This window comes from Dyella lipolytica, from assembly GCF_030160075.1.
Classification (GTDB): Bacteria; Pseudomonadota; Gammaproteobacteria; order Xanthomonadales; family Rhodanobacteraceae; genus Dyella_B; species Dyella_B lipolytica.
Map to the genome: position 1 here is coordinate 112,848 of NZ_BSNQ01000009.1, position 113,971 is coordinate 226,818.

At 61.2% G+C, this 113,971-nt stretch carries 111 protein-coding genes, 1 tRNA gene and 1 riboswitch (2 of these 113 only partly in view); of the genes, 43 read left to right on the forward strand and 69 right to left on the reverse strand.

The window, feature by feature from the left end:
• Positions 1–592, reverse strand: partial view of an RNA methyltransferase gene (locus tag QQL64_RS13595; RefSeq protein WP_284400651.1) — the 5' portion only. Its footprint begins 170 nt before the window's first position; the window shows 592 of its 762 coding nt (coding positions 1–592); its start codon is at positions 590–592; its stop codon lies beyond the left edge, outside the window.
• A gap of 133 nt (positions 593–725) precedes the next feature.
• Between QQL64_RS13595 and QQL64_RS13600 the strand changes: the two genes are divergently transcribed.
• A complete protein-coding gene (locus QQL64_RS13600) occupies positions 726–1,529 on the forward strand; it encodes an inositol monophosphatase family protein (protein ID WP_284400653.1) in 804 nt (267 codons plus the stop codon).
• A 68-nt stretch (positions 1,530–1,597) separates the two neighbouring features.
• On the opposite strand, the gene QQL64_RS13605 is transcribed toward QQL64_RS13600, so the two are convergent.
• From QQL64_RS13605 to QQL64_RS13635, 7 genes are all read right to left on the reverse strand, one after another.
• A complete protein-coding gene (locus QQL64_RS13605) occupies positions 1,598–1,933 on the reverse strand; it encodes a VOC family protein (protein WP_284400655.1) in 336 nt (111 codons plus the stop codon).
• Positions 1,934–1,959: 26 nt separating this feature from the next.
• On the reverse strand, positions 1,960–2,280 hold the full coding sequence (locus QQL64_RS13610; RefSeq protein ID WP_284400657.1) for an antibiotic biosynthesis monooxygenase family protein: 321 nt from the start codon (positions 2,278–2,280) through the stop codon (positions 1,960–1,962).
• Between the two features lie 5 nt (positions 2,281–2,285).
• Positions 2,286–2,546, reverse strand: coding sequence for a DUF2164 domain-containing protein (locus QQL64_RS13615; protein ID WP_284400659.1), 261 nt, complete (start codon positions 2,544–2,546; stop codon positions 2,286–2,288).
• Between the two features lie 55 nt (positions 2,547–2,601).
• A complete protein-coding gene (gene hda, locus QQL64_RS13620) occupies positions 2,602–3,297 on the reverse strand; it encodes a DnaA regulatory inactivator Hda (RefSeq protein ID WP_284400660.1) in 696 nt (231 codons plus the stop codon).
• Positions 3,294–4,460, reverse strand: a complete 1,167-nt coding sequence (locus QQL64_RS13625; protein WP_284400662.1) for an AI-2E family transporter — start codon at positions 4,458–4,460, stop codon at positions 3,294–3,296. The genes hda and QQL64_RS13625 overlap by 4 nt, the downstream gene beginning before the upstream one ends.
• A gap of 75 nt (positions 4,461–4,535) precedes the next feature.
• Entirely contained in the window at positions 4,536–5,129 is a 594-nt protein-coding gene (locus tag QQL64_RS13630; RefSeq protein ID WP_284400664.1) for a CDP-alcohol phosphatidyltransferase family protein, read from the reverse strand.
• 6 nt (positions 5,130–5,135) lie between these two features.
• Positions 5,136–6,125 (reverse strand): DUF2066 domain-containing protein, encoded by a 990-nt coding sequence (locus tag QQL64_RS13635; protein ID WP_284400665.1) that lies wholly within the window; start codon positions 6,123–6,125, stop codon positions 5,136–5,138.
• Positions 6,126–6,221: 96 nt separating this feature from the next.
• Here QQL64_RS13635 and purM point away from each other — a divergent pair, with 96 nt between their 5' ends.
• From purM to QQL64_RS13650, 3 genes are all read left to right on the forward strand, one after another.
• A complete protein-coding gene (gene purM / locus QQL64_RS13640; protein ID WP_284400667.1) occupies positions 6,222–7,250 on the forward strand; it encodes a phosphoribosylformylglycinamidine cyclo-ligase in 1,029 nt (342 codons plus the stop codon).
• A 62-nt stretch (positions 7,251–7,312) separates the two neighbouring features.
• Positions 7,313–7,975, forward strand: a complete 663-nt coding sequence (purN, locus tag QQL64_RS13645) for a phosphoribosylglycinamide formyltransferase (protein WP_284400669.1) — start codon at positions 7,313–7,315, stop codon at positions 7,973–7,975.
• Positions 7,976–8,019: 44 nt separating this feature from the next.
• Positions 8,020–8,727: a DUF3108 domain-containing protein gene (locus QQL64_RS13650; RefSeq protein ID WP_284400671.1), complete on the forward strand. Its 708-nt coding sequence runs from the start codon at positions 8,020–8,022 to the stop codon at positions 8,725–8,727.
• A gap of 61 nt (positions 8,728–8,788) precedes the next feature.
• Here the strand turns inward: QQL64_RS13650 and murA are convergent, their stop codons facing one another.
• Together murA and QQL64_RS13660 are read right to left on the reverse strand one after the other, a co-directional pair.
• Positions 8,789–10,048, reverse strand: coding sequence for a UDP-N-acetylglucosamine 1-carboxyvinyltransferase (murA, locus tag QQL64_RS13655; RefSeq protein WP_284400672.1), 1,260 nt, complete (start codon positions 10,046–10,048; stop codon positions 8,789–8,791).
• A 47-nt stretch (positions 10,049–10,095) separates the two neighbouring features.
• Positions 10,096–10,335, reverse strand: coding sequence for a BolA family protein (locus tag QQL64_RS13660; protein ID WP_284400674.1), 240 nt, complete (start codon positions 10,333–10,335; stop codon positions 10,096–10,098).
• Between the two features lie 167 nt (positions 10,336–10,502).
• Between QQL64_RS13660 and QQL64_RS13665 the strand changes: the two genes are divergently transcribed.
• The 12 genes from QQL64_RS13665 (at position 10,503) to ptsP (ending at position 20,649) form a co-directional block, all read left to right on the forward strand.
• Positions 10,503–11,513 carry a KpsF/GutQ family sugar-phosphate isomerase gene (locus QQL64_RS13665; RefSeq protein ID WP_284400676.1) on the forward strand — a complete coding sequence of 337 codons (1,011 nt, stop codon included), beginning with the start codon at positions 10,503–10,505 and terminating at the stop codon, positions 11,511–11,513.
• A gap of 10 nt (positions 11,514–11,523) precedes the next feature.
• Positions 11,524–12,066, forward strand: coding sequence for a KdsC family phosphatase (locus QQL64_RS13670; RefSeq protein WP_284400678.1), 543 nt, complete (start codon positions 11,524–11,526; stop codon positions 12,064–12,066).
• A complete protein-coding gene (gene lptC / locus QQL64_RS13675; protein WP_284400679.1) occupies positions 12,063–12,725 on the forward strand; it encodes an LPS export ABC transporter periplasmic protein LptC in 663 nt (220 codons plus the stop codon). The genes QQL64_RS13670 and lptC overlap by 4 nt, the downstream gene beginning before the upstream one ends.
• Positions 12,688–13,275 (forward strand): lipopolysaccharide transport periplasmic protein LptA, encoded by a 588-nt coding sequence (gene lptA, locus QQL64_RS13680; protein WP_284400680.1) that lies wholly within the window; start codon positions 12,688–12,690, stop codon positions 13,273–13,275. Before lptC ends, lptA begins: the two co-directional genes overlap by 38 nt.
• Before the next feature lie 9 nt (positions 13,276–13,284).
• Entirely contained in the window at positions 13,285–14,004 is a 720-nt protein-coding gene (lptB, locus tag QQL64_RS13685) for an LPS export ABC transporter ATP-binding protein (protein WP_284400682.1), read from the forward strand.
• 142 nt (positions 14,005–14,146) lie between these two features.
• Positions 14,147–15,628, forward strand: coding sequence for an RNA polymerase factor sigma-54 (locus QQL64_RS13690; protein ID WP_284400684.1), 1,482 nt, complete (start codon positions 14,147–14,149; stop codon positions 15,626–15,628).
• 156 nt (positions 15,629–15,784) lie between these two features.
• Positions 15,785–16,108, forward strand: a complete 324-nt coding sequence (gene hpf, locus QQL64_RS13695) for a ribosome hibernation-promoting factor, HPF/YfiA family (protein ID WP_284400686.1) — start codon at positions 15,785–15,787, stop codon at positions 16,106–16,108.
• A 139-nt stretch (positions 16,109–16,247) separates the two neighbouring features.
• Positions 16,248–17,198, forward strand: coding sequence for an HPr(Ser) kinase/phosphatase (gene hprK, locus QQL64_RS13700; protein ID WP_284400687.1), 951 nt, complete (start codon positions 16,248–16,250; stop codon positions 17,196–17,198).
• 4 nt (positions 17,199–17,202) lie between these two features.
• A complete protein-coding gene (rapZ, locus tag QQL64_RS13705; RefSeq protein WP_284400689.1) occupies positions 17,203–18,096 on the forward strand; it encodes an RNase adapter RapZ in 894 nt (297 codons plus the stop codon).
• A gap of 43 nt (positions 18,097–18,139) precedes the next feature.
• On the forward strand, positions 18,140–18,532 hold the full coding sequence (locus tag QQL64_RS13710) for a PTS sugar transporter subunit IIA (RefSeq protein WP_126673254.1): 393 nt from the start codon (positions 18,140–18,142) through the stop codon (positions 18,530–18,532).
• The gene (locus QQL64_RS13715) at positions 18,525–18,794 is read left to right on the forward strand and encodes an HPr family phosphocarrier protein (protein ID WP_284400694.1); all 270 of its coding nucleotides are present in this window, start codon (positions 18,525–18,527) and stop codon (positions 18,792–18,794) included. Before QQL64_RS13710 ends, QQL64_RS13715 begins: the two co-directional genes overlap by 8 nt.
• Positions 18,795–18,912: 118 nt before the next feature.
• On the forward strand, positions 18,913–20,649 hold the full coding sequence (gene ptsP, locus QQL64_RS13720; RefSeq protein WP_284400697.1) for a phosphoenolpyruvate--protein phosphotransferase: 1,737 nt from the start codon (positions 18,913–18,915) through the stop codon (positions 20,647–20,649).
• A gap of 11 nt (positions 20,650–20,660) precedes the next feature.
• Here ptsP and QQL64_RS13725 read toward each other — a convergent pair whose 3' ends face one another.
• The gene (locus tag QQL64_RS13725; RefSeq protein WP_284400699.1) at positions 20,661–21,539 is read right to left on the reverse strand and encodes a LysR family transcriptional regulator; all 879 of its coding nucleotides are present in this window, start codon (positions 21,537–21,539) and stop codon (positions 20,661–20,663) included.
• Between the two features lie 198 nt (positions 21,540–21,737).
• On the opposite strand from QQL64_RS13725, the gene QQL64_RS13730 reads away from it, so the two are divergent.
• Complete coding sequence (locus QQL64_RS13730) at positions 21,738–22,667, forward strand: YeiH family protein (RefSeq protein WP_404601066.1); 930 nt, start codon at positions 21,738–21,740, stop codon at positions 22,665–22,667.
• Between the two features lie 15 nt (positions 22,668–22,682).
• Here QQL64_RS13730 and tsaB read toward each other — a convergent pair whose 3' ends face one another.
• Together tsaB and QQL64_RS13740 are read right to left on the reverse strand one after the other, a co-directional pair.
• Entirely contained in the window at positions 22,683–23,369 is a 687-nt protein-coding gene (tsaB, locus tag QQL64_RS13735; RefSeq protein ID WP_284400702.1) for a tRNA (adenosine(37)-N6)-threonylcarbamoyltransferase complex dimerization subunit type 1 TsaB, read from the reverse strand.
• Between the two features lie 26 nt (positions 23,370–23,395).
• Positions 23,396–24,349 (reverse strand): hypothetical protein, encoded by a 954-nt coding sequence (locus tag QQL64_RS13740; protein ID WP_284400704.1) that lies wholly within the window; start codon positions 24,347–24,349, stop codon positions 23,396–23,398.
• A 436-nt stretch (positions 24,350–24,785) separates the two neighbouring features.
• Between QQL64_RS13740 and QQL64_RS13745 the strand changes: the two genes are divergently transcribed.
• A complete protein-coding gene (locus QQL64_RS13745) occupies positions 24,786–27,614 on the forward strand; it encodes a valine--tRNA ligase (protein WP_284400705.1) in 2,829 nt (942 codons plus the stop codon).
• A 217-nt stretch (positions 27,615–27,831) separates the two neighbouring features.
• Here the strand turns inward: QQL64_RS13745 and rimI are convergent, their stop codons facing one another.
• The 3 genes from rimI to pssA are packed head-to-tail and all read right to left on the reverse strand — an operon-like array spanning position 27,832 to position 29,557.
• Complete coding sequence (rimI, locus tag QQL64_RS13750) at positions 27,832–28,302, reverse strand: ribosomal protein S18-alanine N-acetyltransferase (RefSeq protein WP_284400707.1); 471 nt, start codon at positions 28,300–28,302, stop codon at positions 27,832–27,834.
• Positions 28,302–28,784: a hypothetical protein gene (locus QQL64_RS13755; protein WP_284400709.1), complete on the reverse strand. Its 483-nt coding sequence runs from the start codon at positions 28,782–28,784 to the stop codon at positions 28,302–28,304. Before QQL64_RS13755 ends, rimI begins: the two co-directional genes overlap by 1 nt.
• Positions 28,781–29,557: a CDP-diacylglycerol--serine O-phosphatidyltransferase gene (pssA, locus tag QQL64_RS13760; protein ID WP_284400711.1), complete on the reverse strand. Its 777-nt coding sequence runs from the start codon at positions 29,555–29,557 to the stop codon at positions 28,781–28,783. Before pssA ends, QQL64_RS13755 begins: the two co-directional genes overlap by 4 nt.
• 110 nt (positions 29,558–29,667) lie before the next feature.
• Here pssA and QQL64_RS13765 point away from each other — a divergent pair, with 110 nt between their 5' ends.
• The 3 genes from QQL64_RS13765 to QQL64_RS13775 all read left to right on the forward strand — a co-directional run bounded on the left by QQL64_RS13765 (position 29,668) and on the right by QQL64_RS13775 (position 32,676).
• Positions 29,668–30,105, forward strand: a complete 438-nt coding sequence (locus QQL64_RS13765; RefSeq protein WP_284400713.1) for a DUF4124 domain-containing protein — start codon at positions 29,668–29,670, stop codon at positions 30,103–30,105.
• 291 nt (positions 30,106–30,396) lie between these two features.
• Positions 30,397–32,094 carry a proline--tRNA ligase gene (locus QQL64_RS13770; protein WP_284400715.1) on the forward strand — a complete coding sequence of 566 codons (1,698 nt, stop codon included), beginning with the start codon at positions 30,397–30,399 and terminating at the stop codon, positions 32,092–32,094.
• A gap of 261 nt (positions 32,095–32,355) precedes the next feature.
• Positions 32,356–32,676 (forward strand): H-NS histone family protein, encoded by a 321-nt coding sequence (locus tag QQL64_RS13775; protein ID WP_284400717.1) that lies wholly within the window; start codon positions 32,356–32,358, stop codon positions 32,674–32,676.
• A gap of 72 nt (positions 32,677–32,748) precedes the next feature.
• On the opposite strand, the gene QQL64_RS13780 is transcribed toward QQL64_RS13775, so the two are convergent.
• The 28 genes from QQL64_RS13780 to ribD all read right to left on the reverse strand — a co-directional run bounded on the left by QQL64_RS13780 (position 32,749) and on the right by ribD (position 64,177).
• Positions 32,749–34,011 (reverse strand): threonine/serine exporter family protein, encoded by a 1,263-nt coding sequence (locus QQL64_RS13780; protein WP_284400719.1) that lies wholly within the window; start codon positions 34,009–34,011, stop codon positions 32,749–32,751.
• 157 nt (positions 34,012–34,168) lie between these two features.
• A complete protein-coding gene (locus QQL64_RS13785) occupies positions 34,169–34,615 on the reverse strand; it encodes an NfeD family protein (protein WP_284400721.1) in 447 nt (148 codons plus the stop codon).
• An 84-nt stretch (positions 34,616–34,699) separates the two neighbouring features.
• On the reverse strand, positions 34,700–35,641 hold the full coding sequence (locus QQL64_RS13790) for an SPFH domain-containing protein (RefSeq protein ID WP_284400723.1): 942 nt from the start codon (positions 35,639–35,641) through the stop codon (positions 34,700–34,702).
• A 55-nt stretch (positions 35,642–35,696) separates the two neighbouring features.
• Positions 35,697–37,073, reverse strand: coding sequence for a sensor histidine kinase (locus QQL64_RS13795; protein WP_284402188.1), 1,377 nt, complete (start codon positions 37,071–37,073; stop codon positions 35,697–35,699).
• Between the two features lie 145 nt (positions 37,074–37,218).
• Positions 37,219–38,562 (reverse strand): sigma-54-dependent transcriptional regulator, encoded by a 1,344-nt coding sequence (locus tag QQL64_RS13800; protein WP_284400726.1) that lies wholly within the window; start codon positions 38,560–38,562, stop codon positions 37,219–37,221.
• 229 nt (positions 38,563–38,791) lie between these two features.
• A complete protein-coding gene (locus QQL64_RS13805; protein WP_284400728.1) occupies positions 38,792–39,964 on the reverse strand; it encodes an alpha/beta fold hydrolase in 1,173 nt (390 codons plus the stop codon).
• A gap of 36 nt (positions 39,965–40,000) precedes the next feature.
• Entirely contained in the window at positions 40,001–41,230 is a 1,230-nt protein-coding gene (locus tag QQL64_RS13810) for an ABC transporter permease (protein ID WP_284400729.1), read from the reverse strand.
• 1 nt (position 41,231) lies between these two features.
• Positions 41,232–42,536 carry an ABC transporter permease gene (locus QQL64_RS13815; protein WP_284400731.1) on the reverse strand — a complete coding sequence of 435 codons (1,305 nt, stop codon included), beginning with the start codon at positions 42,534–42,536 and terminating at the stop codon, positions 41,232–41,234.
• 26 nt (positions 42,537–42,562) lie between these two features.
• A complete protein-coding gene (locus QQL64_RS13820; RefSeq protein WP_284400733.1) occupies positions 42,563–43,783 on the reverse strand; it encodes an ABC transporter permease in 1,221 nt (406 codons plus the stop codon).
• A gap of 7 nt (positions 43,784–43,790) precedes the next feature.
• Positions 43,791–45,095, reverse strand: coding sequence for an ABC transporter permease (locus QQL64_RS13825; protein WP_284400735.1), 1,305 nt, complete (start codon positions 45,093–45,095; stop codon positions 43,791–43,793).
• Positions 45,096–45,143: 48 nt separating this feature from the next.
• Positions 45,144–46,397 (reverse strand): ABC transporter permease, encoded by a 1,254-nt coding sequence (locus QQL64_RS13830; protein ID WP_284400736.1) that lies wholly within the window; start codon positions 46,395–46,397, stop codon positions 45,144–45,146.
• A gap of 11 nt (positions 46,398–46,408) precedes the next feature.
• Entirely contained in the window at positions 46,409–47,731 is a 1,323-nt protein-coding gene (locus QQL64_RS13835; RefSeq protein ID WP_284400738.1) for an ABC transporter permease, read from the reverse strand.
• A 60-nt stretch (positions 47,732–47,791) separates the two neighbouring features.
• A complete protein-coding gene (locus QQL64_RS13840) occupies positions 47,792–49,024 on the reverse strand; it encodes an ABC transporter permease (protein ID WP_284400741.1) in 1,233 nt (410 codons plus the stop codon).
• A gap of 16 nt (positions 49,025–49,040) precedes the next feature.
• Positions 49,041–50,351, reverse strand: coding sequence for an ABC transporter permease (locus QQL64_RS13845; protein ID WP_284400743.1), 1,311 nt, complete (start codon positions 50,349–50,351; stop codon positions 49,041–49,043).
• An 87-nt stretch (positions 50,352–50,438) separates the two neighbouring features.
• On the reverse strand, positions 50,439–51,161 hold the full coding sequence (locus tag QQL64_RS13850; protein ID WP_284400745.1) for an ABC transporter ATP-binding protein: 723 nt from the start codon (positions 51,159–51,161) through the stop codon (positions 50,439–50,441).
• A gap of 133 nt (positions 51,162–51,294) precedes the next feature.
• Complete coding sequence (locus tag QQL64_RS13855) at positions 51,295–52,566, reverse strand: efflux RND transporter periplasmic adaptor subunit (RefSeq protein WP_284400747.1); 1,272 nt, start codon at positions 52,564–52,566, stop codon at positions 51,295–51,297.
• A gap of 241 nt (positions 52,567–52,807) precedes the next feature.
• Complete coding sequence (gene hemP / locus QQL64_RS13860) at positions 52,808–52,966, reverse strand: hemin uptake protein HemP (RefSeq protein WP_284402190.1); 159 nt, start codon at positions 52,964–52,966, stop codon at positions 52,808–52,810.
• Between the two features lie 123 nt (positions 52,967–53,089).
• Complete coding sequence (locus QQL64_RS13865) at positions 53,090–54,058, reverse strand: potassium channel beta subunit family protein (protein WP_284400749.1); 969 nt, start codon at positions 54,056–54,058, stop codon at positions 53,090–53,092.
• A 74-nt stretch (positions 54,059–54,132) separates the two neighbouring features.
• Positions 54,133–54,897 carry a hypothetical protein gene (locus QQL64_RS13870; RefSeq protein ID WP_284400751.1) on the reverse strand — a complete coding sequence of 255 codons (765 nt, stop codon included), beginning with the start codon at positions 54,895–54,897 and terminating at the stop codon, positions 54,133–54,135.
• 112 nt (positions 54,898–55,009) lie between these two features.
• Positions 55,010–55,513 (reverse strand): phosphatidylglycerophosphatase A family protein, encoded by a 504-nt coding sequence (locus QQL64_RS13875; RefSeq protein WP_284400753.1) that lies wholly within the window; start codon positions 55,511–55,513, stop codon positions 55,010–55,012.
• Positions 55,510–56,472 carry a thiamine-phosphate kinase gene (gene thiL / locus QQL64_RS13880; RefSeq protein ID WP_284400755.1) on the reverse strand — a complete coding sequence of 321 codons (963 nt, stop codon included), beginning with the start codon at positions 56,470–56,472 and terminating at the stop codon, positions 55,510–55,512. Before thiL ends, QQL64_RS13875 begins: the two co-directional genes overlap by 4 nt.
• 80 nt (positions 56,473–56,552) lie before the next feature.
• Positions 56,553–57,011, reverse strand: a complete 459-nt coding sequence (nusB, locus tag QQL64_RS13885) for a transcription antitermination factor NusB (RefSeq protein ID WP_284400757.1) — start codon at positions 57,009–57,011, stop codon at positions 56,553–56,555.
• The gene (gene ribH, locus QQL64_RS13890) at positions 57,011–57,472 is read right to left on the reverse strand and encodes a 6,7-dimethyl-8-ribityllumazine synthase (protein ID WP_284400759.1); all 462 of its coding nucleotides are present in this window, start codon (positions 57,470–57,472) and stop codon (positions 57,011–57,013) included. The genes nusB and ribH overlap by 1 nt, the downstream gene beginning before the upstream one ends.
• A 77-nt stretch (positions 57,473–57,549) precedes the next feature.
• On the reverse strand, positions 57,550–58,503 hold the full coding sequence (ldcA, locus tag QQL64_RS13895; RefSeq protein WP_284400761.1) for a muramoyltetrapeptide carboxypeptidase: 954 nt from the start codon (positions 58,501–58,503) through the stop codon (positions 57,550–57,552).
• Positions 58,504–58,532: 29 nt separating this feature from the next.
• Positions 58,533–60,767 (reverse strand): beta-glucosidase family protein, encoded by a 2,235-nt coding sequence (locus QQL64_RS13900; protein WP_284400763.1) that lies wholly within the window; start codon positions 60,765–60,767, stop codon positions 58,533–58,535.
• Positions 60,768–60,884: 117 nt separating this feature from the next.
• The gene (gene ribBA, locus QQL64_RS13905; protein WP_284400765.1) at positions 60,885–61,979 is read right to left on the reverse strand and encodes a bifunctional 3,4-dihydroxy-2-butanone-4-phosphate synthase/GTP cyclohydrolase II; all 1,095 of its coding nucleotides are present in this window, start codon (positions 61,977–61,979) and stop codon (positions 60,885–60,887) included.
• A gap of 50 nt (positions 61,980–62,029) precedes the next feature.
• Positions 62,030–62,671: a riboflavin synthase gene (locus tag QQL64_RS13910; protein ID WP_284400767.1), complete on the reverse strand. Its 642-nt coding sequence runs from the start codon at positions 62,669–62,671 to the stop codon at positions 62,030–62,032.
• Positions 62,672–62,801: 130 nt separating this feature from the next.
• A riboswitch (FMN riboswitch) is annotated at positions 62,802–62,972 on the reverse strand.
• A gap of 83 nt (positions 62,973–63,055) precedes the next feature.
• The gene (ribD, locus tag QQL64_RS13915) at positions 63,056–64,177 is read right to left on the reverse strand and encodes a bifunctional diaminohydroxyphosphoribosylaminopyrimidine deaminase/5-amino-6-(5-phosphoribosylamino)uracil reductase RibD (RefSeq protein ID WP_404601036.1); all 1,122 of its coding nucleotides are present in this window, start codon (positions 64,175–64,177) and stop codon (positions 63,056–63,058) included.
• Between the two features lie 93 nt (positions 64,178–64,270).
• Between ribD and cysK the strand changes: the two genes are divergently transcribed.
• Positions 64,271–65,227: a cysteine synthase A gene (gene cysK / locus QQL64_RS13920; protein WP_284400768.1), complete on the forward strand. Its 957-nt coding sequence runs from the start codon at positions 64,271–64,273 to the stop codon at positions 65,225–65,227.
• 26 nt (positions 65,228–65,253) lie between these two features.
• On the opposite strand, the gene nrdR is transcribed toward cysK, so the two are convergent.
• The 3 genes from nrdR to glyA are packed head-to-tail and all read right to left on the reverse strand — an operon-like array spanning position 65,254 to position 67,762.
• Positions 65,254–65,781 (reverse strand): transcriptional regulator NrdR, encoded by a 528-nt coding sequence (gene nrdR / locus QQL64_RS13925; RefSeq protein ID WP_284400770.1) that lies wholly within the window; start codon positions 65,779–65,781, stop codon positions 65,254–65,256.
• A gap of 3 nt (positions 65,782–65,784) precedes the next feature.
• Positions 65,785–66,504: a CTP synthase C-terminal region-related (seleno)protein gene (locus QQL64_RS13930; RefSeq protein ID WP_284400772.1), complete on the reverse strand. Its 720-nt coding sequence runs from the start codon at positions 66,502–66,504 to the stop codon at positions 65,785–65,787.
• Between the two features lie 4 nt (positions 66,505–66,508).
• Positions 66,509–67,762, reverse strand: coding sequence for a serine hydroxymethyltransferase (glyA, locus tag QQL64_RS13935; protein ID WP_284400773.1), 1,254 nt, complete (start codon positions 67,760–67,762; stop codon positions 66,509–66,511).
• A gap of 159 nt (positions 67,763–67,921) precedes the next feature.
• Here glyA and QQL64_RS13940 point away from each other — a divergent pair, with 159 nt between their 5' ends.
• Together QQL64_RS13940 and QQL64_RS13945 are read left to right on the forward strand one after the other, a co-directional pair.
• A complete protein-coding gene (locus QQL64_RS13940) occupies positions 67,922–69,001 on the forward strand; it encodes an alpha/beta hydrolase family protein (protein WP_284400774.1) in 1,080 nt (359 codons plus the stop codon).
• 8 nt (positions 69,002–69,009) lie between these two features.
• Positions 69,010–69,630, forward strand: coding sequence for a TetR/AcrR family transcriptional regulator (locus QQL64_RS13945; protein WP_284400776.1), 621 nt, complete (start codon positions 69,010–69,012; stop codon positions 69,628–69,630).
• Between the two features lie 51 nt (positions 69,631–69,681).
• On the opposite strand, the gene QQL64_RS13950 is transcribed toward QQL64_RS13945, so the two are convergent.
• Positions 69,682–70,581 carry a DUF817 domain-containing protein gene (locus QQL64_RS13950; protein ID WP_284400778.1) on the reverse strand — a complete coding sequence of 300 codons (900 nt, stop codon included), beginning with the start codon at positions 70,579–70,581 and terminating at the stop codon, positions 69,682–69,684.
• Between the two features lie 235 nt (positions 70,582–70,816).
• Here QQL64_RS13950 and ettA point away from each other — a divergent pair, with 235 nt between their 5' ends.
• From ettA to QQL64_RS13965, 3 genes are all read left to right on the forward strand, one after another.
• Positions 70,817–72,484: an energy-dependent translational throttle protein EttA gene (gene ettA, locus QQL64_RS13955; protein ID WP_284400780.1), complete on the forward strand. Its 1,668-nt coding sequence runs from the start codon at positions 70,817–70,819 to the stop codon at positions 72,482–72,484.
• 183 nt (positions 72,485–72,667) lie between these two features.
• Entirely contained in the window at positions 72,668–73,480 is an 813-nt protein-coding gene (pyrF, locus tag QQL64_RS13960) for an orotidine-5'-phosphate decarboxylase (RefSeq protein WP_284400782.1), read from the forward strand.
• A gap of 144 nt (positions 73,481–73,624) precedes the next feature.
• Positions 73,625–75,607, forward strand: a complete 1,983-nt coding sequence (locus QQL64_RS13965) for a S1 family peptidase (RefSeq protein ID WP_284400784.1) — start codon at positions 73,625–73,627, stop codon at positions 75,605–75,607.
• A gap of 42 nt (positions 75,608–75,649) precedes the next feature.
• Here the strand turns inward: QQL64_RS13965 and QQL64_RS13970 are convergent, their stop codons facing one another.
• Entirely contained in the window at positions 75,650–76,861 is a 1,212-nt protein-coding gene (locus QQL64_RS13970; protein ID WP_284400786.1) for an acyltransferase family protein, read from the reverse strand.
• 103 nt (positions 76,862–76,964) lie between these two features.
• Between QQL64_RS13970 and QQL64_RS13975 the strand changes: the two genes are divergently transcribed.
• Positions 76,965–77,795 (forward strand): undecaprenyl-diphosphate phosphatase, encoded by an 831-nt coding sequence (locus QQL64_RS13975; protein WP_284400788.1) that lies wholly within the window; start codon positions 76,965–76,967, stop codon positions 77,793–77,795.
• Positions 77,796–77,798: 3 nt separating this feature from the next.
• Here QQL64_RS13975 and def read toward each other — a convergent pair whose 3' ends face one another.
• Entirely contained in the window at positions 77,799–78,335 is a 537-nt protein-coding gene (gene def / locus QQL64_RS13980) for a peptide deformylase (protein WP_284400790.1), read from the reverse strand.
• A gap of 275 nt (positions 78,336–78,610) precedes the next feature.
• Between def and QQL64_RS13985 the strand changes: the two genes are divergently transcribed.
• The 3 genes from QQL64_RS13985 (at position 78,611) to QQL64_RS13995 (ending at position 81,559) form a co-directional block, all read left to right on the forward strand.
• Positions 78,611–80,695 carry a carbon starvation CstA family protein gene (locus tag QQL64_RS13985; protein ID WP_284400792.1) on the forward strand — a complete coding sequence of 695 codons (2,085 nt, stop codon included), beginning with the start codon at positions 78,611–78,613 and terminating at the stop codon, positions 80,693–80,695.
• The gene (locus QQL64_RS13990) at positions 80,692–80,901 is read left to right on the forward strand and encodes a YbdD/YjiX family protein (protein WP_284400794.1); all 210 of its coding nucleotides are present in this window, start codon (positions 80,692–80,694) and stop codon (positions 80,899–80,901) included. Before QQL64_RS13985 ends, QQL64_RS13990 begins: the two co-directional genes overlap by 4 nt.
• 115 nt (positions 80,902–81,016) lie before the next feature.
• Positions 81,017–81,559 carry a DUF2127 domain-containing protein gene (locus QQL64_RS13995; protein ID WP_284400795.1) on the forward strand — a complete coding sequence of 181 codons (543 nt, stop codon included), beginning with the start codon at positions 81,017–81,019 and terminating at the stop codon, positions 81,557–81,559.
• A 6-nt stretch (positions 81,560–81,565) separates the two neighbouring features.
• On the opposite strand, the gene QQL64_RS14000 is transcribed toward QQL64_RS13995, so the two are convergent.
• From QQL64_RS14000 to xerD, 7 genes are all read right to left on the reverse strand, one after another.
• Entirely contained in the window at positions 81,566–82,474 is a 909-nt protein-coding gene (locus QQL64_RS14000) for a DMT family transporter (RefSeq protein WP_284400796.1), read from the reverse strand.
• A complete protein-coding gene (locus QQL64_RS14005) occupies positions 82,471–83,343 on the reverse strand; it encodes a glycosyltransferase family 2 protein (protein ID WP_284400797.1) in 873 nt (290 codons plus the stop codon). Before QQL64_RS14005 ends, QQL64_RS14000 begins: the two co-directional genes overlap by 4 nt.
• A 49-nt stretch (positions 83,344–83,392) precedes the next feature.
• Positions 83,393–84,178: a hypothetical protein gene (locus QQL64_RS14010; protein WP_284400798.1), complete on the reverse strand. Its 786-nt coding sequence runs from the start codon at positions 84,176–84,178 to the stop codon at positions 83,393–83,395.
• Complete coding sequence (gene purL, locus QQL64_RS14015) at positions 84,136–87,996, reverse strand: phosphoribosylformylglycinamidine synthase (RefSeq protein WP_284400799.1); 3,861 nt, start codon at positions 87,994–87,996, stop codon at positions 84,136–84,138. Before purL ends, QQL64_RS14010 begins: the two co-directional genes overlap by 43 nt.
• 163 nt (positions 87,997–88,159) lie before the next feature.
• Positions 88,160–89,023, reverse strand: coding sequence for a DNA ligase (locus tag QQL64_RS14020; protein ID WP_284400801.1), 864 nt, complete (start codon positions 89,021–89,023; stop codon positions 88,160–88,162).
• Between the two features lie 75 nt (positions 89,024–89,098).
• Positions 89,099–89,884: a thioredoxin fold domain-containing protein gene (locus QQL64_RS14025; RefSeq protein WP_284400803.1), complete on the reverse strand. Its 786-nt coding sequence runs from the start codon at positions 89,882–89,884 to the stop codon at positions 89,099–89,101.
• An 89-nt stretch (positions 89,885–89,973) separates the two neighbouring features.
• On the reverse strand, positions 89,974–90,897 hold the full coding sequence (gene xerD, locus QQL64_RS14030) for a site-specific tyrosine recombinase XerD (RefSeq protein ID WP_284400804.1): 924 nt from the start codon (positions 90,895–90,897) through the stop codon (positions 89,974–89,976).
• Positions 90,898–90,941: 44 nt separating this feature from the next.
• Here xerD and QQL64_RS14035 point away from each other — a divergent pair, with 44 nt between their 5' ends.
• Together QQL64_RS14035 and QQL64_RS14040 are read left to right on the forward strand one after the other, a co-directional pair.
• Positions 90,942–91,442 (forward strand): RDD family protein, encoded by a 501-nt coding sequence (locus tag QQL64_RS14035; RefSeq protein ID WP_284400807.1) that lies wholly within the window; start codon positions 90,942–90,944, stop codon positions 91,440–91,442.
• 148 nt (positions 91,443–91,590) lie between these two features.
• On the forward strand, positions 91,591–92,856 hold the full coding sequence (locus QQL64_RS14040) for a polyhydroxyalkanoate depolymerase (RefSeq protein WP_284400809.1): 1,266 nt from the start codon (positions 91,591–91,593) through the stop codon (positions 92,854–92,856).
• A 49-nt stretch (positions 92,857–92,905) separates the two neighbouring features.
• Here QQL64_RS14040 and ltaE read toward each other — a convergent pair whose 3' ends face one another.
• The 4 genes from ltaE to lptF form a co-directional block, all read right to left on the reverse strand.
• On the reverse strand, positions 92,906–93,922 hold the full coding sequence (ltaE, locus tag QQL64_RS14045) for a low-specificity L-threonine aldolase (protein ID WP_284400810.1): 1,017 nt from the start codon (positions 93,920–93,922) through the stop codon (positions 92,906–92,908).
• Positions 93,923–93,985: 63 nt separating this feature from the next.
• Positions 93,986–94,441, reverse strand: coding sequence for a putative toxin-antitoxin system toxin component, PIN family (locus QQL64_RS14050; protein WP_284400811.1), 456 nt, complete (start codon positions 94,439–94,441; stop codon positions 93,986–93,988).
• A gap of 13 nt (positions 94,442–94,454) precedes the next feature.
• Positions 94,455–95,555: an LPS export ABC transporter permease LptG gene (lptG, locus tag QQL64_RS14055; RefSeq protein ID WP_284400813.1), complete on the reverse strand. Its 1,101-nt coding sequence runs from the start codon at positions 95,553–95,555 to the stop codon at positions 94,455–94,457.
• Positions 95,555–96,658 (reverse strand): LPS export ABC transporter permease LptF, encoded by a 1,104-nt coding sequence (gene lptF / locus QQL64_RS14060; RefSeq protein ID WP_284400815.1) that lies wholly within the window; start codon positions 96,656–96,658, stop codon positions 95,555–95,557. Before lptF ends, lptG begins: the two co-directional genes overlap by 1 nt.
• A 98-nt stretch (positions 96,659–96,756) precedes the next feature.
• Here lptF and QQL64_RS14065 point away from each other — a divergent pair, with 98 nt between their 5' ends.
• On the forward strand, positions 96,757–98,244 hold the full coding sequence (locus QQL64_RS14065; RefSeq protein WP_284402193.1) for a leucyl aminopeptidase: 1,488 nt from the start codon (positions 96,757–96,759) through the stop codon (positions 98,242–98,244).
• 61 nt (positions 98,245–98,305) lie between these two features.
• Entirely contained in the window at positions 98,306–98,728 is a 423-nt protein-coding gene (locus QQL64_RS14070) for a DNA polymerase III subunit chi (RefSeq protein ID WP_284400817.1), read from the forward strand.
• 42 nt (positions 98,729–98,770) lie between these two features.
• Here the strand turns inward: QQL64_RS14070 and QQL64_RS14075 are convergent, their stop codons facing one another.
• Positions 98,771–102,373 (reverse strand): hybrid sensor histidine kinase/response regulator, encoded by a 3,603-nt coding sequence (locus QQL64_RS14075; protein WP_284400819.1) that lies wholly within the window; start codon positions 102,371–102,373, stop codon positions 98,771–98,773.
• A 193-nt stretch (positions 102,374–102,566) separates the two neighbouring features.
• Here QQL64_RS14075 and QQL64_RS14080 point away from each other — a divergent pair, with 193 nt between their 5' ends.
• The 3 genes from QQL64_RS14080 to QQL64_RS14090 are packed head-to-tail and all read left to right on the forward strand — an operon-like array spanning position 102,567 to position 104,358.
• Entirely contained in the window at positions 102,567–103,220 is a 654-nt protein-coding gene (locus QQL64_RS14080; RefSeq protein WP_345782656.1) for a YceI family protein, read from the forward strand.
• Positions 103,217–103,798, forward strand: a complete 582-nt coding sequence (locus QQL64_RS14085; RefSeq protein WP_284400821.1) for a cytochrome b — start codon at positions 103,217–103,219, stop codon at positions 103,796–103,798. Before QQL64_RS14080 ends, QQL64_RS14085 begins: the two co-directional genes overlap by 4 nt.
• Positions 103,795–104,358 carry a YceI family protein gene (locus tag QQL64_RS14090; RefSeq protein WP_284400823.1) on the forward strand — a complete coding sequence of 188 codons (564 nt, stop codon included), beginning with the start codon at positions 103,795–103,797 and terminating at the stop codon, positions 104,356–104,358. Before QQL64_RS14085 ends, QQL64_RS14090 begins: the two co-directional genes overlap by 4 nt.
• Positions 104,359–104,396: 38 nt before the next feature.
• Here the strand turns inward: QQL64_RS14090 and QQL64_RS14095 are convergent, their stop codons facing one another.
• Positions 104,397–104,630, reverse strand: a complete 234-nt coding sequence (locus QQL64_RS14095) for a glutaredoxin family protein (RefSeq protein WP_284400825.1) — start codon at positions 104,628–104,630, stop codon at positions 104,397–104,399.
• A 76-nt stretch (positions 104,631–104,706) separates the two neighbouring features.
• Between QQL64_RS14095 and QQL64_RS14100 the strand changes: the two genes are divergently transcribed.
• Positions 104,707–106,089 carry an L-serine ammonia-lyase gene (locus tag QQL64_RS14100; protein ID WP_284400826.1) on the forward strand — a complete coding sequence of 461 codons (1,383 nt, stop codon included), beginning with the start codon at positions 104,707–104,709 and terminating at the stop codon, positions 106,087–106,089.
• 55 nt (positions 106,090–106,144) lie between these two features.
• Here the strand turns inward: QQL64_RS14100 and QQL64_RS14105 are convergent, their stop codons facing one another.
• The 6 genes from QQL64_RS14105 to QQL64_RS14130 form a co-directional block, all read right to left on the reverse strand.
• On the reverse strand, positions 106,145–106,486 hold the full coding sequence (locus tag QQL64_RS14105) for an endonuclease domain-containing protein (protein WP_284400828.1): 342 nt from the start codon (positions 106,484–106,486) through the stop codon (positions 106,145–106,147).
• Between the two features lie 83 nt (positions 106,487–106,569).
• The gene (locus QQL64_RS14110; protein ID WP_284400830.1) at positions 106,570–107,865 is read right to left on the reverse strand and encodes a sensor histidine kinase; all 1,296 of its coding nucleotides are present in this window, start codon (positions 107,863–107,865) and stop codon (positions 106,570–106,572) included.
• Positions 107,849–108,535: a response regulator transcription factor gene (locus QQL64_RS14115; protein ID WP_284400832.1), complete on the reverse strand. Its 687-nt coding sequence runs from the start codon at positions 108,533–108,535 to the stop codon at positions 107,849–107,851. The genes QQL64_RS14110 and QQL64_RS14115 overlap by 17 nt, the downstream gene beginning before the upstream one ends.
• A gap of 339 nt (positions 108,536–108,874) precedes the next feature.
• Positions 108,875–109,768, reverse strand: coding sequence for a 30S ribosomal protein S6--L-glutamate ligase (gene rimK / locus QQL64_RS14120; RefSeq protein ID WP_284400834.1), 894 nt, complete (start codon positions 109,766–109,768; stop codon positions 108,875–108,877).
• Positions 109,765–110,217, reverse strand: a complete 453-nt coding sequence (locus QQL64_RS14125) for an ATP-dependent zinc protease family protein (protein WP_284400836.1) — start codon at positions 110,215–110,217, stop codon at positions 109,765–109,767. The genes rimK and QQL64_RS14125 overlap by 4 nt, the downstream gene beginning before the upstream one ends.
• Before the next feature lie 55 nt (positions 110,218–110,272).
• Positions 110,273–110,346, reverse strand: a tRNA-Gly gene (locus QQL64_RS14130).
• A gap of 244 nt (positions 110,347–110,590) precedes the next feature.
• Here QQL64_RS14130 and QQL64_RS14135 point away from each other — a divergent pair.
• The 4 genes from QQL64_RS14135 to trmB form a co-directional block, all read left to right on the forward strand.
• The gene (locus QQL64_RS14135) at positions 110,591–112,573 is read left to right on the forward strand and encodes a DUF6600 domain-containing protein (RefSeq protein WP_284400837.1); all 1,983 of its coding nucleotides are present in this window, start codon (positions 110,591–110,593) and stop codon (positions 112,571–112,573) included.
• 56 nt (positions 112,574–112,629) lie between these two features.
• Positions 112,630–112,830, forward strand: a complete 201-nt coding sequence (thiS, locus tag QQL64_RS14140; protein WP_284400839.1) for a sulfur carrier protein ThiS — start codon at positions 112,630–112,632, stop codon at positions 112,828–112,830.
• A gap of 69 nt (positions 112,831–112,899) precedes the next feature.
• Positions 112,900–113,700 carry a thiazole synthase gene (locus tag QQL64_RS14145; RefSeq protein ID WP_284400840.1) on the forward strand — a complete coding sequence of 267 codons (801 nt, stop codon included), beginning with the start codon at positions 112,900–112,902 and terminating at the stop codon, positions 113,698–113,700.
• Positions 113,700–113,971 carry the beginning of a tRNA (guanosine(46)-N7)-methyltransferase TrmB gene (gene trmB, locus QQL64_RS14150; protein ID WP_284400842.1) on the forward strand. 433 nt of this gene lie beyond the right edge of the window, so 272 of the gene's 705 nt are visible here — the first part of the coding sequence; the start codon lies at positions 113,700–113,702; its stop codon lies beyond the right edge, outside the window. Before QQL64_RS14145 ends, trmB begins: the two co-directional genes overlap by 1 nt.

Sequence of the window (113,971 nt, forward strand, 5' to 3'; positions counted from 1 at the left end):
TCGCCAGGTGCTCGTAGAAGCGTTCCATCTGCGCGGCGTCGGCCGGCGGTTCGTCATGCACCGGCGGCGATGCCGGCACGTCCTCGCCCAATAACGCGACGCGCAGCTCGTACGCCATCACTTGCACGGCCTGGGACAAATTGAGAGAGCTGAAATCGTCCACGCTGGGAATGCGCACCATCGCGTGGCAGCGCGCCAGCTCATCGTTCTCCAGCCCAGTGCGCTCATTGCCGAATACCAGCGCGACCTGCTCGCCGCGCTGCGCTGCCGCGATGGCCTGCATGGCGGCCTCGCGCGGCGAAAGCTCCGGCAGGGTTACGCCGCGTCGGCGCGCAGAGAGACCAAAGGCAAGACTGGAGCCCGCCAGGCTATCCACCAGCCCCGGATGAACCCCGGCCCCTTCCAGCACATCGTCCGCACCGGCCGCCAGGGCAGATGCCTCACGGTCCGGAAAGCGATGCGGCGCGACCAGCTCCATACGGGCAAACCCCATCGTCCGCATGGCGCGCGCCGCACTGCCGATATTGCCCGGGTGCGAGGTGCGTACGAGGACGAAGCGGAAGCGGTTCGGCAGGTCGTCAATAACAGTCATGTAGCGGGATCAATGGGGAAACCAGCGGAAAAGGATAGTGGACATAACCATGCCCCGGGGCGCCGAACCCCGCCCCAGCACTACTCTGCTAGAATCCCCGGCCGCTAACCCGTTCTTTTGCCAAGCCAAACCCATGACCAGACCCGCCGTCAACGTCGCGGTACGCGCCGCGCGCTCCGCTGGAAACGTGATCCTGCGTTACATGAATCGCATCGACGGCCTCAATGTCGTTGAAAAGCAACGCATGGACTTCGCCTCCGAAGTCGACAAGATGGCCGAGGCCGAGATCGTCAAGGAACTGCGTCGCGCCTACCCCACCCACGCCATCCTCGCCGAGGAAGGCGGTGCCATCGGCAAAGGCCCGCTGGTCTGGGTGATCGATCCACTGGATGGCACGCACAACTACCTGCGCGGCATTCCGCATTTTTGCGTTTCCATCGCCTTGCTCGACAAGGGCGAGCCGGTGTACGCCGTGGTGTTCGACCCTCTCCGCGACGAGCTGTTCACTGCCAGCAAGGGCGACGGCGCTTACCTCAATGACCGTCGCATGCGTGTCAGCAAGCGCGAAAATCTTACCGGCGCTATGATCGCCACCGGTTTCCCTTATCGCCAGCGCGCGCATTTGGATTCGCAGCTGGCCATGACGCGCGCGCTGCTGACCCAGGCGGAGGACATTCGCCGTTCCGGCTCCGCTGCGCTGGACCTGGCTTACACCGCCGCCGGTCGTTATGACGGCTTCTTCGAGATCGGCCTCAAACCGTGGGACATGGCGGCCGGTGTATTGCTGGTGCGCGAAGCCGGCGGTCAGTACGGCGATTTCGCCGGCCGTGACGGCATCCCCGAAAGCGGCAACCTCGTCGCCGGCAATTTGCACGTGGTGAAGGCGATGGTGGAAGCGATCAGCGCACAAGCCACGCCTGCATTGCTAAAGGCTTAACCGCTAAAAACGATCGATATAAAGGCGCCTGATGGCGCCTTTGTTCATTCCGCGAGTGGATAAGCAGATCAGCCACTATCGGTCAAACCGATATTGAACGTGATGCCATAGGGATCTCGCATATAGCAACGCGGTACGGATGCATCTTCTTCCACAACAGCGCAGCCAGCGGCAACTAGCCGCTCCTTGGCTGCCTGGACATCCGGCACCAGACATTCGAAAACAGGCGCGTGGCCCTCACCTTTTTCGACATAAAGACGAAACGCACCCGTTTCGAAACCGACCATTTTCTCGCTGCGATGTACCACGGCGAAGCCCATCGTCGATGCATAAAACTGGGTGGCCCCGGCCCAGTCATTGGTGCGGATGATGACGTCACGCGAGGAACGGAATGCAGCTGCCATGGTAGTCACCTGATGGATGGATTACGTCAAACCGATCGTGCGGACACCTGCTTAAGCACGTCGAAATGCTGTACCTCGGGCTCGAACTCCAGGAGAAAACCTTCATCCTCGGGGTAATACTTTGCTTTCAAAACATCGTCACCGGCAAAAGCGCGAATGACCTCTTCGGAAACCCAATGCGTCACCGTCAGGAAATGGGTGACGTCCCCTTCGTCTCGACGCAACACCGCCACATCGATATTGCCGGGCACTGAGCGGTAATCGGGAATAGCGCTCTGTTCGAGGAAGGTCGCGTACTCATCAGCCCGTTCGCGGGATGTGCGGCCATGCCATATGCGACAGATCATGGGCTTTACCTCTGGAACTCCGTGGGACGCTCTAGTTGATAGATCGCATCCTGGATGTCGTCCAATTTGCCGGACAGCACGGCTTGAGCGTCGTACAAGCCGCGGTTGTAGAAGTATGCGCCGATCTCCCTGGCAAAAAAGTCCAGCAGGAACTCGGCATCGAAACTTCCAATTTGCTGATGCAGTTCTTCGGAAAAGTAGAGCTTGATCTTCCGGACGATGACGTCCTTCTCGGTAGGAGAGAATTTGATGTCAGTGCCATCCATAAATATGCGCTCACTATTGTTCGGCCGCTGAAGAAAGCCCTTCCCGAAGACCCGTCTAACCCGCCTCGCGCAAAAACGTGCGCAAGAATGGCACCGTGATGCGTCGCTGCGCAGCCAAGGAAGCTTGATCCAATCGATCGAGCAGATCGAGCAATGCGCCGGTATCGCGCGCGTAGCGGGCGAACAACCAATCGAGAACGGTGTCGTCCAGCTCGATGCCGCGCAAAGCGGCTTGATGTTTCAGTACTTCGCGGCGCTCGGCGTCATCCAATGACTTAAGCGCGAACTGGGTACATGCACCAAGGCGCGAACGCAGATCGGGCAACACGATCGACAACTGTGCCGGAACCACCTGAGCCGCAAAGATGATGGCGGCACCTTCGGCGCGCGCGCGGTTGTAGAGATCGAACAACGCGTGCTCGGCATCGCGGTTGCCCGCAAGCGCATCGAGATCGTCGAGTGCGAGGAACGCGCTGCCGGCTACGCCGCGAATGACCGTCGCGTGATCGCGCAGTGCTTTCAGCGGCAGGTATTGGACGGTGCGACCGGCTTCATTGGCCGCCTGACATGCAGCAAGCAGTAGGTGGCTCTTACCGCTGCCTGCTGTACCACTCAGATACAACCAAGGCGCGCCTTGCTGCGTAGCCAACGCCTGCACTGCCGCCACCGCCGCCGCATTGGCGCCGGCGTGGAAATGTTCGAAGCGCTGGCGGCGCGGCCAACGCAAGCTCAACGGTAACTGCGCAGTCATGGCTCAGTGGATTCGTGACCTTCGGCAACACGCGTTTCGGTTTGCACACGGCCGCCGGCATCCTGGCTGACGGTGACGTCAACCTCCGCAATCACGGTATCGGGCGAACCTTCTTCGGTATAGAGATCGCTTAGTTTGTAACGTTGCGCCAGGTAGCGCAGCAGTACCAGGATCACCGAAGCCGCCGGCAACGCCAGCAGCACGCCGAGGAAACCGAACAAATAACCGCCGGCCAACACCGCGAAGATCACCGCAACAGGATGCAACCCGATTTTTTCGCCTACCAACCGCGGCACCAGCACATAGCCTTCCAGCAACTGCCCTACGACGAATACACCGATCACCATCAACAGATGCGGCCAGTCGCCGTGCTGTACCAGCGAGGCGATGATCGCCGCGGCAAAGCCGGTGATAAAACCAAGATAGGGCACAAAACTGAGCAGGCCGGCCACCATACCGATCAGCGGACCCACCGAGATACCTATCAACGTGAGTGCCACGCCGTAGTAAATGGCGAGCGCCAGCATCACCAGCAATTGCCCGCGCACGAAGGCGCCGAGTACCGCGTCCGACTCGCGTGCGAGGTGCGCGATGGTCGGCTCGATCGAGCGTGGCAGCATGCGATCGATCCAGGCCACCAGCCGATCCCAATCGCGCAGCAGGTAAAACCAGACCACCGGAATCAGTACCAGATTGGTGAGCCACATCACCACGCCGAAACCGGAGCGCGATAGCTTGCCGATCACGCTACCGATCGAGCCGATGTGATCCTTGATCTCGGCAACCAGACGGTCGGTGTCGAAAGCGTTCGGATCGAGATGCAGTTTTGCCTGCAACCAGGGCAGCGCTGCGTCCCGGCCCCATTCCACGTAGCGCGGAAAGTTCTGCACAAGATTTTCGATCTGGCGCGCGATCAGCGGCACCAGCAGTACCAAGGTGGCCACGATGACAAGCATCAACACGACGAAAACGATGCTGACGGCAAGCGTGCGCCCGATGCCGAGCCGCTCCAGCCGATTGGCTAAGGGATCGCCCAGATAAGCCAGCATGGCCGCGACCGCGAAGGGCATCAGCACTGGCGCCAGCAACCACACCAACAGCGCGATGGCCACGGTGATCGCCAGCATCTGCCAGCGGCGGGATGTCTCTTGGCTTATGGACACGAATGACTCATCAGTGGCGGGCGTGAGGTGAAGTTTGGCCTATGTGAGGGGTTGTTCAAAGTCTTGCTACAGACTCTAGTGCGCTCGACGGATACGCCAGGCGCGATACGACCAGCGCAAGGCGTAGTCCAACCCGCTGCCTATGCACAACGCGGCAACCAGCCAAACGAATAGCGCAGGCCTCGGTGCGGGCCAGCCGGCCAGCGCGAGCAACACCGCAAGCAGATAGACGATTTGCATCAACGTGCAGGCTTTCGACAACAAACTGGGTTGCGGGTCGATGCGGCCGATCAGCAAGCGCCAGAACAAGGCGCCGGAGGCAATCACCAAGTCACGCCCGCAGACGATCAGCGTCAGCCAAAGCGGGACTTCGCCGAGCCAAGCCAATATGACGAAACAGCTGATCAACAACAGCTTGTCCGCGATCGCATCGAGCATACCGCCGAGCCGGCTTTGCCAGCCGTAATGGCGGGCAAGAAAACCATCCAGCCCATCCGAAACGCCGGCCACCGCTACCAGTGCCAAGGCATATGACCAATGTCGATGCAGCAGCTCCCAACAGATCGGGGCTACCAGCAGTACCCGCAGCATCGAAATGGCGTTGGGCAAATGCCGCCAGGGGGAAACCGGCGTGGGCGGGTGCGACGCAGCGGGCATCGCAGTGACCATACCGACTCAGTGAAGCCAGCGCAGGCTGACGTCGGCGCCGTCGCGCGCACCGTCTTGCATCAGACGTCCGCCGGCGGCGAGGTCGGTCGCCAGATCGCCGAGCGGCTTGGACGCCTTCACGATCAGCAGCAGACCATCGTCCTGCGCACCTAGCGAGCTGACTTTCTCCACGGAAGGATCGGCCCGCAACGTTGCCAGCAAGTTGGCGTAATCCAGCGCCGAATGCAGGCCGGATATCCACAGCTTGCCGTTGACCTCGGTCGCTCCAATGACATTCAGCGTCTTGTCCAAACGATCGGCCGCGCTCTTGCCGGCATCGGCGAACAAGCCGTCGTCGCTGCCTTGGGTGCTCCAGTGCTGCGCCTGGCCGCCGCTGATCAGTGTCCAATCGGCGCTGCCGGCGTGCATGTCACCGACCAGCACGAGGCCGGTGTGGTACAGCCGCGTAATCGCCGACAGGGCCGCCGGGTCCGCCGCCGTTAGCTTGCCCAGGTCGGGCAGCTGCGCGGGATCGGCATAACTCACTTTGTAGCCGTGCTTGTTTACGGCGTCGCTCAATGTGCCCAGATCGTCTTTGCCGAGTACCTTGCCGTCGCTACCTTGCACGACCAGCAACAGCGGCGGTTTGATCCCCGCCGTGCTCGCTCCCATCTGGGTAACCAGGCGTTGCACCGCACCCTGGTCGAAGGTGATCGACAAGGTCAGGCTCGGCGGATTACCGGCGCCGCGCTGGTATTGGAACTGTTGGACGATGCCCCCTGCGTTCTGCATGGCATCGTCGTACCCGCTCTTGCCGCGCAGGTCCTGGCCGCCGGAAACACGTGTCAGCACTTGCCCCAAGGCGGTCGAGAAAGCCTGGCTGCGCTGGGTGCCGCTGGTATCGGAGACCGGCACGACCACGTTGTAGGGCGAGGCCGTCTGGCCAAGGACGATCTGTGGCAAGCCCGTGACCAGGCCGAGCAACAAAGTAGCGATCAGCAAGCGTGACAGACGCATGGGCAAGGCCGGGCTCGGGGTGGGATTCAAACGAAAGTCTGCCCAATCCGACCCCCAACGTCTATCATTGTATGTTTTCCAAGGCCGGGTTCCCTCATGTCCGACGCCCTCACCTACCGCGCCGCCGGCGTGGATATCGATGCCGGCAATGCCGTCGTCGAACGCATCAAGCCGCTGGTCAAGCGCACCTTCCGCCCCGAAGTGATGGGCGGCCTAGGCGGCTTTGGCGGCTTGTTCAATCTCGGCACCCGCTACAAGGAGCCGGTGCTGGTCTCGGGCACGGACGGCGTAGGCACGAAGCTCAAGCTCGCCCAGCAACTGGGCCGGCACGACACCATCGGCATCGACCTGGTCGGCATGTGCGTGAACGATGTGCTGGTGCAGGGCGCCGAGCCGTTGTTCTTCCTCGATTACTTCGCCACCGGCAAGCTGGACGTGGACACCACCGTGGCTGTGGTCGGCGGCATCGCCAAGGGTTGCGAACTGGCCGGTTGCGCGCTGATCGGCGGCGAGACGGCCGAGATGCCCGATATGTACCCGCCCGGTGAATACGATCTGGCCGGCTTCACCGTGGGCGCCGTGGAAAAGGATGCGCTGCTGAGCGGCGAAAGCATCGTTGCCGGCGATGTAGTTCTCGGCGTGGCCTCTTCCGGCCCGCACTCCAACGGCTATTCGCTCATCCGCAAGATCGTCGAACGCGCCGGCAGTCCGTTCGATCTGGACGTCGGCGGCGTGAAACTGGCGGATGCGCTGATGGCACCGACCACGATCTACGTGAAACCGATGCTGGAGCTTTTGAAATCCGTACCCCTGCACGGTATGGCGCACATCACTGGTGGTGGCTTGAAGGAAAACATCATCCGCGTGGTACCGGACGGGCTTGGCCTGAAACTCGACGCCTCCGCGATCGTGCTGCCTCCGGTGTTCGACTGGCTGATGCGCGAAGGCAACGTGGCGCGTGAGGAAATGTGGCGCACGTTCAACTGCGGCGTGGGCTTTACCGTGCTGCTGCCGCGCGATGCCGTGGCTGCCGCGTCGGCATTGCTGGCAAAGCACGGATTGGCGAGTTCGGTCATCGGCGAAGTCGTCACGTCGCAGGGTGATGAGCGCGTACACATCGGCTGACGACACGCCGTCGTCCCTCACAGGACGGAACGACGCGCTGAACTCGATACGTACCCACACGCATGCCTTCCCCTCTTCGCATCGCAGTACTCGCCTCCGGGCGCGGCAGCAATTTCGCCGCGCTGCTGGCAGCTCGCGACCGTGGCGAGTTGATAGCGGATTTCGTATTGGTCGCCAGCGACAAGCCCCATGCGGGCGCACTGCAACTCGCGCAAACGGCCGGCATCCCGACGTTGGTGCTTGATCCGCACGATTACGCCGAACGTCGCGATTACGACTTCGCCCTGTTCGACCGCATCGCGGCAAGCAAACCAGATGTGTTGGTGCTGGCGGGTTTCATGCGCATCATCGACGGCGATGCGTTGAAACCCTGGGTAGGCCGGATGATCAACATCCACCCCTCGCTGCTTCCCAAATACCGCGGCCTGCATACGCACCGTCGCGCGCTGAAGGCAGGCGATAGCGAGCACGGCGCCAGCGTGCATTACGTGACAGCCGAGCTCGACGGCGGCCCGGTGATTGCCCAGACGCTGCTGCCGGTCGAAGCCGGCGACGACGAAAACACGCTCGCCGCCAGGCTGCTACCGCTGGAACATCAGTTGCTATCCGCCGTAGTCGCCTTGATCGCTGCCGGTCGTCTTTCGCTGGGTGCGGACGGTATCGTCTTCGACGGCCAACCGCTTCGCAAACCCTTGCGATGGCGTGACAGAAAATTGCTGCGCTGACGCTGCAACGAAGCGTTCAGGATGGATGGATACACTGCCGATCCATGCGCACACTCAAACTCCCCAGTATCCTTCTCGCCGGCCTCGCGCTGGTCACCTTCACTACGGCCGCGTTTGCCGCGGCACCGACGCCGTTCACTGCGACGTATCAAGTGTCGCGCGATGGCGAGGCGATGGGTCAGGCAACGATCACGTTGAAAGCCCTCGGCAACGGCGAATACGAATACAGCAACCAGATTCGCGGCACCTCCGGTCTTGCGGCCATGCTTGGTGCAAACTCCAGCGACATCACGCGCTTCCGTTGGAACAATAACGCGCCCGAAACGGAAAGCTACAACTCCAAAGTGAGTGCGCTAAAGACCAAGCAGCGCCAGATGCTGGTGAACTGGAATACCAAACAGGTCAGCGTGGACGAAGGCAAAGGTGCAACCAACTATGCTGCGGAGCCGGGCATGGTGGATCGCAACACCATGTCGCTTGCGCTGGGCCTGGCATTGCGTAACGGCAGCCAGAACGTAACGCTGCCCGTCGGCGTGAAGCAGCGCGTGGAGCAACAGCAGTTCAAAGTACAAGGCACCGAAGCAGTCAAAGTGCCGGCGGGCAGCTTCCAGGCCCAACGCGTTACACGCACGGATTCGGACAAACACTTCGATGCGTGGTACGTACCGAAGCAATTCTCGCTGCCAGTGAAAATGGCGCAGAGCGACGGCGGCGATTTGACCTTGGAGCTGGTTCGCTACAGCAGCCCCTAAACGAAGCACTCCTCCACAAGAGAAAAGGGCTGCTTGCGCGGCCCTTTTCTTAGCGGAAGCATCAGGTCGGCATGCGCCGAATCTTCGCGCCCAGACCACCGAGCTTTTCCTCGATGTTCTCGTAGCCGCGATCGATGTGATACACGCGATCGACCGTGGTATCGCCTTCGGCAACCAGTCCCGCCAACACCAGGCAGGCCGACGCGCGCAGATCGGTCGCCATGATCGGCGCTCCGCTCATCTTGTTCACGCCCTGGATGATCGCCGTATTACCTTCCAGGCGAATGTCCGCACCCAACCGCTGCAGCTCGTGCGCATGCATGAAGCGGTTCTCGAACACCGTCTCGGTGATGATGCCTACGCCTTCGGCGACGCAGTTGAGCGCGGTAAATTGCGCCTGCATATCGGTCGGGAACGCAGGATACGGCGCCGTGGTGATGTTCACGGCTTTAGGACGGCGGCCTTGCATGTCCAACTCGATCCAATCCGGGCCGGTGGAGATGTGCGCGCCGGATTCTTCCAGTTTGGCCAGCACGGCATCGAGTGTATTGGCGCGCGCGTTGCGCGCACGTACCTTGCCGCCGGTCATTGCCGCACCGACCAGGAAGGTGCCGGTTTCGATGCGATCGGGAAGAACTTCGTACGACGCGCCATGCAGGCGTTCAACACCATGGATCACCATCGTCGACGTGCCGGCGCCTTCGATCTGCGCACCCATCGCGTTGAGGCAATTGGCCAGGTCGACCACTTCGGGTTCCTGCGCGGCGTTGTCGATGATGCTGGTGCCGGAGGCGAGCACCGCGGCCATCATCACGTTCTCGGTACCGGTAACGGTCACCATGTCCATGACGATGCGCGCGCCTTTCAAGCGCTTGGCGCGGGCTCGGATGTAGCCGTTCTCGACCTCGATTTCCGCGCCGAGCGCCTGCAAGCCACGGATGTGCTGATCGACCGGACGCGAACCGATCTGGCAGCCTCCGGGCAGCGACACTTCCGCCTGACCGAAACGCGCCACCAGCGGCCCGAGCACCAGGATCGACGCGCGCATGGTCTTCACCAGCTCGTACGGCGCGAAATAGCGATCGGCCGAGCGCGGATCGACCTGGATCTTCATGCGATCGTCCAGGATGAGCTGCACGCCCATCTGGCCCAGCAGTTCCATGGTGGTGGTGACGTCGTGCAGGTGTGGCACGTTGCTGATCGTCACCGGCTCGTCGGCCAGCAGACAGGACGCGAGGATCGGCAGCACGGCGTTCTTGGCGCCGGAAATACCTACTTCACCACGTAGCGGCTCGCCGCCGCTGATCAGAATTTTGGCCATCAGGAACCCTTAAGTAAACGAAATCGGGAGAGCGGCTGCCGCGACCGTCAACGGCGCGCAGCGGCTTCTTCCGGTGTGAGAGTCTTGAGCGCGAGCGCATGGATAGCGCCCCCCATCAGGTCCCCGAGTGTGGCGTAGACCAGCCGGTGCCGCGCCAGGGGCAACTTGCCCGCGAACTGCGCAGCCACCACTTCTGCCTCGAAGTGCACGCCATCGTCCCCTTGCACGTTCACCTGTGCTCCGGGCAGGCCCGTTTCAATCATTGCCTGGATGCTGGCTGCGTCCATTGGTTTTCCACTGCGGAGATCCTGAACGCCGGCCGCTCGATGTTAAGGGGCGAGCCATTGGCGTCAGGCATCAAGATAGAATGCGAATGTGCCATGTTAATGGAAATCTGCTGTCGCAGAAACGACACAGGCGACCCCCGTCAGCCGCCAGCCGTCATCGAGGACGCATGAACGCACCCATCGTCAAAGCCAAGTCCACCCGGGTGGATGCTGCCGCCATCGTGCGCAGCGCACGCACGGTCATCGCCACCGAGGCAGCCGCCATTCGCGCGCTGGAGCCGCGGATCGACGAGACTTTTGTCGACGCCTGCCGGCTGATCCTGGGCTGCAAAGGGCGCGTGGTGGTCACCGGAATGGGCAAGTCCGGCCATGTGGGGCGCAAGATTGCCGCCACCCTGGCCTCCACCGGCACGCCTGCTTTCTTCGTCCATCCGGGCGAGGCCAGCCATGGCGACCTGGGCATGATTCTGCCGCAGGACGTGGTGCTGGCCTTGTCCAACTCCGGCGAGACGGATGAGATTCTCTTCATCCTGCCCGTGATCAAGCGCCAAGGCATCCCGCTGGTCGCCATTACCGGCAACCCGGACTCCTCCCTCGCCGGCCAGGCCGACGTGCATCTGGATGCTGGTATTTCCGCCGAGGCCTGCCCGCTGGGCCTGGCACCTACGGCCAGCACGACGGCCGCGCTGGTGATGGGCGATGCCCTGGCGATAGCCCTGCTGGAGGCACGCGGGTTTACCTCTGAGGACTTCGCGCGTTCTCATCCCGCCGGGAGCCTGGGCCGTCGTCTGCTGTTGCACATCAGCGACGTGATGCACACAGGTACCGGCATACCGACGATCTCCCCTGACGCGAGCCTTACCGAAGCCTTGATGGAAATGACCCGCAAACATCTGGGCATGACCGCCGTCGTCGATCACGAACAGCACCTGCTGGGCGTGTTCACTGACGGCGACTTGCGCCGTGCCCTGGACGACGACGGTGTCGACCTGCGCAACGCCAAGGTCAGCGACTTGATGACGCGCGGCCCCAAGGTGATCGGCGCGGACAAACTGGCTATCGAAGCGGCGCAATTGATGGAGAAATACCAGATTCACGCCTTGCTGGTGGTCGACGACGCGCAGCGTGTGGTCGGTGCACTGAACATCCACGACCTGCTGCGCGCACGCGTCGTTTGACGGAAGCCTCATGGATTACCTCGCCAATCTGCCCGCCGAGCTGCTCGCCCGCGCCGCCAAGATCCGTCTGGCGGCGTTCGATGTGGATGGCACGCTCACCGATGGCCGCCTCTGGTACAGCGAGAGCGGCCATGAAACCAAAGTGTTCCACGTACATGACGGCCTGGGTCTGAAGCTGCTGCAGACGCATGGCGTGCAAGTGGCCATCATCAGCGCGCGCATCAGTCATCCCGTGGCGCTGCGTGCGGAAGAACTGGATATCGCCCATGTCTACCAGGGCCAGGGCGACAAGCGCGAATGCCTGCTGCAGATCCTGGAAGCCCTGAATCTGCAGCCCGAACAGGCGGCCTTCGTGGGCGACGATCTGCAGGACATTCCAGCCATGCGCCTCGCCGGTCTCGCGGTTGCGGTCGCCAACGCCCATCCCTGGGTGGTTGCGCAGGCTCAGTGGCAAACCCACCTTGGCGGCGGCATGGGTGCGGTGCGCGAAGTTTGCGACCTGATCCTTCACGCACAGGGCAAAACGGCGGCGGAACAGGAGCACTGGCGGTGAATCTGCGCCAATACCTGCGCGATAACCGCATCACCGTGGTCATCGCCGTGCTCGCCATTGCCGCACCCGCAAGCTGGATGCTGCAGCGCTGGGTGGCGGGGGCCCCTCCCACCAACGATTTTATCGGGCCGCCCGTATCGGATTACGTGCTCTACACCTCCAAGGTGTGGAGTTACGACGTCGACGGACTGCTCAACTTCACCATGACCGCGCCACGCATGGATCGCCGCGCGGGCGATGAATCGCTATATATCAATGCGCCGATTTTCGACATCAAAGCCAAGAAACCCGGCGTGCCGGACTGGCAGGGCAATGCACCCTTCGGCTGGGTCAACAAGACGGGCACCCTGATGCGGCTGGACGGCGATGTCTACATGTATCGCCCTGCCTATGCCGGGGGTCCCATGGCAACATTGCATACCTCCGATGTCACCGGCTGGCCGAAAGAGAACCGCATGGAAACGACGGCGCCCGCAGTGATGACGCAGGGTCAAAGCGTAATGAACGGCGTCGGCATGCGTGCCAACTTAGACGATAACCATTTGGAGTTGCTCCATGACGTGCACGGCATCCTCTATCCGCGCCAGAAAAATGCTACGACTCAGCCTGTTGGCCACGGGGTTGCTGCTCCTGCAGCCGGCGCTGGCAAAGCAGGATGACCGCAACCAGCCGATCCATGTCGTACACGCCGACAGCATGGACGGTTACAACGAACCCAATTCCGTCAGCACCTTCACGGGCAGCGTCCTGATCACTCAGGGCACCATGAAGCTGACCGGTCAGGTCGCCAAGATCTTCACGGCTAAGGAAGACACCTCGGTCGATCACATCATCGTGACCGGCACAGCCCAGAAGCGGCCGCACATCGAACAGATCGACGACAACGGCAACCTGATGACCGGCGACGCCGATCAGCTGTACTACGACAACGTCAACAGCATCGCAATCCTTACCGGCCATGCCGTGGTCCATCAGCAGAACAAGGGCGACTCCAGCGGCGCCAAGCTCACCTACAACACCAACACCGGTTACATGGCCGGCGAGAGCGGTAACGAAGGCCCGGTGTCGATGACGTTCTTGCCGAAGCAGAAGCCCATTACGCCGAAGAATGGCGCTCCGGCCCCCGCGCCAGTCAAACCCGCGACTAAACCGGCTCCCCATTCACCCACCACGCCGGCGCCCGCCAGCAGCGCGCCGACCAAGGGATAATCGCTACTCATGCTTTCCGCAGAAGGGCTGCAAAAAAGTTTCCGCGCGCGCCAGGTCGTGCGTGATTTCGCGTTCTCGATCCGCCAGGGCGAAGTGGTCGGCCTGCTCGGCCCCAATGGCGCAGGCAAGACCACCTGTTTCTACATGATCGTGGGCTTGATCGAAGCCGACGGTGGCGCTATCAAGCTCGATAAGCAGGACATCACCGGGCTGCCCATGCACGCGCGCGCCAAGCTCGGCATTGGCTATCTGCCACAGGAAGCATCGGTGTTTCGCCGCCTCAGCGTGGCGGACAACATCATGGCGGTGCTGGAACTGCGCGAAGGCCTCGATCAGCGCAAACGCGACGCCGAACTGGAAAGTCTGCTTGACGAATTGAAGATTGCCCACATCGCCGGCCAGAAGGGCATCAGCCTCTCCGGCGGTGAACGTCGCCGCGTAGAAATCGCCCGCGCCCTTGCCGCACAACCGCGTTACATGTTGCTCGACGAACCGTTCGCCGGCGTGGACCCGATCTCGGTCGGTGAAATCCAGCGCATCGTGCGACACCTGAAGGAACGCGGCATCGGCGTGCTGATCACCGATCACAACGTCCGCGAGACACTGGGCATCTGCGACCGCGCCTACATCATGAACGAAGGCGAGGTGCTCTCGCGCGGCACGCCCGCGCACATCCTCGCCGACGAAAAAGTGCGCGAGGTTTATCTGGGGCGTGAATTCCGCTTGTAATACTCCATTCAAACCGCCCGCACAAGTTGCAATTTGCGTCGTTTCACATCCGCATACACGACCGGTCATTTCGGTCGTAGAGGCTATGGCCGACGCTCCGGCGAAGGGTTAGGATGATGCCAAGTTCACCCTCTTGGCAGGCATGAAACCGGGACTTCAGTTTCGTCTTAATCAACAGCTGGCTCTCACGCCGCAACTGCAACAAGCCATTCGCCTGTTGCAATTGTCGCAACTGGAGTTGGCCGCCGAACTGCGCCAGCTTGCCGAGAGCAATCCACTGCTCGAGTTCGCCGAGGACGCCGATCCGGAACAAGACGAAAACGAAGGCGACAGCGAATTCGAGAACGAATTCGATGCTCCGCTCTCGGCCAAGAGCGATACGTCCGCGAGCAGTGATAACGATGAGGCACCGGAGTGGACCGAGGCCGATATCACCGCCGACCAACCGATTGATTTCTCGTCCAGCAACGGCAGCGGCAACGGTAGTAGCAGCCAAAGCAACCGCGACGATGAAGGGATGGAGCCGCAGAACGCCGCGCCCGAATCCCTGCAGGAACACCTGCTATGGCAGCTCAACCTGACACCGATGGAACCGCGCGCCAAGGCCATCGCCACGGTGCTGATCGACGCATTGAACACAGACGGCTATCTGGGGGAAGGCCTAGATGCTGTCCTTGCGGCGTTGCCGCCTCATTTGAAGGCGACGCTCGAAGAAGTGGAAGGTGTTCGCCGGCAACTGCAACAGTTCGATCCCGCCGGCGTCGCCAGTATCGACTTGCAAGACTGCCTGCGCGCGCAGCTCGAACAGTTCGACCCTAGCACGCCGCAACGCGATCTGGCGTTACGCATCGTCGAACATGAACTGGAGCTTCTGGCGCGCAACGATATGGTCAAGCTTGCGCGCCGCATGCATGCCAGCGAAGAGGAAACCACGGCCGCAGCACTCCTGATCCGCAGCCTCGACCCGCGTCCCGGTGCCGCGCTGGATATCACGCCGGTGGAATATGTCGCGCCCGACGTCTATGCGCGCAAGGATGGCACCCGTTGGCGTGTGGTCCTGAACCCGGACAGCCAACCGAAGCTCAGCCTGAACCAGCACTACTGCGGCCTTATTGCGCGAGCGCGCAGTGACGACGCAAGCTGGATGCGCGGTCAATTGCAGGAAGCGCGGTGGCTCATCAAGAGCCTGGAATCTCGCGCCGAAACACTGCTGAAGGTGGCCGAAGCCATCGTACGTCGGCAAAGCGCCTTCCTTGACTACGGTCCGGAAGCCATGCAACCGCTGGTGCTGCGCGAAGTGGCCGAGGAAGTGGGTATGCATGAATCAACGATTTCACGTGTAACTACCCGCAAGTACATCCACACGCCGCGCGGCACCTACGAGCTGAAGTATTTCTTCTCCAGCGGCGTGTCCACGGAAGACGGCGGCAGCGCGTCGGCCACCGCCATTCAGGCGATGCTGCGCAAACTGGTCGATGGCGAAGATCCGCGCAAACCGTTGTCGGATCAGGCGCTCGCCGAAGAATTGCACGGTAAAGGCATTCAGGTGGCGCGCCGCACCGTCGCCAAGTACAGGGAAATCCTACGTATTCCCAGCTCCAGCGAACGACAGCGCAACAGCTGAATGTTGGCGCCGTCATAACGCTCGGGAACTTGCTACTAAACGGAACGTTCCTATATTCAAGAGTAAGGTTTTGCTTCACGGTGCAACGATCGTTTCACGGCGATTCGCGCATCGATCCACGCCGCCGCTGGCGGCAGCTCTAGAAGGAGGCGCACCATGCAATTTCAACTCAGTGGTCAACAGATCGATGTCACCGCGGCCCTGCGCGACCATGTCACGGCCAAGCTCGATCGATTGACCCGCCTCGACGACCGCATCGTCAGCTTGAACGTCGTGCTCTCGGTCAACAAACTCCAGCAGCGCGCCGAGGCCACCATGAACGTCACAGGCAATTCGCTGCACGCCGAAGCCACCGGTACTGACATGTACGCCTCCATCGACATCATGTTCGACAAGCTCGTCAATCAGTTGCGCCGATACCGTGAAAAGCTGTGCGACAAGCACCAGCGCGAAGTACGCGAGGTTCGCCAATACGGCTGAATTCTCCCCCGCCCGCCCCCATATGGGGCGGGCGCCCTCCCCCTCCCGGGCCTCATAACGACCCGCCTCCGAGCCCAAGCTGGCACAATAGTTCCTGCCGCCGCCCCCGATCAGGCCTCTGCGGCGCAAAGGAACGCCCTTGGACCGCCTCACCGCACGACAACTCTTCGACGATATCCACGAGCGCATGGCGCTGCGCTGGATCGCGGGCATGCGTGGCGAAACACGCACGCTGGAGTACGGCTCCACGCCCGCGCGCCGCCCTTCGCTGGTGGGCTATCTCAACGTCATCTATCCGAACAAGATTCAGATCGTCGGCACCGAAGAGCTGAGCTATCTCGACGGCCTGGATTCGCGACAGCGCTGGGAAGTGATTCACAAAGCGGCCGCGACGCAGCCAGTGGCCTTCATCGTCACCAAGGACCAGACGATACCCGCCGACCTGCGCGAAGTGGCGGAAGAAACCAACACGCCTCTGTGGATCAGCGCCAAACGCGGCCACGAATTGTTGACCTGGATGCAATATCACTTGGCGCGCACCATGGCGCCGCGTCTCACCTTGCACGGTGTATTGCTGGAAGTGTTCTCGATTGGCGTGCTGATTACCGGCGAGGCCGGTTCCGGCAAAAGCGAGCTGGCGCTGGAACTGATCAGCCGCGGCCATCGGCTGGTCGCCGACGACGCGCCCGAATTCACCCTGATCGCGCCGGACGTGATCGACGGCGCCTGCCCCGAGCTGCTGCAAGATCTGTTGGAAGTGCGCGGCCTGGGCATACTCAACGTGCGCGAAATGTTTGGTCACACGTCCGTAAAGACGTCCAAATACCTGCGCCTGGTGGTGCACCTCAAGCCACTGCGCGAGGCCGAATACTCCGATGGCATGACGCGCCTGACCGGAGACGTCGGGCACCGCGAAATTTTCGACGTGCAGGTGCCGATGATCACCCTGCCCGTCGCGCCCGGCCGCAACCTTGCCGTACTGGTGGAGGCAGCCGTGCGCAGCCACATGCTCAAGAGCAAAGGCATCGATCCAGCCATGAGCTTTATGGATCGCCAGGCCCACCAGATGCGCCGGCTTCCTCCGTGGTGACCTCATGAGCGAAAACATCAGCCTGCTGTTTGCCGACGATCCGAACGCCATCCATCTGGTGGTGCTGACCGGCATGTCGGGTGGCGGCAAAACGGTGGCCTTGCGCGCACTGGAAGACCTGGAGTTCTACTGCGTCGACAACCTGCCCAGCGCACTGCTGCCGCAATTGGTCGACGCGGCGACGCGCGGCGATAGCCATCGCCGACGCATCGCCGTCGGCGTGGACGTGCGCAACCGTGACGAAGATTTTCAACACATGCCCAAAGTGCTCTCGTCCCTGGCGGCGAGCGTGCATGTGCATCTGATCTTCATCGACTGTAGCGATGCGGTGCTGACGAAGCGCTTCTCGGAAACACGACGTCGACATCCATTAGCTTCACGAGGCATGTCGCTAGCCGATGCAATCGCCGAGGAACGTCGGTTGTTGCGTCCATTGATGGCGATCGCCGAACGCGTGATCGACTCCAGCGATTTGAACGTACACCAGCTGCGCCGCTTGATCGCCACCGGTTACGCGCAAACCACCGCCGGTCTCACGCTGATGTTCCAATCGTTCGCCTTCCGACGCGGACTGCCCCTGGATTCCGATTTCGTGTTCGACGCGCGCTGCCTGCCCAATCCGCATTGGGAGCCGACATTGCGCCCGCTTTCGGGCAAGGACGGTCCAGTGCGCGAATTCCTCGAACAGCAGCCTGTGGTCGGCGAATACTTTGCCGATACGGCGCGCTGGCTCGACGCGTGGCTGCCCCGCTTCGAAGCGGATGACCGTAGCTACGTCACCATCTCCATTGGCTGTACCGGCGGTCGTCACCGTTCGGTCTACCTGGTCGAAAAACTCGCCGCGCACTACCGCACCAGCCGCGAAGGCGTTCTCACTTTCCATCGTGAACTCGAGTGATAGCCATGTTGTCTCAAACCAAACTCACCAAAGCCGCCGTGTCATGACCGTCGGCGTGTTATTGATGACCCACGAGTCGGTCGGCCAGGCGCTGGTAAAAGCGGCACGTCACGTGCTGCCGAAACTGCCGCTGCGGGTCGCCACCGTGGAAGTACCGGCGCGAGCCGATCCGGATGTGATGCGCACGCTGACCGCCAAGCATGCGCGTGAACTGGATCACGGCGATGGCGTGCTGGTGTTGGCGGATCTCTACGGCGCTACACCCTGCAACATCGGGCTGTCGTTGAGTACCGTCGGTGTAAGGCTACGCTGCGTATCGGGATTGAATCTGCCCATGCTGCTGCGCGTGCTCAACTACGCCGATAAGCCGTTGGACGAACTTGCGGAAATCGCGGCCAGCGGCGGTCGCGGAGGAATCTTCATCGATCATGCTTGAAAAAGATATTGTCGTCTCCAACAAACTGGGCTTGCATGCCCGCGCATCGGCCAAACTGGTGCAGCTCGTGCAAGGTTTCAAATCCACCGTCTGGTTGATCAGCAAAGGTCGCGAAGTGAATGCTCAAAGCATCATGGGCGTGATGATGTTGGCCGCAGGCATCGGCACGCCGTTGACGATACGCGCCGACGGACCGGACGAATCGACCGCGCTCAACGCAGTGGCGGATCTGTTCGAGCGAAAATTCGACGAAGGGGCGTAAGGATGAAGCAAGGAACAGGGAACGGGAAACGGAGCACGGAGGTCGTCTCGACATCCGGGCTGCGTCAACCTGCGCCGGTTCACCGCTTCACGCTCCTTGCATTGCCGGGGACCTGCCTATGAGGCAAATCCTCGCCGGCACGATGGCAGCACGCGGCATGACCCTGGGTCGCGCGAGACTAGTGCAACCCAGCCGCTACCACGTCGATACGCGTCCGCTCACCGAAGAAGAAATTCCTTCCGAGCTTGAGCACCTCCACAAAGCGCTGGACACGGCACGCCACGAACTGCGCGAACTGCGCGGCAAACTGCATGGCGCGCTGGCGCGCGAAGTCAACGAGTTCATCGACGCGCACACCCTGCTGCTCGACGACGCGGAACTGCTGCGCGGGCTGGATGAAATGATCAGCATCGGCCGCTATCGCGCCGGCGCCGCGCTGAAAAAGCAGCGCGATCGTCTCGCCGGTGTATTCGGCGCCATGGACGATCCTTATCTGCGCAGCCGCATGGAAGATGTCGACCAGGTGATCGGCCGTGTGATCTCTGCCTTGCAGCGCCAGACCAGCGTGGAAGAACGCAAACTGGCCGCACGCGTCGGCGAAATCCTCGTGGCCGATACGATCGCGCCCGCCGACATGGCGCACCTTGCCGGCCACGGATTGCTCGGCGTGATCACCAGCTCCGGCAGTCCGTATTCGCACAGCGCGATTCTTGCGCGCAGCCTCAGCCTGCCGATGCTGGTAGGTACGCGCGATGCGCTGTCGACCATTCACGACGACGACCTGATCCTGCTCGATACCGAGCACGGCGAAGCGGTGGTGCATCCCACGGCACAGGATCTCGCCCGCTATCGCGCCTGGCAGCGTGAAGCCGCACTGGAAGGGCGCCGGCTGGCCAGCCTGGCGAATGCACCCACGCGGACGCGCGACGGTATCGATGTGCGGCTGCTGGCGAATGCCGAATCCGTTACCGATGTCGCTTTGGCGCGCACGCGCGGCGCCGACGGCATCGGTCTGTATCGCACCGAATTCCTGTTCCTGCGCCACAAGGGCCTGCCGTCGGAAGACGAACAGTTCATCGCCTATCGCGATGTGGTACTCGGCATGGGCGGCGCACCCGTCACCATTCGCACCCTCGACCTTGGCGCAGATAAGGCAGATGCCGCCGGCCTGGTCATTCGTGGCGAGGAGAATCCAGCGCTAGGCGTGCGCGGCGTACGGCTCTCCTTGCGTCACCCGGCGGTATTCACCACGCAGATCCGCGCCATCCTGCGCGCCGCCTGCTACGGCCCGATGCGCGTGCTGGTACCGATGGTCACCCAGCCGGACGAACTGATCGCCGTGCGCACGCTGTTCAAACTGGCGCGACAGGACCTCAAGCGCGAGAACGTCGACCTGCCGGAAAAGCTGCCGCTGGGCGCAATGATCGAAGTGCCTGCAGCAGCGATCAACGTGCGCGCGCTGCTTGAACACGCCGACTTCCTCGCCATCGGCACCAACGACCTCGCGCAATACGTGCTCGCCGCAGATCGCGGCAACGACGCGCTGGAAAACATCTACAACCCGCTGCAACCTGCACTGCTGCGTTTGCTGTCGCACGTGATTTCCGCGGGCCGGCGCGCGGGCAAGCCCGTAAGCTTGTGCGGCGAAATCGGTGGCGACGTCAATTTCACCGCATTGCTGCTTGCGCTGGGTCTGGGCGAATTCAGCATGCATCCCAGCCAGATCCTGCATGTGCGCGATCGTCTCGCCACACTCGATCACGCCGTACTGCGACGTCATGCGCCCCGACTCGTTCGGGCACGCACGCATGAAGAAGCGGAAGCCATTCTCGCGGCTATTGTCGAAACTGCGTAGGTTTGAGTTCGTCAGGCCAGCGAATGCAGGAACGCTTCCAGCGCCGCGCCGCGGTATTTCTCTCGGTGCAACAAGATCGACAACTTACGACGCAGATCCAGGAACGGTGTTTTCAACGCCACCAGCCGGCCAGCCGCGAGCGCATCGGTCACCGCGACTTCCGGCAGACAAGCAATACCAAGTCCCGCGCTCACCGCCTGCTTGATCGCCTCGATCTGATCGAGCTCGATCACCGTCTCGCCGGGCGGTAACTGCGCGAGCGCACGCTCGCTGGTGGTACGCGTCGCGGAGCCGGGCTCGCGCAATACCCAGCGCGCCCCCGCGAAGTGTTCGGGTTTGAGAACACGTTTTTTTGCCAGCGGATGATCCAACGGTGCACAGACCACCAGCGCATCGTCACGCCATGGGTGTGCTTCGAGCAGCGGATGGGTGACCGGACCTTCGACGCAGCCGACATCCAGGCTGTGATCGAGCACGCCCGCGGCAATATCTTCAGTGTTGGCCACGCGCAGGCGGATAGCTACCTGCGGGTGAGTGCGCACGAAGTCCCCGAGCAACTCCCCCACGCGGTAATTGCCGACCGTATTGCTCGCGCCGATCCGCAGCTCGCCCGCCAGCGACGCGGTTTTGCCGGTAGCGCGCCGCCCGAATTCGGCGTGGCGTTCGAGCAGCTCCTGCGCCAACGGCAATAACTCGCGCCCGCGTGCGTTGAGCCGCAGCCGCCCCCGCTCGCGGTCGAATACCGGCGCATCCAGCTGCCGCTCCATTTCGGCCAGCGCCATGCTGGCGGCGGGCTGGGTGAGGTGCAGCCGATCGGCGGCAGCGCGCACGCTGCCGTGCAAGGCGATCTGCACGAAAACATCGAGCTGGCGCAGGCTGACGTTAACCATCAGTCTATTTTATGGCATGGATTAGATATTTCAAATTTTCCTAATCGATACCGGCGAGGAGAATGCACCCGACCCCCAGGACTCTCTGCCATGAATGCCACCTCGATCCCCATGACCTCGCCAAGCCCGATCAGTCGCGCATCAGGTTTATTGCTTGCCATCGGCATTGCGCTGCTGGCCTGGTGGCTAGGGCACCGCATGCCGCTGATCGGCGGTCCGGTGTTCGGCATCGTGCTCGGCATCCTCGTACGCAACCTGCTAGCGCCGCCGGACAGCTTCAATCCGGGTATTCAGTTCGCCAGCAAGCAGATCCTGCAATGGTCGATCATCGCGCTCGGCTTCGGCCTGAGCCTGACCCAGGTGGCGAAAACCGGGCTGGAGTCGCTCTCCGTGACGATGGTGACGATGACCACGGCGTTCGTCACCGCGCTGGTGCTCGGCCGCTTGATGAAAGTGCACAACAAGCTGCAGGTGCTGATCGGCGTGGGCACCGCGATCTGCGGCGGCTCGGCGATCGCGGCGGTGACGCCGATCATCAAGCCGGACGATCACGACACCGCGTTCGCGATCTCGACGATCTTTTTGTTCAATCTCGTTGCGGTGCTGCTGTTCCCGCTGTTGGGGCACATGCTGCACCTGTCCGACCTCGGTTTCGGGCTTTGGGCTGGCACGGCCATCAACGACACGTCTTCGGTGGTCGCGGCCGGCTACAGCTACAGCAACGCGGCCGGCGACTACGCCACCATCGTGAAGCTGACGCGCGCCACGCTGATCATTCCGATCTGCCTGATCCTCGCCATTGCCGTGGCCGTGCGCGAAAAGCGCGCGGCGAAGCACTCGGGCAACGTCAGCGACTTCAGTCTGTGGCGCATCTTTCCGTGGTTCATCCTGTGGTTTCTGGTGGCTTCGGCGGTGCGCACGGCGGGTTACGTACCCGTGGTCATACAGCCGGCGATTCACCTGGCGGCGGAGTTCATGATCATCGTCGCGCTCACCGCGATCGGCTTGTCGGCCAACTTGCGCAAGATGGCGGCGACCGGCGCTCGGCCGATTCTGCTGGGCCTGGGTGTGTGGGCTGCGGTGTCGATCAGCAGCTTGCTAGTGCAACTCGTGATTGGGCGGCTTTAATCGCCCGCTGACGCCTCAGCGCCCCTGTTCTGCCAGGGTCAACGCCACCTTGTCGCGCAAATACACCGGCAAAGCGAGTTCCGGTGCATGCGCGCGACCGGCCTTGAATTCGCTCACCGCCAAGGTGGCCACGTGACGTGCCTGCGGATAGCAGGCGCCATCGGCCGAACGGGGTACCACGCCCAGCCGGTCACGCAAAGCGTCCGCATACGTTGCCCAGCCCGTGCCGACGACCTGCCAGGCGCTCGCCTGCGGCAACACCAGTGACTCCGCCGTGGTGACGCGTTCTTCGTCCAGCGCGATCAGACCGCCGCCTGCGTCGCGCCGGTAGCTGGCTGCATAGATCTCGCCCATGCGAGCGTCGATCACCGCGAGAATGGCAGCATCGTCTTCCGGCGCCTCGAGCGCGAGCGCAGCGAGCGAGGAGATCGTCACCACAGGCAAACCCAACGCCATCGCCATGCCCTGTGCCAACGACACGGCCAGGCGCACACCGGTAAACGCGCCAGGGCCGCGGCCCACCGCAATCGCATCCAGCGCATGTTTGCCGATACCGGCTTCGGCTAATAGCTCATCGGCCATCGGCAACACGCGTTCGGCCTGGCGGCGTGGCGCCAGCTCGGTGCGCGCGATGACGGTTTCACCGTGGACCAGGGCGACGGAGCAGGCTTCGGTGGCGGTTTCGATGGCTAGCAGGTTCATCGGGCCATTCTCGCACCGCCAAGCTTTTAATACCGCTTGGCTTTGGGGTTGTAGTAGCTCGTATCGGTCGATTCGAGCAATTTGCGCATCGCCGGGCCGATGTGCTGAAAGCCGTGCGCGGCCAGCACTTCTTTCTTGCCCGGAATATCGTATTGACCTGTCACGCCCGGTCGCGGCGTGCCATCGGCCGGAATATCCGCTGGCCGCGGCAACTGTTCCGGCCAATGCTGGGCGTGCAGTGTCAGCTTGGGGCACCAATGACGATTGTCCGGATGCACCGGCTCGCGCTCGGTGATGCCGAGAACCGCTTTTTTGCCGAACTCTTTCACGAACGCCTGATAAAAATCGTATTCCAGCGTGTTCTCGATCGTCGGCTGGATCGCATCGAGCATCTTGAAGAAGCGCGGATCGTTGCGCGCAATGAAGAATTGCGTCGACAGTGTCTGCTTGCGTTTAATGCCGAAGTCGTTGCCGAAGGCGTTAAGCACTTTGGCGACACCCAGTTTCACTTTCGCGAACGGATGGCGTAGGCGACGCCACTGCGGACGCTGGTCGGTGCTCCAGGTCGACGCGGCCAGATAAGCCTCCGGATGACGATCGAGCAGATCGATGTAGCGCTTGATGATGCCTTGATCGAAAACCCAGGTATCGGCTTCCACGTGAATCAGATACTGCGGGTTGTAAACCTCCACTGCCGCACGGCAAGACTGCTGCAGCAGATTCAAGGCGCCGTAGATGATGGTGCGAGGTTGGCAACGAACCAGCACGTCTTCCATGTGCGGCTCGTAGGTCACATCTGAGCAGGAATGAACGATCGGCCACGGCTCCGGATAGTTGAGCCTCACGATCTCCATATTGATGCGCGCGCAATCCGGACGCTCGTGATTGGTCATGCACACGACCGCCTTGGGCCGGGGAACCGTCGCTGCAGGATGCGGCAGACCGGCTGTCGCGATATCGACCTCGTTCCTCGTTTCCATTCCCTACCCGCCGCCCCGTTTGATAGCGCCCAAGCCAACGAGGAAATATAGCCGAATTGCCCCTTAGAGCCAGTCCTCATAGTCCACGTGGCCCGCGCCGGGATCTGTTTGCGCGCAAGACCAGGAAGAACGAGGGCGTGTATGTCGATACACAACCGAGTGATGACGCAGGATTGCGGGCAAACAGACCCGGCCCTTCGGGTTGTCGCTGAGTGGCCGCCATGCGGCAGCGCGCGGCTTGGCCTGACAGCCAGTCAGGCGCTGCGCCACGCACTACCACCTGACGGCCACTCAGCGGCAACGCGGGCCACGTGGACTATGAGGACTGGCTCTTACAGACCCTCTACGCTTTGGCAGCCCAGCCGCTGACCTTTACAATGCGTGTTTCACGCCTACCCACGCGCCCCGGCAACCGGGGCGCAAACGCGAGTCCCCGATGGAAAAGAGTTTCGAGCCCCGCCCGATCGAGTCGAAGTGGTATGCCCGCTGGGAAGCCAGCGACGTATTCCGCCCGTCGGGGCATGGCGAGCCGTACTGCATCCAGCTGCCGCCGCCGAACGTCACCGGCACCCTGCACATGGGCCACGCGTTCCAGCAGACGGTGATGGACATGCTGATCCGCTACCAGCGCATGCGCGGCATGAACACGCTGTGGCAGGTAGGAACGGATCACGCCGGCATCGCTACGCAGAAGATCGTCGAGAACCAGCTCGCCGTCGAGAACAAGAGCCGCCACGATCTGGGCCGCGAACCGTTCGTCGAGCGCGTGTGGCAGTGGAAGGACGAATCCGGTTCCACCATCACTAACCAGATGCGCCGCCTCGGTGTCGCCGCCGATTGGTCGCGCGAGCGCTTCACGATGGACGAAGGTCTGTCGGCCGCCGTGCGCAAGGTGTTCGTGGAGTGGTACCGCGCCGGGCTGATCTATCGCGGCAATCGTCTAGTGAACTGGGATCCGGTGCTGGGCACGGCGGTGTCCGATCTCGAAGTGAACAGCGTCGAGCGCGACGGGCATATGTGGTCGATCCGCTATCCCGTCACCGATAGCGACGAGAGCATCGTCGTTGCAACCACGCGCCCGGAAACCATGCTGGGCGACGTTGCCGTGGCTGTACATCCGGAAGACGAGCGCTACCAACACTTGATCGGCAAGACGCTAACGCTGCCGCTGAGCGGTCGCCAGATTCCGGTCATCGCCGACGACTATGTCGATCGCGAATTCGGCACCGGTTGCGTGAAGATCACGCCTGCGCACGATTTCAACGACTACGCCATCGGCCAGCGCCACAAGCTGGCGCCGATCGAGATCTTCACGCTCGACGCGAAGGTCAACGGCAATGCACCGGCGAAATACCAGGGCATGGATCGCTACGACGCACGCAAAGCCGTGCTCGCCGATCTGGAAGCGGCTGGCCTGTTGGTCGAAACCAAACCGCACAAATTGCAAGTTCCGGTGAGTCAGCGCTCGGACGCGGTGATCGAACCGATGCTTACCGATCAATGGTTCGTCGATCTCACCAGCGACGCGCAGAAAGATGGACGTCCGGGCGGACGCAAGGCCATCACTGAACCTGCGCTCGATGCCGTTCGTTCGGGCGAGATCAAGTTCGTGCCGGAAAACTGGACCAGCACGTACACGCAATGGCTGGAGAACATCCAGGACTGGTGCATCAGCCGCCAGCTGTGGTGGGGACATCGCATTCCGGCGTGGTACGACGAAGCCGGCAACATCTTCGTCGGCGAGAATGAAGCCGACGCGCGCGCGCATGCCACTATCGCACCGGTCGGTGCTTTGAAGCAGGACGAAGACGTGCTGGACACATGGTTCAGCTCGGCATTGTGGCCGTTCTCCACGCTCGGCTGGCCCGCCAACGGTCCGGTGAAAAACGAGCGCGGCGATATCGTCGCCCACTGGGAAACCGACAAGATTTTCCTGCCTAGCGCGGTGTTGGTCACCGGCTTCGACATCATTTTCTTCTGGGTCGCACGCATGGTGATGGCGACCAAGTACTTCACCGGGAAGGTGCCGTTCCGCGAGGTGTACATCAACGCCATCGTGCGCGATGCGGAAGGCCAGAAGATGTCCAAATCGAAGGGCAACACCCTCGATCCGTTGGACCTGATCGACGGCATCGAACTGGAACCGTTGGTGGAGAAGTCCACCAAGTCGCTGCTGATTCCGCAGGTGCGCGAGAAGGTCGAGAAGCGTATCCGCAAGGATTATCCGAGCGGCATTCCAGCCATCGGTACGGATGCGCTGCGCTTCACCTTCGCCGCGCTGGCCAGCTACAGCCGCACCATCAACTTCGATATCAAGCGCGCCGAAGGCTACAAAGCGTTCTGCAACAAGCTGTGGAATGCAGCGCGCTTCGTGCTGATGAACCTTCCGGAAGGCAAACTGCCTGCCCCGTCGGGCGCACCGGCCACCGAAGCCGAACGCTGGATTCTCACCCGTCTCAAGCAAACGCTGGTCGACGTGGAGCAACACTTCACCAGCTACCGCTTCGACCTGCTTGCGCAGGCGTTGTACGAATTCACCTGGAACGAGTTCTGCGACTGGTTCCTCGAACTGTCCAAGCCGGCGTTGAACGGCGATGATGCGATAGCAGCCGCTTCAACGCGTCACACCCTGGTGGTTGTTCTGGAAACGGTGTTGCGCGCACTGCATCCGATCGTGCCGTTCATCACGGAGGAAATCTGGCAGTCGGTGGCGCCGAAGCTTGGCATCGACGCCGAAGGCATTTTGCACCGTTCGTGGCCGAAGGCTGGCGAGATTCCTGCCGACGAAGCGGCCACGGCCGAGATCGAATGGTTCAAGAACGTGCTTAGTGGCATCCGCCGCATTCGCGCGGAAATGAACATCGCGCCAGGCAAGACCATCCCGCTGCTCCTCGCCGACGGCGATGCCAGCGATCGCGCACGTGCAGCCAAGTTCGCCGCGCAGATCAGCTTTCTCGCCCGCGTGGAAGCACCGCAATGGATCGAATCCGGCGCCCATGAACCGGCGGCAGCCGCGGCCGTCGTCGGCTCGCTGCGTGTGCTGATTCCGCTCGCCGGGCTGATCGACCTCGGCGCCGAGAAAACACGTCTCGCCAAGGAAATCGCGCGCATCGAAAGCGAGATCAAGAAGTGCGAAGGCAAGCTTAGCAACGCCAACTTCGTGGCTAATGCACCGGCCGAGGTTGTGGCACAGGAACGCCAGCGTATTGCCGATTGGGGTACGCAGCTCACGGCGCTGCGCGAACAGATGCAGAAGTTGGGATGACGTTTTAGCCCCTCTCCCTTCGGGAGAGGGGTTGGGGTGAGGGTGCGATCAGCGCGCGTTATTGAAAGCTTGCGCAAGTCTTGAATATCACGCTCCGCCCGTACCCTCACCCGCCTCTCGGCACCCTCTCCTCGCTCCTCAAAACCGAGCACATCCGTGTGCTCTCCCCGCGTGCCCACAGGGAGAGGGATTCCCCATGTGTAGATCGCGTGGCGCGCTACGACAGCGGAAACTCCAACGCCATCACAATCGCATCCTCGCGCCCACCGTGCGCGGGGTAATAACGCGGACGACGCCCGATTTCACGAAAGCCCATCGACGCGTACAGCTGCTGCGCGTTCGGATTGGACGGCCGCACTTCCAGAAACACCCGCTCCGCACCGTTCCAGCGCGCGATATCCAGCAGTCGCCGCATAAGATGGCGCCCGAAACCCTGTCCGCGCTGTTCCGGATCGATGCAGACATTCAGCACGTGCGCCTCCCCGGCGCCCACCGAAAGAATGCCGTAGCCGATCACCTGCCCTTCCATGCACAAGACCCAGGAAGGATGCCCGGCCTTGAGGCAATCGCCGAAGATGCCCAGCGTCCAAGGAAAATCGTAGGAGGCGTTTTCCATCGCGCTGACCAGAGGCAGATCTTCGCGACGCATCGCGCGCATCTCGAGCGAGGGGCGCGCTACCGCAACCATTACGACTGCCTGCTGGCCGCCAATGCGCGGCGCATCGTGCGCAAGGCGTGCCAGAGTCGTCGCTTGGCTGGCGCCTGCCCAAGTACCTCCGCCGGCGCATCGACCAGCACGATATGCGCATCGCGCATGACGTCGGCTGGCAAGGCGCGCCCAAGGGCGTGCGCCTGCGCCTGACCAAAAACAAGATAAGCCTGTGCGTGCGGCACCTGCATCGTTTCGCTGTCGGTCGCCTCGATGCGAGCTGCGCGCGCGAGATGCGGCCCGAACGCACATAGCGCGCGCCCGAGCAGATCAAGCTCGCGCACCGCACAACCCGGTGGCAACACCACCACAACGTTGGCGCTGGAAGGCAATGCCGCCGGTACCGATGCCGCTGCTTGCTCTGCCGGCATCGCAGCAACGCTGCGCCGACGCCAAGGCACCAAGCCCAATGCGCGCAGCACGCGGGTGCGATGCGCAGGGCTGGCGATCAACGCATTCATGCAGAGCCACGCCGCGGGCGTTTGCGACGCGTGGCCAAGCCCCACAGCGTGACCACCGGCCCGGACAGGAGATAAAGCGAGAACACCACCAGCAGCACGGGCGGTGGATCGACGAAAAACGGTATCAGGATCAACACGCCGATAATGATCCACAAGAACGGCACCCGCTCTCCCATCGGCAGCGACTTGAAGCTGTAGTAGCGAAAGCGGCTCACCATCAGTAAGCCGACAACCACCGCCAAGAAAGGCGTAAACATGTCGAGCTCCGGACCGGAGAAGCCAAAGTTTTCCATGCTCCACACGAACGACATGCACACCGCGGCAGCCGCCGGGCTGGCCAGCCCCTGAAAGTAGCGTTTGTCGATCACACCCACCTGGGTATTGAAGCGGGCCAATCGCAGCGCGGCGCACACCGCATAGATGAAAGCCGCCGCCCAGCCGACCTTGCCCCATAGCGGCCCATACTCGCGCAAGCTCGACAGCGACCAGTTGTACATGACCAGCGAAGGCGCCAGCCCAAAGCTCACCAGATCGGACAGCGAGTCATACTGCACGCCGAACTCGCTCTGTGTATGGGTCAGGCGCGCCACCCGGCCGTCCATGCCATCCAGCAGGGCCGCCACGAACACCGCGATGGCGGCGTCCGTGAACCGGCCGCCGATGCTGACCACGATGGCGTAGAAACCGGCAAACATGGCGCCGGTCGTGAACAGGTTCGGCAGCAGGTAAATACCGGGGTGCCGCGGCGCCCGGACTGGCGTAGTGTCGCTCATGAATCAATCCGTGACGGGATGCGCGCAGTGTAAACCATCCATCGCTTGAGTCCGGAGCGCGCCGGTTGTTAACTAGTGCACCGCCCTTATCCGCCCTTTGGAGCAAACCCATGCGTCGCCTACCCATCGCCCTCGTGCTGCTGCTGGTCGCGCCGCTGGTTTCGGCCCAGGTCTACAAGTGGACCGACGCCAAGGGCACCACCCATTATTCCGAATCACCGCCGCCGGCGGGCACCAAATACAGTCAGGTCACCGTAAGCGGTGGCGAACAGCCGGTCACGCCTGCATCGGACAGCTCGACCTCGACCTCCTCCTCCACATCGACGTCCACACAAAGCAGCGCAGGCGCAGCACCGACGGCCGATACACCGGAAAACAGGGCCAAGCTCTGCGCTTCGCTAAAAGCGAACCTCGGTACCTTGCAGGGCACCGGTCCGGTCGTCATGCAGGGAGCGAACGGCCAACAGCTGCTCAATGCCGACCAGCGCAAACAGCAGTTGGACGCCACCCAGTCCGAGTACCAGGACTATTGCGCGGATACCCAATAAGGCTTGCTCGCTCCCTCTCCCCAGCGGGGTACGCGGGGAGAGCACATGGATGTCCTCGGCTTTGAGGAGCGAGGAGAGGGCTGGGGTGAGGGGGACAATCTTGCGAGTTTGGTGATTCGAAGCGTGCTTCGATGAAAGGTGATCGCAAGCGCAGCCCCTCACCTCAATCCTCTCCCCATCGGGGAGAGGAGGCGAACGCGAGAAGCACATATTTAAATCTCTTGCTGCTCCCCGAAGGGGAGCAGCAAGAGGCCGGCTATAATCGCGGTTTTAACGCCGGATTCGCCGCACATGCGCCTTAGCCAATTCCACCTGGCCACCGTCAAGGAAGTCCCCGCCGATGCCGAAATCGCCAGCCATCGGCTGATGCTTCGCGCCGGTATGATCCGCAAGCTCGCCGCCGGCCTCTATACCTGGTCGCCGCTGGGCCTGCGCGTGCTACGCAAGGTGGAGCACGTCGTGCGCGAGGAAATGAATCGCGCCGGCGCCATCGAAATGCTGATGCCGTCTGTGCAACCCCGCGAGCTGTGGGAAGAAACGGGCCGCTGGGAAAAATTCGGCGGCCAGCTGCTGAAGATCAAAGACCGCAAGGAGCAGGAGTTCTGCTACGGCCCCACGCACGAGGAAGTGATCACCGACTTCGCGCGCAACGAGCTGAAGAGCTACAAGCAGCTGCCGGTCAACTTCTATCAGATCCAGACCAAGTTCCGCGACGAGATCCGTCCGCGTTTCGGAGTGATGCGCGCGCGCGAGTTCCTGATGAAGGACGCCTACTCCTTCCACCTCAGCCAGGCATCGCTGGCCGAAACCTATGAGGCGATGTATCAGGCGTATTCGCGCATCTTCACGCGCCTTGGCCTGAAGTTCCGTGCAGTGCAGGCCGATACTGGCGCGATCGGCGGCAACGCCAGCCACGAGTTCCAGGTGCTTGCCGATTCGGGCGAAGACGCCATCGCGTTCTCCGACGGTTCCGATTACGCCGCAAACATCGAAAAAGCCGAAGCGCTGGCCCCGGCCATCAGCCGCCCTGCCCCGACTGCCACGCTGCAACGCGTGGATACACCGCGCGTGCGCACGGTCGAAGATGTCACGGCGCACTTCGGCGTCACCGCCGACCGCGTGCTCAAGACGGTGCTTGTACGCGGCAAAGACGGCCTGGTCGCCCTGTGCCTGCGCGGCGACCACGAAATCAACGAGGTGAAGGCGTCCAAGCTCGCCGAATTGCCCGACGAGTCGGTACTGGCCAGCGAGGAAGAAATTCTCGCCGCCACCGGCACGCGCCCCGGTTTTATCGGCCCGGTCGGATTGCCTGCGTCTATTCCGATCATCGTCGATCGCAGCGCCGCGGTGCTCGCCGACTTCGTCTGCGGCGGCAACGCCAACGACACCCATTACACCGGCGCCAACTGGGAGCGCGACGCGCATATCACCCGCGTTGAAGACATTCGCCAGGTCGTCGCTGGCGATCCCTCGCCCGACGGCCACGGCACGCTGCATATCGCGCGCGGTATCGAAGTCGGCCATGTGTTCCAGCTCGGCAGCAAATACGCCGAAGCACTCGACGCCACGGTGCTAGACGACCAGGGCAAGAAGCAGGTGATGCTGATGGGTTGCTACGGCATCGGCGTCAGCCGCATCGTCGCCGCTGCCATCGAGCAGCGCCACGACGAAGCCGGGATCATCTGGCCCGAAGCCATGGCACCCTGGCGCGTAGCGGTGTGCGTGATCAATCCCAAGAACGCGCCGGAAGTGACCGCCGCTGCCGAATCGCTCTACAACGAACTCGTGGCGCGTGGCATAGAAACCCTATGGGACGACCGTGGCCTACGCCCCGGTGCGATGTTTGCCGACATGGAATTGATCGGTATTCCGCACCGCGTCGTCGTCAGCGAACGCGGACTGGCCGCCGGCACTCTGGAATATCGCGCCCGCGATGCCGCTGAAAGCAGCGCCATTACACGCGACGGATTGTTTGAGCTGCTCGGCTGAAACTCGCCTCAATGAAACAAAAAAGGCCGCTTTATGCGGCCTTTTTTATGCATAGCAACATACTGCTCGATTAGTGATCGGCATTAACCAAGTTGTAATATGTGCAGATGATGATTTATATAACGAAACCGATTATCTCGCCTATATAACTTTGCAATTTCACCATATCTGCGGGAGAATCGAAAACGTTTCCGAGCATTTATCTCATAATCAACTCTCTCGGAATGTCTCACCCCATTCCCCTTTACCGGAGTCACTCCTATGGCCATTGATATCAAGAATCTCAACCACACTCAGCTCAATGACCTGATCACCAAAGCGCAATCCCGCCAGCATGAATTGAAGAAGGAAAAAGTCGGCAAACTGCGCGAAAAAGTGCATGCCTTGCTGAAGGCCGAGGGCTACACCTTCGAGGATGTCTTCGGCGGCGTGCGCGGCAAGCGCCGCAGCACCGGCTCCGTCGCTCCGAAATACCGTAATCCCGCCGACCCGGAACAGACATGGTCCGGCCGCGGCAAGCGCCCGCGCTGGTTCAATGACGCACTCAAGGCCGGCAAGAAAGAAAAAGACCTGGCCATCTGATACCAGACGTCAATGCGCGCTTACGAAAAGACGCCGGCTATGCCGGCGTTTTTCATTAGCAAAGTTATAAACCTATAGCGAACGCCGCGGTGCAACCAGCAACTCGCCAAACATCAGTCCCGCCACCAGCGAGATAAGCAAAGTCACCAACAGCATCCCGGTATCGAAACCCAATGATGTGTTGCGTTCGAGCAGATAAGAGACGCTGCGAAAACCGACACTACCTGGCACCAGTAACAAAATTCCCGGCTCGCGAACCACGGCGCCCGGCCGCCCGGCATAACGGGCATACAGATTCGCCAGCGCACTCAGCAACAATCCACCCAGGAACACCCCGAACGGCGCCCCCGGCAAATTGACGGAAATCTCGCCGCCCAGACGTGTCGCGAGATAACCCACGATCACCGCCACGATCACTGCCGGCCAATCCCTTCTGGCCGCTCGGAACAATATGGCGAAGGCAATTGCCGCCACCAATAGCGCGGGATAATCGACCCACCCCGGCAACGCCGGCAATTCAAAATCGCGTGGCTCGATACCCAGCACGGCGCAGACCTGCGTCGCCGCCGCAACGCCAAAGGTGAGTTTGAGCAAGGTCGACATCGCGCCGCCCATACGCGCCATGCCGGACACTAGATGCTGGCTGGAGATCTCGCGCACCGCCGTGGTCAGCGACATGCCCGGTACCAGCACGATCAACCCGGCAAGCACCACCGACTTGATCGCCAGCGGCACCACGAAAGCACTGAATACGATCGCGACCAAGGTGGCGACCATGGCGCAAATAGCGTCGCTAGCCACCGCCAGACGCGGCCGCGTTGCCGACAGGATGGTGATGCCGCCGATGATCAGCCCGACCGCGCCAGCCACCAGCAGATCCACCCAGGAGCTGTGCAAAAACAAAGCGTCGATGGCCCCCGCTGAGAGTCCATAGCTGATGACGACCCCCGCTTTCTGTCGGCGTGTATCCGGCAATTCCAGCGCACGCAACAGACGGAAGCCCTCGCGCAGATCCAAGTCGCCAGCAATGACGCGATCGGCGATGTCATCGGCGCGGCATAGCTTGTCGAGATTCACGTCGCCCGGCAGCAGCCGCACTACCTGAGTGGCCTGCGCCAGACGGCCCTCCTCGCCCTGCGCGAGATCGGCAAAGGAAATAATGATGGCAGTCGGACTCGACCACACATCCGCACTCAGGCCAATACGCTGCGCTGCTCCGGAAATCGCTGCTTCAAGGCGCGGCGACGAAGCGCCGTACTTGTGCAGGCGGGTCGCGAGTTCCACCAAGAAGGCGATGCGGGTATTGAGCGCCGTGGTAGCGAACTGGACGCTCATGCCCAGACCACCGCGATGGCAGCAAGGGGTGGCGACAACATGGGAGGAGTGAATGCAGGCATGACGCCATTCTTACCGGAAGCGCGTTGCTTGGGTATGCAGAGGGTCACGTCGGTTGGCGTAAGCACAGCGAACCCCAGCCTGCGATGGATGCGCTTTACGCTGACCGCACCGTTAGCGTGGTGCCTTCCACGGCCACCACTTCCACCGTGCTTCCCACCGGCAAATCCGGTCCGCTCACTAGCCACTGCCCATCGCCTACCTGCGCCTTGCCGCGACCGTTAACGATCGCCTCGATCAGCACATAACGCTTGCCGATAAGCTGCTCGCCACGTCGATTCAGTCGATCATCGCCCGGTTCGTCGCGCTGCAGTTTCGGGCGTACGCCGTACCAATAAACGGCGCACGAGGCGAATGCCAGCACTCCAAAAGCAATCGCTTGGGTGAGCAAGGACAAACCCGGTATCAGTAGCACCAGCAAGCCTGTCGCGGCGGCGCCAATGCCGATCCACAACATGAAAAAGCCGGGCATGAGCACCTCGATGGCGATCAGCACCAGCGCAACGATCCACCACAAATAATGCGCAGTAACGCTTGCGAACATGGTTGGCTCCGTAAAAGCTGCAGAGACACGTGTCGCGCGGCAAGTGGATGATCCACTCACCGCGCCGATTCATTCGCGTTTAGCTTATCGCGGGCGGGACGCGGCAAGTTTATCCTGCTGCTGCACCAGCGATTCCTTCGCCAGTTCGGCAATGCCCGCCAGCGAGCCGAGAATGCCGGTGGCCTCCATCGGCAGCATCAGCATCTTCTGATTCGGCGAGTTGGCCATTTCCTTCAACGCCTCGACGTACTTGTTCGCAACGAAGTAGTTGAGCGCGTTGACGTTGCCGTTGGCAATCGCCTCGGACACCATCGACGTTGCCTTGGCTTCGGCTTCGGCGGAGCGCTCGCGCGCCTCGGCAGCGCGGAATGCCGCCTCCTTCTCGCCCTCGGCCGCCAGGATGACCGACTGTTTCTCGCCTTCGGCCTTGAGGATCGCGGCCTGACGAAAACCTTCGGCTTCGAGAATATTCGCTCGCTTCTCGCGCTCGGCCTTCATCTGCCGCGCCATCGAATCGATCAGGTCGCGGGGCGGCGCAATGTCCTTGATCTCGATGCGGTTGACCTTCACTCCCCACGGATGAGTGGCTTCGTCGACCACCTTCAGCAGCTTGGCGTTGATCGCATCGCGCTGGCTCAGCGATTCGTCCAGATCCATCGAACCGAGCACGGTACGGATATTGGTCATCACCAAGGCAAGCGCGGCCTGCTCCAGATTGGCGACTTCATACGCGGCTTTGGCAGCGTCGAGCACCTGATAGAACACGACGCCGTCGACACGCACCACGGCGTTGTCCTTGGTGATCACGTCCTGGCTTGGCACGTCCAATACCTGCTCCATCATGTTCATCTTGCGGCCGATGCCGTACATGACGGGAATGAGAAAGGCCAGACCTGGCGACAGCGTGCGGGTGTATTTGCCGAAACGTTCAACGGTCCATTCGTAACCCTGCGGAACAATGCGGACCAGCTTGGACAGCACCACTACCACGACTGCGATAAGGACCAACGCGAAAATGGGACCCATGGCAACTCCTCCTTGTAGACCGGAGGAGTATAGGGCAGTCGCGAAGTCGGACCCGTTACGTAGCGGCAGTCTGCGGAAGGATCAGAGTGACTCGCAGGCCACCGTCTTCGCGGTTGGCGAGCGCGATGCGGCCGCCGTGCGCCTCACTGATCTCGCGCGCCAGCGCCAGACCCAGGCCGGTGCCGGAGCGCTTGGTGGAATAGAACGGCAGCAGCGCCTGTGCCAACACGGCTTCGCTCATGCCTGGACCACGATCACCGACTTCGATGCGCAGCTCGTGCCCGATCAGAGTCAACGACAAGGTCACGCCCTCGGGCGCGCTGCCCGATTCGTGCGCGTTCTTGACGAGATTGATCAGCACCTGTTCGATCTGCACCGGATCGAACCAACCCGGCTGTGTCGGCACATTGCCCTGCAATTGAAAACGGCAATGCAGCGCCAATGCATCCAGGAAGGGCTTCCATTCCACCGCTGCCAGACGGGGCGCGGGCAATTTGGCAAAACGTGCATAGCCGTCGATAAAGCCATGCAAATGACGAGCACGTTCGCCGATGGTGGCGAACACGCTGGGCAAGCGCTGCACATCGCCACGCCGCGCCAGTTCGGCACCGGAGTGCGCGAGCGAAGAAATCGGCGCCAGCGAATTGTTCAATTCGTGACTGACTACGCGGATCACGCGCTTCCAGGCGGCCACTTCCTGCCGCGACAGTTCACGTGTCATGCGTCGAAACAGCTGCAAACGGTGCGGCCGTCCTTGCAGGCGGAACGCACGCTGCGAGAGATGGAAAGTTTCCTCGCTACCGTCCATCTCCACGCTGAAAAGGGCGTCTTCGGTAGCCTCGGTCGCCTTGCGCAGCGCTTCGGGTGCGTCCTCAATCAAGGTGCCGAAATGCAGGCCGTTGAGGCTGCGGCCTTCATTGAATAAATGCCTGGCCGCGATATTCGCATAGGCCACGCGACCACCGGAGTCGGTCAGCACCAGTGCTACCGGCGTATTTTGCACGACGGTATCGAGCAGCAGTTCGCGTTGCGCAAGATTCTGTCGCTGTTCGCGCAGCGTCTGGCCCAGTTCGTTATGCACGCGGATCAGATCGCCCAGCTCGTCACGACGATCGAGCGCGATGGAAATGCTGAAATCGCCATCGCGGTAACTGGCCACTGCACCTTCCAGCGCGCGCAGCAGGCGCTTGACCGGCTCCATCACCATATGGCCGAGCCACCATGACAAAGGCGCCAACACGATCGCGCAGATCACTATCGCTTCGGCACGGTCAGGAGTGGAGATCTTCAGGCCCAGGCTCTCGTGCATCCACTTCAGGATCTGCGGCAACGGCCAGCCGGTAACGCCGGCATATACCAACGCGCCGATCAGCGCCGCCAGGGCAAGCAAGATGGTCAGGCGCCCCTCCAGCGACCTCAACCGCATAGCCAGGCCTTGATCAGATACATGCGGTGCGACATCGACGATCTCCCCGAGGAATGTGTCCGTTCTACAACGCCGATGCCTGGGTGCACCACTGCCGAAAGATCAGTTCAAAAGAGCACCACGCGAGTCGCGAGGGTGCCTTCGGCAACTATCAGGTCTGCGAGATCAGCCCGTACCGCTCCATACGCCGATACAGCGCCTGGCGCGACAAGCCTAGTGATTGCGCAGCGCGACTCACCACCCCCTCGGCCTTGTGCAACGCCGACTCCACCAGTTCGCGACTCGGCTCGTCGAGGTTTCGCACCGCTGCCGCTCCCGCCTGTTGCGGAAGGTTGAGCTGCTCGGGCGTGATCGGACCTGCGCCGGCCAGCAGCGCGGCGCGCTCGATCGCGTTCTTCAACTCGCGCACATTGCCCGGCCATGAGTACGTCAGCAGGGCTTCGCGCGCAGCGTCGTTGAGTTGCGCGCGCCCGGCCAGAAAATGCTCGGCCAAGGGAAGAATGTCATCGATGCGCTCGGACAACGGTGGCAGATTGACGTCGATCACGTTGAGGCGATAGTACAGATCTTCGCGGAACGTACCCGCGCGTATCATCGCCTTGAGGTCGGCATTGGTCGCACTGAGCACACGCACCTTCACCTTACGTGTACGACCGGAGCCCAGTCGTTCGAATTGGCCGGTTTCCAGCACGCGCAGCAGCTTCATCTGACCGGGCAACGGCAGGTTGCCGATCTCGTCCAGAAACAGCGTGCCGCCATCGGCCAGTTCGAAGCGCCCTTCGCGGGCCTTGTTGGCGCCCGTGTAGGCACCCGCTTCCGCGCCGAACAACTCCGCCTCGATCAGCTCACCCGGCAACGCGCCGCAGTTGACCGCGATAAACGCCCCGCCGCGCACCGCCGAGTTGGCATGCACGATCGCCGCAATGCGTTCCTTACCGGCACCGTTGGGGCCGGTGATCAGCACCGGCACGTCCGAGCGGGCGACCTGACAGGCCAGGTCCAGCGTGCGCGCCATCGCCTCGGAGGCGAACACCAGCCCGTCCAGATCGTATTTGCGCTGCAGCGCTTCCCGGCGCTTGCGACGCTCCTGCCGGTTGCGGTTCACCTCGCGGGTGGACTCGGACAGCTCCAGCAGATTCTCGACCGTCGCCAATAACTTGGAGTCGTCCCAGGGCTTGGCCAGATAGTCGGCCGCGCCGGCCTTCACCAGTTCCACCGCGGTCTCCAGATGTGTCCAGGCCGTGAGAAGAATCACCGGCAGGTCCGCATGACGCTGGCGAATGGCACGGAATAGTTCGACCCCCTCCTCGCCCGAGGTGGTGTCGGCCGTGAAGTTCATATCCTGAATAACCACATCCACGGCCTGGCGCTCCAGCATCGCCAGGCCCTCATCGGGCGTCAGCGCTGACAGAGGCTTCACATCGTGCAGCGAAAGCAACAGGGACAGCGCCTCGCCCACGGCCGGGTTATCGTCAATGATCAGTACAGTGCGCATTCGTTTTCTACACATGCAGACATGGATGCTGCTCCCACCCAAAAGGTTGCCATGACCGCCGGGCTACGTATATGAAAATCGATCACACCGAGCGCATTGCACCCTCTCGAGCGTACGGCCTAGGCGTTTGAAGCATGTCCTGTTAACGCTATCTCGCCTCCATTGGCTTCTCCCGCCCCCGCATCCCGAAGTCGATATAACAAGCGCTCCGGCCTTGTTGCCACCTATCTCATCGATCGCGCGCGATCTCGGCCGGAGCGGTGTCGCCCGCCTTCTGCGCCAGTGGCAACGCGTCCGTCACCAGATGCATCAGGAATCGTCCCGGCTGTTCCTCCATCACCATATGCGCGGAGTCGGCAAAGACCACCAGATGCTTCGACGGTGCCTGGATCTTGTCGAACCACTGTTCGGCGAGCTCGTGCGACGTGGTCTCGTCGTGCTTGCCGACGAACAGAATCACCGGGCAATCGAAACGCGTAACGTTGTCAAAGTCGACTGCGAGCAATGGCTGCATGAGATGCTGGATCGTAAACATGCTGCCCTTGTCGATCGCGTCGAGATCTTTTTCGCTGTAATCGGGCGAAATTTGTTCGGCCTCCGAGACGTAATGGTAATTCTCGCGCCCATAGGTCAATCCACCGAACTTCATCTCCCATTTGCTGCGCACGCCGAGGCGCTGCAGGGTCAACGCCTTGGTACCCGGATAGGGCCCGATGGCCTGCAGCTCACGAATGGCCTCGGTGTCTCCACTTGCCTTGGCACTGCGCAGGGCAAAGTCGTACCCCATCTCCTCGTTGCGACGCACATTCACCACCTGCCCCACACCGATATACGCATAGAACCAATCAGGGTGCTGCTGCGTAAGGCGCGTACCCAACACCGTGCCCCAGGAATGACCCAGCACGAAGATTTTCTGTTTGCCGTAGTGCTGACGCAGGTACTGCACTACCTGCGCGGCATCGTCCGTCATCCCCTCGATGGTCATGCCCTGCGCCATCTGCGCCTCGGTATTGGCGGCGTAGGTTTTGCCGGCCCCGCGCTGGTCCCACTGCACCACCGTGAAATAGTCTTCCCACGGCGATTGATAGGTGTAATCCGACGGCATACTCGGCGATGCCGGGCCGCCATGCAGCACCAGCAGGATGGGATTGCGACGATCCTTGCCCCGAATCGAAAGCCATTGATCGATGCCGCCGATCGGCACTTTTATCAATTCCTCCACACCGTTGGGCGAGACGATGTGGCGACTGTCGGCGATGGTTCGGGTTACGTCAGCACGAGACAGGGTCGACGACTTGTCTGGCGCCGCAGCATCAGGCTTCGCTGCGTCGCTGGCTGAAGCAACAAGGTTTACCGACAACACCAGTAGGCTTCCCATCGCCATAGTGCGTAATGCCTTCATAAGTTTCTCCTGATAGATGTAGCGGATTGGCGGAATTCACACAGACCTTGTTGCCACAACAGGCGGTACCGCTGCGGCACGAAGTGCAGGTCCAAGCACCGCCGCCTGACCAATCAGCCATAGCAATCCAGCGCCCACTGGAAAATAAAACGCCGGCATGCGCGGAAGTTCGTAATGCACGATCAGAAATAGATTGATGCCGTAGGCCATGACCATACCCAGCGCGATGCCGATGGTGGTCAGCAGAAAGTTCTCGGTCTGGAAGTAATGCAGGATGTTGTTGCGTGTGGCACCCAGCGCGCGGCGCACACCGATGCTGCGATTGCGCTGCGCCACCCAGAAGCTGGCAAGACCCACGATGCCCAATGCAGTAACGATCAGCAAAGCAAGGCAAACACCCACCAGGATGCCGGCCATCGCGCGATCGTCCTGGAAATAATCCCGGCGCAGATGGTCCACCGTGCCTTTATCCAGCACCAGGCGGTTGGGATCGAGCCCTTTCAACTTTGCCAACGCCGTCTTCAAGACCTGCTCGCGATCTTGCGGTGCGCAGCGAATCACATAAACCGCACCTTGCGTAATGCTCACGCGAATCGGATTGATGACACTGTATTGCGCGCCTTCTCCAAACTGATTGGGCCGCACCAGTTGCGCCGTCACGCCGATCACGGTCAAGGGAATACCCTGGCCTACGTAAATCTGCTTGCCCAATGGATTTTGTCCAGGCCAAAGCCGCTCGGCAACGGCGCGGGTAACCAGAGCCTGTTTGGGCACCGCATTGAGGTCGCCTTTGCCCAAGGCTGCAAAGACATCGGTGATATCGCGATATTCTTCGGGGCGGAAATCGCGTCCAGCAACAAGCTGGACGCCAAGCGTGGACAACAAGTCTTCGCCCAAATACTGCGCGGCGTTGATCGTATCCTTTTGCGGCATCAGATCGGCCCTGATACCCATGTTCGACGATGATCCGCCGAAGGGAATCTGGTTGGTCAGCGTGACGGACTTGACCCCGGCAATCTCTTTCAACGCCGCGATATCGGCCGCGGCGCGGGCCATGGCATCCGGGCGGCTGCCAATATAGGCCAGATTGACATACACCAACTCATGCTCGGCAATGCCTGAGGCGATGTCCATGCGCTCAATACGCTGACCGATCAGGAAGATCGCATTGCAGATGATCGCGCAGGTCAACGCGATTTGCATGATCAACAGGCTCGCCGTGAACTTGTGCCGACGCAGCGTGGAAAGAATGGGTCGTATGTCCATGTCAGTTCCCCTTCAACTGCAAGGCCGGCGTGATTCGACAGGCCCGCCAGGCCGGCAACAATCCCGCTAGCAAACTTGCGCTTACGGCAAGCGCAAACGTCATCAACAGCATGGTGACATCCATATGCGCCAACTTGGCGTAATTGGCGGGCTGCTGACGCACCAGCCACAAGCCGAGCAATGCAAGCATCCAGCCGCTCAAACCGCCAGCGATACCAATCACGCCCGACTCCATCAGCAACTGCCCGAACACTGCTCGCTGCGATGCGCCAAGCGCACGTCGCACGCTAAGCTCGCCGGAGCGACGCATGAATTTGGCCAGCATCAAACCCACCGTATTGATCAGGCAGACGGCGAGGAAGCCCAGTGCAAGCCAGGTCTGAAGAACAGTATCGCTGGGCACTACTTTGATGTAATCGAGCCACTGCATCATGGTACGCAGACGGATATTCGGCGGTCGCATGAATCGCCCCGCCGTGCGCTGATCTTGCGAGTAATGCATGAGAAAATCCCTGTACGCGGCCGCGCTGGCTGGACTATCGAGCTGCACCCAGAACTGCAGCCAAGTGCAATTATTCGTCTCAAGATGATCAGGGTCACCGCCACCATTGCCCCAGCAATCCGTGGAACCGTCATGCTCCATCAGCAGGTCCCGCGATGTCGTCAAGGGAAGGTAGACATCTTCGTCGCTCGCATAGCGTCCCATGTACCACTCGTAGAAGTGCGGATTGGGATGCCAGTCGCCCAACACGCCGACGATGCGGAACGCGGATTCCTGCAAGCGCAGGATCTGCCCCACGCTGTTCTTGCCGCCGAACAGTTTGTCGTTCAGCGCCGACGTGATCACGACCACGCGGGCCTTGCCATTGTCCTCAGCCTCGCTCCAGCCAGTACCGTATTGGAATGGCACGCCGAACATCGGAAAAAAGTCGGTGCTGGTGTATAGCGCAACAGCCTGAAAGGGATCGATGCTCGATTGCGTTGGCTGCAAAGGAACCATGCCGCCGGTCATCAGTGCCTGCCGCGTCGCTCGTTTCGAGTGCAGCAGATACATGCCATCCGTCCATGTCAGCTGCTCGGGCGGTTCGATTCCCGGCGTATAGTCTTTCATGTCCAGGGGATCGAGTTGCGGGTAATAGATCGATCCACTGCGGCCCGGCAGCGGATCGCCCGACAGCACGTGCAGCACAGTCAGCGTGGTCATGCTAGCGCCGATACCCAGCGCGATCGCCAACACCATTAGTGCAGTAAGTGCCCGATTGCGCTTGAGGCTTCGCAACGCGAGATCAAAGTAATAAGTAAGCATGGCGATCCTTCGGATTCTCTCTTCGCTTATGCCGCTTGCGTGGCGACCACCGGTGGTACGGCGGCGGCACGCATGGCGGGGCCCAGCACGGCAAGCTGACCAAGTAACCACAGTGCAGCAGCACCCCCGGGCAGGTAATACCAAGGCATGCGGCTTATTTCGTAGTGCTGCATCAGATACAGATTGATCGCAAAGGCCAGCCCCATGCCGATAATCACGCCCACGGTGCTAAGCAGGAAATTTTCGGTACGGAAGTAACGCAGGATGTCACCGCGCGTCGCCCCCACTGCGCGACGGATGCCGATCTGCCGCCGACGCTGGCCGACCCAGAAACTAGTCAGACCGACAATGCCAAACGCGGTTACCGCCAGCATCACCAAACAGACAAGTACCAACGTCCACACCATGCTGTTGGTGTTGGCGAAGTATTTGCGGCGCGTGCTGTCGTAGGTAGCGCCAGTTACCACTGCTGCAGGATTGAGCTCCTGCAGTTTCTGCACGGCTTCCTTGAGGATACGGTCGCGGTCCGCTGGCGCGCTGCGCAGAATGTAGTTGCGGAGCGCTGGATCGGGTGCGACCGGATAGTAGGTGCTGTAGTAGGACTTTTCCTCGTTCTCTGTGGCCACAAACGGTCGCAGCACATCCGCAACGACACCGATCACGGTGAAATAATCGGGTTTGGAGTAAAACGTCTTGCCCAAGGCCGACTGCCCAGGCCAAAACTGCTTTGCCACCGTTTCGGTAACGATCACCACATGGGTCGACGGCAATGCCGCAGTTCCGATGGTGCTGTCTGCATATTCCGCCGCATTGAAGAAGCGACCCTCACGCAACTGCAAACCCAGCGCTTTCTCGGCACCCTCGCCCAGGAAATACAACGTGACGTTGGTTCTGTGTTGATCGCTAAGGGATGTATCTGGTGTCAGCCCGAAGCTCCAGCCCCAGTTGTTATGGCTCAGCGGCACAGAGCTGGTGACGGCAGCCTCCTGCACGCCGGCGATGGTGCGCAGCGCCGCGATGTTGCGGGGAATATCGCTAGCCGCGAGCTTGGGATCCGTACCTTGAAGCTTAATCGTAGTGATGCCTTGTTCGTCGATCGCATTCGGCAGGTAGATGTCTCCCACCCTCCGACTGATCATGAACACGGCATTGCAGAGCACGGCGCAGGCCAGTGCGATCTCCAGCACGATCAGCAGTGTCGGAATGCGATGCTTGCGCAAGCTAGCGACGATCGGCAGAACGTCCATGATCACCTCAGGCGGCCTTAAGTTGAGGAGCGGGTGCCATCACGCAGGCGCGCCAGGCAGGCAACAGGCCCGCGATGAGGCTGGCAACGAGCGCCACGACAAAAGTGAACAGAAACATCTGGATGTCCAAATGAGCGAGGCTGGCGTAGTCGGCAGGTTGATGACGAACGCCCAATAGCCCTAGTTCGGCAAGCAGCAAGCCAATTAAGCCACCGGCCAACCCGACAATCCCCGCCTCCACCATGAACTGCGCGAAAATCGCCCTTCGTGTGGCGCCCAGTGCGCGGCGCACGCCGATTTCGCGTGAACGACGCAAACATTTCGCGAGCAGCAATCCCACGGTGTTGACAACGCAGATCAGCAAGAAACCGAAAGCAAGATAAACCTGCAACCGCGCATCGTTGGGAACGACTTGTTGATCGCTTAGCCAGCCCATCAGGCCGAGCAGCGCCGTGTCGGAACGCTTGAAGCGCCCCAATGCAATCTGTTGCTTCACGTAGCCGTCGAGGAACGACTTGTAGTCGGTGACGGCGGCACTGTCGCCCAACTCCACCCACATGCCTAACCATTCACAGGGCGCGAGCTCCAGATGCTCTACATCGGTGACCGAGGCATAGCACTCGGTGTCCTCCGGACCCATGTCCATCGAACGTGCCGTCTGCAGCGGCATAAACACCCCATCGCCATCGCCGTAGTCGCGACTGCCGAGATCCTGTGTGTAGAAGCGGGGCTGCGGTGCCCAATGCTTCAATACGCCAACGATTCTGAAATCGTGATCGTTGATGCGTATGACCTTGCCTACGCTGTTGGCGCCGCCGAATAGCTTGTCGTTGAGAAAATCCGCTATCACTACCAATGCCGCGCGGTTCTCGTCGTCATCGGCGGTCCAGCCACCGCCATATTGGAACGGCGCGTCGAACATGCCGAAGAAATCCGCCGTGGTCATCACGCCATCGCTGAAATAAGGATGTTCGTTGGCATGCTGAGGAATGATTTTGGCCTGGGTGAGCGCCATAACTGCCTGTCGCTTGGCGCGACGGGCATGCAACAGGTTCATCGCATCGGGATAGGCCATGGTGGCGTCGGGCTTCGTCTGCCCTGCCACATACCCATCCAACGTATTGGGATCCACCTGCGGATAGAACAGCCGTGCACTCTTTTGCGGCAGCGGATCGCCCGACAACAGTCTCAGCACTGTGAGCGTGGTGATCGACGCTCCGATGCCCAACGCCAGCGTCATGATCATCAGCGCGGTGAGAATCTTGTTGCGCTTGAGGCTGCGCACAGCAAGATCGAGATAATAACCGAGCATCACCTACCCCTTATTCAGTGAATCTCCGTCCCAAGAAAGAACAACGCGTCACACTGACCGCGTTGCCACCACAGGCGGCACGTTGGAAGCGCGTCGTGCCGGCACGAACACCGCGGCCTGCCCCAGTAACAACACGACCACCAGGCCACCGAGCACATAGACGATGGGCATGCGGCTCATTTCAAAATTCTTGATCAACACCATGTTGAGGCCGATGGCCAACGCAATGCCGATCAATGCGCCGATACCCGCTATCAGCAGGTTTTCCAGCTGGAAGTAATGCAGGATGTCGATCTTGCGTGCGCCCAGTGCACGACGCACACCGATCTGACGATGTCGCTGTCCCACCCAAAAGCTGGTCAGGCCGACGATGCCGGCAGCGGTGACCGCCAGCAGGATCAAGCAAACAATTCCCATCAACACCGCCATGCCGATATCGGCGCGATAGGCGTCGCTACGAATGTCCGCAAACGATTTCACGCTGTCGTCGTCGAGCACGCGCATGGGGTTGGTCTTGTAAAGCGTCGGCGTCACCGCGCGCATGGCTGCTTCCAGACGGCCCGGCTTGGTGCGTATCAGATAGCGCGAAAAGTTCGCGTTCAAACGGATCGGCGCGATGGTCGTGTCCCAGAAAAAGCCACTGGACCAACTACTGGTCGACGGCACCTGCAAGCGTTCGACCTCGCCGACGATGGTGGTCGGCATGGTGTCGCCATTGAAATAGACCGCCTTGCCGACTGCATCGCCTTTCGGGAACAGCTTGTCGCCCAACGCCTTGCTGACTATGACCAGGGACGGCTGACGTTGATCGCGCATCGCACGGTTCACCACATCGGCGGCGGTGAAATTACGGCCCGCGACAAGGCGGACACCCAACGTGGCCAACTCATTTTCGTCACCGAAGTAGAAAGCGGTGCGTGCAGTACCTCCGCGCAGATCCGAGCCCGGTTTGAGTGCAACCGACCCGGTCCAGCTGGAATTGAGCAGAGGCACTGAATTCGTTGGCGTCACGGATTCCACATCCGGCATCGCACGCAGGGCCGCCAGGTCCTCGCGCTCCAGTGCATCGAGTTTCGCAATGCTGTCTGGATCGTCGCCGCTCGGCGCACCCACCCATTGCTGGGTCACCAGGAACAAATTGGCTTCGTCTAGGCCGCTTGGCCTACGCACATTGTCTACACGGGTATAAATGATGAAGATCGCGTTGCAGACAATGGCCAAGGTCAGCGCGATCTGCATGGCGATGAGGATAACGCCGGCTTTGTGTTTGCGTAATGCAGCAATCATCGGATGCACACTCATGGCATCGCTCCTCAATTCGACTTGAGCTGCAGCGCGGGTTGCACGCGCGAGGCTCGGAAAGTGGGATAAATCCCCGCCAGCATCGTCGCAATCACAGCGACCAGCAGGGTAAGAACCAGCAAGCTGAGATTCACATGCGCCAGCGTGGCGATTTCCTTGGGCAACACCCAGCCCACGCTGATCACACCGGCCCAGGTCAAGAACAGACCGAGCAGCCCACCGGTCAATCCGACAATGCCGGCTTCGATAAGAAACTGCGTATAGATGGCCAGACGCGGTGCCCCCAAAGCCCGGCGCACGCCGATTTCCGAACTGCGGCGCAGGAACTTCGCCAGCAGCAGCCCGGCCGTGTTCACCAGACATACGACCAACAGACCCAACGCGACTACCAGCGATATTTTGGTGTCGCTCGGCACGACGTGCTGGGAATCCAGCCATGCCGGCAGATCGCGCAGGCGGTTGTTCAACGGCCAGTTGAAACGCCCCGCCTGTTTCTGGTCACGGAAATAGCCGTCCAGATAATCCTTGTATGCCGCCACAGCCGCTTTGTCGTCCAGTTCGGCCATGTAAGCGATCCAGACGCAAGAGGATTTCTGCAACCCAACGAAGCCTGATTCCTTCGGGATCTCCGAGCAATTGGTATTGCCGTCATTCGTCATGCCGACGTCGATGGCGCGCTGGAACGGAATGAACACGTCCTCCTGATCGGTGGTAAACCCTCCCGTATTCACTACATCGTAGAATTCCGGCTTGGGATTCCAGTTGTCCAGCACGCCGACTACGCGGTAATCCTTGCCGTCGATATCAACCGTTTTGCCGACGCTATTGGCGCCTGCAAACAGTTTTTGATTGAGCTTGCTGTTGAGCACTACCACCGCAGCGCGTTGCTCGTCGCTATCGGCGCTCCAGCCGCTGCCGTATTTGAACGGTGCATCAAGCATCGCGAAAAATTCGCTATAAACGGCATGGCCTCCGACGCTGACCGGATGCTTGCTCGGATCGGGCGGTACGATCGATGGTGAAATGCGATACAACGCCGACTGATATTTGGCGCGGTGCGCACGCATCAGGGCAACGGCATCGGTGTAGTCCATCGCATCCGGCGGCTCACCGTTGTCGCCGTCGAGGCGACCTTTGGGCCCCCAGATATCGATCTGCGGCACAAAAAGCTGCGAGGACTTCCATGGAATCGGATCGCCCGATACCGCACGAAACACCGAATAGGTAGTCATCGAGGCGGCTACGCCGAAGCCGATGGCCAAAACCATCAGCAAGGTAAGGCCAGGACTTCTTTTGAGACTTCGTACGGCCAGATCAACGTAATAGCCCAGCATGGGGCACCTCCCTCATTTTGTTGATGACCCTCTTCCGAGGGCTCCTTTTTTAGTTCGTGTCTACGCCGGTCGTGTCGCCTCCACCGGCGACACACGTGATGCGCGCAGTGCCGGAGCGAATACCGCGCCCTGGCCCAGCAATATCAACAGCACCACACCACCCAGCACGTAGACCAACGGCAACAGCTGAGAGGAAAACTGCTTGACCAGCCACAGGTTGAGCCCGAATGCCAGGAATATCCCCATGGCTATACCCGCGAGACTGATCAGCAAGTTTTCGGTGAGGAAGTAATGAAGAATGTCGCGATGCGTGGCTCCCAATGCACGGCGCACGCCGATCTGACGGCGACGCTGTCCGACCCAGAAACTCGTGAGCCCGACAATGCCCGCACCGGTGATGGCCAGCAGCACTAGACAGATGATGCTCATTAGGACGGCCATGCCGCGATCGCTTTCAAAGGCAAGGTGACGGATCTGCGCGAAACTCTGGACGCCGTCCTTGGGGCTGATCATGCGCATGCGGTTTTCCGCATACAAAGCCTTCGGTGCTTCGCGCATAGCGGCATCGAGTTGACCAGGCCTGGCGCGCACGATGTAGAACACACCCCATGGCTGGGCGTCGCGCACCGGCCACACCAACGATTCATTCGCGAACGGCACACTCCATGTCGAAACATCCGATCGATGCAAGCGATCAACGATGCCGATGATGGTGGTTGGCTTATCGCTCATGGAATAGAAGGGCTTTCCGAGCGCGTCGCCATTCGGGTACAGCTTGTCGGCCAAGGCCTTGCTGACAATGGTGACGGGCGGGACGAAATTCTGGCGCAACCCCATGTTCTGCACTTCGTCGGCGTGAAAATCCCGCCCTGCGATGAGCTTGACACCGAGCGTACGAAGAAAATGTTCGTCGCCGAGATAAATCGATGAGTCCGTGGTCGGCGAAATCTGATCGGGCTTCATCGTGATGAAGTTGTCCCAGCCGCCGCCGCGCAGTGGGTAGCTATTGCTCTGCGTAGCATCGGCCACGCCGGCGAGTTGCCGCAGTGTCGCGAGATCCTGCTGTACCTTTGCCGCGGCTTCCTCGGTGGAGTACTGCTCTCCCCACAGGTTCTCGATAACGAACAGATTGGGTTCGTCGACGCCAGTGGGCTCAGAGATATGCGCCAAACGCTGATGGATGATGAACAGCGCATTGCAAACGATCGCCAGTGTCAAAGCAATCTGCAACGCGATCAGTAGAGTACCGGCCTTGTGGCGACGCAGGGCAGCGAGAATGGGATGGATCTGCATGCTGTTCTCTCTCGCCTCAGTTGGATTTCAATTGCCAGGCCGGCTGCACCTGAGCGGCACGCCAAGCGGGATAGAACGCAGCTGCTACCGTGGCAAGGATGGCCACCACCAACGTCAGCCCCACTAGCGAAACATCCAGATGTGCTAACCGCGCGATGTCCGCGTTGAACAACAAACCTACGCCGGACATACCTATCGACGTCAGCAGCAAGCCCAGTCCACCTCCAGCCAGACCGACGGCCGCGGCTTCAATCAGGTATTGCGAATAAATTTCCCGGCGTGTCGCACCCAGGGCGCGACGTACGCCGATCTCGCCCGCGCGGCGCATGAATTTGGCCAGCAGGAGTCCGATCGTGTTAACCAGACAGATCACAAAGAAGCACAGCGCTACGACCATTGAAATGCGGCTTTCGGGTGGCACGACATTCATCTGATCGAGCCATGCCATGACATCGCGCAGGCGTACATTAGGCGGCCAGGCGAAACGTCCGACATGCTGCTGGTCGGCGGCGTAGCCTTCGAGAAAGCGGTGATAGCGCGCGACATCGTTCGCCGTGTCCAGCTCAACCCACGGCATTAGCCATACGCAATTGCTTTGTAACCATTCGTCCCAGCCGGTGAAGGTCAGATTTCCGCGGCAACTGTTTCTGCCCGATGAGTCCGTTTTCAAATCGAGCATGCGGTTGAGCAGCACATAGAAATCCGGCGGATCTTGAAATGCACTGTCACTCCATACCGCGTAGAAGCGTGGCGAGGGATCCCAGTGCTTGGCGACACCGACAATGCGGTAGTCGTGTCCCGACAAGGTGATTTCTCTTCCCACGCTGTTGGCACCGCCGAACATGCGCTGATTGAATTCCTCAGTGAGCACGACATCCGCGGCGCGTCTGTCGTCATCGTTGGCGTTCCAACCATTGCCGTACAGGAACGGCACTTCAAACATTGAAAAGAAATCGCCCGTAACGGCGTAACCATTTATCGAAACCGGAATGCTGTTGACGTCATGGGGAAGCGCAGAAAGCATGACCGGATAAAGCAGCGTCTGGCGCGTAGCTTGATGCGCCCTCATCACCGCCATCGCATCGATATAGCTCAAGGCACCTGACGGCTCGCCCTTCTCGTTTTGCTGCGGCCCCCAGTTATCGATCTGCGGTACAAACAGCTGCGAGGATTTATCCGGTATCGGATTGCCGGACACCGCACGGAACACCGAGTAGGTGATCATCGACGCGGCCACACCGAAACCGATAGCCATCACCATCAGCGCAGTGAGCACTGGGTTGCGCTTGAGACTGCGTACACCGAGCTGTAAGTAATAGGCGAACATGTATGGCGCTCGATCTCTGTATGGAGTTTTCTGGCGAGGGTGACCCTGCCCTCGCCCTCTCCCCAAAAGGGAGAGGGCGCAGTGACATCAACCGCGCACTTGGCCGGCTGCAGCGGTGTAGGCCGTGTGGAAACGCGGATCTTCGGCGAGATCCACCACTTGGCCGTCGATGATGTGCACGTTGCGCTGCGCACGCGCGGCCAGTTCCGGATCGTGCGTGACCATCACGATGGTCGCGCCTTCGCGATGAATTTCTTCGAGCAGCTCCAACACGCCGCGCGCCATTTGCGTATCCAGGTTGCCGGTCGGTTCGTCGGCGAGCAGCAGACGCGGGCTGCCGGCCAATGCGCGAGCAATCGCGACGCGCTGTTGCTGACCACCGGAGAGTTCGGCCGGATAGTGCTTGGCGCGCGACGCCAGACCCACACGCTCCAACGCACCCATGATGCGCTCTTTGCGTTCAGGCGCTTTCATGCCCCGATAACGCAACGGTACTTCGACGTTGTCGAATACGTTGAGATCGGGAATCAGGTTGAAGGCCTGGAAGATGAAACCGATCTTCTCGTTGCGGATCTTCGAGCGCGCGTTGTCGTTGAGCTGACTGACTTCGATACCGTCGAGGTGGTATTCGCCGCCGGTGAAGGTTTCCAGCAAGCCTGCAATGGTGAGGAAGGTCGTCTTGCCCGAACCGGACGGACCCGTCACGGCAACGAACTCGCCTTCCTTCACATCGATATTGAAATCGCGAAGCGCATAGGTCTCCACCACTTCGGTGCGGTAGACCTTGGACAGGTGAGTCATCTTCAACATGGTTGTGTCCTTTGTTAGTTTGTCTTGACCCCTTCCCGTCACAAGGGAAGGCCGGGAGAGAGGTAAGGGCTTGCCGGCTAGCTCACCCCACCCCAGCCCTCCCCCGGACGCGATCCGGGGAAGGGAGTAATCGTCAGCGGCTGATTACGACGCGCTGCGCGCCTTTGAAGTTGTCGGTGCCCGAAATCACGATGCTGTCGCCTTCTTTCAGACCATCGAGGATCTCCACCTTGTCGATGCTGCTTTCACCCGCGCGGATCGGCGTCTTGGTAGCGATACCGTCGCGCACCACGTAGGCATAGCTGCCGCCGGATTCGTCGACGAATGAACCGCGCTGCACAGTGAGTACGTTCTCGCGATGGTCGAGCAGAATGCGTACCGACAAGCGCTGGTTCTGACGCAGCTGCTTGGGCGTCTCGCCATCGAAGCGCACGCGCGCGGCCACTTCGCCGTTCACCACTTCCGGCGAGATCGCACTGACGATGCCCTTCCAGTTGTGGTCGTTGCCGCTGATCTCGCCGTTCATACCGATAGCGAGGTCGCGTGCGAAGCTCTCCGGCACTTTCACTTCCACTTCGAGTGCGGAGAGATCGATCACGCTGAGCAGTTGCGCATCCTTCGCCACCGTGGCGCGCTCGGCGATGAACAACTGACCGACTTGGCCGTCGACGGGCGAGCGCACATTGAGGTTGTCGACCTGGCGTTGCAGATCCTGCACCAGCAGCACCTGCCGATCGTGCGCCAGCTTCTTCGCCTTGATATCGAAGCTCTCGCTGTTGCTATCGAGACCGCGATCGTCCTCGGCGTGCTCCAGGGTGATCTTCGCTTTATCGAGCGTATCGTGGGCGCGGTCCACGTCCATCTCCGATACGCCGCCCTGGCTGTAGGCCTTTTGATAGCGGTCGAGATCGCGTGCAGCCGTCTGCTCGTCGATCTTCGCGTTGTCGTACGCCTTTTGCATCTGCGAAGTCTGTTTGCGCGCGTTGATCTGTGCGCGCAGGTAATCGACCTGCATGGCATCGGCGTTGGATTGTTCCTGGGCGAGCTTGTTGAGAAGCTCCGGGCTGTCGATCACCGCCAGCACCTGTCCCTTCTTCACGGTGTCGCCGGCATGCACTTTCATCGTGACCGCGCCGCCGTAGGTCGCGTACAGCGTCGGACTTACTGCGGCGACAACCTGGCCTTCGGCGGCGATATCGCGCACAAAGGAGCCGCGCTGCACAGTGGCGAAGGCCAGTCGCGACGCGCTGACCGAGGCATCCGCCGAAAACAAACGTGCGATGCCCGGCAGGATGAGGGCCAGTACGACCACGGCCGCCAAGCCACCACCGATCCACAGCAGTTTTCGCTTGCGGCTGGGCTTGACCTGGATCAGGCGGTCCTGGGCTGAGGTGTCGCGAATCATGGAGAGGTCCTTGGCCGCGGACAGTGCGGCCCCACCCCTCTCACAGCAATCCGCGTGCCAGCCCGCGAACAGCGAATTATAATTTATGAATCAATAAATTACGCGATCGATCCGAACGCAGACCGTTGTCCGCGGACACTCCGCCGGACAGATGGACAGGCGCTGCGGACAGGTGGTTATCCCGAACGCGACATGGATTCAGCCCCACTCTCTTGCGGTTGGGGACAGATGACAATGCGCGTTATTTGGTGAGGATCAGCTTGCCGTTGCGCGTGAGCCGCAGGTGGTACTCGCTACCTTGATGTTGAATCACGAGCTCACGCTCGCCAGCCAGCAATCGCTGACTGGAGATACGCCGCACGGATGACACGGTCGCGGCCTCGTCCACGCTCGGCAACATCGGCAACGGCGAGGGGCGGGAAAGAGTTAGCGTGCTGGGGAGGGACATGGCGCGACTCCGTCGTCGGGGTGACGATCAAATGATAATAATTCTCATTTAATAGTCAAGCCACCATAAAATGGCCTACGCCAACGTGCGTTCGATGCGGTCCTTCAGCGCCAGATCGAAGCGCGGCAACAGCTCCAGCGCCGCCAGGTTCTGCTCCAACTGCTCCTTCCGGCTGGCACCCAGCAATACCGTGGAGACATGTGGATTGGTCAGGCACCACGCGATGGCAAGTTGCGCCGGTGTCGCCCCTAGCTCTGTCGCGATGGCGGGCAACAGCTTCACCTTCTCCACGCGCTCCCCGCCTTCACCCAGCACCATGTCACGCAGCCACTCGTAACCGGGTTGCGTCAGGCGTGATCCTTGCGGCACTCCCTGGTTGTACTTGCCGCTCAGCAAACCCGAGGCGAGCGGCGACCAGATCGTGGTGCCCATGCCGTAGCTCGCGTACAACGGCGCGTATTCCTGTTCTACGCGTTCGCGGTGCAACAGGTTGTACTGCGGTTGTTCGGCCACCGGCGCATACATATGCATGGCCTGCGCAACGCGATGCGCTTCGTGAATGGCCGCAGCTGGCCATTCGCTGGTGCCCCAATACAGCACTTTGCCTTGACGGATCAGCGTATCCATCGCAGCTACCGTTTCCTCGATCGGTGTTTCAGGATCGGGGCGATGGCAGAAATAAAGATCGAGATGTCCTACGCGCAAACGTTCAAGCGCCTGATGACAGGCTTCGATCACGTGCTTGCGCGATAAACCGCGTTGCGTGGGGCGCGGCTTCTCCGCCGCGCCGAAATACACCTTGCTCGAGACGCAATAGCTATCGCGTGGAAACCGCAGATCGGCCAGCACGTCACCCATCAGGCGCTCGGCTTCGCCGTGGTTGTAAGTCTCGGCGTTATCGAAAAAGTTGACGCCGCGATCCCAGGCCAGCGCCAGCAATTCGCGCGCATCAGAGCGACCGACCTGGCGACCGAACGTCACCCACGCGCCGAAAGAGAGTGCGGATAACTGCAGGCCGGTGCGGCCGAGGCGACGATATTGCATGGGAATCTCCTGAGCTGTCACGACGCTTGACCAGACGCCATCGGCAACGCCACCGATGGCTAGCGTGAATGCTACTACTCCACGTTGAAGTCAACGATGCTGCTATCGATCGTACTGTCGGCGTTCTGCAAGTGAAGCATCAATGCCACACCGTATTTTTCCAAGTAAGCAAGCTTCATCTTGTCGGTGACGATGCCGTTTGTGTCAACGAACTGACAGTCCAGCTCGTGCGCCTGACCTTCGATAGCTTGATTGAGCGACGACGCGCTGTAGCTTTTGCCGCTATCGCAGACGACTTGCCCGGGATCGCTAAAGGTGGGCTTGCCGGTCGAACCATACAGGTACGTAAAATTCATGTGGCCATCCGTGTTCGTGTCGAATCGGATGACTTTGCGCGCTTCCACGATGGGAGGGAGTGCGCCCGCATTGGCCGGAACGCTCTGAGTAAGGAAGGAAAAATAACCGCGATAGGTAAGATCGAAACGCGCGACCGTCATGGTTCCGTCATGCTGTACGGTTTCCATGCGACGCACCAAGCCGCTGCCGGCATTTTCCAGCGTAATCGCTACATCATAGCTGCCGGGTTTGGTCTGACCGGTGGCAGTGAGTTGATCGTGTGTGTGTACGACGATTTTCTTGAACGATACGGCTGCAAGATTCGCGCGTACAACGGCATCTTTGATGTCGCTGCCGAGCGCATCCGTGCTGAAGTGCTGCGAAAAATAGCTCGAATCATCCTTGCGAGCGTCCGCGGGCGGAGTAGAACCGCCAGCGCCGTTGGCAGATGGTGTGCTACCGGCGGCACCGGCGACTCCGGTGATGAGCACCGGAACCAGCATGAATGCGAAAAACCTGCTCTTTGCCGCAAAGCCCATGACTCACCCTCTTTAATGATTCGTGACATTCAGCACGAAGCTCCGGCTGCGTCAGAGTTCTCCGGGCAACCTCAACTTATGCTCGCACCACGTGCAGCAACACCAGCAAGACAACGGCGGCGAAGACGCCGGCCACCACATCGTCCACCATGACGCCTAGGCCGCCTTTCAGATGCCGGTCCAGCCAGCGGATCGGCCACGGCTTCCACACATCGAACAGACGAAACAACGCGAAGCCTGCGATGACCGCCCACCAGGGCGCCAGCAGTGCGGGCAGCAGCGCGATCCACTGCCCGACAAATTCATCCCAAACCAGACTGCGATGATCATCGACACCTAACGCACGACCAGCGATATCGCACGCCCATACGCCGATGGCAAAGCCGATCACAATGACCAACATATTGAACGGCAACGACAACTGACGCAGCAACAGCCACGGCAGGATCGCCGCCAGCGAACCGAACGTACCTTGCGCCACAGGCGCCAGGCCTGAGCCGAAGCCGCAGGCGAGCCATCCGGCCGGACTAGCCAACAACGCGCGACGTTGCGTATCAGTGAGGACTTTACGTTCGCTCATGCGCCGAAATGATCCCAGCCGCGATGAACAGGTTCCAACCATCGTCCATCCGCATCGCGCACGCTCACGCCGCTTCCTTCCACGACACGTCCGATTTTGGTTGCACCGCAGCCGATTCGCGCGAGGTCTGCTTGTACGGCAGCAACGTGCTGAACGGGCAGCGTAAAACACAGTTCGTAATCGTCGCCGCCGCTCAACGCGAAATCGCGCGAGGCCGCTTCGTCGAAAAGATCCAGCAGCGCCGACGAACGTGGCAACAGGGGCGCCTCGATCTCTGCCCCGACATGGCTGGCCGCGCACAGATGGCCGAGATCGGCGAGCAGACCATCGGAAACGTCGATGCACGCACTTGCATGTCCGCGCAACGCCAGGCCGGCGGCGACACGTGGCGTGGGACGATTTAGACGTTCGAGCAGCAACGCCGAACGGAGATCGATGCCGCTGTTCCCACTTTGCACCAGCCGCAAACCGGCAGCGGCATCGCCGAGCGTTCCCGTCACCAGGATCGCATCGCCGGCTTGCGCACCTGCACGCGTAAGCGCTTTACCCGGCGGAACAAAACCATGCACGGCGACACTGACGGTGAACGCGCCGCGCGTCGTGTCGCCGCCGACCAGCGCGAGTCGATACGACTGCGCTAGTTGCGCAAAACCGGTTGCAAAGCCGTCGATAAATGCGGGGTCGGCACTGGGCAGCGTCAACGCCAACAGCGCCCAGGCGGGTGTGGCACCCATCGCAGCGAGATCGGAGAGATTCACTGCCAAGGATTTCCAGCCAATATCGGCCGCTGCAGTGCCGATCGGGAAATGCACACCTTCGACGAGCGTGTCGATCGACACGGCCAGTTCCTGCCCGGCCGGCACGGCGAGCAGCGCCGCGTCGTCGCCGATGCCCAAGCGCACATCATCGCGCCCCTGCGCAGTGCGCTCACGGATGCGGTCGATCAGCGTGAATTCCATAGGAAGCCGGAAAGATGAGGAGGTTGTCGCGCGTGCTGCCAAGCTTGAATCACGCCGCGGCGCACATCAATGCGCCCGCACTATTCGGCTCCGGTGCCTCGCTTCTCCACCACGCGGAGCTGCGCGGCAAGCTTGTCCAGCACACCATTGACGTAGCTGTGTCCGTGATCCGCACCGAAACGCTTGGTCACTTCGATCGCTTCGTTGATGATCACGCGATACGGCACATCCGGGCGGTATTTCAATTCGTAGGCGGCCAGGCGCAGAGCAGCGCGTTCGATCGGGTCGATCTGCGCAACATCGCGATCGATGTAAGGCTTGAGCGCATCGTCGAGCGCGCCGACGTGTTTTTCCACACCGCGCAGCAGATCTTCGAAGTACTCCAGGTCGGCCACTTCCATATCCTGCTCGTGGCGAAACTGGTCGATCACCGCGTTCATCGAGCTACCGCTCATCTGCCACGCGTACAGCGCCTGCAGCGCGCGACGGCGAGCGCGCGAGCGTGCGGCAAGATCGATGCCTTCCGGACGGTGGCTCATTACAGCTTTCCGTACAGATTGACCATTTCCAGCGCGGCCATCGCAGCGTCGGCGCCCTTGTTGCCGGCCTTGGTGCCGGAGCGTTCGATGGCCTGTTCGATGGTGTCGGTGGTGAGTACGCCAAAGGCCACCGGTACGCAGGAACCAAACGATGCCTGCGCCAGACCCTTGGCACATTCGCCGGCGACGTAATCGAAGTGCGGCGTGGCGCCGCGAATCACCGCGCCCAGTCCGATCACCGCTGCGTACTTGCCGGAGTGCGCCAACTTGTGTGCGGCCTGCGGGATTTCCCACGCACCGGGCACGCGAATCAGGTCGATGGAATCGTCCTTTACACCGTGGCGCACCAGCGCATCGCGCGCCCCGGCCACCAGCGGTTCGACGACAAAGCCATTGAAACGGCCGGCGACGATGGCAAAACGGCCCTTGGGCGTGGCGAAATCGCCTTCGATGGTCTTCATGATGCGTGGATTCCTTTGAACGGGTTGGGCCCGTGCGAGCCCAGTATTTTACGGGTTTGGGGGGAAAGCTGCCGAAATCAGGTCATGGATGGCTCGTGGGGCTGCCGCAGGTGCGGGTAGCCACGGAAATCCAGGCTTGCCCGCTGCCCCATCACCCGCAGACGGGCCGGCGCGCCGAACGGCAGGGTGAATTTGTCCGCAGCATGGCCAAAGGGCATGCCGGAAAGTACCGGAATACCGGCGATGCGCCGCACCTGGGCGAAGCCATCGGCCAGGTCGTAGCCGTTGTCGTAGGCGGTGGGCCGGCATTGGGTGAAGTCAGCCAGGATCAAGGCGCGCTGCCGCCCCAATACACCGGACAAATGCAGCTGATAGAGCAGGCGTTCGATGCGGAATGGCGGTTCGCCCACGTCTTCCACGAACAGGATGCCGCCGTCGATGTGGGGGAAATACGGCGTGCCGAGCAAGCTGCACAACATGGCAAGGTTACCGCCCCAAAGCGGCCCCTCCAGGTCGCACTCCGCCGCGTCGCCGCAATCCCAACTGGCTTTGCCCTGCGGTGCGCTCACGGTGCGCCAGAAATGACGCCAGGTCAGCGGGCTCATTGAGACCGGGCCGAAATCCGGACCAAGCATCGGGCCGCCGAAAGTGACCAGTCCTACCTTTGCATACAACGCCATCTGCAAGGCGGTGAAATCGCTGTGGCCGACCAGTGCGATCGATTCACCCACAAGGCGTTCACGCAATGCGTCGTACTGCACATGTTCCAGCAGACGCGTGACGCCGTAGCCGCCGCGAATCGATAGCGCGATATCCGGCAGCGTATCGAGCGTCGCCAGCGCATTGATGTCCGCGACGCGTTGAACATCGCTGCCGGCATAACGCAGCTCGGTGCGATCGAGCACATCCAATCCATCCACGGTGCAGCCCGCGCCGCGCAAACGCGCCACGCCGCGGGTCATCGCATCGCGGTCGTGCGGATAACCGGAAGGGGCGATCAAGCGAACGCGGCAAGCATGATCGGCGTGCATGGGCGGTGTTTCTCCGCTGCTCGATGCATTCATGGCGCGATACGGGCCGCGGCAACGTCGGCCTGGCCGTTCAACACGAGATCGCGCGACGAGTGTCCGACGTCGATCGGATAGCTGCCTGCCGCAATACGCCACTGGTCGGCGTCTGCATCGAATACAGCGAGCAACCGCGGATCGATCGTGACGCTTACCGTGCGGCTTTCCTTCGGCTGCAAGCTGACCTTGTCGAATCCGGCCAGACGACGCGGCGCCTCGCCGCTATCGGTCGGCATGCCGACGTAGATCTGCGGCGTATCCATGCCGGCGCGGTCACCGAGGTTAGTGACCTTGAAGCTCACCGTGACATGGTCGCCTTGCGTGCTCACGTGCAGATCGCTATAGCCGAAGCGGCTGTACGAAAGCCCAAAGCCAAACGGAAACAGCGGCTCCAGTTTCTTTTCGTCGTACCACTTGTAGCCGACCGCTGCGCCTTCGACGTTGTAGTCGACTTCGTTGGCATTCGTCATCTGCGGGCGTGGCAATTGCTGTTCGTCCTTGGGGAAGGTGATCGGCAGATGGCCCGACGGATTCACCTTGCCGGTCAAGACGCCAGCAATCGCATCACCACCACGCGAGCCGGGATACCACGCTTCCACGACGGCGCTCACTTTTGACAGCCACGGCATCTTCACCGGACCGCCGTTTTCCAGCACGACGATGGCATGCGGATTGGCGGCGGCCACGGCATCGATCAATGCGTCCTGCCCGTTCGGCAAGGACAGGTTGGGAGCATCGATGCCCTCGCACATCCATTGAGTAGCGAAAACGATGGCGATATCGGATGACTTGGCCAGTGCGACAGCCTTCGCCGGATCGCTGCCATCGTCATAACGCAGCGTGGCCGCGGGCATCTGCTTTTGCAGCGCCTTCATCGGCGATGACGGGTCATAGACCATCCATTGCCACACGTTCTGAACGGGCGGCTGCACCGCCGGAATGGCCGGACCACCGATCGGCCAGACCTGTGCGGAACCGCCACCGGAAAGCACGCCGGCATCCGCATGACCGCCGATGATCGCGATCGTCTTTACGCTCGCATTCAAAGGCAATTGCGCGCGATCGTTCTTCAGCAGCACGATGGCCTGCTCCGCGGCGCTGCGCGATACGGCCGCATCGGCTTTCGCATTGATCGGCTTGATGACCGGCGGATGATCGAACAACCCGCCCGCATACATCGAGCGCAGGATGCGATGCACCATGTCCTGCAGACGACTGCGCGGCACGGTGCCGTTAGTGATGGCTTGCGTTAGCGGCGCGCCGAAGCTGCTGCCCGTATTGCCTAGACTGCTTCCCGTCCCGAGATCGATGCCAGACACCTGATCGACACCGGCCAGCGCATCGTTCACGCCGTGGTCGGCACCCCAGTCGGTCATCACCCAGCCGGGATACTTCCAATCGCGCTTGAGGATGTCGTTGAGCAAGTGACTATTGGAGCAATCGTAGATGTTGTTGACCTTGTTATAGCCGCACATCACCGAAGCGGGATGACCGTCCTCGATCGCCAGTTCGAAGGCAAGCAGGTCCGATTCGCGTATGGCGCGTTCGCCGATGTTCGAACTCATGGTGAGGCGATTGGTTTCCTGCGCGTTCAAGGCGTAATGCTTGATCGTGGAAAGCACATGGCGGGACTGGATGCCGCGTATCTCGGCACCATCGATGCGTGCGGCCAGCAAGGGGTCTTCGCCGAGGTACTCGAAGTTACGGCCGTTGCGCGGCTCGCGTGCCAGGTTGATGCCACCGGCAAGGAGCATGTTGATGCCCTGCGCATACGCCTCGCTGCCGATCATGCTGCCGCCGGCATAAGCGATCTGCGGGTTCCACGTAGCGGCCACCCCCAACAGCGACGGCAGCGCCGTCGCATCGCCGGCCTTCCCGCGCACCAGCAAGGGCTGCCCGTTCTTGTCTTTGCCGACGGGATAGTTGTGAACGCCGATGCCCGCATCGTTCTCCTGCAAAGCCGGAATGCCAAGCGCGGGCAGCGCCGGTACATAACCTGCGGTACCGATGCCGCCGGGCGGTTGCTGCGGGACCATCGTGTTGAAGGTCTGCACCATATGGTGCATGTCTTCCAACGACATGCGTTGCACGAGCTGATCCGCACGCTGGTCCGGCGTGGGGTTCGCCGTGGACTGTGCGCTGGCACTGGACATGCAAGCCAGCGAAAGTGCAGTCAAACAGAGGGTGCGTGTCGGCACGCTTGCGAACAGCAGATCCACGGCTTTCATCTAAGACCTCGTTATCGGCGGAGCAAGGCGATCGCGCAGAGCATGCCACGAAGATGGCATTTATTGCGGGAAGAATGGGGCAAAAATCAGGACAGGGCATTTAGCGCGTGAGACGCATTACTCCGCGTGCTCAACAACCTCCAGCCCAAATCCGGCCAGGCCCACCAGCTTGCGCGGCGTACCCAACACGCGCAGGCGATGTACGCCGAGATCGGTGAGGATCTGCGCGCCCAGCCCCAACTGACGCCATTCCTGCTGCTGTACCTCCTCGGGCGCTTGAGTCGCAGGCTGTCGATTGAGGCGGCGCAACAGGGCCTCAGGTGTATCTTCGCCGGAGAGCACCAGCAGCACGCCGCGGTTTTCGTCCGCAATGCGACGCAGAGCTGCCGTTACCGTCATGCCAAGATCGTCGCGTTGCAGATGCAGCACGTCCGACAAGGTGTTGCGCACATGTACGCGCGAAAGCACCGGCGCGCCATCGTCCACCGCACCGCGCACGAGTGCGAAATGCAGGCCATGTCGAATGGCGTCGCGGTAGGCCACCAGGCGGAACGGTCCAAACTCGGTCTGCACCTGTTCCTCGTGCACGCGCTGTATCGTCTTCTCGGTTTCCAGGCGATAGCGGATCAAGTCGGCGATCGAGCCGATCTTCAAGCCGTGTTTCTTGGCAAAGATTTCCAGCTCCGGGCGGCGTGCCATGGAGCCGTCTTCGTGCAGCACTTCAATCAATACGGCTGCCGGCTCCAATCCCGCCAGTGCAGCGAGATCGCAACCTGCTTCGGTGTGTCCGGCGCGCGTCAACACGCCACCTGGCTGCGCAGTGAGCGGAAAGATGTGGCCAGGCTGCGAGAGATCTTGCGGTTTGGCATCCGCCTTCACGGCCACCTGGATGGTGCGTGCACGATCGTGCGCGGAGATGCCGGTGGTGACGCCTTCGGCCGCCTCGATCGAGACGGTGAAGTTGGTGTGATAAGGCGAGGTGTTGTCGCTCACCATCGGGCGCAGGCCAAGCTGGCGCGTGCGTTGCTCGGTCAACGTCAGGCACACCAGGCCACGCGCTTCGCGCACCATGAAGTTGATGTCCTCGGGCCGCACCATCGACGCGGCGATGATCAGGTCGCCTTCGTTTTCGCGGTCTTCGTCGTCGAGAATGACGACCATGCGGCCGGCGCGGATGTCTTCGAGGATTTCGGGGATGGTATTGAAAGCCATGTCTTGTTCCTTTGATGCTCACCGCCTACGCGGAGGAAGCGAGTTGAAAATCACGCGAAGCCGTGCTGCTTGAGAAACGCCTCGTCGATCCGCGGCGCTTCGCCGCTACCGATCAGCCGCTCGATATAGCGTGCCACCACGTCCACTTCGATGTTCACCGCATCACCGCCACGGCGCGCATGGAATGCTGTGTGTGCCACTGTGTGGGGGATAAGGTTCACACCGAAGCGATTCCCGGCAACCTCGTTGACGGTAAGGCTGGTGCCGTCGATGCAGATCGAGCCTTTCGAAGCGATGTAGCGCGCAAGCTGCGCCGGTACTTCGAAGGTCCAGCGCTGCGAACGGCCATCCGACGTAATGGAAACGACTTTGCCCACCCCATCGACATGCCCGGACACCAGATGACCGCCCAGGCGGTCGGCCAGGCGCAGGGCTTTCTCCAGATTCACCGGATCACCGGCTTTATGCTTGCCCAGCGTGGTGAGCGACAGCGTTTCGTTGGAAACGTCGGCACCGAATCCGCGGGCATCCAGCGACACGGCGGTCAGGCATACGCCGGATACGGCAATGCTGTCGCCAAGCTGCACATCGGAAAGATCGAGATCGGCGGTATCGACATGCAGCCGCACGTCGCCACCGCGCGATTCCAGCCGCACGATGCGGCCTACGCTTTGAATAATGCCGGTAAACATCAGCGCACCTCCGTCGCGGAGGTGGCAACAAGCTTGAAACGACGCGTAATCATGAAACGTTCTCCACGCCAAACCCATGTGGGAACGCCCCAAGGCATGAGGCCGACGCATCCGCTTGCGCGGTGCGCCCTGCCGTCTTCTTTCATCCGGACTGTGCGCTGCGAACCACTGCAGCGTGAACCGTCGGCTCCGGCATCTGACCGGATCTGCTGACCTTCCGAGGGAACCGGAAGCGCTCGCGGGCTCGTGTCTTGCGACACCTACCGCCGGTGGGGAATGTCACCCCGCCCTGAAGACGTTATGTCTGTTTATGCCGGCCAGGCCGACCGCGCCAGTTTAGCACCCCTCGCCCGAGCCATCGGCGCCGGGTGCCGGATTCAGCGTTCACGTGCGCGGACGCAGGCGGATGCGCAGATCCTCGCCCAGCTGGCGCTGGTCGATGGCTTGCATGCGCCAGCGGCCCGCCATATCGGTCAACACGGGCAAATGCAGCAGGGGCCGGGCGCTGTCGCCCAGGAATACCGGGGCGACATAGAGCAGCACTTCGTCGACCAGCCCTTGGGCAAGCAGCGCGCCGCACAGGGTAGGCCCGGCTTCGACGTGCACTTCGTTGCAATCGCGTGCGGCCAGCATCTCCAGAACGGCAGCGAGGTCCAACGCCTCATCGCGCTCGGCGATGGTGGCGCACTCAACCCTCTCGAAGCGACGGTCATTCGCGCTAACGGACGCAGCGTGCAGCAGCAGTGTCGGGGCCAGTCCGTCAACGAGCACGTGGCTTCCCGCCGGGGTGCGCAGATGGCGGTCGAGTATCACTCGCCATGGCGGCACGAATGCATGCGCTTCGTCGCGCTCGTCCAGTCGCACAGTAAGGTGCGGATTGTCCGCCAGCACCGTGCCGCTGCCGCTGAGGATCGCCGAACTGCGCGCGCGCCACCGTTGCACATCGGCACGCGCCGCCTCACCGGTAATCCACTTCGATTCGCCGTTGGCGAGCGCGGTGCGGCCGTCCAGACTCATGGCGAGTTTCACGCGCACCCATGGACGTCCGCGTTCGATGCGACTGAAGAAACCGATATTGATCTCGCGGGCGGCATCACGCATCAGCCCTGTCTGCACGTCGATGCCAGCCTCACGCAATTTGGCGATGCCGTGGCCATCGACCTGCGGAAACGGATCTTCGGCGGCGATCACTACGCGCGCGACACCCGCAGCGATCAACGCATCCGCACAGGGTGGCGTGCGACCCCAATGCGCGCACGGCTCCAAGGTGACATAGGCGGTGGCACCGCGCGCGCGTTCGCCCGCTTCGCGCAGTGCAAACACTTCGGCATGCGGCTCACCGGCACGCTGATGCCAGCCCTGGCCCACCACTTGTTCGCCGTTGGCGATCACGCAGCCGACACGCGGATTCGGTTGCGTGGTGTAAAGGCCCCGCTCGGCCAGGCGCAGAGCCTGTGCCATGTGTCCGTGGTCGATGGCAGAGAAAGCGTCTGGACGTCGATTCATGGGCATGAAGTGTGCGCGATTACGCACCGTTTGTCGCGTCACGGACAGCGGGAGTACGCTTGGACGCTTGCAGCCTCCGACAAGGAAACGCCCATGATCCACGACAGCATTCTAGACACGATCGGCAGCACACCTATTGTCCGCCTGCATCGCGTCGCGCCGGCTCATATCACGCTGTATACGAAAGTCGAATCGTTCAATCCCGGCGGCTCGGTAAAAGATCGTCTTGCCATCGCCGTGATCCTCGACGCGGAGCAGAAAGGCCTGCTCAAACCCGGCGATACGGTGGTCGAGGCCACTTCCGGTAATACCGGTGTCGCCTTGGCGATGGTTTGCGCAGCACGCGGCTACCGCTTTGTGGCCACCATGAGCGAAACATTCTCGGTCGAACGACGCAAGCTGATGCGCGCATACGGCGCCAAGGTCATCCTGACGCCCGGCGCCGAACGCGGCAGCGGCATGGTCAGACGCGCCGAAGCGCTGGCGGAGAAGTACGGTTGGTTCCTGCCCCGGCAGTTCCAGAATCCCGCGAACCCGGCCTATCACCGCAGCACGACTGCAGCGGAAATCCTGCGCGACTTCGCCGGCCGCCGACTGGATGCTTTCGTCACCGGCTGGGGCACCGGCGGCACGCTGACTGGCGTAGGTGAGATGCTCAAGCTTGCCCGGCCCGGTGTGAAAATCGTCACCTCCGAACCGGCCGGTGCGCCGCTGCTCAAGGATCAGCCGTGGCAGCCGCACAAGATCCAAGGCTGGACGCCGGATTTTGTCCCTGACGTACTCAATCGCAAAATCTTCGACGTGGATTTGCCCGTCGACGATGTGCTTGCCCGCGACACCGCGCGCCGTCTAGCGCAGGAGGAAGGTATTTTCGTCGGAATATCCGCCGGCGCGACGGTGGCTGCTGCGCTCAAGTTTGCGGAAACGGCGGAACAAGGTAGCGTGATTCTTGCGATGCTGCCCGACACCGGCGAACGCTATCTGTCGACGTTCCTGTTCGAGGGTGTAGAAGAAGGTTCGGACGAGGCGTGGCTGGAAAGCCTGAATTAGTCGCCGTCAGCGGCGATACTTTTCGCTCAGTTTTTGCGGCCGCGCTTTGCGGCGGCCGCAGCTTCGCCTAGCAATGAAAGCTGCAGGTTTTCCAAGCCGGGCAAATCGCGCTCCAGCTTCTCGATCTCTTCGCGGAATGCGTGCACGTCCTCGAACTTGCGATAGACCGAGGCGAAGCGCACATAAGCGACCTGGTCGAGTTTCTTCAACTCGCGCATGACCAGTTCGCCGACATGACGCGATGTCACTTCGCGTTCGCCGCTCTTGCGCAAATCGTCGATCACCGCACGCACCGCTGCATCCACGGCATGGCTTGCCACGGGGCGTTTTTGCAATGCGCGCTCGAAGCTGATGCGCAGCTTGCGTTCGTCGAAACTTTCGCGCCGTTCACCGCTCTTCACGATCGCCGGCAGCTTCAACTCGGCCGTCTCGAACGTATTGAAGCGCTCGCCGCATTGCGGACACTCGCGACGACGGCGCACGGTAGCACCGTCTTCAGCGAGGCGTGAATCGATCACGCGGGTGTCTTCATGCTGGCAGAAGGGACAGTGCATGGATCAGGCGGCCTTCTCAACGCGCAGATCGCTCGCTGCCTGTAAAAATGCTCTCGCAAGCGGCGGACAGACGCCGCTCAACGCGGCGCGTTCGTGCTGGAACAAGGTGGCGACGAAAAACGGATGGCCCTCCAGCTCCAGCGCACGGACATCATCCTGATCGTCCACGGCCGTGATGCGCAAGGGTTGGGCGGCAATCGCCTCGCGGAATCCGCTGCCCAGCCCGTAACGGCAGTGATAACCCTCTTCGATCACCTGGGTGCCGTATGCAGCCGAGATACGCGAACCCGGTAGCAGGCGCACTGCATCGCGCACTTCGACCAATCCGCAACTGAGCGGCACGATGACGGGACGCGCTGCATCCGGCGCAGTTTCGGCATGCTCGGCATCCATCCAGCCCAGCACGTGACGGGCGTATTCGACGACAGCATGCTGAAAACCGCCGCACGTACCGAGGAAAGGCTTGCGCGCTTCGCGCGCATGGCGAATGGCGGTCAACGCACCATCCATGCTTCGATAAGGGCTGGCCGGTACGCACCAAATGGCTTCAAAGCCATCCAGCAACTTGCCATCGCCAATCGTCTCGGTAGCGATCCAGTGCACCTCGGCCGTAATCGACGTCGCATCGGCAGCCATCGCAAGCGCCAGCGGGATCGCGCGGTGGGCGACGACAGCGTCGTCGCGATCACCAATTAGCCCGATACGCAGCGCTTGCGTGGCCATGGGTTCAGCCGTAAACCGGGAATTTACGGCACTGTGCAGCGACCTTGTCACGCACCGACTTAATCACACCCTCGTCGGTGGGCGCATCGAGCACATCACAGATCCATTGGGTGAGCTCGACCACGTCCGATTCCTTGTAACCGCGCGTGGTGACGGCAGGCGTTCCGACGCGCAGACCCGATGTGACGAACGGCGAGCGCGGATCGTTCGGCACGGCGTTCTTGTTGACCGTGATGTGCGCCTTGCCCAGCGCCGCTTCCGCATCCTTGCCGGTGACTTCGCGACCGATCAGATCGATCAGCATCAGGTGGTTTTCAGTGCCACCGGATACCACTTTGTAGCCGCGCTCGATCAACGTCTTGGCCATCGCCTTGGCGTTCTTTACGACCTGCGCCTGATAGTCCTTGAACGACGGCTCCAGCGCTTCCTTGAACGCAACGGCTTTCGCAGCGATCACGTGCATCAGCGGACCGCCCTGAATGCCGGGAAACACGATCGACTGCAACTTTTTCTCGATCTCTTCGCCGGCATCCTTGGCGATCACGAAACCGCCACGCGGTCCGCGCAAGGTCTTGTGCGTGGTGGATGTGACCACGTGTGCGTGCGGCACCGGGCTGGGATAGACACCTGCGGCGATCAGACCCGCCACGTGCGCCATATCGACAAAGAGATAGGCACCGACCTTGTCGGCGATGGCGCGGAAACGTGCCCAGTCCATCACCTGCGAATAGGCGCTGAAACCGGCCACGATCATCTTCGGCTTGTGCTCGACGGCGAGGCGTTCCACTTCGTCGTAATCGACCAGGCCCTGTTCGTTCACGCCGTACTGCACGGCGTTATAGAGCTTGCCGGAGATGTTGACCTTGGCGCCGTGGGTGAGATGGCCGCCGTGCGCCAGGCTCATGCCGAGAATGGTGTCGCCCGGGTTGAGCAGCGCGAAGTACACCGCCTGGTTGGCCTGCGAGCCGGAGTGCGGCTGCACGTTGGCGTAGGTGGCGCCGAACAGCTGCTTGAGGCGTTCGATGGCCAGGCGCTCGGCCACGTCCACATATTCGCAACCGCCGTAGTAGCGCTTGCCCGGATAACCTTCCGCGTATTTGTTGGTGAGTACCGAACCTTGGGCTTCCAGCACCCGAGGGCTGGCGTAGTTCTCCGAAGCGATCAGTTCGACGTGGTCTTCCTGGCGCTGGGCTTCATGGGCGATGGCCTTGGCCAGTTCATCGTCATAGCCGGCGATCGTGTCGGTCTTCGGGAACATTCGTGCCTCGTGGGAATGAAGTGGTGGGTAGCAAGCGGGGTTGAGACTTGAAAGTGTAATGGTCGGGGGTGTTTGCGGCCACCGGCAGGGACTTGCCTGGCCAGTTGCGTACATCGTACCGTACACCGTACATAACCAATACCGAAGGAGAGTACACGCATGACCTCCGTTCGCTCCCGAGCCACCCACGCGTTGCGCTGGCTTGCCCTGACGTTTCTTCTCGCACCCGCCCTGCTCTTTGCCCAGGCCACCACGGGTGTTGGTTTCCATCGGATCGCCATCCATGATCCGGTCAACAACGGCACGATGCCGGGTTACGTGTTTTACCCGTCAGCACACGCCAAAGGCGTTACCAAGGTCGGCCCGTACGACGTCGACGCCTCGCTCGACGCTCCGCCTATCGCAGGCGCGAAGCCGTTGGTGGTGATTTCACACGGCAACGGCGGCTCCGACCTCGGCCACAACGAACTGGCGACCTATCTGGCAAGCCATGGTTTCGTCGTCGCCACGCTCGAACACCCCAAGGACAATTTCCACGACACCAGTGGTGTCGGCTATTCGCCGGTATTGGTAGGACGACCGATTCAGGTGAAAGCGACGATCAGCATGCTGCTCGACGATCCGCAGTGGAAAAGCCTGATCGATCCCGCACGCATCGGCGTCGCCGGTTTCTCCGCGGGCGGCTACACAAGCTTGCTGATCGTAGGGGCCGTTCCGCAATTCAAGCGCTTTCTCGATTACTGCCAACGCTATCCCCACGACGATGTCGTCTGTCACGACGCGAAGCGGATCGAGGCAGAAGCCGCCAGCCAGGGACTGACGATGGATCAATGGCTGGCCAGGATACAAAACGATCTTCCGCGCTGGGGCAGCACTGCCGATCCTCGTGTCAAAGCAGCCTTCGCGATGGCGCCGCTGAGCTTGATCTTCGACCAGGCCGGCATCGACAAAATCGATCGGCCGGTGTTTCTTTACTATGGCCAGGACGATCACGTCCTGATCCCCACGGAAAATGCAGCACACATCCGGCCGTGGATGAAGACACTGGTTGGCTTCAAGGTTGTACCCAACGCGGATCACTGGGTCTTTATCGATCCGTGCACGGCTGATCTGAGCAAAGACAATCCGGTTATCTGCACCGACCCGGCTGGCGTCGATCGGATCAAGGTGCATGCGCAGCTCAATGCGGACGCGCTGTCTTTTTTCCGCAAGACGCTCACAGTTCCGACGACCGATTAAAGATCCTCGTGCCCAAAGCGCTCAGCGAAACCGAAACCGAGGCATTCCGCGCCCGCATCTGCCAGGCGGCGGCCCGATTGTTCGTCGAGGAAGGCCCGGCGGCCGTCACCATGCGCCGCCTGGCCATCGAACTGGGTTGTGGAACGATGACGCCGTATCGCTATTACGGCAGCAAGGACGAGATCATCACCGCGATACGTGCGCGCGGTATGCAGCGTCTTTCCGAAGCGCTGGAAAACGCGCTGGATACGCCGGGCGACGGTCGCACGCGCAGCCGCAACGTGCGCGATGCCTATATCGGTTTCGCGCGCAGCGACACGGCCACGTATCGCCTGATGTTCGAGTACCCCGAAACCAATCTCAACGATCCTGCTTACCGCCAAGCGCACGCGCGCATGTGGCGGACAATGGCCGCCGATACGCAAGTGATGATCGACGAAGGCATCATCGAGGCGGATGCGCCCATCCTCGGCCATCAGATATGGGCCTCGCTACACGGTGCGATGATGCTGGAGATCGCCGGCCTGTTGCCGACAGGCTTCGATGCCGCATCGCTGCATTCGCGCACGTTCGCCGCGCTGATGGAGGCGTATCGTCCTTCACCGCGCAAGAACAAGCCTTCGGCGTAAGCCTCTTGTTTTCCTGGGCAAAGACAGGGCGCTGCCGGATCGAGAAAAGCATCAATTGCGTGGATCTTCTCCCTCCCTCCCATCCGACGCCGGTCGCCGCGCCGCCACCGCGCTCACCATCACGTAGCTGATGATCATCAACAACAACCACGCGCCGAGTTTCGACAGCGGGACCATGCTCCACGCATGACGCTGCGCCGGATATCGCCACACCGAAGTGAATGTGCCCACGTTCTCGGCGAACCAAATAAACAGCGCCACCAGCACAAAACCCAGCAGCAACGGCATGCGCCGATGCACGTCGCGAATACGGAAATAAACCCAGGTTCGCCCGAACAACGCGAGCACGGCGACGAACAGCAGCGGACGCACATCGGGCAGGAAATGATGGCTAAAGAAATTCACGTAGATCGCTATGGATAGCCACACCGTCGCCATAAAAGGCGGATGCCGCGTAAAGCGAAAATCGAACAGCCGCCAAGCACGGGCGATATAGCTGCCGACCGATGCGTACATGAAGCCGCTGAACAACGGTACGCCGCCGATATGCAATAGCGATGGTTCGGGATAGATCCATGAGCCCGCCGCGGTCTTGAACACTTCCATCGCCGTACCGGCCGCGTGGAACATCAGGATGACCTTCGCCTCATCGCGGCTTTCCAGGCGGGTGGCAATCAGTACGCACTGGATCGCCACTGCCGCCAATGTCAGGAAGTCGTAACGTGGCAGCACGGTGCCGTGCGGATAAAAAGCCCAGGTCAAACCCAGCAAACCGACCATACAGCCGCCGAACAGGCAAGCTGACGCCTGCTTGACGCCAAAGCACACCAGCTCGTGCAAGGCGACTGCATGGCGGCCGCGCGAGTGCGCCCACACGCCTATGCGTTCGTCCAGTTGCCGGACTCTTACCAGCAAACCGCTCGGGTATTCGAGTCCGCTGGCGTCTTCCATCGGTCACCTTCGCCCGTCATTGACTAGGAAGTCTGACACCCGGAAATGACCAAACCCTCATAGGAAGTGGCGCCACCATGGCTGTCCGGTTGCACCCTGCCGGCAGGCAAATGCCTGGGTGCCATCGCCGTAACCGGGATTTGCAGTTGAGCCGCTATAATGCCCGGCTTGATACCCACGCCCCGCGTGTTGCCCATCCATCCGGGCCGGCCGCGCGCACGCCCACGGAGACTCCATGAGCTCGCAATACATCTACACCATGAACGGGGTTAGCAAGATCGTCCCCCCGAAACGCCAGATCATCAAGGACATCTCGCTGAGCTTCTTCCCCGGCGCCAAGATCGGCCTGCTGGGTGTCAACGGCTCGGGCAAGTCCACGGTGCTGCGTATCATGGCCGGCGTGGATACCGATTTTCAGGGTGAAGCCCGCCCGCAGCCGGGCATCAAGGTCGGTTACCTGGCGCAGGAACCACAGCTGGATCCGGACAAAACCGTGCGCGAGGTGGTGGAGGAAGGTGTATCCGTCGTCCTCGACGCGCAAAAGCGTCTGGAAGAGGTCTATGCCGCCTACGCTGAGGAAGGCGCCGACTTCGACAAGCTGGCGAAAGAACAGGAACAGCTGGAAAGCATCCTCGCGGTGAACGATGCTCACGCCCTGGAGCGCCAGCTCGAAGTGGCCGCCGACGCGCTTCGCCTGCCGCCGTGGGACGTGAAGGTCGGCCCTCTATCTGGCGGTGAAAAGCGCCGTGTGGCGCTCTGCCGCCTGCTGCTATCCAAGCCGGACATGCTGCTGCTGGACGAGCCCACCAACCACTTGGACGCCGAGTCGGTGGAATGGCTGGAGCACTTCCTGCAGGACTATCCCGGCACCGTGGTGGCGGTCACCCACGATCGCTACTTCCTGGACAACGCCGCCGAATGGATTCTCGAACTCGACCGCGGCCGCGGCATTCCGTGGAAGGGTAATTACACCGAGTGGCTGGAGCAGAAAGACGCCCGCCTGAAGCAGGAAGCTCAGCAGGAAAAGTCGCGCCAGAAAGCCATCGAAAAGGAACTGGAGTGGGTGCGTTCGGCCGCCAAGGGGCGTCAGTCCAAGGGCAAGGCACGCTTGAACCGCTTCGAAGAACTGAACTCGGTCGAATACCAGCGCCGCAACGAAACCAACGAGGTCTTCATTCCGCCGGGCGAGCGCCTGGGACAGGAAGTGATCGAGTTCAAGAACGTCAGCAAGTCCTTCGGCGATCGCCTGCTGATCGACGATCTGTCATTCAAGGTACCCCCGGGCGCCATTGTCGGTGTGATGGGTCCGAACGGCGCGGGTAAGTCCACCCTGATGAAGCTGATCACCGGTGTCGAAACACCTGATTCGGGCGAAGTGAAGTTGGGTCACACTGTCAAGCTCGCTTACGTTGACCAGTCGCGCGGCGCGCTCGATGCGAAGAAGAACGTGTGGCAGGAAGTGTCGGGCGGTGCAGACATCCTCACCATCGGCAACTTCGAAATCCAGTCGCGCGCTTACATCGGCCGCTTCAACTTCAAGGGCGTGGACCAGCAGAAGATCGTCGGCAGTCTCTCCGGTGGTGAGCGCGGTCGCTTGCACATGGCCAAGACGCTGCTACAGGGTGGCAACGTGTTGCTGCTCGACGAGCCGTCCAACGACCTCGACGTGGAAACCCTGCGTGCGCTGGAAGACGCGCTGCTGGAATTCCCCGGCTGCGCGATGGTGATCTCGCATGACCGCTGGTTCCTCGATCGTATCGCCACGCACATCCTGGCGTTCGAGGGCGACTCGCACGTGGAATTCTTCCCCGGCAACTACAACGAATACGAAGCCGACAAGAAGCGTCGCCTGGGCGAGGAAGCTTCGAAGCCGCATCGCGTGAAGTACAAGAAGCTGGCTTAAGCATGGCTTTTTGCGTTTGCCTCCCCTCCCCTCCGGGGGAGAGGATTGAGGTGAGGGGCCAAGGCTTGCCCGAACCTCCAAATAGAACCACGCTCTGATCTAACGACACCGCAAGACTGTCCCCTCACCCCAACCCTCTCCCCGGAGGGGAGAGGGAGTAGATGGCGGCAAAGGGAGAGCTCGATGCACTTCATGCAAGCACTGCAACACGCATGGACCCGCAACAACTCACTGGTCTGCGTCGGCCTCGATCCAGAGCCCGCGAAGTTTCCGGCACATCTGAAAGGACGGCCGGATGCCGTCTTCGAATTCTGCTGCGCCATCGTCGATGCTACGGCGGATCTCGTCTGCACCTATAAACCGCAGATCGCCCATTTCGCGGCACTGCGCGCCGAAGACGCACTGGAACGGTTGATTGCGCACGTCCATGCCAAACATCCAGGTGTTCCGGTCATCCTCGATGCCAAGCGCGGCGATATCGGCAGCACCGCGCAGCACTACGTCACCGAAGCGTTCGACCGCTACGGCGCCGACGCGGTAACACTCAATCCCTACCTCGGCCGCGACTCCGTACAAGCGTTTCTGGATCGCGCCGACAAGGGCGTGATCCTGCTCTGCCACACCTCCAACCCCGGTGCGGCCGACCTGCAGGATCTCGATGTGGGCGGCAAACCGCTGTATCAGCATGTGGCGCAAATGATCGCGCGCGACTGGAATACGCACGGTAATTGCGCGCTCGTCACCGGTGCCACCTGGCCGGAACAATTGGCCGAGGTGCGCGCGCTGGTGGGCGATGTGCCTTTACTGGTGCCCGGCATCGGTGCGCAGGGTGGCGACGTGGAGGCGGTGGTCCGCAACGGTCGCACGCCGGCGGGCACCGGTCTGATGATCAGTTCATCCCGCGCAATTCTTTACGCCGGCAACGGCGAAGATTTTGCGCAAGCTGCCCGCGCGGCCACCTTGGAATTACGCGACACCATCAACCGATATCGCTGAAGCACCAGACCTTTCGGCCCTCCCCCGGATCATGGGGCTATGTCAGTATCCGCCATGGTGAATCGGCTTTGTGCCGGTCGGGCGATCATACGAAGGGAACGTATGCAGGCATTGAATAGGTGGGCTCGAAACGTGGCCGCAAGAATGGCCAAACTTTTTCATCCGTGGTCGCTGACGCTTTGTGGGGTGATCATTGCCCTAGGCATGATTGGCGGCGCGCACGCTGCCAGTCCCGATCCCGAACTGGTATCGAAGATCAACGCGGCGACGTTCGAAGTAGTCATTCCCAAGGCGGTCGACGATCCGCTCACGTATGAAAAGCCGCTGCCGCTGGATTTGCTGCCCTACCAGGAACGCACAGACAAATACTTCTCCGTTGGCACCGCCTTCGCGCTAGGCAACAATCGCTATGTCACCGCCGGCCATGTGCTGATGGTCGCCATCGGCGATCTCACTGGCCCGCCTGCGCTGCGCGACGCCAGCGGTCATGTGTATGCCCTCGACAAGATCGAGAAGTTTTCGCTGCAGCAGGACTTCGTGATGTTCTCGCTGAAGGAACAACCCGGCGGCGGCGCGCTCGAAACCAACACCAAGCCCGCGTTGAACAGCGTGGTCTACGCGGTCGGCAATGCACTCGGCACGGGCGTCGTGATTCGTGATGGCCTGTACACCTCCGACACTCCGGAGGAAGAAAACGGCCGCTGGAAATGGATGCGCTTTTCCGCTGCCGCCTCGCCGGGCAACAGCGGTGGGCCGCTGTTGGATCAGGAGGGCAAGGTGATCGGCGTCGTGTTGATGAAATCGGCCAACGAAAATCTCAACTACGCGCTGCCGATCGGCGAGGTGCTGAAGGCGCCGGACAATCTAGCGGTCATGGACAAGCGCATGTCTTATCAGCTGGACGTGCTGGATTACGATCAGAACGGCACCTTCAAGTCCCAGTTTCCGCTGCCGGAGAGTTACGCCGACTTCAGCAGCACTTACCTGAAGCTGCAGAACACCTATAACGAACAGCAGCTGCAAGCGTTGTTGCAACAGCAGAGCGGCGATCTGTTCCCGCATGGTGCTGGCTCCAACGAGATCTTGCACGATACGCCGCAGTTGAGCTTTTTCCCCGAGCTCATCGGGCACAACCGCAGCGGTCAATGGGAATACGGCGGACGAGAGCTCAACCGCGTTCCACTCACCGGCAACGGCTATGTCGCCAGTGGCTATGTCGGCCACAATTTCCTGATGCATCTGCGGCGGCCCGACGATATGAAGGCATCCGCGTTCTATCACGATCCCAAGCAGATGATGGATCTGGTCCTTAAGACCGGCTACTGGTATCGGCAGGTCGGTCCGGAAAAGATCAAGATCACTTCCATGGGCAAACCCACCACCGATTCGACGTACACCGACAGTTGGCAGCGTCACTGGAAGGTGTATGTGTGGCCGCAACCGCACATCAATGCGGAAGTGGTCGTCTTCGCGCTGCCGGTGCCGGATGGCTACGCGATCATGATGCGCGTCAATCCCGCGATGATCACGCACGACAGCATCATCGACATGAAGGCGCTGACCGATTTCTTCAACGTCGATTACGGCGGCACGCTCGCGCAGTGGAAGGAGTTCCTTGCCGATCGCTCGCTGCAGCCGGACGCATTGAAAGACACGCGCATCGACGTCGACTACGGCAAGCGCCTCAGCTACGACGCGAACAACGTTGCCTTCAGCTATCCCTCGACGCTGCAGACCGTGGCACCCGACAATATGCTCGCGGTGGGTTTCGGCTATTACGACAATCACGGCAAGTTCGCGCTGGAAGCGGGCCTCATACAGATTCGCTTGAACGTCACCGATCCGGATCGCATCAGCATCAAGCGACATGTCGCGCCGAGTTCAGACCTCAACGACAACTTCAAGGAAGGCTGGGGCAAACTACTGCACAAGCAACATCCGTTCGATGGCGTGGCGTACAACGATGGCGACGAGATGGATATCGCCCGTGTTATCGACACACCGGCAGCTGATGCGCCTACCGAGCTGTACACCGCCTTCTATGGAACGCAGGGCACGCATAAACCTGAAGACATGAAGACGAAGCTCGATCTTCTCACCCAGCAGTTCAAGATCAAGTCGCATTGACACATCACGTGCACGCGACCCCGGTCGCGTGCACGGGTAGTCTCAGACCGTTTCGCTGGAAGACGCCGTTACAATCTCGCGCGAAGGCTTGGAGGCAGACGCCAATAGCCGCGCGCGCAACCAGCGCTCACAAGGCATGGAAATCCAACGGGACACCACGTTGCCGAGCAGCCAGCAGAGTGGCACAGCTGGCACATACCAGAGCACGCCCCACTTCATGTCGGCACCATACATCCGGAACAGACGGACCACGGCAACCACCACGAACATGTGGCTCAGGTAGATCTCGTAACTCAACCTACCGAACGAGCGCAGCCATTCCATGCCGCGCCACGCATGCCATGCGCCGTCGGCCTGCCGCCATTGCAGCCCGATGAGCAGACACATCACCGACACCGTGAGCAGCAGCAAACACCCGTCGTGTATCGCAGGCCAGAGCCACTGCTCAATCAGAAAAATGGCGGCTAGCCCAACACAACCCACTTCGATCCACGCTCGTATGGCCCAGCGCTCACGGGGTTGCCAGCGTCGCGCAATCAACGCTCCAAGCACTCCAGTCGCAATCGCTGCCATGCCAGGCAGATAGGCCTTCTCCTGCCATATTTCGTTATGGACCAACGCAGCATGCGTCCACGGCAAAGAAAGCGCGAGCAGGATCAGCATCAGCACCAAGACCCACGTGCGGCGTATGAGCAGGCAGACCACAGGAAACCCAAGATAAAACGTCTCCTCGATCGACAACGACCAAAGCACGTCCCAATTGCCGGGTAGATAGCCGAAATGACCTTCGTACCAATTCAGATGCAACCCAAGCGCAGCCAACAAAGCGCGCGGCAAGGTCTGTCCTGCGCGTTGAATCACGAAGTCCTGGACACCCAGCAGGTGCAGTGCGGCGAGCACCGCCAACAACGCGATCAGGCAAGGCGCAATACGTGCGAAACGACGCGCATAAAAAGCCCGTGCATCCACACGATCCAGGCTGCCCCAGCGACGCAGGGTATTGCCGGCGATCAAGAACCCTGAGATGACGAAAAACACGAAGACCGATTCGTAACCGTTGTAGTTGACGGCGCCGAGCAACCATTCGGGTAAATATCCCGCCAGAACGCCACGCTTTAGCGGAATCCGTAAACCGATGTGGTGCAACACGACCAACAGAATCGACACGCCGCGCAGCAGATCGATGCCTGGATTGCGCGGCCCGGCGCCCCTCATTCCAAGCTCATCTCCAGCCGCAACCAACATCTTCCCCATGCGCGATCTCCATCCTGAATCGAATGATGATGGCCAGCCGGCTCTTGTCACGCAAGTCGCTCAGGCTGACATAATGGCCTACCGACTTTAAAAGGAACGATGCGTGAGCTTGTGGTTTCTGATCTTCCTGAGCGTGTTGCAAGGTGTCACGGAACTCTTTCCCGTAAGCAGCCTTGGCCACACCCTGCTGGTGCCCGCGCTGTTCGGAATGCATATCGACAAGCATGCGCCGCAACTCATCCCCTTTCTCGTTGCCCTGCACCTGGGCACGGCGCTCGCGCTGCTCGGATACTTCCGCCATCGCTGGGTCGCCTTGACGCGTGGTTTTTTCGGATCGTTGACCGGGCGCCCCAACGACGACGGCCACATGATGTGGTCGCTGATCATCGGCACCATTCCTGCGTGCGTCATCGGGCTGCTGCTGGAGAAGCGGCTGGAAGCCCTGTTCCATGATCTCAAGATCGTCGCGTTAGCATTGATGGTCAATGGTGTGCTGCTGTTGTTCGGTGATCGCCTGCAACGCACGCGTGCCCACAAGCCGCCGGAAAAGCTGACGTTCCGGCAAGCGTTTCTGGTTGGATTGGCGCAGATCGGCGCACTGATTCCCGGCTTTTCGCGCAGCGGCCTCACCATGATCGCCGGCTCGGCTACTGGCCTGGACAAGGAAAAGGCCGCCGAATTTTCCTTTCTGCTCGGCACGCCGATCATCCTCGCCGCCGGGCTGCTCGAAATACCCAAACTGTTCCACGCGCCAGGACAGCTCGCGGACGCGTTCCTAGGCGGAGTGCTGACGGCCATCGCCGCCTGGCTCAGCCTGAAGTTCCTGATGCGCTACTTCGAAGGTCGCGGACGACTAGCGTCGTTCGGCATTTACTGTGCTGCTGCAGGTGCGCTCTTTATGATTTGGTTTGTGCTGCATCCGCAGCCGGTGTGATGGCTATTCATCCACCACCTCCATGCCGGGAAAAAGCGCTTCGGTAAAGCCGAATTTGCTGAAATCGGTGATCCGCGACGGATAAAGCCGGCCGATCAGATGATCGCATTCGTGCTGGACCACGCGTGCGTGGAAACCATCGGCATTGCGATCGATCCGCCCGCCTTTGGGGTCGACACCCTCGTAGCGGATCAGCGAATAGCGACTCACCGCACCACGCATGCCGGGCACGGACAGGCAGCCTTCCCAGCCTTCTTCCATGTCCTGCGATAGCGGCGTAATGACCGGATTGAGCAGGATGGTTTGCGGTACCGGCGGGGCGTCCGGATAGCGTTCGGAGCTATCGAAGCCGAAGATGACCAGCTGCAAATCGACACCGATTTGCGGTGCGGCAAGTCCGACGCCTCCCGCAGCATGCATGGTCTCGAACATGTCGGCGATCAGCGTGTCGAGTTCGGCGCTACCGATCATGGCATTGGGCACGGGTGGCGCAACGCGCAGCAAGCGCGGGTCGCCCATCTTCAGAATCTCGCGGATCATGCCGACCTCATGCAAGGAACCCTTAGGTCTGTAACTGTGGACGGAACGAGGTGAACGCAAGCCTTCCATGCCTCACCTTTCCGAGTCTGTGAGGCATGTCCAATGCAGGCATGGTCGCACGGTATTGACCCCCGCCGTAGACAGGACGAACCTAAGCGCTTGTCCGAGGCTCCGCGCCGCCCGGACGATAGCTGTTTGCCCGCAGCGTAGTCCGTTGCCGCATAACACGCACTGCGCGGCGACATTGAACAGGCTCTTCGAACCGGAGATCTTCAATGGAAACCATCGCAACGAAGCCGGCCAGTGTGACGAGCAAGATCCTGTGGATCATCGTCGCCGTCATCGGTGCCGCCTGTCTTGCCGTTGTTGCGCTGCGGCGCGGCGAACCGGTCAACGCCATTTGGGTAGTGGCTGCTTCGATTGCGGTGTTGATGATCGGCTACCGCTTCTATAGCCGCTTTATCGATCGCCACGTGCTGCAGATGGACCCGGGTCGCGCCCCGCCATCGGTGTTGCGCAATGACGGGTTGGACTACGTGCCCACCGACAAATGGGTGGTTTTCGGCCACCATTTCGCCGCGATCGCCGGCGCAGGGCCACTGGTGGGCCCGGTGCTGGCGGCGCAGATGGGTTATCTGCCCGGTACGTTGTGGATTCTGTTCGGCGTGGTGTTTGCCGGTGCGGTGCAGGATTTCATGATCCTCGGCCTGTCGATTCGTCGCGATGCGCGCTCGCTGGGACACATGTTGCGGGAGGAGCTTGGGCCATTCGCCGGTGTCGTTGCGATGTTCGGCTTGCTGGCGCTCATGATGATCGTGCTGGCGGTGTTGGCGCTGGTAGTGGTGAAGGCGCTGACACATAGTCCTTGGGGCACGTTCTCGGTGGCCTGCACGATTCCGATCGCGCTGCTGATGGGCGCGTACCTGCGCTGGCTGCGTCCGGGGCGCATTCTGGAAGTGTCGTTGATCGGCCTGGTGCTGCTGCTGGTTTCCATCGCGTATGGCGCCCATGTGGCCGCCACGCCGGAACTCGCGGCGATGTTCGATTTCGACGCAAAGGCCCTTGCATGGCTGCTGATCGCTTACGGCTTCTGCGCATCGGTGTTGCCGGTATGGCTGCTGCTGGCGCCACGCGATTATCTTTCTACCTTCCTAAAGATCGGCACCATCGTGCTGCTGGCGATCGCAATCCTGTTTGCCGCGCCGCAACTTCAGATGCCGGCGATCTCTCGCTTTATCGATGGCACTGGCCCGGTCTTCCAGGGCCAGCTGTTCCCGTTCCTGTTCATCACTATCGCCTGCGGTGCGGTGTCGGGCTGGCATTCGATCATTGCCTCGGGCACCACGCCCAAACTGCTTTCGAACGAAGGCGAGGCACGCATGGTCGGTTACGGCGGCATGCTGATGGAAGGGTTTGTGGCGATCATGGCGTTGATCGCCGCTGCTTCGCTGCATCCGGGAGTCTATTTCTCGATGAACGCGCCAACGGCGCTGATCGGCAACACCGTGGAGCACGCCGCCAGTGTGATCAGCCAATGGGGCTTCGTGGTGACGCCGGACCAGCTGTCGCAAACAGCGCACGACATCGGCGAAACCAGCATCCTAAGCCGCGCTGGCGGCGCTCCCACGCTGGCAGTGGGCATGGCGCAATTGCTGCACAACATTCTTCCGGGCGAACGCATGATGGCGTTCTGGTACCACTACGCGATTCTGTTCGAGGCCTTGTTCATTCTCACTACGGTAGATGCCGGTACGCGCGTGGGACGCTTTATGATCCAGGAGATCGCCGGCCTCATCTACGCGCCATTGAAAGGCACCGAATCGTGGATCGGTAACGTGCTCGCCACATCGATCTGCGTGGGCCTGTGGGGTTATTTCCTCTACCAGGGTTCGGTCGATCCGCTGGGCGGCATCAATACCTTGTGGCCCCTGTTCGGCATCGCCAATCAAATGCTTGCCGCGATTGCGTTGATGCTCGCCACTGTCGTGACAGTGAAGCTCAAGCGCGAACGCTACGTATGGGTACCGGGCATTCCCGCCATGTGGCTGGTGGTGTGCACGCTTACGGCCGGTTGGGAAAAACTCAGCGGGCCGATCAGCTTCACTGTGGCGGCACAGAAGTACACCGAGGCCATGCAAGCGGGCACGTTGTTGGCGCCAGCGAAAAACATGGCACAGATGCAGCAGATCATCACCAACAACAGCGTGGATGCGACGCTTACCGCCGTCTTCATGTTGCTGGTCGTGACGATGAGCGGTTTCAGCGTCTACGCGATGGTTCAGGCCTGGCGCAGCCGTTATCCGACGGCGCAAGAGGCGCCGCGTGTCGCATTGACCAGCGTGGTGGCGCAACGCTCATGAACAACAGTCCTTTGCACGGTAGGCTCTCCCATGTTTGGCGTCGCCTGGTACAGACCGCGCGATTGAGCTGCGGCATTCCCGACTACGACGTCTACGTCGCGCACCTGCGCGCCCATCATCCCGAACGGAAAGTACCGAGCTATGCCGAGTTCTTCCGCGACCGGCAGACGGCGCGCTACAAGGGGACCGGCGGACGTTGTTGCTGAACCCTTCTCTCCTGCCAACCTTGGAAAACTCAGGCCATGTCCTTATACAGACATGGTCTTTCCGTATCCCCTACCCGCTAAACTTGCTTCTCACGCCCGCACGTGACCGGTCCCCATGTCCCCCAGCGATCATCGCATCACCAAGCCGAGCTCCGAGATCGAGGCGCAACATAGCGTCGGTTTGCGCATCATCGCTATCTACAAGGCGATCAAAACGGTTTGCCTGATCTTTGTGGCGATCGTGGCATTCGGGTTACACCAGCAGCAGAACTTCGAGCATCTTGTGCATTCGCTGGAACATCTGTCGTTGACCGACAGCAGCGGTCTGCGCTGGCAATTGGTCGGGCTGCTGGAACAGATGGGGCCGAGCAAGTTCGTGGCCGTTGGCATCGTGGCATTGGCTTATGCCGTCATCTTCGCCACTGAAGGCACCGGCCTGTGGTTACGCAAGCACTGGGCTGAATGGTTTACGGTGATCGCCACCGGCTCGCTGATCCCGGTCGAAGTTTACGAAGTGCTGATGCGCTTCAGCTGGCTGAAACTCGCCGCGTTGATCGCAAACGTCGCCATTGTGTTGTACCTGATACGCATTGCCATGCAGCCGCACGTGAAACGCTCGGATAACTCCTCGACTTCGGTAGTTTCGCGAGAGGGGTAGGCGGCATCACACTTCGTGATGCGCGGCTTCCGCGGGTTGCCCGTCGGCAACGCCGCGACGCGGTATCAATTCGACCAGGTACATCGCGGCCAATACCAATCCTCCGCCGACCAGCATGCGCCAGGTCAGCACATCGCTGCCCAAGGCTACGGCAAACCCTGCCGCAAAGACGGGCTCGGTCGTCATCACGATGGCTGCACGCGTTGCAGGCAAATGCGCTTGCGCCCAGGTTTGCATCAGCATGGCGCCGGCACCTGCAATCAAGGCCATGTAAAGCACGGCCATCCACGCGCTGCGGTCGGGCGGTAGCGTGGGGCCGCCATGACCTGCCGTGGCGAGCAGACAAACCAGTGCGATCACCGCCATCTGCACGGCGGACAGGCCGAAGACTTCCTCCGCACGTGTCCAATGCCCGAGCGCCACGATATGCAAGCCGTAGAGCAACGCCGATAGCAGGGTCAACCACACGCCTTCGTCGACCGAAAGACCATTGAGGGAAAGCAACCCGAGGCCCAAGGTCGCCATTCCCACCGCCAACCAGATGACCGCAGGCATGCGCTGACGCAACAACACCGTGGCAAGGATCGGCGTAAATACCACATACATACCGGTAACAAAGCCGCTGACGCTGGGCGAAATCATGGCCAGCCCCCAGGTCTGCAGCAACTGACCTGTGCCGTAAATCACGCCAAGTACGATGCCACGCAGCAACTGACGACGATCAAGTCGCATCACATGCCGATGGAACAACACGAACATGGCGAACGCGGCGACGATAAAGCGCACCGCGAGGAAATCCGCGACGGGCATGCGGCCCACGACGTCCTTGATCAGGACAAACGTCGAACCCCACACGGCAGTCATTGCCAGCAGACCGATCGTCGCCAGCGCACTCACGCGCGAAGCGGTCGTCACCGGCTAGCCATCCGGATTAGCTGACCCGGAATTTGCAACAAGAAATGCGCCCACAGTCCCAGCCATACCGTAGCCGCCACGAGCGGCCTTTGCGCCGCCGGATCGAACTTGCGGAACCAGCGCCACATGCCGCGATGCTTGTGATAACTCACGAACACCGGGCGATGCCGGCTCGAGCTACCTTTGCCATGCAACACGCGAACATCGCCCGCCAGCAGTACGCGCCAGCCACCATCGCGTATGCGGCGGCACAGATCCAAATCTTCGCAATGCAGGAAATAGTTCTCGTCGAAGCCGTTCAACCATTCGAACACGCGCCGCGAGATGAGCATCACCGCACCGGAGACCGCTTCGGCCTCGACCAAGTGATCGGGCATGGCACCGTCGATATTCACACCTTCATCGCCACTTTTAAACAAAGTGGCGAGCGCCCGTTGCAACACAGGATCGCGACGATACGACGCGGGATCGGGCACACCTTTACCATCGCATACTACGGCGCCGACAAGGCCGACCTTGGGCTCAGTGGCGAGTACCTCCAGCAACCGCTGCAATGCGGGCTCTTTGAGCACGCAATCGGGGTTGAGAATCAGCAAGGCCTGACCACGCGACTGCTCCGCCGCGCGATTGACGGCCGGACCGAAACCGAGATTCGCGCGGTTGTAGATGATTTTGAGTCGATGGTCGCTTTCGTGCGCTCGGGCAATCGCCTGCGGCACCCCGTCGGATGATGCGTTGTCGATCAACACCAGTTCGAGTGGCACGGTGCAGGCCAGCACGCTGTTCACGCAGTCGCGCAAGCTGGGGCCACTATCGGCGGAAACCACGATAACGCTGAGCGCGGTTGCAGTCGTATCGAGTGCTGACATAGCTACCTTATGAAGATTGATAGGTCCAACGCATCGAGCGGAAATCTAGTCATTCCTCGACCTGATCCTGACCAAGCACATGCGAAAGCGCGAGCGGCGCCTGATCCTCGCCACGCGTAAGCCATGCCTCCTCGTCGTGCCAACCGTAGAGCTGCCAGCCGCGCAGCCGGTATTGCCGGTCGTGGGCGCGATCGTACAGCACCACACCGCGTCCGGCAGTGATGGGGAAGGCTATCCAGCCCTGCCCCGCGGTGATCGAGATCTGCGGTTCGACGTCATTGACCAGAGTACTCGCTCCGACGCGACAACGGCGTTCGGCAACGAGCGCGACATCGACAGGAGCACGGGTCGCGGGTCCCTCCAGCATTATCCATGTGGGTGGCTTCAATTCGATGATGGCTGCAGATGGCCCGATCGGCGCCAACGCCAAGTCGCTCCATTCAGGCGATGCAGCCGCCGTGGCTGCGCTGTGCTGCGGCTTATGGTCCTGCCACGATTCGAGCAGAACCAGCAATGAAAACCCGATCAGCGCTGCCAGCAGCGTAAGCGTAAGGCCAAGTGCGTGGCCCCCGAGTGCTCGATAACTCGCTACCAACAAGCCCGCCAAACCCCAGCGAAGCGCACGCCTGATGATGCCGTTATAGCTATGCAACCGTGGAACCCGCGCCACCTGCGCTGCGGCGAGAGCCAGCAACAGCGGCAGATCGATCCACCACGGCATACATGCAAGCAACAGAGCCCACCCGATGGCCAGTAACCAACCCGGCCATCGATGCAGTTGTGTGGCTAGGCTCAGCCGCACCACACCCTGGCGTTGCGGAACATGCGCATCCACGGTGAATCCTCGCCCCAGGCTTCCGGACGCCAACTCATCTGCACGCTGCGGAACACGCGTTCCGGATGCGGCATCAGGATCGTTACGCGGCCGTCGGCGGCGGTGAAACCTGCAAGTCCGCCGGGCGAACCGTTCGGATTGAGCGGGAAGTTTTCAGTCGGCTTGCCGCGGTTGTCGACGAAACGCAACGCACTGCCCGATTTGGCAGGGCTACACGTCTGCGGAAAACTGACTCGCCCCTCGCCATGCGCCACCACCACCGGAATGCGCGAACCCGTCATGCCCTTGAAGAAGATGCTCGGCGAATCGAGCACTTCGAGCGTAGTCAGGCGCGCCTCGTATTGCTCGGAAGCATTGCGCAGGAATTTCGGCCAGTGCTGTGCGCCAGGAATGATGTCCTTGAGCTGACTCATCATCTGGCAACCGTTGCACACACCCAGTGCGAACTTGTTGGGATCGGCAAAGAACGACGCAAATTGCGCGCGCAGTTGTTCGTTGTAGAGGATCGACGCGGCCCAGCCGCGACCGGCGCCGAGCACGTCACCGTAGGAGAATCCGCCGCACGCCGCAAAACCACGGAAGTCATCCAGCTTGATGCGCCCGCTGACGAGATCCGACATGTGCACGTCCACCGCGTCGAAACCTGCACGGGTAAATGCCGCCGCCATCTCGACCTGGCCGTTCACGCCCTGCTCGCGCAGGATCGCCACGCGCGGACGCGTAAATTGCGTCAGATAGGGCGCGGCAATATCGTCAGTCGGATCGAAACTGAGCTTCGGCGTGATGCCCGCATCGGCATCGTCGAGGCGCCACGCCAGCTCTGCATCGGCACTGACCGGATTGTCGCGCAGGCGCTGCATCGCGTGGCTGGTCTCGTTCCAGGCTTTGAACAACAGCGTCCAGTTCCACTTGAACAACGTGTCGCCATTGAGAAACAGTTTGATGCCGAGCTTTTCCTTCGGACGACCAATGCGATTGCTCACACCGGCAAGACCGTGCTTGACCAGCAATGCCTCGAACGCTTCGCGATTGGCCGTGGCCACTTGCATCACCGCGCCCAGTTCTTCGTTGAACAATGCGCGCAGCGTGGCTTCCGCCCAGCCATCCAGAGTGATTTCCAGGCCGCAATGACCCGCAAATGCCATCTCCAGCAGAGTGACGATGGCGCCACCGTCGGAACGGTCGTGATACGCCAGCAACAGGCCGCTGCGACTGCCCTCCTGCACGAGGTCGAACAACGCCTTTAGCTGCTTGGCATCGTCGAGATCGGGCGGTACGCCGCCGCCGCGATTGAAGACCTGGGTCAGCGACGATCCGCCAAGACGCGCGCGACCGGCACCGAGATCGATCAACCACAGGTCGGAATCGCCGCGATCGAGTTTTAGCTGCGGTGTGAGTGTGCGGCGCACATCGCTGACTCGCGCGAAACCGGTGATGACCAGCGACACCGGCGCCACCGTGCGTTGCTGCGTATCGCCGTCTTTCCACACGGTTTGCATGGACAGCGAATCCTTGCCGACCGGAATGGAAATATCCAGTTCGGGACAAAGCTCCATGCCCACCGCTTTGACGGCATCGAACAGCGCGGCATCTTCGCCCGGATGATTGACTGCAGCCATCCAGTTGGCGGAAAGACGCACTTCGCCAAGACTCTCGATCGGTGCCGCGGCGAGATTGGTGATGGCTTCGCCAACGGCAAGGCGCGCTGCATCGGCGCTATTGAGCAAGGCGACAGGCGCGCGCTCGGCCATCGCCATCGCTTCGCCCTTGTAGCTGTCGAAATCGAGCAAGGTCACCGCGCAGTCGGCAACCGGCACCTGCCACGGACCGACCATCGGATCGCGCGCGCACAGGCCGCCCACGCTGCGATCGCCGATCGTGATAAGAAAGCTCTTGCTACCCACGGTCGGCAGGCGCAACACGCGCATCAGCGCTTCGTCCATGCCGATGCCGCTCAAATCTGGCACCAGATCGATGCGCGGTTTGATGTGCTTGGCATCGCGATGCATGCGCGGCGGCTTGCCGAACAGCACATCCATCGGCAGATCGATCACGGTGAGGTTGCGGCGCGGGTCGGTGACGCGCAGCACGCGCTCCTGCGTGGCCGTACCGACTACGGCGTAAGGGCAGCGCTCACGTGCGCAGTACGCTTCGAATTCCGGCAAGTCCGCCGTGGCGATCGCCAGAACGTAGCGTTCCTGCGATTCGTTGCTCCACACCTGCATCGGCGACAGCGAGGGATCGTCGCAGGGCACCTTCGACAGATCGATGTCACCGCCTACGCCGGCATCGTTGAGCAACTCGGGAATCGCGTTGGACAAACCGCCTGCGCCGACGTCGTGGATGCTGACGATGGGATTGCGTTCACCACGCGACCAGCACGCATCGATCACCTGCTGGCAGCGACGCTCCATCTCGGCGTTATCGCGCTGCACGGAGGCAAAATCCAATGCCGCACTCGATGCACCCGACGCCACCGACGATGCCGCACCACCGCCGAGACCGATTAGCATGGCAGGACCGCCCAACACGATCACCGCGTGACCTGGCTGCACTTCGCGTTTCTGCACGTGGTCATTGCGGATATTGGCGAGGCCGCCGGCAATCATGATCGGCTTGTCGTAACCGCGACGCACGCCGGCTTCGCCGGTTTCATGTTCGTAGGTGCGGAAGTAACCGCCCAAACACGGACGGCCGAATTCGTTGTTGAACGCAGCAGCGCCCAGCGGACCATCGCGCATGATTTCGAATGCGCTGGCCATGCGCGGCGGCAGCGGACGCTCCACTTCCCACGGCTGCGGATGACCGGGAATGCGCAGGTCCGATACCGAGAAACCCGTCAGGCCTGCCTTGGGTTTGGCACCGCGGCCGGTCGCACCTTCATCGCGGATTTCACCGCCAGCGCCGGTAGCGGCACCCGGCCATGGCGCGATCGCCGTCGGGTGGTTGTGCGTTTCAACCTTGATCGCGTAGTCGATGCGTTCTTCGTTGGAGCGCCAGACTTTATCCGGACCACTCGTAAAACGCTTGCCGACATGACCCTCGATGACTGCCGCATTGTCTTTGTACGCGGAGAGCGTGTGCGCCGGCGAATGCTGGTGCGTGTTCTTGATCATGCCGAACAGGCTCTTGTCCTGCGCCTCGCCATCCAGCGTCCAGCTGGCGTTGAACACCTTGTGGCGGCAGTGCTCGGAATTCGCCTGCGCGAACATGAAGAGTTCGGCGTCGGTGGGATCACGACCGAGTTCGGCGTAGCACGCAGCGAGATAATCGATCTCGTCGTCAGCCAAGGCCAGACCCAATTCGCTATTCGCCTTGGTCAGCGCCACACGCGGGTCGTTGTCGAGTGCGATGTGCACCAGATCGCCAGGCTGACCGGCAAGGAACAAGCCCTGCGCCTGGTCGAGGTGGGTGAGCACCGATTGCGTCATCGCATCGTGCAGTACCGCCAGCACATCGTTGTAGCGTGCATCGCTCGCTGCGGGCAAGCCACTCACTTGCCAGGCGATACCCCTTTCGACCCGACGTACGTCGAAACCTGCGTCATGCAAGATGTCCGTCGCCTTGCTCGACCAGGGCGAGATCGTGCCCAGCCGCGGCACCACCCATAGCGAGGCCGTGTCGGGCCTGCTGTCTTTGGCCTCCAGCACCTCGAGCAGCCGTTTGCGCTGCTCGCCTTCGGGCGCGGTCGGGGCATCGATGAAGTAGACGAACCAGCACGCCTGCACCCGTGCGCCACGATGCAAGGCATCCAGGCGGGCGTTGAGACGTTCCAGACGAAAAGGCGAGAGGGCGCTCTGCCCGTCGAGTGCGATCATGCGGGGAAAAGGCGCTAAGCAGTGGAGCGGCCTATTGTACCTTAGAGCCCGTCCAATATCTTCGCGTGGACGCTAAACAGCCCAAGGCGCGCTTCTCGCCGGCCGTTTTAGCCCGTTGTCCTGCCGACGCGGGCCCTCTCCCAAGACCGTTCAAGAATCTGTCTTACATCTCGTCACGAATACGCATAAAACGCGCGAAACGTGGTTTGCCGCCCGACGTCATGCCTTGATACCGATATGTCACCACGCTGCCCACCGGCGGCGGGTTGCGGCGCTGGGCATCGCTAAAGCCGGTACCGATACGAAAACGCGTACCGTTGGGCATCTCCACTAGCAGTGCGCCCATCATGCCGGTGTATTTGCCCTTGCCGGGCACCTGCTCGACAACGCGAGCTTCGGCGTCGTCGAACGGCTTGAATTTGAGCATGTCCTCGCTGCGGCCCGCGTGATAGCGCGATGCCCCACGGTGCAAGACGAGGCCTTCGCCGTCTCCCTGGACTACGTCGTCCAGCTGCCGCTGCAACTCGGCTTCATCGGCGACTTTGTATTGCCGCACTGCCCGCACCCAGGGAACATTGAGTTCGGCAATCAGTCGTTTAAGCGCGGGAAGGCGCTCGTCAAACGAACCGGGCTGCCCAGGCACGTCGAACACCATGTATCGGATGTGTCGCCATGCCTCATCGTCGGCCGGTTGTTGGCGGATGGTGGCCGACGCCATGTCGAATTGACCGCGCCCGGCCCAAAGCTCGCCATCCATCGGCGTTTTCGGCCAGTGCGCGGTAAACCATGCCGGTGGATGGATGACCGTGCCGCTACGCGTAAGAAGCTTTTCGCCATCCCAGTAACCGCGCACGCCGTCGTATTTTTCGCTGACCCAGTAGTCGCCGAGCGCCACGCCCGAGTGATAGACATTCGCCAGCATCACCGGCGATAGCGTGGCCGCTGCCGTGTGGACGGGGTTGACGAGGAGCCCGATGACAAACGGCAGTGCACGAAGCACGCCCACCGATCGCGCAGATTTCCGCATGACACATCCCTGTGTAAGCCTCAGCGAGGCGAAATCAGGGCGATTCTGCGGACACGCTCAACGCGTGTCGATGGGTCAACCGCCCGCCGTGGAGTGCGCTTGCACCGCTTGCAGCATTTCCGCTGGCGACAGATAGCCGCCGATCTGGGTGCCGTCTTCGGTATAGATCGCCGGCGTACCGGTAACGCCGAGCTTCAGACCCAAATCGAACTGATCCTTCACCGGGTTTTTGCAGGAAACCGGCTTGGGATCACGGCCTTTCTTGGCTGCCGTGAACGCATCGTTGCGGTCGGCGGCACACCAGATCGATACCATTTCGTTGTAGACCGACGTGGGCTTGCCGTCATCGCCGATCACACCTGCACGCGGCCAAGCCAGGTATTGCACAGCGATGCCTTCCTTATTGAACGCATCGATCTGTTCGTGCAGAACACGGCAATACGGACAGGTCACGTCGGTAAACACTGTCACCGTGTATTTCGGATGCGGCGGTGCGAACACGATGCGATCTGACACTGGCACTTTGGCAAGTTCCGTCTTGCGATAGGTCGCCCAGGCATCGTCGGTAAGGCTGATGCCTTTGTTGGCATCGATCAGATCGCCATTCATCAGGTACTTGCCGTCGGCACTGACGTAAACAATGTGCCCGGAAGTAATGACCTGGTAAAAGCCCGGCATGGGGGAGAGCGTAACCTGCTCGATCTTTGCCTTCGGAACGAGCCGCATGATCGTCTGGCGCACGATGTTTTCGGGCGTGGCGGCGACCGGCGGCGGTTGTGACACCGCGCTCTGCGCTATCGCTGCGCCTGCCTGGATCGCGAACACCGCGGCGCAAAGCATCAACCAGAACTTCTTGGACATCACAACCTCACTGAGGATCGGCGTCGTGCGGGGTCACGGGCCAAAAGAGGCTCCAAGTATCGCATATCGCCGATAAAAGCCTGTTCCAATCAGCCGCGCGGATGGTGCTGGGCATGCAGCCGCTTCAGCCCTTCCTTGGCGACCAGCGTGTAGATCTGCGTGGTGCTGAGCGCGCTGTGGCCGAGCAGCATCTGCAAGGCGCGCAAGTCCGCCCCGTGATTCAACAGGTGGGTTGCGAAGGAGTGCCGAAGCACATGCGGCGAAATGCGTTTGGCATTGATGCCGACCGAGGCGGCGTGACGCTTCACCAGCGTCCAGAACATCTGGCGCGTCATGCCCTCACCGCGCTTGCTTAGAAACAGCGCCTTTGGCTGGCGCCCCTTAGCCAATGCCGGACGCGCCTGGGCCAGGTAAGCCTGGATGTGCTCCAGCGCCACCTCACCCACCGGCACAAGCCTGTCCTTTCCGCCTTTGCCGGTCACGCGCAGTACGCCTTGTCGGGTATTCAGCGCCGCCAAAGGCAGCTCCACGAGTTCGGAAACGCGCAAGCCGGAGGCGTACATCAACTCGAACATCGCACGATCACGAAGGCCCAGCGTGGTGGAGGCATCCGGTGCGTTGAGCAGACCTTCGATCTCGCGCTCCGCCAGCGCCTTGGGCAGGCTGCGCGGCATTTTGGGGCGTTCGATCAACAGGGTCGGATCGTCGAAACCCGGCTCGTTGCGCGCGACCGAGGCATAGTAGCGACGGAAGGCCGATTGCCGGCGCGCCATCGAACGCACGGCCACCGGTTGCGAGCCATGAAACGCGGACAGATCCTCGCGCCGCGCTGTACGCAGACGCCGTCCGCGGGTCGCCAGCCAGCGTGCCAATCCCTCCAGGTCGCGGCGGTAGGCTTCGAGCGTGCGCTCGGCCAGGCCGTCCTCCGACCACACGCGCTCGATAAACGCCTCGATATCCAGTGCATCGGCTTCGGCGATACTGGGAGGCTCTTTACTCAATGTCTCTTTCATGCGCACGATGCTGGGCATTGCGCACGCGCCATGCAAGCTATTCGATGAGAACAACAACGGCAACGAACACGATTTGTCCGCTCTGGCGGCGACTGACAGCCCTGGTCTACGACTTAGTGGCGGTATTGGCGATCGTGATGGTGGTCGGATTGCTGTGCCAAATCGCGACGCATGGGCAGTTAATCACCACCGGCCCGCAAGTACATATCGCGTGGTGGTATCAACCTTTGCAGGCGCTGGTCGTGGCGGCGTATTTCGTGGTCTCGTGGCTGCGTGGCGGCCAGACGCTCGGCATGCGGCCGTGGCGAATCCGGGTAACCACGCGCTCCGGCATGCAACCATCGTGGCGGCAGGCATTCGTTCGGGCGATCGCAGCTGCCCTCCCCTTGCTATTGCTGCTCCTTGCTCCGGCCTTCGGACTGCACGCTGCGCTTTGGGCCGTGGCGGGAGGCTGGATGGTCTGGTTTGCTGCGGCCTTGTTCGACCCAAGCCGTCGCACTATCCACGATCTGGCCGCCGGTACCGAGGTCCGTCGCATCGGGTGAAAACCCGCCGTCACCGGCCGCTCCATGGCAATGAGACAACTCTCAATTATTAAGCTATTGATTTATAAATAATTAATACTATTCTGCAATGCAGCAATACAGCGCGTAACCGGCTATGATGCAGCTTTAGACCCGCGGTCGATTTCTCATGCTTTATCAACTCCACGAATGGCAACGCGCCTTTCTCGGCCCGCTCAGCCACTACGCTGAAGCCAGTGCCAGGATGCTCACCGATCCCAGCAGTCCGCTGGCCCACGTACCCGGAGCGCAGCGTATGGCGGCCGGCTACGAGCTGATCCACCGGATCGGCAAGGACTATGAGAAGCCGGCGTTCGACATCCACAGCGTCGATGCGCACGGTAACCAGATCGCCATCGTCGAACGCATCGACCTGGAAACGCCGTTCTGCCAACTCCGGCGCTTCAAGCGTTTCAGCGACGACCCGGCCACCATCGAAAAGATGAAGACCGAGCCGGTGGTGCTGGTGGTCGCACCGCTGTCGGGTCATCACTCCACTCTGCTGCGTGACACGGTGCGCACGCTGCTGCTCGACCACAAGGTGTACATCACCGACTGGATCGACGCGCGCATGGTGCCTGCCTCAGCGGGTCCGTTCCATCTGGATGATTACGTCGCGACCATCGAGCAGTTCATCCGCCATATCGGCGCCGAATCGCTGCATGTGATCTCGGTGTGCCAGCCGACCGTGCCGGTGCTGGCGGCGATTTCGCTGATGGCCGCACGCGGCGAAGCGACGCCGCGCAGCATGACGATGATGGGTGGCCCGATCGACCCGCGCCGCAGCCCGACGCAGGTCAACAATCTCGCCACGACCCAGCCGCTCAGCTGGTTCAGAGGCAACGTGATCCACACCGTGCCGACGAACTATCCGGGTCACGGCCGCGAGGTCTATCCAGGTTTCTTGCAGCATGCCGGTTTCGTGGCGATGAATCCCGGTCGCCACCTCAATTCGCACTGGGATTTCTATCTCAATCTGCTGCGCGGAGATCTGGATGATGCCCACGCGCATCGCAAGTTCTACGACGAATACAACGCGGTGCTGGACATGCCGGCGGAGTATTACCTCGACACCATCAGCACCGTGTTCCAACAGTTCCTGCTGCCGCGCGGCTTGTGGGATGTGGCGGGTGAGCGCGTGAATCCTGCGGCGATCAAGCGCACCAGCCTGCTCACCATCGAAGGCGAGCTGGACGATATCTCCGGCATTGGCCAGACCGAAGCGGCGCATGATCTGTGCACCGGCATTCCGTCGACACGCCGCGTGCATCGGGTGATCCAGGGCGCGGGCCACTACGGCATCTTCAGCGGCCGTCGCTGGCGCGAAGTCGTTTATCCGCAGGTACGCGACTTCATTCGTCGATCGGATCTGGCGCTGATATCGAAGCGGGCCTGATCTGAAGTAGGAATGATCTCTTTTCTCCTTCCCTATCAGGGAAGGAGTTTCAAGCAGCAAAAAATGTTCTGAATGCCTCGATGACGCGCGCCACGCCCGCGTCATCGATATCCAGATGCGTCACCAGACGCAAGGTCGGTAAGTAGCCGATGCTGATGCGCACCGCCGCGGCGCGCAGATGCGCATCCAGCTCGCGCAATCGGTCAGCCGGCACATCGACGAACACCATATTGGTGTGCAGTCCAAGTAAGTTGACGCCAGGGATAGTCCGCAACCCTTCGGCCAGACGAGCGGCGCGCGCATGATCGTCGGCCAAGCGCGTGACGTGATGATCCAACGCATAGACGCACGCTGCAGCCAGCATGCCGGCCTGGCGCCAACCGCCGCCGGTTACCTTGCGCCAGCGTCGCGCCTTGTCGACCAGTGCCGTGGAACCGACCAGCACGGAGCCCACCGGCGCACCCAGTCCTTTCGACAGACACACCGACACACTATCGAAATGTTGTGCGATCTCACGCGCCGGCACGCTGCTGGCGACAGCGGCGTTGTAAAGCCGCGCACCGTCCAGATGCAATGCAAGCCCGCGTTCGCGTGCAAAGTCACGCGCGGCACGCAGGTAATTCATCGGTAAAACGCGTCCGTGCCAGGTGTTCTCCAAGGCAAGCAAACGGGTGCGTGCGAAGTGCGGATCGATCGGCTTGATCGCCGCCGCCACTTTGTCCAGCGGCAGCGAACCGTCGGCGTCTTGCACAATCGGCTGCGGCTGGATCGAACCAAGCACCGCCGCGCCACCACCTTCGAACTTGTAGGTATGCGCGTCATTGCCGACGATATATTCGTCGCCACGCTCGCAGTGCGACATCAGTGCAAGCAAATTCGATTGCGTGCCGGAAGGCACGAACAGCCCCGCCTCGAAACCAAGGTCGTCAGCCAGACGCTGTTGAAGCGCATTGACAGTGGGATCTTCGCCATAGACGTCGTCGCCGACGTCGGCATCCAGCATGGCTGCGCGCATCGCCGGCGTCGGCCTGGTCACCGTATCACTGCGCAGATCGACCCAATTCATGCCGCACCTCTTACCAGCGAAGAATGCATCACTTTGCCGTTCTAGCCGGCAATCGGCAAGTCGTTATCGACTGATTATCGCCTCTCGCCATAACGCCGGGGGCAAGATGGCAAAGAGGCCTTCGCGCCTGGCACGGCGCGCGAGACGCAGCAAAGCGTCATCGCGCGTGAGCAGCGCAACCGCGCCCGCTTGTTGCGCCAGTTCCAGAAATTTCTGATCGTCGCGATCGCTGCAGCGTGGCAGGATGACATCGCTTTGCATCGCCGTATCCAATGGACGCACGCATCGCACCCACGTGTCGAAGGCCGTTAACGCTTTAGCACGTTGCTCGTCGCTCAACGCCAGCCGGGGATACGCCAACACGGCCTGCCACTCGGCATAGCAGTCCTCGCGCGTAACGAGTTCGATATCGCCAGCACTGACGGAAGCAAGCAACGACGCGCACTGCGAATCGTCAAACACGAACAGATCCAGACAGACATTGGTGTCTAGCACATAGCGAGGTGGACCAGGCGACATCACGTCGCCCGCCTCACGCGTTCTTGCGGAAATAGAACCAGGCCAGGAACACCAACAACATCGCCGGCAATACATTCGCCAGCATCGGCGGAATGCCATACACCGTGCCGAAACTGACGATGGCCTTCTGCACGAAATACCAGCTGATCGCCAGAATCATGCCCATGAAAATACGTTTGCCCAGACCACCCGAACGCAAGGCACCGAAAGCGAACGGCATCGCGCACAACACCAGTACCAGCACGTTCAGCGGATACATGACGCGCCCCCAGAACGGGGTCTCGTAGGCGTTGGTGTTCTCGCCATTCTGTTGGAGGTAGCGGATGTTGCGCTGGAGGTCGCGCATCGCCAGGTATTGCGGCTGGATCACTGATTGCTGCAGCACATCCGGATCAAGCCGCGAATCCCAACGCTCGCTTTCGGACGTACTGCTGTGCACCCCGCCTTCGTCCAGCATGCTGCTTCGCACATGACTCAGTACCCACTCGTTGCCAACATGCTGGGCCGTGTTGGCCTGGTCGAAGCGTGTCAGCTGCTGACCGTCGTCGGTCAAGGTGAATACCCGTACTTCGGCCAGTTCTACGTACTGGTGCCCATCGTTGGCGGTGCGCAACACACTGCTCTTGGCATTGATGACACGATTGCCGTCACGCGCCCACAAACCGCTGCTGGTGGTAAGCCCCATATTGCCCGAGCGCAACCGCAACTCCATGGCCTGCGCCTGCTGATCACCCCAAGGGCCGATCGTTTCCCCCATGATCACCACACCGGCGATCAGCACCGCCACCACACCCACCGCCGATACAGCGATGCGCAAACGCGACATGCCCGAGGCGCGCAGCGCCGTCAGCTCGCCCGTGGAAGCAAGGCCACCCAGACCGAGCAAACCGCCAATCAGTGCGGCGAAGCCAAACATCTCGTACATGCGGCGAGGAATCGTCACCAGGATGTAGAAGATTGCGTTACTCAGCGTGTAACCGTTACGGCCGATATAGCCGAGCTGCTTCACGAACTGCAGCATGGCGTCCAGACCGACCAACACCAGCCAGACGATCAGCATCGAGCCGAGCACAGTCAGGCCGATCAGCCAGTCCACGCGCTTGATACGGAACATCAGGCGCTCGCTTTGCGCGGCTTGCGCGCGATGTAGTTATTGCGGAAACCCCAAGCTGCAATGGCAAACAATGCGATGCTGAGCAGCCACATCGGCGTGGGATGATGCCAGTGTCCTTTGGCCAACTGACCGCGGCACAGCGCAAGCAAGTTGTAGTAAACGAAGAAGCCCAGCACCGCGATCAGCATGCGTCCGTATTTCGGCTCACGCGGACTCTGACGCGCCAACGGAAGCGCCATCATGAGCAAGGCCAGCGTCATAATCGGTACCACAGTGCGCCAAGCGAACTCGGCACGCGCGTCAGGCGTATCCGTACGCATGAGGTCGAGCATGTCCAAATTGTGGATCGGATCTTCGGGATCGTCGGACTGCACTGAGGAAAGCGCGCTGTCGTTGCGCTCGTACTGCATGCGACGCCAGTTGTCCGCACCCAGCGGAATTTCGTACTGCCAGCCGGTGTACAACGCAAGGTAGCGATTGCTGCCATCGGTGCTCTGATACAAACGGCCATGCTTGCCGCTGATCATCTTCATGACCACGCTGCCATCGCGATTGGTGCGCTCGGCGGCAATAAAGGTATTGCCCAGCGTGCTGCCGTCGCGGCTGAGCGCGTCGACGAAAATGATGCCGCCCTTACCAGGCAATTCGGTAAAACGACCGGCGTCGAGACCCGCGGCGATCACCGAGCGGTTGGCGGCGGCGACGAGGCTGTCCGACGTACGCGCAGCCATCGGCCCCAGCCACATCGACACCATGCCGACCAGCGCGATCATCACCACCGCGACGATCGCCATCGGCCGCAGCAGTCCACCCATGCCCATGCCGGAGGAGGACAGCACGTGCATCTCGCTTTCGCGATACATGCGTCCAAATGCCAATAGCACGCCGAGGAAACCCGCCAGCGGCAGCATGTTCGACAAGCCGTCGACCATCTGCAGACCCAGCACCTGGAACATCACGCTGGCCGGAAAGCTGCCCTTGGCCACCTGCTCCAGCACGTGGGCGAAGGCGGTACCGGCCATGATCACCAGCAGCACGATGATCGTGGCGCCAACGGTCTGGCCCAGTTCGCGCAGGAAGTACCGGTCTAGGATGCTCAGCATGCGATAGAATCGTGGGTTCCATGCCCCTCCAGCCCTGGGGAGGCAAACCCTAAGTCTAGCCGGTTCGACGCGTTCCGGCCTCCCGCAGGAACTTGATGATGACGCTTCAATTCAGCCTCGGCTCCGTCGCCCCCGAAACCGCCGATACGCCTTGCGTGGTCGTCGGCGTCTACGAAAACGGGCTGCTGACCAGCGCGGCAGCGCGCGTGGACAGTGCAGCCGGTGGTGCGATCAAGCGTCAGGTGGAAAGCGGTGATATCAACGGCAAGGCGGGTAGCACCACGGTATTGTTTGCACCCGAGGGCGTGCAGGCCAAACGCGTGCTGGTGGTCGGCCTGGGCTCGCAGAAGGCCTTCGACGCCGCGCGTTTTCAGAAAGTGAATGTCGAAGCGGTGCGTGCGCTCGCTCGCTTGCCGATCGATGCCGCCGTGTCGTTTCTTGCCGAAGTGGATGTTCCCGGCCGCGATGCCGCCTGGCGCGTACGCACCGCCGCGCTGGCCGCCGATCACACCACCTATCGCTACACCGCGACCTTCAAGCCGCGCGAGAAAAGCAGCCAGCCGGAATTGGGCAGCATCACATTTGCCGGCGGAGACGATGCGAAATCTGGCCTTGACCAGGCCCGCGCCATTGCCGAAGGCGTGCGCTTCGCCCGCGAACTGGCCAACCTGCCGCCGAACATCTGCAACCCTGCTTATATCGCCGACCAAGCTGTGCAGTTCGCCGAAAATCAGGCGAACGTAAGCTGCAACGTGCTCGACCACGAGGAAATGGCCAAGCTCGGCTTCGGTTCGCTGCTTGCCGTCGGCCGCGGCTCGGCCAACAAGCCGAAGCTAATCGTGCTCGAGTACAAAGGCGGCGCAGCCGATGAAAAGCCCTATGCCTTCGTCGGTAAAGGCATCACCTTCGACACCGGCGGCATCAGCCTCAAGCCCGGCCCGGGCATGGAAGAAATGAAATTCGACATGGGTGGCGCTGCTGGCGTGCTCGGCGCCTTCGTATCCGCCGTAAAAATGGGTCTGAAGCTCAACCTGGTCTGCGTGGTACCGGCGGTGGAAAACATGCCCGACGGCGACAGCTACCGTCCCAGCGATGTGCTCACTAGCCTGTCCGGCCTTACCATCGAAGTGCTCAACACCGACGCCGAAGGCCGCCTGATCCTGTGCGACGCGCTGACCTACACCGCGCAAACCTTCCAGCCGCAAACCATGATCGACGCGGCCACGCTTACCGGCGCCTGCGTGATCGCGCTAGGCAAACACGCCAGCGGTCTGATGAGCAAGCACGACGATCTCGCCGAAGAATTACTTAGCGCAGGCGAACACACACTCGACCGTGCCTGGCGCCTGCCGTTGTGGGATGACTATCACGCGCAGCTCGATTCCGGTTTCGCCGACGTCGCCAATATCGGTGGCAAGAATGCCGGTGCCATCACGGCAGGTTGTTTCCTTTCGCGCTTCACCGAAGGTCAGCGCTGGGCGCATCTGGATATTGCCGGTACCGCGTGGGACGAGGGTCGCAAAGGACTCGCCACCGGTCGCCCGGTGCCGTTGTTGGCGCAGTGGCTGATCGATCGCGCTGGTTGATGGATCAATCCCGTCATTCCGGCACACGTTCGGAATGACCGGTACCCAGGACGCTGACCCTATGCCTCGCGCCGACTTCTACCTGATCGCCAAACCGCGCTTCAGCGAACAACCGCTATTGCTGGTGTGCGAGTTGGCGCGCAAAGCCTGTGCGGCACAGCAACCCACCCTGATCCTCACGCGCGACTTCGCACAAGCCGAAGCGCTCGACGAACTGCTGTGGGCTTTCGATGAAGACGCCTTCATCCCGCATCAACTTGCCGGCGATGAAGACGACGAACACACCGCGGTACTGATCGCGCCACCTGGCGTAGATACGCCCACACGCGCGCTGACCATCAACCTGCGCGAACAGTGTCCGCAGAGCTATGGCGATCGCATACTCGAAGTGGTGGCCGCCGATCCTGCCGAACGTGAAGGTTCACGTTTGCGTTGGCGCGAATATCAACGCCTTGGCTTCGAAGTAAACAAGTTCGACATGTAAGAACCCGGTGCTGCGCGCCGGGTTCGTGACGCTGTCTCCAGCCTACGCAGGATCCGTCTCCGATCGCGACGTCCATGCCGCCGCTAACGCCGCGGAAAGCTGCACGCCTGTCAACGGTTTGCGCAGGAAGCCGTCGATGCCTACCTGATGTCCGCGTGCCGTCTCTTCCGCACGGGTACGCGTGGTCATTGCAATAATCGGCACGTGTTCGCCGGCGCCTTCGCCTTGGCGTATTAGCTGCGCCACCTGGAACCCGTCGATACCCGGCAGATCGAGATCGAGCAAAATGACATCGCAAGACTCCTGGGCCAACTCGGCGAGCGCGTTCAATCCATGGGTCGCGCAACGCACGCGATGTCCTTGATGCTCCAGCATGCCGCGGATGGCGTTGGTCACGGTAGCGTCGCCTTCCACCAACAGCACGTCGAGCGCGCGGTTTTCGCATGAAGCCGAACGTTCCGGCCGTGCATGGGTCGTATCCGATGACACCTGCAACGGCAATCGCACACGGAAGGTGCTGCCTTCTCCGACCGTAGACTCCAGGGCCATGCTGCCGCCCATCAAGCTCACCAGTTCGTTGCAGATCGCCAGGCCAAGACCGCTACCGATGCTGCGCTGCGGCCCCTCGTCCTGTTCGAAGCGGCGGAACAAACGCACGCGGCTCGTTTCGGAAATGCCGGGACCGGTGTCGCTTACATCCAACCACAGATAGCCATCCAACCAGCCCACGTGGATGCCGATGCTACCGCGCTCGGTAAATTTCACGGCGTTGTTGACGAGATTGAACAGCACCTGGCGGATGCGCATCGCATCGCCGAACAGCGAAGCCGGTACGTTCACGTCGATATGCACACCGAGTGCCAGGCCCTTAGCCTGCGCGGAGCCTTTCTGCAGACGCTCCACGTCCTTCGCCAGCGAGCGCACATCGAAAGGCACCGACTCCAGCACCAATTTGCCCGCTTCGATGCGCGCCAGGTCCAACGCATCGTTCAACAGTTTGAGCAGTACGTTGCTGGCGCGTTGCATCGATTCGGCGTATTCGCGCTGCGTTTCGCTGAGCGGCGTGCTGAGCAACAGCTCGGCCATACCAATCACGCCGGTCATCGGCGTGCGGATCTCGTGACTGAGCGTGGCCAGAAACTGGCTTTTGGCCGCACTCGCCTGCTCGGCAATCTGGTGTCGTTGCTCAGCCAGCTGCATGCGATGCCGATGCGCCAGCCGGCGCCGCCAGGCCAGCAGCAGTAAAAAGGCCAGCGCTATCGCCAAAACCGCATACAGCAGCCACGCCCACCACCGCAGCCACGGTGGTGACTGCACATGAATGAGCAATGGCGTATTCAGGTGCACCCATCCGCCATCGGCGCCACGAGCCATGACGTCCAAGGTGTAGTCGCCACTGCCGAGACCGGCAAATTCGCGTTCGCCGTGATTATCGCGATCGACCCAATCGGAATCGAAACCGTTAAGACGGAATCGGTACTGATTGGCCCACGGATCGATATAGGAGAAGACGCGTGCTTGAATATGCAGCTGACTGTCGCGCCAGCCGACTGTTACCGGCTGCGCGCTTAGCGGCAGGCTCTGCTCCACACCCTTGCGATGCACGGTGGCTTGCGTGATCGACAGTATCGGCGGCACGGGTTTCGCTTCGATTTTGTCGGGATCGAAGCCGGCCACGCCGCCAAAGGTGGCGGCATACAGGTAACCGCTGGGCAGCAGAGCATAGCCACGCCCAAACTCGCCGTTCGCAAGGCCATCCTGCAGACCGATCTGATGGAAGCTACCCTTCGCGGGATTGAAGCGCCACAAGCCATCGTGCGTAAAAATCCACACCCGGCCGAAGCAATCGAGATCGAGATCAAGCGCCTTCAGCGAGGGCCAACCATGCGCCGCATCCACCGTCCGGTCCAGCACCATGTCGTGTCCCTGGGCGTGGTAGTGCATGAGGCCGTTTTCCGTGGCCACCCATAAGCCGTTGCGATCGAAGTCGAACGCGTCGATCAAATCGCCCGCCGGTCCGCCCGGCACCATCACGAATCGATCGCGCGCTTGGTCCAGCCACATCAGACCGCCATCGCTGGCGTACCAGAAGGTGCCCTTGTACAGCATCATCTGGCTGCCGAGCATCACCTTTTCGTTCGGCTTGTCCATCGCCACTTCCGATACGGCCAAGGTCTCCGGATCGATACGCATGATGCCTTGACCGAAGGTACGCGCATACATTTTGCCGTCCGGCCCCAGTTCCACTTCGAGCGGACGCCTGAGTTTGTCGCCCTGCGGATCGACCTGATCGAGCCGGTTGTGTATGTAGTCGTAGCGAAAGAGCGAACCTTGCAGAGCCACCCACAAGCGTTGATGGTTGTCTTCGGTCAGACCGAGTACGTCGCCGTGCAGACCACTGAGGATGTGTTCAACGATACCCGTCACCGGATCCAATCGATCGACACGTCCTTCGCGCTCGCCGACCCAGACATGCCGCCCGTCGCGCCCTTTCGCCATGGTCGTCGCCACGGAATCGCGCAGACTGCTTGGATCGTCGGGAATATGCGTGAATCGGCTGAAACTGTTCCAACCCGGCGCAAGGTAGCCCACACCGCCATCGAGCAAAGCGACCCAGACACCGCCTTCGCGATCGACCAGTGTTTGCCAGACCCAGGCGCCCGGTAAGTCGCCGAACAGCAGCGGCTGGTCAATCACGCTGGTGATGGGCCCATCGCGACGCGCCTGCAAATACATGCCACGCTGCGTACCAATCCATAGATGACCGGCCAAATCGCGCGTACTGGTCATGACGTTGACGCCGGGAATAACCGAAGCGCCGAAAGGACGCGCCAATCCATTGCTGTCCACCAGCAGCAAACCGCGATCGGTGGAGATGCGCACTTCGTCGTCCGTGCCATCGATGCGCCACGCGTCCATCGATTGCGTTGGATCGGCCGGCTTGATGCGCACGAAATTTCCGTCGGTATCGCGGCGGAACACTCCCCGATCGGAACCCGCCCATAACCGGCCCCGCGGATCGGCGTACAACGCGGCCACGGCACCGAAATCTTGCGGGTACAAACCGAGCACCGGGTTAGTCACGTGCTCAAATCCGCGACCGTCGGGCAGCATGCGGTCTAACCCTGCACTGGTGCCGACCCAGATCACGCCATCGGAGGTTTGCGCGATCACCCAGACACGATCGCTGGCCAAACTGTGGGGGTCGGAGGGATCGTGTCCCCAGTGCGTGAACTTGCCGGAAACGGCGTCATAGCGATTCAGGCCCGCATCCAGACCGCCGGCCCAGATGTCACCCTGACGATCGACGATCAGCGTGGAAATCTCGTTGTTGTAAAGCGAATCCGGATCGTTCTCGATGTGACGGAAAACCTGGAAGTGCACGCCATCGAAACGGCCAATGCCACCCTTGGTGCCAAACCACATGGCGCCGCCATGGTCTTGCGCCACCGCATAAACGCTGCTGCTGGGCAGCCCGTCGTCGATGCCATAGCGGCGGAACTGGGGGGTGGGCAGCGGCGCGGCGTCCGGCGCATGCAAGGCGGCTGGCGGAATGGGTTCGGACGAAGCGAGCGACGCCGACGACTGTCCGCCTGGTGCGGAGGCACTCAGCAGGAAGGCCAGTCCCAACATGAAAACCGACACAGTGGCCCCCTCAGGCATACAGGCAGCGCGCCCCCTTCGCGCGCACCGCTCCCGTCGATCATGCCAAATCCGGGGGCTAACCGCATGTCCCATCCGTGGGTTAACGCTAACTGATTGGGTGTCGCTACAACGGCAACGATCCGTTCCCGTGCCCGTGCTGGAAGCTCTGCACTGTTTCGGCCAGACTTCCGGCATGACTCGCCGCCCCCCGTTCCCGGCCCTCAGAGGCTACGTCCTGGTACTAGGCATGGCCGGTGGCATCTCGATGTCGCTTGCCGCCCAAGCAGCAACCGATACCTATCGCTATGACACCGTGCACAGCCAGATCGTCTTCAGCATCGACCACGATGGCTTCTCGAGACCCATGGGACGGCTGCACGTGGCCCACGGCTGGCTGCGGTTAGATCCCGGCGACTGGTCCCGCTCCAGCACCGAGCTCGACATTGACGTAACGAGCGTGGACATGGGCGATGCGGCCTGGAACAACGCGGTGTGCAAGCCTTCATTGCTCGACTGCAAGGCCTATCCAACCGCGCATTTCGTAAGCAGTTCGGTGGAACGCAAGGACGCCACGCATGGTGTGTTGCACGGCGTGCTTACACTGCACGGCAGTAGTCAGCCAATCGACATTCCGTTTCGGGTCAATCGCGTCGGTAAGACGATCTACGGCATGCATACCGTCGCTGGCTTTTCGGCCACTGCCACGCTCGACCGCACGGCTTTCGGCGTGACGGGTTTTCCTGAGGCCATCGGACATAACGTAGCGATCTGGCTCGAACTGGAAGGCATCCGCGATAGTCAGACATCGAGCGACGACAAACCGATCAACAACAAGGAGCAACCATGAGCTTGCGCAGTGACAACCGCCAATGGGGATCCATTGCCAAATTCTTTCATTGGGTCGTGGCGCTGGGAATCCTTGGCAACGGTGTGTGGGGACTGCTGATGACGGGTATGTCGCCCTCGATGAGCAAGATCAGCGTCTACGCGCTACACAAGTCGATCGGCCTGACCATTCTTGCGCTGTTTGCCTTGCGCGTGGCGTGGCGCCTGTTCGATCGCGCGCCACCGGACGAGCCTGCTCCACGCTGGCAGCGCATCATGGCGCATGTCACACATGTGTTGCTGTACGGCTTCATCCTCGCTTTACCGCTGAGCGGCTGGTGGTACAACTCCGTCCACGGCTATCCGCTGCAGTGGTTTAAATTGTTCAATCTGCCTGCGTTCGCCGCAAAAAATGATGATCTGACGCGTACTGCGCACGCGGTTCACGAGTACCTTTTTTATCTGTTGCTGCTGGTGCTGGTGGGGCACGTGGGTGCGGCACTGAAACACCATGTATTCGATCAGGACAACGTATTGCGACGCATGCTGCCGTTTGGTCGTGTGCGTCCCGGCAAAGCCACTTCAGGAGAACTCCCATGATCTTTCGCTTCAAGCATCGTCCGCTCGTGTTGCTGCTTGCGCTGACCCTGCCATGCATCGCCAGCGCTGCCGACTACACCGTCCAACCGACCGGCAGCACGCTCGGCTTCAGCAGCAGTTTCCAGGGCAGTGGATTCGACGGTCATTTCGACAAATGGACCGCCGCAATCAGTTACGACCAAGCCAAATTGGCTTCATCGAAGTTCGATGTCAGCGTGGACCTCGCCAGCGCAAAGACCGGCGACAGCGATCGCGACAGCGCCTTGCCGGGCCCGGATTTCTTCAATGTGGCGAAGTATCCCCAGGCACATTTCGTCACCACCGCTTTCCATCAGCAAGGCAGTCAGGTGATTGCCGATGGCATGCTGACACTGCACGGTGTGACCAAGCCGGTGAGCTTGAATATCACCTTCAAGCCGCAGAGCAGCGGCGCAACCTTGGATGTGAGTGGCACTGTCAAGCGGCTGGATTTCGGCGTCGGTGGCGGCCAGTATGCCGACACGTCGGTGATCGGTGCCGATGTGAAAGTCACGGCGCATTTGGTACTTAGCGCGAAATAAGCATGCCTGATGCCGGGCGCGCACCGCTGCGCGCCCGCTCAGTCGCGGTCGAAGAAATCTCGTACCGACGATTCATCAAACGGCCAATCCAACTCGCGTCCGCTGCGCAAATCTCGCAGTACCGGTACGCGTGTGCCGTAGCGATCTTCCAGCTCTCGGCTGTCGTCCACCCATACGCTATCGAAATCCGGCGCACGCGCTTGCGCCAGCACGGCCAGCGCCTGGTCGCATAGGTGACAGTAATCCCGTTGGTAGAGCACAAATTCGGCCATACGTAGGCGAATAGACTGCTGTTAAGTGGACGCACGCGTAGAATAGCCAGTTCATCCCCGTCATCGCAGTACACCCATGGCTGTCAGCGCCTTCGACATCTTCAAGATCGGCATCGGCCCGTCTTCCTCCCATACCGTCGGCCCCATGCGCGCCGCAGCCCGATTTGCCGAGCGCTGGCTGGAAGAAAAGGGCGTGCTCGATCGCGTTGCCCGGGTTCGTGCCGAACTCTATGGATCGCTAGCGATGACCGGACGAGGACACGGCACGGACAAGGCGGTGCTGCTCGGTTTCGAAGGCGAGTGGCCGGACAAGGTCGATCCGGACCATATTCCGGAAATCCTCAAGCGCGTGCGCACAACCCATCGCATCCGCATCCTCGGCAAACATGAGATCGAGTTTGAAGAGAAACGTGATCTCGTTTTCAACAAGCGACAGAAGCTGCCATTTCACACTAACGGCATGCGTTTCTCCGCCTACGATGCCGAAGGGAACGAACTAGCTACGCGCGACTACTACTCCGTCGGCGGCGGTTTCGTGGTCAACCACGACGAAGCCGCCGAAGACCGCATCGTTGCCGACACCACCGAACAGCCCTACCCCTTCGCTACCGGCGATCAACTGCTTGCGCTATGCGCACAGCACGGATTGACCATCGCCCAACTGATGATGGAAAACGAAAAGGTGTGGCGTAGCGAAGCGGAGATTCGCATGGGCCTGTTGGTCATTTGGAAAGCGATGCAAGGTTGCGTCGAGCGCGGCCTGCGCTCGCCGGGCATCTTGCCCGGCGGCCTCAAGGTGGCACGCCGCGCGCCGACCATGGCTGCCGAACTGCGTAACCAGCCGGAAGCGGCGCTCAAGGATCCGCTCACCATCCTCGACTGGGTGAATCTCTACGCGCTGGCCGTCAACGAAGAAAACGCTGCCGGCGGCCGCGTGGTGACGGCACCGACCAACGGTGCGGCCGGTATCGTGCCAGCCGTGTTGCACTACTACCACCGCTTCTGTCCGAAGTCCGACGAAAACGGCGTGATCGACTTTCTGCTTACTGCCGCCGCGATCGGCATCCTCTACAAGGAAAACGCTTCGATCTCCGGCGCCGAAGTCGGCTGTCAGGGTGAAGTGGGCGTCGCTTGCTCGATGGCTGCCGGTGGCCTCACCGCTGCGCTCGGCGGTAGCGTGCTGCAGATTGAGAACGCGGCCGAAATCGGCATGGAACACAACCTCGGCCTCACCTGCGATCCGATCGGTGGCCTGGTGCAGATCCCGTGTATCGAACGCAACGCGATGGGTTCTGTCAAAGCGATCAACGCCAGCCGCATGGCGTTGAAGAGCGACGGCAAGCATCGCGTCTCGCTCGACAAGGTGATCAAAACCATGCGCGATACCGGCCGCGACATGAAGGACAAATACAAGGAAACCTCGCGCGGCGGTCTGGCCGTCAACGTGATCGAGTGCTGACGCTTGACTCCCTCCCCTGCTTGCAGGGGAGGGTTGGGGTGGGGTCGCTCTTGCTCTAATGCCGCCCTGGCAAGTCCCGCAAAATCTCTTCAAGCACGCTCTCCGTGCGCAACAACACATCATCATTCCAGAAACGCAGCACGCGATAACCGCATGCTTCGATCATGTGAGTACGCATTGCGTCGTATTCACGCGTGCCCAAGTGTTGTCCACCATCCAGCTCCACAACAAGCTTCGCCGAGATACAGACGAAGTCGACAATGTAGCCAGCGATGGGGAATTGGCGACGAAATTTGTAGTTCGCAAGATTTTCTCGACGGAGATAACGCCACAGACAACGCTCCGCATCGGTGGCAGTGAGGCGCAACTGGCGTGCGCGCTTCCATTTTTCTTGCATGGCAGATCCGTTGCTTGATCGCGAGGTTGCTTTACCCCCTCCCAACCTCCCCCTGCACGCAGGGGGAGGAGCCGAGCTAGCACTTATGCCTCTCTACGGTCGAACACGATGCTGGCGATCGCACCATTGGTATCTGCGCGTGGCCTGATCGAAACATCCCATCCATAGAGTTCGCAGAGGCGTCGCACAATGGCGAGGCCAAGGCCTGCGCCGCTGCCGCCCGCGCCCTCGCCACGCACACCTCGCTGGAATAAACGTTCGGCATCTTCTGGCTTGATACCCGGGCCGGTGTCGATCACATCGACCCGTCCTTTCTCCACTTTTACCGTAACGCGACCTTGAAGTGTGTACTTGATGGCATTGCCGATCAGGTTAGTCAGCGCTACCGACAACACGGAGGCAGGTGCATTGACGCTATAGGGATCGTTCTGGATCAGCTCGACTTCGATCGGCTTATCGCGTACCTGCGGTCGCTGGCTCTCGATGACATCGGTGGCGACCTTCGTCACTTCGGTCGTTTCGCCTCGCGTCGGGCCGCGACGTTCGGCGCGTGACAACAACAGCAAAGCTTCAATCAGCTCAGTAGCCTGACGCGACGCGCGTTCGATACGCTTAAGGCGTTCGCGCAACTTCTCCGTAAGATCGGGAGATCCTTGCAGCAATTCGGTGGTACTGGAAATCACAGCCAACGGCGTACGCAACTCGTGACTCACGTCCGAGTTGAATTCGCGGTCGCGCTCGACCATCGCGGTAAGACGTTCGGAGTATCCATCGAGTGCCTGCGCCAACTCGCCGACTTCGTCGTCGGCGAAATGAGGCGCCAACGGTTCGGCCCGCCCCGCTTTGCGGAAATCGCGCAAGCGGCGGGCAAGTTCGCTGACGGGTTTGAGCACCTTGCGCGACAGCCATAAGCCGATCGCCAGCGACAGCAAGCTAAACAGAATAACGGCTGAAATCAGCGATGTGATGAGCTGACGTTTGCCTAGATCTTCGTGACTGATGTCGTAGCTGATAAAGCCAATCAAGCCATATTTACGTGAAACGGCAAGCTTGTAATGCCGTGTACGGCCGTCCTTGTCCACGTCATGCATGTCGTACACGCCGGTAGCAAGATTCTGCCAGGCGAGAGGTGCTTTGTAGATCGTGCGATCGCTCCACATCCATGCGTCGATCAATCGGGATCCCACCGGCTGACTGGGATCCACATGCGTAGCCTCGACGGCTTGATTGACGTCGCTCTGCAGGCTCGCGTTGACCAGCTGGTTCTCCACCTTGGCTCGCACGTACAACGATGCCACGGCAAACAACGCGCTCAGGCCAAACCCAAACAGCGCGAACGAGACGATAAGGCGAAACCGCAGCTTACGCCTGGACTGCATCCGGATCGACCATGCGGTAACCGATGCCGTGTCTGGTGTGGATCAACGCCTTTTCGAACGGCTTGTCGATCGCGGCACGCAGACCGTGGATGTGCACGCGCAGGCTGTCGCTGTCGGGCAGTTCCTCGCCCCACACTTTCTGCTCCAGATCTTGGCGCGTGACCACGGAAGGGCTGGACTCCATCAGCGCTTGCAGCAGTTTCAGGCCGATCGGATTGAGCTGAATCGACTTGCCTTCGCGGGTGACCGTGAGCGTGTCGAGGTTATAGGTGAGGTCGGCGACTTTGAGCACTCGGCTCTGTGGACCCTTGCCGCGTCGCGCCAGCACTTCCAGCCGCGCGGCCAGTTCCTGCAGAGCAAAGGGCTTGGTCATGTAGTCGTCGGCACCGGATTCGAAGCCGGTGAGCTTCTGTTCCAGCGCATCGCGGGCGGTCAGCATCAAGACCGGCGTCTGCTTGTGCGCCTCATGGCGCAGCTTGCGTGCTACATCCAGACCATCCATGCCCGGCAACGTCAGGTCGAGCACGATCACGTCGAAATCATGGACGACCGCCAGATGCAGGCCGGTGACGCCATCGCCGGCGAAATCCACCACATGGCCGCGATCTTCCAGGTAGTCGCCGATATTGGTCGCGATATCGCTGTTGTCTTCAATCACCAGAACGCGCATGCGTCTCTCCGATACGCAACCGGCACACAGGCCGGCGGAGGCTCAAGCTTAACGAGGGAAGCCTGCAAATGTTAAGCGGAATCCTGAATAAGCCTTAGCGCCCTAAAACGGGCAAAGAAAAAGCCCGGGTGCTGCGACCGTGCGTCGCCGCATCCGGGCTGAAGCTACTGCCCCGATACCGTCGTCTGCTGTCACCGGACCTTGCGATTGAAGTGGCGAGCAAACAAACAGTGGAGCCTTTATAGGAGTGGCGGGGTTACGCGGTAGTTAACGCGCGCTCACTGCTTGGTTAATGGGCGGCGAGGATCGCCTCTATACGGCACGACCCGCTTCATTGCCCTATTCCCGCTTGGCACCCTTTCCGGCGTGCTGTTCGAGATGACGGATGATTTTCTCGGACACATTGACCCCCGTGGCGGCCTCGATCCCCTCCAGACCCGGCGAGGCGTTCACCTCCAGCACCAGGGGTCCGCGGTTGGAGCGCAGCAAGTCCACGCCGGCGATGCCCAGCCCCAGCGCCTGTGCCGCGCTGACCGCAATACGTTTTTCGGCGACAGTCAGCTTGGCCGCGCTCGCCGTGCCGCCGCGGTGCAGATTGGCGCGGAACTCGCCTGGAACGGCCTCGCGCTGCATGGCGGCCACCACTTGCCCGCCGACCACGAAACAGCGCAGGTCGCTGCCTTTGGCTTCGGCAATGAATTCCTGCACCAGGAAGTTGGCGTAAAGACCTCGGAAGGCCTCCACCACGCTCTGCGAGGCGCTGCGTTTTTCCGCCAGCACCACGCCGGTGCCCTGGCTGCCTTCGTTGAGTTTGATGACGTGCGGTGGCTCGCCCAGCATCTCCAGCACATCGGTGGTGTCGTCCGGGTTGTCGCCGAAGACGGTCACCGGCATGTCCAGGCCCTTCGCGGAAAGAATCTGCAGGCAGCGCAATTTGTCGCGCGCGCGCAGCACCGCATCGGAAGAATTGGGAGTGTAGACGCCCATCATTTCCAGCTGACGCAATACCGCAGTGCCGTAGAACGTGCTGGAGGTGCCGATGCGCGGAATTGCGGCATCGATATCGTGCAGCGCTTTGCCCTTGTAACGGATTTCCACCGAACCAGGGGCAATCCGCACATAGCAGCGCAAGGGATCGAGCACTCGCACGACATGCCCGCGCTCACGCGCCACTTCCACCAGGCGCTGCGTGGAATATAGCCGCGTGTTGCGCGAGAGGATGGCTATTTTCATGGTTTGTCCATCGTCGTTTGCACAGGCCGTGGAAGGGTGTAGGAAAGAGCAGGATCGACTGTGAAGCGCCCCATCAACGCGGTGCGCCCCAGAAGCATAGGAAACAGCATGTGTCGGCGATCGGTCAGATTCATGTCAACCTCGAAACGTTCGCCAGCCAGCATCACTTCGGTGCGGATGAACCAGCGCTCACTGCGGCCGCCGCCGGTATCGACCACCACGCGCCGGTCATGCGCCTGCGCTTCGCATTGCACGTTGCGCACCGAGCGCCGACCAAGCCCGACCATGAACCGCAACCACGTCGCGCCATCACGCGTGAATGTTTCCAGCTCATCGACATGCAGCGAGCTACTGCGCGCGCCGGTATCGAGCTTGGCCTTAAGCGTGGCGATGCCGAACTGCGGCAACGCCAGCCGCTCCCGCCAACCGAGGGTAATCACGTCCGCCATGTCAGCTCACGCTGTCGGGTTTGGAAACTCTCGGTGGGGAACCGGAAAGATGATTTGGAGCGGGTGAAGGGAATCGAACCCTCGTCAGTAGCTTGGGAAGCTACAGCTCTACCATTGAGCTACACCCGCAACGTTCGGCGATGGTAACCCGGCGAGCGCGGCTTTTGGAATCCGTAGGTGCATATACAACCCTTTCACCGCTGGCAACGCTGCGTGAACCGGAGATAGCGTCGGACTGAATCGCCATTTCTAAACCGTCGGCAACCGCTGCCTGCGCCCTAAGCTAAAGCTCATAATTCGACCGCAGAATCGCCCTATACACGGACGAATACGGAAGCGCGACCGCATCGCGCGCCACAGCAGGGACAAACCCATGCGTGCACTCAATGCTGCACTTTCAGTTTCACGTGGCTGGCGGTTCGCGCTTGCCGCGTTGTTGTTGATTTGCGCCGGCTTCGCGTATGCCCAGTCGGACGACGGCCAAGGTGACGCCGGTGATCCGCCGGCGCGGGTGGCGCGACTCGCCTATGCGGCCGGCGACCTGGGTCTGATGCCGGCAGGCAGCACAGACTGGAGTGCCGCCGACGTCAATCGTCCGTTGACCAACGGCGACAAACTGTCCAGCGGGCCGGGGGCCAGGGCCGAACTGGAGCTGGGCGGCGCTTCCTTGCGCATCAACGGCCAAAGCGATATCGGCCTGCTCAATCTCAACACGCAGGTCGGCCAGTTCGAGCTGACCCAAGGCACGTTGAACCTGACAGTCCGCAACCTCGACCAGGGCGCGAGCTACGAAATCGACACACCGACGCTGGCGCTAGTGATCGATCAACCCGGCAGCTTCCGGGTGGACGTCGGCAACGATGGCGTCTCCACCACGGTGACGGTGTTCCAGGGCGCCGGCGTAGTTTTTGGCGAGAACAATGCACAGCGTGACGTCTACAACGGACGCAGCTACTTGTTCAGCGATTCCACGCTGAACAGCGTCGCCGTGAGCGAGATCGAAGGTAGCGACGCGTTCGATGCCTGGTGCAGCGATCGCGATGCGCAGTATGAGAACACGGCCAGCGCTCAGTACGTGTCGGACGACGTAGTCGGCGCGCAAGACCTCAACCAGTACGGCAACTGGCAAGTGGACAACGATTACGGCGCCGTGTGGTACCCCGCCAACGTGGTGGTCGGCTGGGCACCTTATCGCTACGGTCATTGGGTATGGATCGCGCCTTGGGGCTGGACCTGGGTCGACGGATTGCCCTGGGGCTTTGCGCCATATCACTACGGCCGCTGGGCTTTCATTCGCGGCGCATGGGGATGGATACCTGGACCGCCGCGCATACGCCCGATCTATGCGCCGGCGCTGGTGGCCTTCGTCGGTATCGGCGCTGGCGGCCCTGTGGGCTGGTTCCCGCTCGGTCCGCACGAGGTCTATAACCCGTGGTACCGCAGCTCTCGCAATTACTACACCAACGTCAATATCACCAACATCACGGTCGGCCGAGGCTACGACCGGGGTGCCTTGCTCGACAACATCCATCACCAGTACGGCTTCTATCAGAGCGGACGCCCGGTACCGAATGCGACCTACGCCAACCGCAACGCGCCGCATGCCTTCACGGCGGTGCCCGCTCAGGCTTTTGCCAGCGCACGGAACGTACAGAGCAGTCAGGTGCACATGAACCCGCAGCAGATGGCTGCCGCCGCGGTGATCGCTCCTACCACCTTGCAGCGCCCATCATCCGCCAGCTTCGGTCAGCCGCGATTGATAAACGCGCGGCCACTTCCGTCGACCAGTTTCAACCGACAGGTCGTGGCCGTCGGTAGGCCTGCGGCGGCAGTGGCGGCTACTGCTTCGTTCCGCTCGAGCCAGCCGGCTTCCAACGTGCGCGTGCTGGGTGTTCGCCCCAGGTCACCCAACCCCATCCCGGAGCCGATGCATCCGGAAAACTTCGCACGCCCTGCTGCACCCGTGGAGACGCAAGCCAATCCACCGCGTCCCGCTACCCTCCCGCAGGTACCGCACTTCGAGCCAGCCCAACAGGTTCGGCAGGTCGAACAGCCTCCACGTTACGCGCCCGCGCCGCGGCCCTATGCGCAGCCGCAGGAAAATGTCGAGCAGGAGCGTTTCGACGCCGCGCAGCGCGCGCACAACTACGTGCCTGAGCAACGTCAATACGTGCCCCAACAACGCCCGCCGGAGCCGAACCCCTCCTATCAGCCTCAGCCTTACCGATATGAGCCCCAGCAGCAGATTGGGCGTCAGGAGCAGGGACGTCCTCCCGAGCAGGAATCGCACCCGCAAAGCGCACCAAGACCCCACCAAAGCGCACCGCCATCTGGCAAGAACGACAATCAGCACTGAAGTTCGAAACGCACAGGCCCGGCCAACCGCCGGGCCTGTGCCGTTACAATAGGCGGATGCAGATCACGCTCAATGGCCATCCGCGCGATTGCGGGCAAGGCACTACCGTTACCCAATTACTCCACGAAGCCGGTTATGCCGGCCGCCGCGTCGCGGTAGAAGTGAACCAGGAAATCGTGCCGCGCAGCCTGCACGAGGGTCACGAGCTGCGCGAGGGCGATCGAGTGGAGATCGTCCATGCCATCGGCGGCGGCTGATACGTCACGCCACTTTTGCTCTTCCCCGCGCCCATGGCTCGTCGGCCCGCCCTTAGTGAATGTCACCCCATGAATATCAAGACGCTCGACACCACCGATTCCCTGATCATCGCCGGCAAGAGCTACGGCTCCCGCCTGCTGACCGGCACCGGCAAGTACAAGGATCTCGATGAGACGCGTCGTGCCACTCAGGCCGCTGGCGCACAGATCGTCACGGCCGCGATCCGTCGCGTAAACCTCGGCCAGGATCCCAACGCACCCAATTTGCTCGATGCGCTGCCACCCCATGAGTTCACCCTGCTACCCAACACGGCCGGCTGCTACAACGCGGTCGACGCGGTGCGCACGTGCAAACTGGCGCGCGAACTGCTGGACGGCCACAAGCTGGTGAAGCTCGAAGTACTGGGCGATGAACGCACGCTCTATCCCGATGTGCTGGAAACCCTCAAAGCCGCCGAGCAGCTGGTGGCCGACGGCTTCGACGTGATGGTCTACACCACCGATGATCCGATCCTCGCCCGCAAACTGGAAGACATCGGTTGCGTGGCAGTGATGCCGTTGGCTGCGCCGATCGGCTCCGGCCTCGGCATCCAGAACCGCTACAACCTGCTGGAAATCATCGAGAACGCCAAGGTGCCGATCATCGTCGACGCCGGCGTGGGCACCGCTTCCGACGCAGCGATCGCCATGGAGCTGGGTTGCGACGGTGTGCTGATGAACACCGCCATCGCCGGCGCCAAAGACCCGGTGCTCATGGCGCATGCCATGAAGCTCGCGATCGAAGCCGGCCGCGCCGCCTTCCGCGCCGGTCGCATTCCACGCAAGCGCTATGCCTCGGCGTCCAGTCCGATCGACGGCACCATCGGCTGATGAGCGACCGCGCCGGCCACGACGCGCCCGAATACATGCGCCGCATCCGCAGCTTCGTGCTGCGCGAAGGACGTATGACGCCCGCCCAGCAGCGTGCCTTCGAAACACATTGGGCACGCTTCGGCATCGATTACACCGGTGCCGAGCAGGACTTCGATACGCGCTTCGGCCGCCATGCACCCTGCGTGCTGGAAATCGGGTTCGGTAATGGCGAGGCGCTGGCCTGGGCCAGCGAGCATGACCTCGCCCGCGACTATATCGGCGTCGAAGT

Excerpts from the sequence above, each read along its gene's own strand:
- QQL64_RS13600 (WP_284400653.1), top strand. The coding sequence starts at position 726 with ATGACCAGACCCGCCGTCAACGTCGCGGTACGCGCCGCGCGCTCCGCT.
- QQL64_RS13605 (WP_284400655.1), bottom strand. The coding sequence starts at position 1,933 with ATGGCAGCTGCATTCCGTTCCTCGCGTGACGTCATCATCCGCACCAAT.
- QQL64_RS13610 (WP_284400657.1), bottom strand. The coding sequence starts at position 2,280 with ATGATCTGTCGCATATGGCATGGCCGCACATCCCGCGAACGGGCTGAT.
- QQL64_RS13615 (WP_284400659.1), bottom strand. The coding sequence starts at position 2,546 with ATGGATGGCACTGACATCAAATTCTCTCCTACCGAGAAGGACGTCATC.
- hda (WP_284400660.1), bottom strand. The coding sequence starts at position 3,297 with ATGACTGCGCAGTTACCGTTGAGCTTGCGTTGGCCGCGCCGCCAGCGC.
- QQL64_RS13630 (WP_284400664.1), bottom strand. The coding sequence starts at position 5,129 with ATGGTCACTGCGATGCCCGCTGCGTCGCACCCGCCCACGCCGGTTTCC.
- QQL64_RS13635 (WP_284400665.1), bottom strand. The coding sequence starts at position 6,125 with ATGCGTCTGTCACGCTTGCTGATCGCTACTTTGTTGCTCGGCCTGGTC.
- purM (WP_284400667.1), top strand. The coding sequence starts at position 6,222 with ATGTCCGACGCCCTCACCTACCGCGCCGCCGGCGTGGATATCGATGCC.
- purN (WP_284400669.1), top strand. The coding sequence starts at position 7,313 with ATGCCTTCCCCTCTTCGCATCGCAGTACTCGCCTCCGGGCGCGGCAGC.
- QQL64_RS13650 (WP_284400671.1), top strand. The coding sequence starts at position 8,020 with ATGCGCACACTCAAACTCCCCAGTATCCTTCTCGCCGGCCTCGCGCTG.
- murA (WP_284400672.1), bottom strand. The coding sequence starts at position 10,048 with ATGGCCAAAATTCTGATCAGCGGCGGCGAGCCGCTACGTGGTGAAGTA.
- QQL64_RS13660 (WP_284400674.1), bottom strand. The coding sequence starts at position 10,335 with ATGGACGCAGCCAGCATCCAGGCAATGATTGAAACGGGCCTGCCCGGA.
- QQL64_RS13665 (WP_284400676.1), top strand. The coding sequence starts at position 10,503 with ATGAACGCACCCATCGTCAAAGCCAAGTCCACCCGGGTGGATGCTGCC.
- QQL64_RS13670 (WP_284400678.1), top strand. The coding sequence starts at position 11,524 with ATGGATTACCTCGCCAATCTGCCCGCCGAGCTGCTCGCCCGCGCCGCC.
- lptB (WP_284400682.1), top strand. The coding sequence starts at position 13,285 with ATGCTTTCCGCAGAAGGGCTGCAAAAAAGTTTCCGCGCGCGCCAGGTC.
- QQL64_RS13690 (WP_284400684.1), top strand. The coding sequence starts at position 14,147 with ATGAAACCGGGACTTCAGTTTCGTCTTAATCAACAGCTGGCTCTCACG.
- hpf (WP_284400686.1), top strand. The coding sequence starts at position 15,785 with ATGCAATTTCAACTCAGTGGTCAACAGATCGATGTCACCGCGGCCCTG.
- rapZ (WP_284400689.1), top strand. The coding sequence starts at position 17,203 with ATGAGCGAAAACATCAGCCTGCTGTTTGCCGACGATCCGAACGCCATC.
- QQL64_RS13710 (WP_126673254.1), top strand. The coding sequence starts at position 18,140 with ATGACCGTCGGCGTGTTATTGATGACCCACGAGTCGGTCGGCCAGGCG.
- QQL64_RS13715 (WP_284400694.1), top strand. The coding sequence starts at position 18,525 with ATGCTTGAAAAAGATATTGTCGTCTCCAACAAACTGGGCTTGCATGCC.
- ptsP (WP_284400697.1), top strand. The coding sequence starts at position 18,913 with ATGAGGCAAATCCTCGCCGGCACGATGGCAGCACGCGGCATGACCCTG.
- QQL64_RS13725 (WP_284400699.1), bottom strand. The coding sequence starts at position 21,539 with ATGGTTAACGTCAGCCTGCGCCAGCTCGATGTTTTCGTGCAGATCGCC.
- QQL64_RS13730 (WP_404601066.1), top strand. The coding sequence starts at position 21,738 with ATGCCGCTGATCGGCGGTCCGGTGTTCGGCATCGTGCTCGGCATCCTC.
- tsaB (WP_284400702.1), bottom strand. The coding sequence starts at position 23,369 with ATGAACCTGCTAGCCATCGAAACCGCCACCGAAGCCTGCTCCGTCGCC.
- QQL64_RS13740 (WP_284400704.1), bottom strand. The coding sequence starts at position 24,349 with ATGGAAACGAGGAACGAGGTCGATATCGCGACAGCCGGTCTGCCGCAT.
- QQL64_RS13745 (WP_284400705.1), top strand. The coding sequence starts at position 24,786 with ATGGAAAAGAGTTTCGAGCCCCGCCCGATCGAGTCGAAGTGGTATGCC.
- rimI (WP_284400707.1), bottom strand. The coding sequence starts at position 28,302 with ATGGTTGCGGTAGCGCGCCCCTCGCTCGAGATGCGCGCGATGCGTCGC.
- QQL64_RS13755 (WP_284400709.1), bottom strand. The coding sequence starts at position 28,784 with ATGAATGCGTTGATCGCCAGCCCTGCGCATCGCACCCGCGTGCTGCGC.
- pssA (WP_284400711.1), bottom strand. The coding sequence starts at position 29,557 with ATGAGCGACACTACGCCAGTCCGGGCGCCGCGGCACCCCGGTATTTAC.
- QQL64_RS13765 (WP_284400713.1), top strand. The coding sequence starts at position 29,668 with ATGCGTCGCCTACCCATCGCCCTCGTGCTGCTGCTGGTCGCGCCGCTG.
- QQL64_RS13770 (WP_284400715.1), top strand. The coding sequence starts at position 30,397 with ATGCGCCTTAGCCAATTCCACCTGGCCACCGTCAAGGAAGTCCCCGCC.
- QQL64_RS13775 (WP_284400717.1), top strand. The coding sequence starts at position 32,356 with ATGGCCATTGATATCAAGAATCTCAACCACACTCAGCTCAATGACCTG.
- QQL64_RS13780 (WP_284400719.1), bottom strand. The coding sequence starts at position 34,011 with ATGAGCGTCCAGTTCGCTACCACGGCGCTCAATACCCGCATCGCCTTC.
- QQL64_RS13785 (WP_284400721.1), bottom strand. The coding sequence starts at position 34,615 with ATGTTCGCAAGCGTTACTGCGCATTATTTGTGGTGGATCGTTGCGCTG.
- QQL64_RS13790 (WP_284400723.1), bottom strand. The coding sequence starts at position 35,641 with ATGGGTCCCATTTTCGCGTTGGTCCTTATCGCAGTCGTGGTAGTGGTG.
- QQL64_RS13800 (WP_284400726.1), bottom strand. The coding sequence starts at position 38,562 with ATGCGCACTGTACTGATCATTGACGATAACCCGGCCGTGGGCGAGGCG.
- QQL64_RS13805 (WP_284400728.1), bottom strand. The coding sequence starts at position 39,964 with ATGAAGGCATTACGCACTATGGCGATGGGAAGCCTACTGGTGTTGTCG.
- QQL64_RS13810 (WP_284400729.1), bottom strand. The coding sequence starts at position 41,230 with ATGGACATACGACCCATTCTTTCCACGCTGCGTCGGCACAAGTTCACG.
- QQL64_RS13815 (WP_284400731.1), bottom strand. The coding sequence starts at position 42,536 with ATGCTTACTTATTACTTTGATCTCGCGTTGCGAAGCCTCAAGCGCAAT.
- QQL64_RS13820 (WP_284400733.1), bottom strand. The coding sequence starts at position 43,783 with ATGGACGTTCTGCCGATCGTCGCTAGCTTGCGCAAGCATCGCATTCCG.
- QQL64_RS13825 (WP_284400735.1), bottom strand. The coding sequence starts at position 45,095 with ATGCTCGGTTATTATCTCGATCTTGCTGTGCGCAGCCTCAAGCGCAAC.
- QQL64_RS13830 (WP_284400736.1), bottom strand. The coding sequence starts at position 46,397 with ATGAGTGTGCATCCGATGATTGCTGCATTACGCAAACACAAAGCCGGC.
- QQL64_RS13835 (WP_284400738.1), bottom strand. The coding sequence starts at position 47,731 with ATGCTGGGCTATTACGTTGATCTGGCCGTACGAAGTCTCAAAAGAAGT.
- QQL64_RS13840 (WP_284400741.1), bottom strand. The coding sequence starts at position 49,024 with ATGCAGATCCATCCCATTCTCGCTGCCCTGCGTCGCCACAAGGCCGGT.
- QQL64_RS13845 (WP_284400743.1), bottom strand. The coding sequence starts at position 50,351 with ATGTTCGCCTATTACTTACAGCTCGGTGTACGCAGTCTCAAGCGCAAC.
- QQL64_RS13850 (WP_284400745.1), bottom strand. The coding sequence starts at position 51,161 with ATGTTGAAGATGACTCACCTGTCCAAGGTCTACCGCACCGAAGTGGTG.
- QQL64_RS13855 (WP_284400747.1), bottom strand. The coding sequence starts at position 52,566 with ATGATTCGCGACACCTCAGCCCAGGACCGCCTGATCCAGGTCAAGCCC.
- hemP (WP_284402190.1), bottom strand. The coding sequence starts at position 52,966 with ATGTTGCCGAGCGTGGACGAGGCCGCGACCGTGTCATCCGTGCGGCGT.
- QQL64_RS13865 (WP_284400749.1), bottom strand. The coding sequence starts at position 54,058 with ATGCAATATCGTCGCCTCGGCCGCACCGGCCTGCAGTTATCCGCACTC.
- QQL64_RS13870 (WP_284400751.1), bottom strand. The coding sequence starts at position 54,897 with ATGCTGGTTCCGGTGCTCATCACCGGAGTCGCCGGTGCCGCCGGTAGC.
- QQL64_RS13875 (WP_284400753.1), bottom strand. The coding sequence starts at position 55,513 with ATGAGCGAACGTAAAGTCCTCACTGATACGCAACGTCGCGCGTTGTTG.
- thiL (WP_284400755.1), bottom strand. The coding sequence starts at position 56,472 with ATGGAATTCACGCTGATCGACCGCATCCGTGAGCGCACTGCGCAGGGG.
- nusB (WP_284400757.1), bottom strand. The coding sequence starts at position 57,011 with ATGAGCCACCGTCCGGAAGGCATCGATCTTGCCGCACGCTCGCGCGCT.
- ribH (WP_284400759.1), bottom strand. The coding sequence starts at position 57,472 with ATGAAGACCATCGAAGGCGATTTCGCCACGCCCAAGGGCCGTTTTGCC.
- ldcA (WP_284400761.1), bottom strand. The coding sequence starts at position 58,503 with ATGCACGCCGATCATGCTTGCCGCGTTCGCTTGATCGCCCCTTCCGGT.
- QQL64_RS13900 (WP_284400763.1), bottom strand. The coding sequence starts at position 60,767 with ATGAAAGCCGTGGATCTGCTGTTCGCAAGCGTGCCGACACGCACCCTC.
- ribBA (WP_284400765.1), bottom strand. The coding sequence starts at position 61,979 with ATGGCTTTCAATACCATCCCCGAAATCCTCGAAGACATCCGCGCCGGC.
- QQL64_RS13910 (WP_284400767.1), bottom strand. The coding sequence starts at position 62,671 with ATGTTTACCGGCATTATTCAAAGCGTAGGCCGCATCGTGCGGCTGGAA.
- ribD (WP_404601036.1), bottom strand. The coding sequence starts at position 64,177 with ATGAATCGACGTCCAGACGCTTTCTCTGCCATCGACCACGGACACATG.
- cysK (WP_284400768.1), top strand. The coding sequence starts at position 64,271 with ATGATCCACGACAGCATTCTAGACACGATCGGCAGCACACCTATTGTC.
- nrdR (WP_284400770.1), bottom strand. The coding sequence starts at position 65,781 with ATGCACTGTCCCTTCTGCCAGCATGAAGACACCCGCGTGATCGATTCA.
- QQL64_RS13930 (WP_284400772.1), bottom strand. The coding sequence starts at position 66,504 with ATGGCCACGCAAGCGCTGCGTATCGGGCTAATTGGTGATCGCGACGAC.
- glyA (WP_284400773.1), bottom strand. The coding sequence starts at position 67,762 with ATGTTCCCGAAGACCGACACGATCGCCGGCTATGACGATGAACTGGCC.
- QQL64_RS13940 (WP_284400774.1), top strand. The coding sequence starts at position 67,922 with ATGACCTCCGTTCGCTCCCGAGCCACCCACGCGTTGCGCTGGCTTGCC.
- QQL64_RS13950 (WP_284400778.1), bottom strand. The coding sequence starts at position 70,581 with ATGGAAGACGCCAGCGGACTCGAATACCCGAGCGGTTTGCTGGTAAGA.
- ettA (WP_284400780.1), top strand. The coding sequence starts at position 70,817 with ATGAGCTCGCAATACATCTACACCATGAACGGGGTTAGCAAGATCGTC.
- pyrF (WP_284400782.1), top strand. The coding sequence starts at position 72,668 with ATGCACTTCATGCAAGCACTGCAACACGCATGGACCCGCAACAACTCA.
- QQL64_RS13965 (WP_284400784.1), top strand. The coding sequence starts at position 73,625 with ATGGCCAAACTTTTTCATCCGTGGTCGCTGACGCTTTGTGGGGTGATC.
- QQL64_RS13970 (WP_284400786.1), bottom strand. The coding sequence starts at position 76,861 with ATGGGGAAGATGTTGGTTGCGGCTGGAGATGAGCTTGGAATGAGGGGC.
- def (WP_284400790.1), bottom strand. The coding sequence starts at position 78,335 with ATGATCCGCGAGATTCTGAAGATGGGCGACCCGCGCTTGCTGCGCGTT.
- QQL64_RS13985 (WP_284400792.1), top strand. The coding sequence starts at position 78,611 with ATGGAAACCATCGCAACGAAGCCGGCCAGTGTGACGAGCAAGATCCTG.
- QQL64_RS13990 (WP_284400794.1), top strand. The coding sequence starts at position 80,692 with ATGAACAACAGTCCTTTGCACGGTAGGCTCTCCCATGTTTGGCGTCGC.
- QQL64_RS13995 (WP_284400795.1), top strand. The coding sequence starts at position 81,017 with ATGTCCCCCAGCGATCATCGCATCACCAAGCCGAGCTCCGAGATCGAG.
- QQL64_RS14005 (WP_284400797.1), bottom strand. The coding sequence starts at position 83,343 with ATGTCAGCACTCGATACGACTGCAACCGCGCTCAGCGTTATCGTGGTT.
- purL (WP_284400799.1), bottom strand. The coding sequence starts at position 87,996 with ATGATCGCACTCGACGGGCAGAGCGCCCTCTCGCCTTTTCGTCTGGAA.
- QQL64_RS14020 (WP_284400801.1), bottom strand. The coding sequence starts at position 89,023 with ATGCGGAAATCTGCGCGATCGGTGGGCGTGCTTCGTGCACTGCCGTTT.
- QQL64_RS14025 (WP_284400803.1), bottom strand. The coding sequence starts at position 89,884 with ATGTCCAAGAAGTTCTGGTTGATGCTTTGCGCCGCGGTGTTCGCGATC.
- xerD (WP_284400804.1), bottom strand. The coding sequence starts at position 90,897 with ATGAAAGAGACATTGAGTAAAGAGCCTCCCAGTATCGCCGAAGCCGAT.
- QQL64_RS14035 (WP_284400807.1), top strand. The coding sequence starts at position 90,942 with ATGAGAACAACAACGGCAACGAACACGATTTGTCCGCTCTGGCGGCGA.
- QQL64_RS14040 (WP_284400809.1), top strand. The coding sequence starts at position 91,591 with ATGCTTTATCAACTCCACGAATGGCAACGCGCCTTTCTCGGCCCGCTC.
- ltaE (WP_284400810.1), bottom strand. The coding sequence starts at position 93,922 with ATGAATTGGGTCGATCTGCGCAGTGATACGGTGACCAGGCCGACGCCG.
- QQL64_RS14050 (WP_284400811.1), bottom strand. The coding sequence starts at position 94,441 with ATGTCGCCTGGTCCACCTCGCTATGTGCTAGACACCAATGTCTGTCTG.
- lptG (WP_284400813.1), bottom strand. The coding sequence starts at position 95,555 with ATGTTCCGTATCAAGCGCGTGGACTGGCTGATCGGCCTGACTGTGCTC.
- lptF (WP_284400815.1), bottom strand. The coding sequence starts at position 96,658 with ATGCTGAGCATCCTAGACCGGTACTTCCTGCGCGAACTGGGCCAGACC.
- QQL64_RS14065 (WP_284402193.1), top strand. The coding sequence starts at position 96,757 with ATGACGCTTCAATTCAGCCTCGGCTCCGTCGCCCCCGAAACCGCCGAT.
- QQL64_RS14070 (WP_284400817.1), top strand. The coding sequence starts at position 98,306 with ATGCCTCGCGCCGACTTCTACCTGATCGCCAAACCGCGCTTCAGCGAA.
- QQL64_RS14080 (WP_345782656.1), top strand. The coding sequence starts at position 102,567 with ATGACTCGCCGCCCCCCGTTCCCGGCCCTCAGAGGCTACGTCCTGGTA.
- QQL64_RS14085 (WP_284400821.1), top strand. The coding sequence starts at position 103,217 with ATGAGCTTGCGCAGTGACAACCGCCAATGGGGATCCATTGCCAAATTC.
- QQL64_RS14090 (WP_284400823.1), top strand. The coding sequence starts at position 103,795 with ATGATCTTTCGCTTCAAGCATCGTCCGCTCGTGTTGCTGCTTGCGCTG.
- QQL64_RS14095 (WP_284400825.1), bottom strand. The coding sequence starts at position 104,630 with ATGGCCGAATTTGTGCTCTACCAACGGGATTACTGTCACCTATGCGAC.
- QQL64_RS14100 (WP_284400826.1), top strand. The coding sequence starts at position 104,707 with ATGGCTGTCAGCGCCTTCGACATCTTCAAGATCGGCATCGGCCCGTCT.
- QQL64_RS14105 (WP_284400828.1), bottom strand. The coding sequence starts at position 106,486 with ATGCAAGAAAAATGGAAGCGCGCACGCCAGTTGCGCCTCACTGCCACC.
- QQL64_RS14110 (WP_284400830.1), bottom strand. The coding sequence starts at position 107,865 with ATGCAGTCCAGGCGTAAGCTGCGGTTTCGCCTTATCGTCTCGTTCGCG.
- QQL64_RS14115 (WP_284400832.1), bottom strand. The coding sequence starts at position 108,535 with ATGCGCGTTCTGGTGATTGAAGACAACAGCGATATCGCGACCAATATC.
- rimK (WP_284400834.1), bottom strand. The coding sequence starts at position 109,768 with ATGAAAATAGCCATCCTCTCGCGCAACACGCGGCTATATTCCACGCAG.
- QQL64_RS14125 (WP_284400836.1), bottom strand. The coding sequence starts at position 110,217 with ATGGCGGACGTGATTACCCTCGGTTGGCGGGAGCGGCTGGCGTTGCCG.
- QQL64_RS14135 (WP_284400837.1), top strand. The coding sequence starts at position 110,591 with ATGCGTGCACTCAATGCTGCACTTTCAGTTTCACGTGGCTGGCGGTTC.
- thiS (WP_284400839.1), top strand. The coding sequence starts at position 112,630 with ATGCAGATCACGCTCAATGGCCATCCGCGCGATTGCGGGCAAGGCACT.
- QQL64_RS14145 (WP_284400840.1), top strand. The coding sequence starts at position 112,900 with ATGAATATCAAGACGCTCGACACCACCGATTCCCTGATCATCGCCGGC.